The 115,343-nt window shown below is 37.1% G+C and carries 97 protein-coding genes, 2 pseudogenes and 1 riboswitch (2 of these 100 running past the window's edge); of the genes and pseudogenes, 37 read left to right on the top strand and 62 right to left on the bottom strand.

All coding sequences use genetic code 11. From position 1 onward, the window contains the following. Together IGI37_RS02825 and IGI37_RS02820 are read right to left on the bottom strand one after the other, a co-directional pair. Positions 1-177: the 5' end (the start) of a helix-turn-helix domain-containing protein gene (locus tag IGI37_RS02825; protein ID WP_438759881.1), read on the bottom strand. 1,260 nt of this gene lie to the left of the window's left edge; only the first 177 of its 1,437 coding nucleotides appear in the window; the start codon lies at positions 175-177; the stop codon falls past the left edge of the window. After that, positions 167-1,513 (bottom strand): FAD-dependent oxidoreductase, encoded by a 1,347-nt coding sequence (locus IGI37_RS02820; protein WP_438759880.1) that lies wholly within the window; start codon positions 1,511-1,513, stop codon positions 167-169. Before IGI37_RS02820 ends, IGI37_RS02825 begins: the two co-directional genes overlap by 11 nt. Positions 1,514-2,223: 710 nt before the next feature. Between IGI37_RS02820 and IGI37_RS02815 the strand changes: the two genes are divergently transcribed. Beyond that, on the top strand, positions 2,224-3,270 hold the full coding sequence (locus IGI37_RS02815) for a PTS sugar transporter subunit IIC (protein WP_438759879.1): 1,047 nt from the start codon (positions 2,224-2,226) through the stop codon (positions 3,268-3,270). A 355-nt stretch (positions 3,271-3,625) separates the two neighbouring features. On the opposite strand, the gene gtfA is transcribed toward IGI37_RS02815, so the two are convergent. From gtfA to IGI37_RS02795, 4 genes are read right to left on the bottom strand one after another with little or no spacing between them, the layout of a single operon-like run. Beyond that, complete coding sequence (gene gtfA / locus IGI37_RS02810; protein WP_438759878.1) at positions 3,626-5,068, bottom strand: sucrose phosphorylase; 1,443 nt, start codon at positions 5,066-5,068, stop codon at positions 3,626-3,628. A gap of 16 nt (positions 5,069-5,084) precedes the next feature. After that, positions 5,085-6,467: an alpha-amylase family glycosyl hydrolase gene (locus tag IGI37_RS02805; protein WP_438759877.1), complete on the bottom strand. Its 1,383-nt coding sequence runs from the start codon at positions 6,465-6,467 to the stop codon at positions 5,085-5,087. Beyond that, on the bottom strand, positions 6,436-6,756 hold the full coding sequence (locus IGI37_RS02800) for an alpha-amylase family glycosyl hydrolase (protein ID WP_438759876.1): 321 nt from the start codon (positions 6,754-6,756) through the stop codon (positions 6,436-6,438). Before IGI37_RS02800 ends, IGI37_RS02805 begins: the two co-directional genes overlap by 32 nt. Positions 6,757-6,777: 21 nt before the next feature. After that, positions 6,778-7,188 carry a carbohydrate ABC transporter permease gene (locus IGI37_RS02795; RefSeq protein WP_438759875.1) on the bottom strand — a complete coding sequence of 137 codons (411 nt, stop codon included), beginning with the start codon at positions 7,186-7,188 and terminating at the stop codon, positions 6,778-6,780. Between the two features lie 97 nt (positions 7,189-7,285). Here IGI37_RS02795 and IGI37_RS02790 point away from each other — a divergent pair, with 97 nt between their 5' ends. After that, positions 7,286-8,224, top strand: coding sequence for a 2-dehydropantoate 2-reductase (locus IGI37_RS02790; RefSeq protein ID WP_438759874.1), 939 nt, complete (start codon positions 7,286-7,288; stop codon positions 8,222-8,224). Positions 8,225-8,331: 107 nt separating this feature from the next. Here the strand turns inward: IGI37_RS02790 and IGI37_RS02785 are convergent, their stop codons facing one another. From IGI37_RS02785 to xylA, 3 genes are all read right to left on the bottom strand, one after another. Continuing rightward, complete coding sequence (locus IGI37_RS02785; RefSeq protein WP_438759873.1) at positions 8,332-8,757, bottom strand: GNAT family N-acetyltransferase; 426 nt, start codon at positions 8,755-8,757, stop codon at positions 8,332-8,334. Between the two features lie 184 nt (positions 8,758-8,941). Then, positions 8,942-10,438 carry a xylulokinase gene (gene xylB, locus IGI37_RS02780; protein ID WP_438759872.1) on the bottom strand — a complete coding sequence of 499 codons (1,497 nt, stop codon included), beginning with the start codon at positions 10,436-10,438 and terminating at the stop codon, positions 8,942-8,944. 181 nt (positions 10,439-10,619) lie between these two features. Next, on the bottom strand, positions 10,620-11,927 hold the full coding sequence (gene xylA / locus IGI37_RS02775; protein WP_438759871.1) for a xylose isomerase: 1,308 nt from the start codon (positions 11,925-11,927) through the stop codon (positions 10,620-10,622). 153 nt (positions 11,928-12,080) lie between these two features. On the opposite strand from xylA, the gene IGI37_RS02770 reads away from it, so the two are divergent. Next, positions 12,081-13,265: an ROK family protein gene (locus IGI37_RS02770; protein WP_438759870.1), complete on the top strand. Its 1,185-nt coding sequence runs from the start codon at positions 12,081-12,083 to the stop codon at positions 13,263-13,265. Positions 13,266-13,565: 300 nt separating this feature from the next. Here IGI37_RS02770 and IGI37_RS02765 read toward each other — a convergent pair whose 3' ends face one another. The 5 genes from IGI37_RS02765 to arfA form a co-directional block, all read right to left on the bottom strand. Next, complete coding sequence (locus IGI37_RS02765) at positions 13,566-16,601, bottom strand: glycoside hydrolase family 2 TIM barrel-domain containing protein (RefSeq protein ID WP_438759869.1); 3,036 nt, start codon at positions 16,599-16,601, stop codon at positions 13,566-13,568. Between the two features lie 278 nt (positions 16,602-16,879). Continuing rightward, positions 16,880-17,695, bottom strand: coding sequence for a carbohydrate ABC transporter permease (locus IGI37_RS02760; RefSeq protein ID WP_438759868.1), 816 nt, complete (start codon positions 17,693-17,695; stop codon positions 16,880-16,882). Continuing rightward, positions 17,696-18,571 carry a carbohydrate ABC transporter permease gene (locus tag IGI37_RS02755; protein WP_438759867.1) on the bottom strand — a complete coding sequence of 292 codons (876 nt, stop codon included), beginning with the start codon at positions 18,569-18,571 and terminating at the stop codon, positions 17,696-17,698. It lies immediately after the preceding gene. A gap of 153 nt (positions 18,572-18,724) precedes the next feature. Then, positions 18,725-20,023, bottom strand: a complete 1,299-nt coding sequence (locus IGI37_RS02750; RefSeq protein WP_438759866.1) for an ABC transporter substrate-binding protein — start codon at positions 20,021-20,023, stop codon at positions 18,725-18,727. 12 nt (positions 20,024-20,035) lie between these two features. Then, the gene (arfA, locus tag IGI37_RS02745; RefSeq protein ID WP_438759865.1) at positions 20,036-21,517 is read right to left on the bottom strand and encodes an arabinosylfuranosidase ArfA; all 1,482 of its coding nucleotides are present in this window, start codon (positions 21,515-21,517) and stop codon (positions 20,036-20,038) included. Positions 21,518-21,854: 337 nt separating this feature from the next. Here arfA and IGI37_RS02740 point away from each other — a divergent pair, with 337 nt between their 5' ends. Further along, positions 21,855-22,757: an ArsR/SmtB family transcription factor gene (locus IGI37_RS02740; RefSeq protein ID WP_438759864.1), complete on the top strand. Its 903-nt coding sequence runs from the start codon at positions 21,855-21,857 to the stop codon at positions 22,755-22,757. Positions 22,758-22,906: 149 nt separating this feature from the next. Continuing rightward, positions 22,907-23,725, top strand: a complete 819-nt coding sequence (locus IGI37_RS02735) for a MerR family transcriptional regulator (protein WP_438759863.1) — start codon at positions 22,907-22,909, stop codon at positions 23,723-23,725. Here the strand turns inward: IGI37_RS02735 and IGI37_RS02730 are convergent. The 9 genes from IGI37_RS02730 to IGI37_RS02690 form a co-directional block, all read right to left on the bottom strand. After that, positions 23,718-24,899 carry an MFS transporter gene (locus IGI37_RS02730; RefSeq protein WP_438759862.1) on the bottom strand — a complete coding sequence of 394 codons (1,182 nt, stop codon included), beginning with the start codon at positions 24,897-24,899 and terminating at the stop codon, positions 23,718-23,720. The genes IGI37_RS02735 and IGI37_RS02730 overlap by 8 nt on opposite strands. Then, a complete protein-coding gene (gene uvrA, locus IGI37_RS02725; RefSeq protein WP_438759861.1) occupies positions 24,896-28,324 on the bottom strand; it encodes an excinuclease ABC subunit UvrA in 3,429 nt (1,142 codons plus the stop codon). Before uvrA ends, IGI37_RS02730 begins: the two co-directional genes overlap by 4 nt. 1,012 nt (positions 28,325-29,336) lie before the next feature. Next, entirely contained in the window at positions 29,337-31,316 is a 1,980-nt protein-coding gene (locus IGI37_RS02720; RefSeq protein WP_438759860.1) for a glutaminase domain-containing protein, read from the bottom strand. A 255-nt stretch (positions 31,317-31,571) separates the two neighbouring features. Further along, complete coding sequence (locus tag IGI37_RS02715; RefSeq protein WP_438759859.1) at positions 31,572-33,698, bottom strand: GH92 family glycosyl hydrolase; 2,127 nt, start codon at positions 33,696-33,698, stop codon at positions 31,572-31,574. A 33-nt stretch (positions 33,699-33,731) separates the two neighbouring features. Beyond that, on the bottom strand, positions 33,732-34,364 hold the full coding sequence (locus tag IGI37_RS02710; RefSeq protein WP_438759858.1) for a YesL family protein: 633 nt from the start codon (positions 34,362-34,364) through the stop codon (positions 33,732-33,734). 6 nt (positions 34,365-34,370) lie between these two features. Further along, entirely contained in the window at positions 34,371-35,273 is a 903-nt protein-coding gene (locus IGI37_RS02705; protein ID WP_438759857.1) for a carbohydrate ABC transporter permease, read from the bottom strand. An 18-nt stretch (positions 35,274-35,291) separates the two neighbouring features. Continuing rightward, on the bottom strand, positions 35,292-36,260 hold the full coding sequence (locus IGI37_RS02700) for an ABC transporter permease (protein WP_438759856.1): 969 nt from the start codon (positions 36,258-36,260) through the stop codon (positions 35,292-35,294). 195 nt (positions 36,261-36,455) lie between these two features. Then, positions 36,456-38,033 (bottom strand): extracellular solute-binding protein, encoded by a 1,578-nt coding sequence (locus IGI37_RS02695; protein WP_438759855.1) that lies wholly within the window; start codon positions 38,031-38,033, stop codon positions 36,456-36,458. 73 nt (positions 38,034-38,106) lie between these two features. Beyond that, complete coding sequence (locus IGI37_RS02690) at positions 38,107-39,903, bottom strand: glycoside hydrolase family 2 protein (RefSeq protein ID WP_438759854.1); 1,797 nt, start codon at positions 39,901-39,903, stop codon at positions 38,107-38,109. A gap of 244 nt (positions 39,904-40,147) precedes the next feature. Between IGI37_RS02690 and IGI37_RS02685 the strand changes: the two genes are divergently transcribed. Further along, the gene (locus IGI37_RS02685) at positions 40,148-41,053 is read left to right on the top strand and encodes an ArsR/SmtB family transcription factor (protein WP_438759853.1); all 906 of its coding nucleotides are present in this window, start codon (positions 40,148-40,150) and stop codon (positions 41,051-41,053) included. Positions 41,054-41,150: 97 nt separating this feature from the next. On the opposite strand, the gene IGI37_RS02680 is transcribed toward IGI37_RS02685, so the two are convergent. The 5 genes from IGI37_RS02680 to IGI37_RS02660 form a co-directional block, all read right to left on the bottom strand. Then, positions 41,151-41,738 carry a sugar O-acetyltransferase gene (locus tag IGI37_RS02680; RefSeq protein ID WP_438759852.1) on the bottom strand — a complete coding sequence of 196 codons (588 nt, stop codon included), beginning with the start codon at positions 41,736-41,738 and terminating at the stop codon, positions 41,151-41,153. Between the two features lie 201 nt (positions 41,739-41,939). Further along, the gene (locus IGI37_RS02675) at positions 41,940-42,917 is read right to left on the bottom strand and encodes an ornithine cyclodeaminase family protein (protein WP_438759851.1); all 978 of its coding nucleotides are present in this window, start codon (positions 42,915-42,917) and stop codon (positions 41,940-41,942) included. 12 nt (positions 42,918-42,929) lie between these two features. Then, positions 42,930-43,808: a sulfite exporter TauE/SafE family protein gene (locus IGI37_RS02670; protein WP_438759850.1), complete on the bottom strand. Its 879-nt coding sequence runs from the start codon at positions 43,806-43,808 to the stop codon at positions 42,930-42,932. Positions 43,809-43,829: 21 nt separating this feature from the next. Further along, entirely contained in the window at positions 43,830-44,630 is an 801-nt protein-coding gene (locus IGI37_RS02665) for a TrmB family transcriptional regulator (RefSeq protein WP_438759849.1), read from the bottom strand. Between the two features lie 253 nt (positions 44,631-44,883). After that, positions 44,884-45,315: a MarR family winged helix-turn-helix transcriptional regulator gene (locus IGI37_RS02660; RefSeq protein ID WP_438759848.1), complete on the bottom strand. Its 432-nt coding sequence runs from the start codon at positions 45,313-45,315 to the stop codon at positions 44,884-44,886. 620 nt (positions 45,316-45,935) lie between these two features. On the opposite strand from IGI37_RS02660, the gene IGI37_RS02655 reads away from it, so the two are divergent. Together IGI37_RS02655 and IGI37_RS02650 are read left to right on the top strand one after the other, a co-directional pair. Next, complete coding sequence (locus IGI37_RS02655; protein WP_438759847.1) at positions 45,936-46,322, top strand: hypothetical protein; 387 nt, start codon at positions 45,936-45,938, stop codon at positions 46,320-46,322. After that, positions 46,319-46,666, top strand: a complete 348-nt coding sequence (locus tag IGI37_RS02650) for a transposase (RefSeq protein ID WP_438759846.1) — start codon at positions 46,319-46,321, stop codon at positions 46,664-46,666. The genes IGI37_RS02655 and IGI37_RS02650 overlap by 4 nt, the downstream gene beginning before the upstream one ends. Here the strand turns inward: IGI37_RS02650 and IGI37_RS02645 are convergent. Continuing rightward, positions 46,663-47,532 (bottom strand): helix-turn-helix domain-containing protein, encoded by an 870-nt coding sequence (locus IGI37_RS02645; RefSeq protein WP_438759845.1) that lies wholly within the window; start codon positions 47,530-47,532, stop codon positions 46,663-46,665. The genes IGI37_RS02650 and IGI37_RS02645 overlap by 4 nt on opposite strands. 67 nt (positions 47,533-47,599) lie before the next feature. On the opposite strand from IGI37_RS02645, the gene IGI37_RS02640 reads away from it, so the two are divergent. The 4 genes from IGI37_RS02640 to IGI37_RS02625 all read left to right on the top strand — a co-directional run bounded on the left by IGI37_RS02640 (position 47,600) and on the right by IGI37_RS02625 (position 49,983). Then, the gene (locus IGI37_RS02640; protein ID WP_438763568.1) at positions 47,600-48,388 is read left to right on the top strand and encodes an ABC transporter transmembrane domain-containing protein; all 789 of its coding nucleotides are present in this window, start codon (positions 47,600-47,602) and stop codon (positions 48,386-48,388) included. A 38-nt stretch (positions 48,389-48,426) separates the two neighbouring features. Continuing rightward, positions 48,427-48,879: an ABC transporter transmembrane domain-containing protein gene (locus IGI37_RS02635; protein WP_438759844.1), complete on the top strand. Its 453-nt coding sequence runs from the start codon at positions 48,427-48,429 to the stop codon at positions 48,877-48,879. A 34-nt stretch (positions 48,880-48,913) separates the two neighbouring features. Continuing rightward, positions 48,914-49,297, top strand: coding sequence for an argininosuccinate lyase (locus tag IGI37_RS02630; protein WP_438759843.1), 384 nt, complete (start codon positions 48,914-48,916; stop codon positions 49,295-49,297). Between the two features lie 293 nt (positions 49,298-49,590). Then, positions 49,591-49,983: a thioredoxin family protein gene (locus tag IGI37_RS02625; protein ID WP_438759842.1), complete on the top strand. Its 393-nt coding sequence runs from the start codon at positions 49,591-49,593 to the stop codon at positions 49,981-49,983. Positions 49,984-50,163: 180 nt separating this feature from the next. On the opposite strand, the gene IGI37_RS02620 is transcribed toward IGI37_RS02625, so the two are convergent. Then, the gene (locus IGI37_RS02620) at positions 50,164-50,478 is read right to left on the bottom strand and encodes a hypothetical protein (protein ID WP_438759841.1); all 315 of its coding nucleotides are present in this window, start codon (positions 50,476-50,478) and stop codon (positions 50,164-50,166) included. 145 nt (positions 50,479-50,623) lie between these two features. Between IGI37_RS02620 and IGI37_RS02615 the strand changes: the two genes are divergently transcribed. Next, entirely contained in the window at positions 50,624-51,337 is a 714-nt protein-coding gene (locus IGI37_RS02615; RefSeq protein ID WP_438759840.1) for a DsbA family oxidoreductase, read from the top strand. Between the two features lie 90 nt (positions 51,338-51,427). Here the strand turns inward: IGI37_RS02615 and IGI37_RS02610 are convergent, their stop codons facing one another. Continuing rightward, a complete protein-coding gene (locus IGI37_RS02610) occupies positions 51,428-52,381 on the bottom strand; it encodes an alpha/beta fold hydrolase (protein ID WP_438759839.1) in 954 nt (317 codons plus the stop codon). A gap of 264 nt (positions 52,382-52,645) precedes the next feature. On the opposite strand from IGI37_RS02610, the gene IGI37_RS02605 reads away from it, so the two are divergent. The 4 genes from IGI37_RS02605 to IGI37_RS02590 all read left to right on the top strand — a co-directional run bounded on the left by IGI37_RS02605 (position 52,646) and on the right by IGI37_RS02590 (position 55,637). Further along, positions 52,646-53,326: a response regulator transcription factor gene (locus IGI37_RS02605; RefSeq protein WP_438759838.1), complete on the top strand. Its 681-nt coding sequence runs from the start codon at positions 52,646-52,648 to the stop codon at positions 53,324-53,326. Continuing rightward, entirely contained in the window at positions 53,327-54,217 is an 891-nt protein-coding gene (locus IGI37_RS02600; RefSeq protein ID WP_438759837.1) for a sensor histidine kinase, read from the top strand. An 89-nt stretch (positions 54,218-54,306) separates the two neighbouring features. After that, positions 54,307-54,747 (top strand): hypothetical protein, encoded by a 441-nt coding sequence (locus IGI37_RS02595; protein WP_438759836.1) that lies wholly within the window; start codon positions 54,307-54,309, stop codon positions 54,745-54,747. Next, a complete protein-coding gene (locus IGI37_RS02590) occupies positions 54,723-55,637 on the top strand; it encodes a hypothetical protein (RefSeq protein ID WP_438759835.1) in 915 nt (304 codons plus the stop codon). Before IGI37_RS02595 ends, IGI37_RS02590 begins: the two co-directional genes overlap by 25 nt. Before the next feature lie 214 nt (positions 55,638-55,851). Here IGI37_RS02590 and IGI37_RS02585 read toward each other — a convergent pair whose 3' ends face one another. Both IGI37_RS02585 and IGI37_RS02580 read right to left on the bottom strand, forming a co-directional pair. Further along, the gene (locus IGI37_RS02585; RefSeq protein ID WP_438759834.1) at positions 55,852-56,607 is read right to left on the bottom strand and encodes a hypothetical protein; all 756 of its coding nucleotides are present in this window, start codon (positions 56,605-56,607) and stop codon (positions 55,852-55,854) included. Position 56,608: 1 nt separating this feature from the next. Further along, positions 56,609-57,559: an ATP-binding cassette domain-containing protein gene (locus IGI37_RS02580; protein ID WP_438759833.1), complete on the bottom strand. Its 951-nt coding sequence runs from the start codon at positions 57,557-57,559 to the stop codon at positions 56,609-56,611. Between the two features lie 210 nt (positions 57,560-57,769). Between IGI37_RS02580 and IGI37_RS02575 the strand changes: the two genes are divergently transcribed. Together IGI37_RS02575 and IGI37_RS02570 are read left to right on the top strand one after the other, a co-directional pair. Beyond that, complete coding sequence (locus IGI37_RS02575; RefSeq protein ID WP_438759832.1) at positions 57,770-58,354, top strand: hypothetical protein; 585 nt, start codon at positions 57,770-57,772, stop codon at positions 58,352-58,354. A gap of 11 nt (positions 58,355-58,365) precedes the next feature. Then, positions 58,366-58,680: a hypothetical protein gene (locus IGI37_RS02570; RefSeq protein ID WP_438759831.1), complete on the top strand. Its 315-nt coding sequence runs from the start codon at positions 58,366-58,368 to the stop codon at positions 58,678-58,680. A gap of 212 nt (positions 58,681-58,892) precedes the next feature. Here IGI37_RS02570 and IGI37_RS02565 read toward each other — a convergent pair whose 3' ends face one another. The 4 genes from IGI37_RS02565 to IGI37_RS02550 form a co-directional block, all read right to left on the bottom strand. After that, a complete protein-coding gene (locus tag IGI37_RS02565; RefSeq protein WP_438759830.1) occupies positions 58,893-59,180 on the bottom strand; it encodes an SIS domain-containing protein in 288 nt (95 codons plus the stop codon). Between the two features lie 241 nt (positions 59,181-59,421). Further along, positions 59,422-59,772 carry a DUF2200 domain-containing protein gene (locus IGI37_RS02560; protein ID WP_438759829.1) on the bottom strand — a complete coding sequence of 117 codons (351 nt, stop codon included), beginning with the start codon at positions 59,770-59,772 and terminating at the stop codon, positions 59,422-59,424. A gap of 161 nt (positions 59,773-59,933) precedes the next feature. Further along, positions 59,934-60,965: a sensor histidine kinase gene (locus tag IGI37_RS02555; protein WP_438759828.1), complete on the bottom strand. Its 1,032-nt coding sequence runs from the start codon at positions 60,963-60,965 to the stop codon at positions 59,934-59,936. Further along, complete coding sequence (locus IGI37_RS02550; protein WP_438759827.1) at positions 60,955-61,647, bottom strand: response regulator transcription factor; 693 nt, start codon at positions 61,645-61,647, stop codon at positions 60,955-60,957. The genes IGI37_RS02555 and IGI37_RS02550 overlap by 11 nt, the downstream gene beginning before the upstream one ends. 286 nt (positions 61,648-61,933) lie before the next feature. On the opposite strand from IGI37_RS02550, the gene IGI37_RS02545 reads away from it, so the two are divergent. Then, the gene (locus tag IGI37_RS02545) at positions 61,934-64,276 is read left to right on the top strand and encodes an ABC transporter ATP-binding protein/permease (protein ID WP_438759826.1); all 2,343 of its coding nucleotides are present in this window, start codon (positions 61,934-61,936) and stop codon (positions 64,274-64,276) included. Between the two features lie 95 nt (positions 64,277-64,371). Here IGI37_RS02545 and IGI37_RS02540 read toward each other — a convergent pair whose 3' ends face one another. Further along, the gene (locus tag IGI37_RS02540) at positions 64,372-65,679 is read right to left on the bottom strand and encodes an NCS2 family permease (RefSeq protein ID WP_438759825.1); all 1,308 of its coding nucleotides are present in this window, start codon (positions 65,677-65,679) and stop codon (positions 64,372-64,374) included. Positions 65,680-65,985: 306 nt separating this feature from the next. After that, a complete protein-coding gene (locus IGI37_RS02535; RefSeq protein WP_438759824.1) occupies positions 65,986-66,882 on the bottom strand; it encodes a helix-turn-helix domain-containing protein in 897 nt (298 codons plus the stop codon). Positions 66,883-67,153: 271 nt separating this feature from the next. Here IGI37_RS02535 and IGI37_RS02530 point away from each other — a divergent pair, with 271 nt between their 5' ends. Both IGI37_RS02530 and IGI37_RS02525 read left to right on the top strand, forming a co-directional pair. Continuing rightward, positions 67,154-68,812 carry a family 43 glycosylhydrolase gene (locus IGI37_RS02530; protein ID WP_438759823.1) on the top strand — a complete coding sequence of 553 codons (1,659 nt, stop codon included), beginning with the start codon at positions 67,154-67,156 and terminating at the stop codon, positions 68,810-68,812. Positions 68,813-68,823: 11 nt separating this feature from the next. After that, positions 68,824-70,074 (top strand): MFS transporter, encoded by a 1,251-nt coding sequence (locus IGI37_RS02525; protein WP_438763567.1) that lies wholly within the window; start codon positions 68,824-68,826, stop codon positions 70,072-70,074. A gap of 108 nt (positions 70,075-70,182) precedes the next feature. On the opposite strand, the gene IGI37_RS02520 is transcribed toward IGI37_RS02525, so the two are convergent. From IGI37_RS02520 to gltS, 7 genes are all read right to left on the bottom strand, one after another. After that, positions 70,183-70,950 (bottom strand): formate/nitrite transporter family protein, encoded by a 768-nt coding sequence (locus tag IGI37_RS02520; protein ID WP_438759822.1) that lies wholly within the window; start codon positions 70,948-70,950, stop codon positions 70,183-70,185. A 54-nt stretch (positions 70,951-71,004) separates the two neighbouring features. Continuing rightward, on the bottom strand, positions 71,005-72,675 hold the full coding sequence (locus tag IGI37_RS02515; RefSeq protein ID WP_438759821.1) for a formate--tetrahydrofolate ligase: 1,671 nt from the start codon (positions 72,673-72,675) through the stop codon (positions 71,005-71,007). A gap of 15 nt (positions 72,676-72,690) precedes the next feature. Further along, complete coding sequence (locus tag IGI37_RS02510; protein ID WP_438759820.1) at positions 72,691-73,224, bottom strand: folate family ECF transporter S component; 534 nt, start codon at positions 73,222-73,224, stop codon at positions 72,691-72,693. Positions 73,225-73,266: 42 nt separating this feature from the next. Beyond that, a riboswitch (THF riboswitch) is annotated at positions 73,267-73,368 on the bottom strand. 4 nt (positions 73,369-73,372) lie between these two features. Then, positions 73,373-73,951, bottom strand: a complete 579-nt coding sequence (locus IGI37_RS02505) for a HutD/Ves family protein (RefSeq protein WP_438759819.1) — start codon at positions 73,949-73,951, stop codon at positions 73,373-73,375. Between the two features lie 39 nt (positions 73,952-73,990). Next, entirely contained in the window at positions 73,991-74,617 is a 627-nt protein-coding gene (locus tag IGI37_RS02500; RefSeq protein WP_438759818.1) for a cyclodeaminase/cyclohydrolase family protein, read from the bottom strand. Positions 74,618-74,648: 31 nt separating this feature from the next. Next, on the bottom strand, positions 74,649-75,548 hold the full coding sequence (ftcD, locus tag IGI37_RS02495; protein ID WP_438759817.1) for a glutamate formimidoyltransferase: 900 nt from the start codon (positions 75,546-75,548) through the stop codon (positions 74,649-74,651). A 19-nt stretch (positions 75,549-75,567) separates the two neighbouring features. Beyond that, positions 75,568-76,800, bottom strand: coding sequence for a sodium/glutamate symporter (gltS, locus tag IGI37_RS02490; RefSeq protein WP_438759816.1), 1,233 nt, complete (start codon positions 76,798-76,800; stop codon positions 75,568-75,570). 316 nt (positions 76,801-77,116) lie between these two features. Between gltS and IGI37_RS02485 the strand changes: the two genes are divergently transcribed. After that, positions 77,117-77,770, top strand: a complete 654-nt coding sequence (locus IGI37_RS02485; RefSeq protein WP_438759815.1) for a HutD family protein — start codon at positions 77,117-77,119, stop codon at positions 77,768-77,770. 99 nt (positions 77,771-77,869) lie between these two features. On the opposite strand, the gene IGI37_RS02480 is transcribed toward IGI37_RS02485, so the two are convergent. Further along, the gene (locus tag IGI37_RS02480) at positions 77,870-79,426 is read right to left on the bottom strand and encodes a chloride channel protein (protein ID WP_438759814.1); all 1,557 of its coding nucleotides are present in this window, start codon (positions 79,424-79,426) and stop codon (positions 77,870-77,872) included. A gap of 143 nt (positions 79,427-79,569) precedes the next feature. Here IGI37_RS02480 and IGI37_RS02475 point away from each other — a divergent pair. Continuing rightward, positions 79,570-79,747 (top strand): annotated as a pseudogene (locus tag IGI37_RS02475) (response regulator transcription factor); the annotation flags it as partial. Between the two features lie 339 nt (positions 79,748-80,086). On the opposite strand, the pseudogene IGI37_RS02470 reads toward IGI37_RS02475, so the two are convergent. Together IGI37_RS02470 and IGI37_RS02465 are read right to left on the bottom strand one after the other, a co-directional pair. After that, positions 80,087-80,349: pseudogene (locus tag IGI37_RS02470) on the bottom strand (IS5/IS1182 family transposase); the annotation flags it as partial. A 75-nt stretch (positions 80,350-80,424) separates the two neighbouring features. Beyond that, positions 80,425-82,350, bottom strand: a complete 1,926-nt coding sequence (locus IGI37_RS02465; RefSeq protein ID WP_438759813.1) for an endonuclease MutS2 — start codon at positions 82,348-82,350, stop codon at positions 80,425-80,427. Positions 82,351-82,763: 413 nt separating this feature from the next. Here IGI37_RS02465 and IGI37_RS02460 point away from each other — a divergent pair, with 413 nt between their 5' ends. The 3 genes from IGI37_RS02460 to IGI37_RS02450 all read left to right on the top strand — a co-directional run bounded on the left by IGI37_RS02460 (position 82,764) and on the right by IGI37_RS02450 (position 85,112). Then, the gene (locus IGI37_RS02460; protein ID WP_438763566.1) at positions 82,764-82,847 is read left to right on the top strand and encodes a putative holin-like toxin; all 84 of its coding nucleotides are present in this window, start codon (positions 82,764-82,766) and stop codon (positions 82,845-82,847) included. A gap of 432 nt (positions 82,848-83,279) precedes the next feature. Then, a complete protein-coding gene (locus IGI37_RS02455; protein ID WP_438759812.1) occupies positions 83,280-84,080 on the top strand; it encodes a hypothetical protein in 801 nt (266 codons plus the stop codon). A 153-nt stretch (positions 84,081-84,233) separates the two neighbouring features. Then, on the top strand, positions 84,234-85,112 hold the full coding sequence (locus tag IGI37_RS02450; RefSeq protein ID WP_438759811.1) for a prenyltransferase: 879 nt from the start codon (positions 84,234-84,236) through the stop codon (positions 85,110-85,112). Here IGI37_RS02450 and IGI37_RS02445 read toward each other — a convergent pair. Then, positions 85,081-86,571: an IS1182 family transposase gene (locus IGI37_RS02445; protein WP_438759380.1), complete on the bottom strand. Its 1,491-nt coding sequence runs from the start codon at positions 86,569-86,571 to the stop codon at positions 85,081-85,083. The two genes, IGI37_RS02450 and IGI37_RS02445, sit on opposite strands and share 32 nt — an antisense overlap. Positions 86,572-86,944: 373 nt before the next feature. Next, positions 86,945-87,985 carry a LacI family DNA-binding transcriptional regulator gene (locus IGI37_RS02440; RefSeq protein ID WP_438759810.1) on the bottom strand — a complete coding sequence of 347 codons (1,041 nt, stop codon included), beginning with the start codon at positions 87,983-87,985 and terminating at the stop codon, positions 86,945-86,947. A gap of 187 nt (positions 87,986-88,172) precedes the next feature. Here IGI37_RS02440 and IGI37_RS02435 point away from each other — a divergent pair, with 187 nt between their 5' ends. The 4 genes from IGI37_RS02435 to IGI37_RS02420 all read left to right on the top strand — a co-directional run bounded on the left by IGI37_RS02435 (position 88,173) and on the right by IGI37_RS02420 (position 93,455). Then, positions 88,173-89,447, top strand: coding sequence for an ABC transporter substrate-binding protein (locus IGI37_RS02435; RefSeq protein ID WP_438759809.1), 1,275 nt, complete (start codon positions 88,173-88,175; stop codon positions 89,445-89,447). A gap of 169 nt (positions 89,448-89,616) precedes the next feature. Next, positions 89,617-90,507 carry a carbohydrate ABC transporter permease gene (locus IGI37_RS02430; RefSeq protein WP_438759808.1) on the top strand — a complete coding sequence of 297 codons (891 nt, stop codon included), beginning with the start codon at positions 89,617-89,619 and terminating at the stop codon, positions 90,505-90,507. Between the two features lie 12 nt (positions 90,508-90,519). Then, positions 90,520-91,338 (top strand): carbohydrate ABC transporter permease, encoded by an 819-nt coding sequence (locus IGI37_RS02425; RefSeq protein ID WP_438759807.1) that lies wholly within the window; start codon positions 90,520-90,522, stop codon positions 91,336-91,338. Positions 91,339-91,355: 17 nt separating this feature from the next. Further along, positions 91,356-93,455: a glycoside hydrolase family 36 protein gene (locus IGI37_RS02420; RefSeq protein WP_438759806.1), complete on the top strand. Its 2,100-nt coding sequence runs from the start codon at positions 91,356-91,358 to the stop codon at positions 93,453-93,455. Positions 93,456-93,579: 124 nt separating this feature from the next. Here the strand turns inward: IGI37_RS02420 and IGI37_RS02415 are convergent, their stop codons facing one another. From IGI37_RS02415 to IGI37_RS02405, 3 genes are read right to left on the bottom strand one after another with little or no spacing between them, the layout of a single operon-like run. Next, the gene (locus IGI37_RS02415; protein WP_438759805.1) at positions 93,580-94,887 is read right to left on the bottom strand and encodes a PTS sugar transporter subunit IIC; all 1,308 of its coding nucleotides are present in this window, start codon (positions 94,885-94,887) and stop codon (positions 93,580-93,582) included. Between the two features lie 3 nt (positions 94,888-94,890). Continuing rightward, positions 94,891-97,263: a glycoside hydrolase family 9 protein gene (locus tag IGI37_RS02410; protein WP_438759804.1), complete on the bottom strand. Its 2,373-nt coding sequence runs from the start codon at positions 97,261-97,263 to the stop codon at positions 94,891-94,893. Beyond that, on the bottom strand, positions 97,256-98,215 hold the full coding sequence (locus IGI37_RS02405; protein WP_438759803.1) for an ROK family protein: 960 nt from the start codon (positions 98,213-98,215) through the stop codon (positions 97,256-97,258). Before IGI37_RS02405 ends, IGI37_RS02410 begins: the two co-directional genes overlap by 8 nt. A 183-nt stretch (positions 98,216-98,398) precedes the next feature. On the opposite strand from IGI37_RS02405, the gene IGI37_RS02400 reads away from it, so the two are divergent. Genes IGI37_RS02400 through IGI37_RS02390 form a run of 3 tightly spaced genes read left to right on the top strand, consistent with a single transcriptional unit; the run spans position 98,399 to position 101,385 of the window. Continuing rightward, complete coding sequence (locus IGI37_RS02400; protein ID WP_438759802.1) at positions 98,399-99,463, top strand: LacI family DNA-binding transcriptional regulator; 1,065 nt, start codon at positions 98,399-98,401, stop codon at positions 99,461-99,463. After that, positions 99,463-100,269 (top strand): HAD family hydrolase, encoded by an 807-nt coding sequence (locus IGI37_RS02395; RefSeq protein ID WP_438759801.1) that lies wholly within the window; start codon positions 99,463-99,465, stop codon positions 100,267-100,269. Before IGI37_RS02400 ends, IGI37_RS02395 begins: the two co-directional genes overlap by 1 nt. Positions 100,270-100,284: 15 nt before the next feature. Beyond that, the gene (locus tag IGI37_RS02390) at positions 100,285-101,385 is read left to right on the top strand and encodes an SIS domain-containing protein (RefSeq protein ID WP_438759800.1); all 1,101 of its coding nucleotides are present in this window, start codon (positions 100,285-100,287) and stop codon (positions 101,383-101,385) included. A gap of 968 nt (positions 101,386-102,353) precedes the next feature. On the opposite strand, the gene IGI37_RS02385 is transcribed toward IGI37_RS02390, so the two are convergent. From IGI37_RS02385 to IGI37_RS02370, 4 genes are all read right to left on the bottom strand, one after another. Then, positions 102,354-104,162: a glycoside hydrolase family 2 protein gene (locus IGI37_RS02385; RefSeq protein WP_438759799.1), complete on the bottom strand. Its 1,809-nt coding sequence runs from the start codon at positions 104,160-104,162 to the stop codon at positions 102,354-102,356. Positions 104,163-104,184: 22 nt separating this feature from the next. Next, on the bottom strand, positions 104,185-105,015 hold the full coding sequence (locus IGI37_RS02380) for a carbohydrate ABC transporter permease (RefSeq protein ID WP_438759798.1): 831 nt from the start codon (positions 105,013-105,015) through the stop codon (positions 104,185-104,187). A 2-nt stretch (positions 105,016-105,017) separates the two neighbouring features. Further along, the gene (locus tag IGI37_RS02375; RefSeq protein WP_438759797.1) at positions 105,018-105,929 is read right to left on the bottom strand and encodes a carbohydrate ABC transporter permease; all 912 of its coding nucleotides are present in this window, start codon (positions 105,927-105,929) and stop codon (positions 105,018-105,020) included. A gap of 74 nt (positions 105,930-106,003) precedes the next feature. Continuing rightward, positions 106,004-107,383: an ABC transporter substrate-binding protein gene (locus IGI37_RS02370; RefSeq protein WP_438759796.1), complete on the bottom strand. Its 1,380-nt coding sequence runs from the start codon at positions 107,381-107,383 to the stop codon at positions 106,004-106,006. 199 nt (positions 107,384-107,582) lie between these two features. On the opposite strand from IGI37_RS02370, the gene IGI37_RS02365 reads away from it, so the two are divergent. Beyond that, positions 107,583-108,494 (top strand): ArsR/SmtB family transcription factor, encoded by a 912-nt coding sequence (locus IGI37_RS02365; protein WP_438759795.1) that lies wholly within the window; start codon positions 107,583-107,585, stop codon positions 108,492-108,494. A gap of 419 nt (positions 108,495-108,913) precedes the next feature. Here the strand turns inward: IGI37_RS02365 and IGI37_RS02360 are convergent, their stop codons facing one another. Next, complete coding sequence (locus IGI37_RS02360; RefSeq protein ID WP_438759794.1) at positions 108,914-109,573, bottom strand: HI_0552 family protein; 660 nt, start codon at positions 109,571-109,573, stop codon at positions 108,914-108,916. Between the two features lie 162 nt (positions 109,574-109,735). Here IGI37_RS02360 and IGI37_RS02355 point away from each other — a divergent pair, with 162 nt between their 5' ends. Continuing rightward, complete coding sequence (locus IGI37_RS02355) at positions 109,736-110,956, top strand: hypothetical protein (protein WP_438759793.1); 1,221 nt, start codon at positions 109,736-109,738, stop codon at positions 110,954-110,956. 70 nt (positions 110,957-111,026) lie between these two features. Here IGI37_RS02355 and IGI37_RS02350 read toward each other — a convergent pair whose 3' ends face one another. Next, positions 111,027-113,255: an ATP-binding cassette domain-containing protein gene (locus tag IGI37_RS02350; protein WP_438759792.1), complete on the bottom strand. Its 2,229-nt coding sequence runs from the start codon at positions 113,253-113,255 to the stop codon at positions 111,027-111,029. 149 nt (positions 113,256-113,404) lie between these two features. On the opposite strand from IGI37_RS02350, the gene IGI37_RS02345 reads away from it, so the two are divergent. Next, on the top strand, positions 113,405-114,163 hold the full coding sequence (locus IGI37_RS02345) for a MerR family DNA-binding transcriptional regulator (RefSeq protein WP_438759791.1): 759 nt from the start codon (positions 113,405-113,407) through the stop codon (positions 114,161-114,163). Positions 114,164-114,202: 39 nt separating this feature from the next. Here the strand turns inward: IGI37_RS02345 and IGI37_RS02340 are convergent, their stop codons facing one another. Together IGI37_RS02340 and IGI37_RS02335 are read right to left on the bottom strand one after the other, a co-directional pair. Continuing rightward, positions 114,203-114,742 carry a DNA-3-methyladenine glycosylase I gene (locus IGI37_RS02340; protein WP_438759790.1) on the bottom strand — a complete coding sequence of 180 codons (540 nt, stop codon included), beginning with the start codon at positions 114,740-114,742 and terminating at the stop codon, positions 114,203-114,205. A gap of 395 nt (positions 114,743-115,137) precedes the next feature. Then, positions 115,138-115,343, bottom strand: the 3' end of a protein-coding gene (locus IGI37_RS02335) for a Fic family protein (protein WP_438759789.1). The gene runs 691 nt beyond the window's last position; the window shows 206 of its 897 coding nt (coding positions 692-897); the start codon falls outside the window, past its right edge; the stop codon is at positions 115,138-115,140.

The raw sequence follows: 115,343 nt of genomic DNA, 5'->3' as shown, positions 1-115,343 counted from the left end.
TTGATAGCGTCTTAAAAACAGCTGCAGGTCCTCAACGTAATTTTCGACTGATTTTTTGGTAACCTCCAAACGGACAGCCATCTCTTGGATAGGTTGTTTGCCCCCACTCATGACTAATGTTTTAAGTAAACCAATTTGTTTCGCCTCTTTTTTCTCGAGTAATTCCTCAAACCTCATCGCGATCACTCCCTAATCCCAAATGATTGAGTATATCAAATACAGGTGTATATCTTGGTTGGAAAAAGTAATCTTTTTGCGCTAATTCTTCCAATGTTCGCTTTGTTTCAATCGCCAAAGCAGCCGTATTAATTTTTTCCAAACAATTGGTTTTAGAAAGTAACTGCACCCCTAATACCTCATGAGTTGTTTCATCAAATGTCACTTTACAATAGATAACCTCCGTACTAAATAAACGGGCAGACAGCTGATAACTTTTTGTCGCAATTTTGCCTGGGTAGTTAAACGCTTCTGCTTCCAGAAGTCCGGTACTCGCCAAATACCAGCCAAATAGCTGCGTACCAATCGTTCGTAACCCACCTTTAAAGACCTTCGTTTTCTGTTTCAAATTTTCTGCTGCGGCCATTCCAGAACGAACCGCATTATTAATTAGCGGCATGTACGTTTTCTCCTTTAAAGCAAGAGCTGGAATTTGAATCAAATCCCCTACCGCAAACACATCTGCCTGAGAGGTTTCTAAATAGGCATCCGTCTTTATGGTGTAATCACTATGACTTTCAAAAACCTGATTCAACGGATTGGCTTTTGGCCGGACATTCACCATGGTAAAAACCAAATCACTCAATTGTGTTAGCGAATGCGTCTGCACCTCAAAAACAGTTTTAGGTATTTGAGACTGCGTTTGCGTTTGGCGGATTTGATTAACACTGGTGTTACAATGCAAACGAAGTCCTTTCACCTGTTCCAACGAAGCTAGAAACGGCGCTAAGAATGATTGGTCAAAATATTTAAACAAGGGGTAATCCATTGTTTCAAACACTTCTACTTGTTTGCCCATTTGAACAAACGCGCTGGCAGCCTCCATCCCTGCTTGCCCCGCACCTATGATAGCAATCGTCTGCACTTCAGGAATAACCGTAGCCAAACGTTGCGCTGAGGGAAAATCTTTGTAGACTACTGGCACATCCATTCGTCCCTCAAACTCTTCAACCTGTAAGACCTGAGACTCTTGAATTGAGCCGTATGCCAGTACCAACCGATCATAAGTATAGCTTTTTTTAGATGTCTCAATTTGATGCTGCTCAGGGAAACAACGAAGCAATGACTCCCCTAAATTCACTTCAATCCCAGCCTTTTTGAGCACCTCTTTTTTAATAAAAACCGCCTCTTCTAATCGTGCAACTTGCCCAGTTAGATACTGCAGAAAACCACTTGGAATAAATCCCACCACCTGATTTTTCTCAATAATGGTAATTTTCGCCTTAGGGTAAAGCTGTCTGGCACGTAATGCACAGCTGACGCCAGCAAAAGAAGCCCCAATAATTAGAATCTCCATCACTCAAAACTCCTCATCTTTCTATTCTTAATTATTTCATTTAATTTTATCTCCATTTTTGTATCCGCTTTATTTATTAAGAATACTCGAAGACACAAGAATTCGCTAGTAAAGTATCCGAAAAACAATTCGTTTCGTGCAAAAGAACAAGCTAAAAAAGCTAGTCTCGACAAGCATTTTAGCTGTTCATTATTCACTTTCTGTAAAGGTCAACGCTTCGAATCTTTTTTACTACTTTCGTCTTTTCATTTTTTACCGTTCGTTCAAAACCATCCTTGCTATTCACTCAATCTTATTCATCCTCAATAAATTTCAGAAAAACATTTGAATAATTTCAAAAAAGAAAAACTCATGTTATCCCTTCCTAATACAAGCTTAAGAACACCTTCCTATTTTCTAATTATTCTATAATTTATCAGAAAATTCGAATTTTTTCGTTTTTATTGAAAAAAGTGCTTGATTTACACCATATATTTTCATATACTATTGAAAATAACTTATTCAAAGTCTGTGATTACTTTTAATAATCAGTTAGTACTTGACAGAAATATTAAAATTTAAGGAGGATAGAGACCCACCATTGATGGGACCGTTTTTTAAACGTTACATAACCAATTATGAAAAGTTTTTTCATAACAGGAAACTCATCAATCGAAAAAACTGATTTGAAAACGACAAAAAATAGAACATAGAAAGTAAGTAGGTGTAATATGGATACGAAAACAACCCCAAAAATCTTTTTGAACAAAATCCTTGCAGGAACAGCGACTGGGATTATCGTCGGACTTATTCCAAACGCGGTGTTGGCAGCTATTTTAAAATTATTTGGAGATAATGCCTTAGCCGTCGCATTAGGTCAATCAGCAATTATTTTTCAGTTAGCAACACCTTTAATTATTGGTACCCTTATTGCACATCAATTTGACTTCAAGCCTATGCCTATGATGGTTGTTGGTGGTGCTGCGTTTGTTGGTTCTGGCGTTGTAAAATTTAATGCCGAGATTGGAGAAACAGGTGCCTATGTTGGCGCAGGGACAGGAGATATCATTAATACAATGATTACCTCTGCCATCGCCGTCGTTTTAATTCAGTTAATTGGTGAAAAATTTGGTTCGGTTTCTATCGTCTTAACACCGATGATTGCCGGTATCGGATCCGGGACTGTCGGTTTCTACCTTTATCCGTATGTCACAAAAGTAACTGCTGCGATTGGTGAAGGGATTAATACCTTTACTACTTTACAGCCAATCTTGATGAGCATTCTTATTAGTTGTTCATTTGCGCTACTAATTATCTCACCAATTTCAACTGTCGCAATTGGTATGGCTATCCAGTTAAACGGTATCGCTGCTGGTGCTGCCGCTATGGGTGTGGCTGCAACAACTATCGTCTTAGTCGTCAATTCACTTAGAACAAATAAACCAGGTGTAACGTTTGCGATTGCTCTTGGCGCTATGAAAATGATGATGCCTAATCTGTTTAGAAAACCAATTATCTTAGTTCCTTGTTTCTTCACAGCAATTTTATCAGCAATTCCTGTAGCGCTTTTCTCTATTTCTGGAACGCCTGCCTCTGCAGGTTTTGGTCTCGTTGGAATCGTGGGGCCACTAGCTTCTCTGGATCACGGACTGAATGGTGGTCTAGTCATCCTATGTTGGTTGTTCATTCCACTAGGGTGCGCACTAGTTAGCCAACTACTGTGCGAAAAAGTGTTGAACCTATATAATAGAAAAGAAGTCTTTGAATTCTTAGGATAATCAACTGAAAATCGACTAATAACGAGTCTTTTAGCTCAAAAGTTAGCACTGCATCTAGCAGAATATCATCCCTAGGTTAGGACAGAAGTGTTTCACTCCGAGAACCGGTTAGGTACTGTGCAACATCAACTTATTTTCCGAACCTTCAACTCTAGCATGTCTCATGCGTAGAAGTTGTTGAGAGCGGAACGCAGTCCATCAATTCTAAAGGTGTTCCACCTTTAGAGATTGATGGGGCGCGTTGCTTCTGTAGCCACCATTTATTCGGATAAAGAGAGACTAGGACATAACTTGACCCAGCCTCTCTTATTTTTCACTTATGATAATAGGTAGCCGACAGATTCTATTAATACATCTATTGACTCATAATGATTTGTTGATTGTCTTCAATGCTAAATGTTTTAGTGGTTAAGTTCGCAGTAAGTACAGCTATATTGGTTTTTGATTTGTCTTTACGTGTAATAATAATCTCATTAGCACAAGGCGTCTCCACGCTAACCTCTCCATCTAAATCAAATGCTTTCGACTCATTTCTGAAAGCTAGCAATTTGAATAAATTTTGAACGACAGGACGATGAACTTCCTCTTCAATCTCATTCATAGCATAGTAATGTCGATTAATGTTGCGCCCTTCTTTCGTTTCTTCTAACAAAGAAATATCATTTTCTCCGGCTAATAACCCAACATAGTAGACTTGAGGAATACCTGGAGCAAAACATTGGATTGCTCTTGCCAGCAAGTAACTTGAATCATCATTTCCTAACGCACTGTAATAAGTACTATTAATTTGATAGATATCTAAATTGTTATACTTCTCAGATGAATAAATTTTCTTAACATTAGCTCCCACTTTGTACAGTTGTTTCGATGTAAATTCCAATTCTGCATCTGTCAATAAATCTTTTGCATCAACTACTCCAATACCATCATGCGTATCCAATGTGGTAAATTGTTTCATCGGACTTTGACGAATCCAATCAGCCAAGCGTTTGGTTTCCCCACTATATAATGAGAATAGGGTAATCATTGGCAACGCAAAATCATAGATTAAATAATCATGGCTTGCTATCTTCATTTGGATAGAATAATGCTCATGAATTTCAGGTAAAAGCATAACCTGGTATTCACTTGCAACTTCTCTTACTTCATCTAATAGCTCCCATATTTCAGGCTCAACAAAAAAGTCATTCGTTCCCAATTTTTTTATTGCATAAGCAAAGGCATCTAACCGAATGATTGCACATTTATGTTCCGCCATCTCTTTAATCGTCTTAGCTATAAATTCTTTCGTTACTTTTTTTGTCACATCTAAATCAATCTGCTCTTCACCAAATGTATTCCAAACCCGTTCTACGCTCCCATCCGAGAACTCGACTGATTGAAACGGCGCCTTATCTTTCCGTTTATAAATTAAATCAATATCTTCTTTCGTTGGACGACCTTCCGGAAAAAATTCTTCCACTCGAATAAACATGTCCTTGTAGGGTGACTCATTATGCTTTTTCTTAAAGTCTTTGAAAAAATATGATTCTCTAGAAATATGATTAATCATAAAATCAAACATTAAATAATAATTTTCTCCAATTGACTCTATCTCATCCCAAGTCCCAAATTTCGAATCAACTACTGTATAATCGCTAGGAGCAAACCCTCTATCCTCTGTAGAAGGAAAGAATGGTAGTAAATGTACCCCACCAATCACACCTGAAAGATAGGTATCCAATACTTTTTTCAAATCAACTAGATTTTCTCCTAAGCTATCTGAATAGGTAATCAGCATCACTTCATTTTTAATCATTCCTAATACAACCTCCTTAAAAATTTGACAATACGACACTCTCATAAGGTCTTAAAATAAGTTTACTTTCTACTTGGTTATCAGACTCATAGTTTGTCAGAAGGATTGTTGAAAACTGGTCATCCACCTGCACTGCTTGCTCTGAATTTGAATAATTCACTATGACTAAGACCTCAGACGTCTCTATTACACGTTTATACATAATCACATCAGGATGTTCAATTGGACGGAACTCCCCGTACACAATAACCTCTTTATATTGACTGTCTCTTCGTAACTGAATTAACTGCTTATAATAATTTAAAACCGAAGAAGATGTCTTTCTTTCCTCTTCCACATTGATTGTTGGATAGTTGGTGTTTAGTTTTAACCAAGTTTTTTCTGAAACAGAGAATCCTGCATTCTTTTCATTAGACCATTGCATAGGAGTTCTTGAGTTGTCACGACTTCTTCGATTCATCGCAGCCATTGCTTTTTCAGCTGTTAAGCCTGCTAAAAGGGCTCTATTATATTGATCATGCGTTGCAATATCATCGTACTCCTCTAAATTACTCATATGGACATTGGTCATTCCAATTTCTTGCCCTTGATAAATAAAAGGAGTCCCTCTTAGCAGCATAAACAAGGTCCCCAGCATTTTCTTACTGTATTTGTTCCTATCTTTTTCTGGAATGTATTTATTGATAGACCGAGGTTGATCATGATTTTCTAAATAGACTGCTGCCCAACCATTTTCTTGTGTTACTAACTGACTATTGTAGAGGTTGGCCTTCATCTCTTCCCATGTCCAATTCGAAAATTTATACCATTCCCCCGTGTTAGGTACGTCGATATCTGTATAACTGAAATCAAAAACCATAGAAAAATAACCATCCGAACCAATATATTCTTTTAATCGTTCTTCTGGAACATCTGCTTCAGCCACGGTCATGCTATTATGCGGCTTGAATGTTTGCTCGTTTAATTCTTTTAACCATGTCCCTATACCTGGCTGGTTTAGTATCCAGTTGCCTATAAAAGCTAACCCATCCTCGCCATCAGGTTCAAATTGTCCCACTTCCAATCGCTTTTTAATATTTAAAATAGCATCAATTCGAAAACCACTTAACCCTTGATCCAACCAATAATTAATCATTGCATAAATCTCTTCTCTAACTACTGGATTTTCCCAGTTTAAATCTGGTTGCTTTTTGGTAAACGCATGTAGATAATACACATTCTCTTCTCCGGGCACAGATTCCCAAGCAGATGAACCAAAATACGAGCGCCAATTGTTTGGCGGCAGACCATTTACGCCTTCTTTAAATATATAGTAGTCTCCATATTTACTGTCAGGATTAGCTAGTGCTTCCTTAAACCAGTCATGTTCATCTGAGGTATGATTTACAACCAAATCCATCAAGACACCGATGCCTAATTCTTTTGCTTTTTTTTATCAATTCTTTCAAATCATCATTTGTCCCAAACAACTCATCAACTGTATAATAATCGGAAATATCATACCCGCCATCATCCATGGGTGATTGATAGATTGGACAAATCCATATAATAGTGATTCCGAGTTCATTTAAATAGTCAAGCCTATTAGTGATTCCTCTGATGTCTCCTACACCATCTCCGTCACTACCTTGAAAACTTTTTGGATAAATTTGATAAACTACTGCTTCTGTCCACCAATCACGCTTCATACCTAACTCCTCAAATCTCTATTATTTAATTGCTCCATCAACCACACCTACAATAATTTTTTTCTGCATAACAAAATAAAAAATTAATACAGGCAGTAAAACTAACACTAAAGCTGCCATCGCCACACTATAATTGGCTGTGTACTTTCCAAAAAAGTAGAAAGTCGATAATGGGAGCGTCCGTACATCATCATTCACAAGGACCAACGAAGGTAGCAAGAAATCATTCCGCACCCATAAAACATCTAATATCGCTATGGTTGCTGTCGTTGGTTTCAGCATCGGAAAGACTACTTTAAAGAACAACTGAAATCGATTAGCGCCATCAATAATAGCCGCTTCCTCTAGTTCAATTGGAATACTTTTTATAAACCCATGAAACATGAAGGTCGCCATGCTGATTCCAAATCCTAAATAAAAATAAATTAACATCCCTCTACTATTTCCCCAGTCTATATCCTTTTACATTCTCAAAGTCACCGAGTACAATGGACAAGTACGAAAACTATCACAAAGGGGTCTTGTAAAAATGAAGATTACAATTGCTGGCGCAGGTGCTATGGGTAGCAGATTTGGTTTAATGCTGCATCAAGGTGGAAATGAGGTTACCTTAGTTGACGGCTGGCCTGCACATGTAAATGCCATTAAAGAACATGGACTTCACGCCAATTTGAATGGTGAAGAGTTGACCGTTCAATTACCGATTGAGCTTCAATCTGAAGTGAAAGAGGGTGAAAAAACAGAGTTAATTATTTTATTTACAAAAGCAATGCAATTAGATCAAATGCTTCAAGATATCAAGCCTCTAATTGGTGCACATACGAATGTCTTATGTCTGTTAAACGGCATCGGACATGAAGATATCGTTGAAAAATATGTCCCTATGGAGAATATATTTATCGGCAATACGATGTGGACGGCTGGGTTAGAAGGAGCCGGCAAAGTCAAATTATTCGGTAATGGTTCTGTTGAACTACAAAATCTAGGGAAAAATCAAGAACAAGTAGCAAGTGACATCGCCAAGGTTCTATCTGAGTCAGGATTAAACGCAAGCTATTCAAGCAATATCCACTATTCTATTTATCGAAAAGCCTGTGTGAATGGAACGATGAATGGTCTATGTACTCTGTTAGACACTAATATGGCGGGGCTTGGTGAAACACATCCTGCACATGAGATGGTCGCAACAATTGTCAATGAATTTGCCTTGGTTGCTAATCACGAGGGGGTTTCCTTAGATGTTCCAGAAGTCATTGAACATGTAGAGGAATGCTTTGATCCAACAACTATCGGTAAACACTATCCTTCTATGTACCAAGATTTGATGACAAATAATCGCTTAACTGAAATTGATTATATTAATGGAGCAATCTCTAGAAAAGGTAAAAAATATGGCTTAGCTACTCCTTATTGCAACTTTTTAACGCAGCTTATTCACAGTAAAGAAGAAATTTTGAAAGCAAAATAAAAAAAACCAGATACCCGTCAATCTGATGGTTATCTGGTTTTTTTAGACGGAAAATTGCTGACTCTTTATAACGTGAGCAAGATTATTTAATTTAAACCTTCTCTGCCCTAACGTTTCAAGTGCAAAATAGGATAAGCTTTCCCTTGTCCATCTGTTTCATCTCTTGATAAAAGTTGAAACCCTAACGATTGATAGAAGGCTACCGCTCCTGGATTCTGTTCGTTCACATCGACTGAAATAATCCCCTCGCTTTTAATCAGCTCTTCCACGATTTGTCGGCCATAACCTCTTCTAAAAACCGTGGGCGACAGAAATAACATCTCCAAGTGTTCTCCGCTCGTCCCTGTGAATCCTATAATTTCCTCTTCAACTATCCAAATACGTAGGTCTACATGTAAAAAATAAAGCAGTAGATTTTCTTTTATTTCAAAAAAATCCGCGGCTGTTAGAAAGTTATGTGTTTGTTTTACCGACTGTTCCCAAATTTCAACAAGTTTTGGATAGTCTTCTTTAACAGCCTGTCTCGTGTTCATTCTATCACTCCTTCATCTGATAACTTCTTCATTATACCTTTGAACGCACCAAAAAAATAGAGAGATTAGACGTTGAAATACGATGCTCCTCTCTTAGTAAACACTAGAAAAACAAAAAATTTCTAATCTACTAGGATAGATGCCCATCTGTATCGTCCAATTCTCTCTATCTAATTACTTTAGTCTATCGAATATCTGCCAGTTGATGACAAACATCAGCAGTTGCTCCATATACTTGTTTGTAAATCGCATAAATTTTCTTATACGCTTCTACATTCTCTTGAATCGGCGTAATCTCTTTGTCGTAACTAACGAAAGTTTCCACACAGCTTTGCGCATCAGAAAACAGACCACTACCAATCGCTGCCAACATCGCTGCCCCCATACCTGGACCTTGTTCTGTCGTCAATGTCACAATTGTTGAGTCGAAAATGTCTGCTTGCATTTGTAACCAATCTGGATTCTTAGCCCCCCCACCAACAGAAACAATTTTGGTGAATGTGTGTTTAGCTGTTGTTTCCATAATTTCTTGTGAATCCTTCAATGAAAAAGTAATTCCTTCCAACACAGAACGACCGAAATGTTTTAAGCGATGATGGGTATCAATTCCCACAAAGCTTCCTCTGATTTGACTATCTGTATGCGGTGTACGTTCCCCAACAATATAAGGAGTAAACAACAACCCATCTGCACCAGGTTTAACACTTCCAACCTCTTTTAAAAGCTCACCGAACGCTTGCCCTGGCGCAAACGTATCTCGATACCAACTTAAAGAATTCCCCGCAGCCAATGTTACCCCCATTGAGTACACCTTATCTTTTACTGAATGACTGAATAAATGAAGTTTTCCTTCATAGTCAACTTTATCTGAGTTCTCAAATGATAAAAAGACGCCACTGGTTCCAATTGAAACCATTCCGGCACCCTCTTGGACAATTCCTGACCCTAAAGCCGCACAAGCATTATCAGCCCCACCGGCATAAATTTTCACTTCTTGCTCAAAACCAAATTCTTTTTTCAAAGACTCAGTAATCTCGCCAACTTCACCAGACGACTCATATAAGGTCGGTAAAACTTCTTCTGAAATAGTAAATTGAGTTAAAATTTCTTCTGACCACTGTTTATTTTCTATATCAAGCAATAGCGTTCCAGCCGCATCCGAATAATCCATGGAATATTTACCTGTAAGCCAAAAGGAAAGATAATCTTTTGGCAACATTAAATGTCGCACATTTGCCCAATTTTCTGGTTCATTTTCTTGTACCCACAAAATTTTTGGCAAAGTGAACCCTTCTAAAGCAATGTTTTTTGTCTGCTTCAGCACTTGCTCGCCAGCTTTTTCCATAATTTCTTGACACTGCTTAGTTGTCCGAACATCATTCCATAAAATGGCTGGACGGATCACTTCATTTTGATCATCTAGTAACACTAAACTATGCATTTGACCTGAAAAACTAATCCCAATTAATTCTTTTTTCATTTCAGTATGTGCTGTAACCAGTTCCGTGATAACTTTATGAGCAGCCTTCTTCCACTCTACTGGATTTTGTTCACTATAACCCGGTTTCGGTGTCAACAATGGATACTCCGCACTAGCTTCTCCTACAAGTACCCCATCTTGTCGAAATAATAAACCTTTTAACGCGCTTGTTCCAAGATCCAATCCTAAAACGTAAGACATTGTTTTCCTCCTCTTCAACTGTATTTCGGTTTCACTCTTCTTTCATTTCTCAATCACTTTTCTTTTACAACACAATCCGCCGTTTAAATTTTGAAGGAGCGGGACTTGCGCCCCACTCCTAATTTAAAAACGTATCACCAGCGGTTTGCTGAATTCTGCTAGAATTCCTGTGCCACTTAAATTATACTAGATAATCGTTTAGACGGCTCTTCACATACTCAATATGACTAGATTCCAATTTCACATGGTCATGACCTAACGCATAGTCCGTTAATGATTCCAAATCTTCTTCATCATTGACAATTTTCGCGCCAATTCCTTCTTTAAAGGTTGCATAGCGTTCTTCTTTTAAGTTATCGAAGAAACGATCTTCTTTTAATTTTGCCGCCGCTTTTAATCCGCGTGCATAGGTGTCCATTCCTGCGATATGTGCCAATAATAAGTCTTCCATTTCAAATGATGAACGACGAACCTTTGAGTCAAAGTTAATTCCACCAGGAGCAATTCCACCGTTTTCTAATACTTCATATAAAGCCAAAGTTGTATCAAAGATGTTCGTTGGAAACTCATCTGTATCCCAGCCTAATAACACATCTCCTTGGTTTGCGTCCAATGAACCCAACGCATTATAGCTTCTTGCTACAGCAATTTCATGTTCAAAGGTATGACCTGCTAATGTCGCATGGTTCGCTTCAAGGTTTAATTTGAAGTCGCCTTCTAAGCCGTAATGTTGAATAAAGGCCATTGTCGTAGCTGCATCAAAGTCATATTGATGTTTTGATGGTTCTTTTGGTTTTGGTTCTAATAGAAATTGCGGTTTGTGACCAATTTTTTCACCATAAGCAATCGCCATCTTGAATAAACGAGCAATGTTATCTTGCTCAAATTTCATATCCGTATTTAATAAGGTTTCATAGCCTTCACGGCCGCCCCAAAATACATAGTTTTCGCCACCTAATTTTTTAGAAATATCCAAGCCTTTTTTGACTTGTGCAGCAGCATACGCATAAACATCTGCATTATTTGTAGAAGCAGCCCCATTGATATAACGAGGATTTGAAAACATATTCGCTGTATTCCATAATAGCTTGATACCCGTTTGATCCATTTTTTCTTTAATCAAATCCGTAATTTCATCAATATTAGCGAAAAATTCTTCTAAGCTATCGCCTTCAGGGGCAATATCAATATCGTGGAAACAGAAATATTCTGCGCCTAGTTTTTCACAAATTTCAAAAAAAGCTTCTACACGGTTTTTCGCTGTTTGCATAGGGGTATCTGCAAACCAAGTCCTTTGGTTGACAGGATTACCAAATGGATCAGAACCATCTTGTGTCATTGTATGCCAGTATGCAATTGCAAAACGTAAATGATCCTTCATTTTTTTACCCATCACTAGCTCTTCAGGGTTGTAGTGACGAAACGCAAACATGTTTTCAGTTGTTGGTCCTTCATACCGAATTTTTTCTACCTTTGGAAAATAACTCATTTTTTCTTCCTCCTAATTCACAAATCTCTTGATTTAAGTTTGTTAGTACGATAAACTAACTTACAAAGATACTATAAAACATAAGAAATTAGTTGTCAAGCGCTTACAGACACTTTATTATTATATTATTGGAATTATAGTTAGGAGATCCTTATGATATCGAGTAAATATACAATCAGAGAACAAAATGAAGCGAAAATTTTAAACGTCATTATTACAAAAAATGAAGTCTCTCGGGCAGAACTTTCTACTATTACTGGACTCAATAAAGCCTCTGTTTCAGCCATCACCAAAAAATTAATTGATGAAGACTTTATTCAGGAAACTCGGATTGGTGATGCCTCAAATGTGGGTGGCCGTAAGCCCATCATGCTAACCTTCAACCGTCGATCAGCAGTCGTCATTGCCTTTGACCTTGGTTACAATTATATAGAAGCCATGCTTGCGTATATCGACGGGACAATTATTGATAGCATCCGAAAAAACAGAGTCGCTGTAACCGCAAAAAATGTGGTGTCACAAATGCAGGAAATTATTGACCACTTTTTGGCACATCAACCAGAAACGCCCCACGGAATTATCGGTTTGACTGCTGCTATTCATGGGCAAGTGTACAAAAATATCATTCATTTTACACCCTACTACGATTTGGATAAGCGTCCGCTTTGGGAAGAATTACAAGCACTTTATGACTTTCCTATCTATTTGGAGAACGAAGCCAACTTAGCCGCTCTAGGAGAATATACTTTTTCTTCTCATTACCGAAATCTAGTTTCAATTAGTATTCATAGCGGAATCGGTGCTGGTATTGTTGAAAATGGCCACCTTCAAGTGGGGCATCGTGGACGAGCTGGAGAAATCGGCCACTCTATCCTTTATCCCCACGGAAGAGACTGTCCTTGTGGCAACTCAGGCTGTCTAGAACAGTATGCTTCCAACAAAGCAACCTACCAAGAGTATGCCAATGAAGAAGGCCTTGATTATGTCAATTCAGATGTATTACTAGAAGCCTTTCGTGAAAACAATTCTCATGCACTTGCTCTTTTAGAAAAAAATGCCGAGCTCCTCAGCATTGGGATTAATAACATCATCATGATGTACGATCCAGAAATGGTTGTTATCAACAGCTCTTTATATCGAAAAATTCCAGAAATGATTGATTTCATTCATGCACAAATAAAAAATCGTTTCTCAAAAGATGTCCTCGTCCGAAATACCTATTTAGAAAAAAGCGCCACACTCTATGGGGCCTTCGCTATCTCTGCACAAAACTTTTTGAATATTAAAAAGCTAAAGCTGATGAAATACGGGATCAAAGAGCTTGAGGAGATAAAATAAATAACAATAAAGAGGAGGTTGGGACAGAAGTGTTTAACTCCGAGAAATAAGAGGGAATCCACGAAAATTGCTCTTCAAATTTTTGTGAATTTCAGCTTATTTCCGAACCTTCAACTCTAGCATGTCTCATGCGTAGAAGTTGTTGAGAGCGGAACAACATGAAGATGGAGTTGCTTCTATGCCCACCGTTTATTCGGGAAATAGGAGCATGGGCATAACTTTTTGAGTTATGTCCCATGCTCCCCTTCTCTTATTCGGTTCCATCAATGCAGATGCGAATAGCATTTCCCTTCAGCCACTTCAGCTAGTTTGATAATCTACTGTGAAAGAAAAGCCAAAGGGACGATTGTATAGTTTATATTCATCCGCCACTTCAGGACCACAGCTTGCTGACCCCAACCCATATTGCTGATGGTCTATATTTAGTTCAACTAACCCACTATTCTTTAACTCATAGGTATGCTCAGCCTTATCTAATTGTTCGGTTGAATAGTTACGAATGCTAAATTGAAAAGGTTCTCCATAAATTTTCAAGCCTATTCCTTGCTCATCAACTACCTGTAAACTTCTAGTGCCCATTCTATTTCCATTCTCTTGTGGGCGAATATAAGGAGTCATCAGTTCAGCTACCGAGCTCTCCCAAGCACCTAAATAGCCACTCTGACAACTATCAGCATACGTTTCATTTGGCCCTAAGCCATACCATTTAACAAATTGAAACGCTTTAGTTAAATTCATTTGAAAGCCAATTTTGGGTAAAGTTTTGGGTGCATTTCCGAACGGTTTTCCTTTAATAGAAATGTTCACGGCCCCTTTTTTAATTATGCGATACGTACTCTCCAGTTGAATTCCCCAATCCTTGGTAATTGCCCCTTGAACACTAGTTACTACAACTTCTACTGACTCTTCTTGTTCACTGACTTGAACTTCAACCACTCGTTGGGCTAGTTGATTCACCCCATACTCGTACCATTCATTTGAGATGGGTTTGGTATGAAACTCTTCTTGACCCAAACGATCATTATCAGTCGCTGCACGCCAAAAGTTCATCTTAGGACTCTTTACTATTATGGATTCTCCTTGGTAGGTCCACGTAACTATTTCCCCAGTAATTAAATCAAAAATCAATTGCACATCATTACTCTTAATTTCCAATCTATTGTCTTCTCGAGTAGCATTAAACTGTTTCTTTTCTTTCCCTTGTCTATGTGATTTAGGCCGAACAATCATTTGTCCCCATGCCACTTTGTTAGAATAAAATTCTTTTGCTTCTTTCTCTCTAAAGACTAAGGATAAGACAACTTCTTCCTCACTCTGTATACCCTCAGCGACTGGTATTGGAATACTAAGAGACGTTCGCGGTTTAACATCTAATTCGCCTAAGTCTACTACCTTCACTATCTGTCCTTTGACTGTCCAAATAAATTGACTCATAAGCGTACTTAAATTCCTAAAATCAAAACGATTAGTTACCTTCACCTGTTTTTTATCTGAAGAAAATTCAATTGTTACGGGCTCAATCACTTTTTTTAATTCAAAAAGAGCTGGCGAAGGGGTTCTGTCTGGAAACACTAAGCCATCAATCACAAAGTTGCTATCATTCGGCTCATCACCAAAGTCTCCACCATAGGCATAATAGATTTCCCCAGAATCCGTCTCCTGTTGAATTCCATGATCAATCCACTCCCACACAAATCCACCTTGAAGGCGAGGATATTGATAAAATAAATCCATATACTCTTTTAACCCCCCAGGACCGTTTCCCATCGCATGCGCATACTCACATAAAATATGAGGCTGTGGCAGTTCGGTCTTTGTCCCTTCTACACGCATTTTTTCAACAGAAGTATACATCGTTGAAAACATATCACTGGCATGGTTCTCCAATTCAAGCTGGTTTTCAAAAATATTTCTTGATTCACCTTCGTAATGAACTAGCCTTGTTTGATCATAACTACGGACCCAATCAGCCATTGCTTGATGATTTCTGCCAAAGCCAGATTCATTCCCTAAAGACCATATTAGAATTGATGGGTGATTTTGATCTCTTATCACCATCCGTTTCATTCGATCGAGATAAGCTGTCTGCCAATCGATAGCCTCACTCAATTCATCTCTTCTTTGGACGATATCCATTCCATGTGTTTCAATATCCACTTCATCAATCACATAAAGTCCATAATAATCACATAATTCATAGAATCGAGGATCATTGGGATAATGTGCTGTTCGAACGGCATTTATATTAAATTTCTTCATTAATTGAATGTCTATTTCCATAACAGATAGAGGAACTGCTCGCCCAAATTTTGGATGCCAATCATGACGATTGACTCCTTTAAATATAATTGGCTGACCATTCACTTGAATGAGTCCGTTTTTTAGTTCTATTGAGCGAAAACCAATTTTTTGAGGAATGACTTGGATTAATTGATTATCCTCGTATACTTCAATTATCAATGAATACAAAGAAGGTGTTTCTGCCGTCCAAGTCTTCGGTTGCTCAATTTGGTAGGTGCTAGAAAACTCTGTTGCTACTATATTATGTTCCTCATTAAATAACAGATTCAAGTTTTCTGTATCATACAATTCCATTTTTAATGTATACTGCTTATTGCTCGCTATGCCTTCAAATGAATAGTCGATAGTTAGCTCGCCAGTTGCATAGTCAGCTGACAATCCCGGTTGAATAAATAGGTCAACGAGTCCTGAGCTCTGTCTATCGTACAAATAAACATCTCTAAAAATTCCACTTAACCACCACATATCTTGGTCCTCGAGATAGCTCATCGCTGACCATTGGGACACTTGAACCTGAATCGTATTTTCCCCTACCATCAAAAAATCCGTTAAATCAAATTCTGCGGGTAAACGACTCCCTGTGCTGTAACCAACATAATGATCATTTACCCATAATTTGAACGCATTATCTACACCTTCAAATCGCAGAATTTTTTTCCTTCCTTGAGGAAAGCTTGAGAAAAATACCTTCCTTTTATAATATCCTGCTGGGTTTTTAGTAGGTATATAGGGTGGATCAACGGGAAACGGATAGTCAACATTTGTATAATGTGGATTGCCGTAGCCTTGCAGTTGCCAATGTCCTGGAACATTTATAGTAGACCATAAAGAAGATAATGCCCCTGTTCCGAAAAAGCCTTCAGGTATTTGTTCAACAAATTCTGTTAACTGGAAGGCCCATTGACCATTCAAGGACTGAAAGCCAATTGACCTATCTCTGTCAAAAGACAATGCTTCCTCTCTCGTTTCATATACTTGAAAGTAACTATGCGCGCGCTCTCTGTTTTCATGTAACACTTGGTGGTTTTTAAACATCTATTCAGCTCCTCATAGATATAGAATTCATCGCCGTGATTTTCTTGATTTTTTTGTTTCTCTTCTAATAATCAGACTTAAATAAATAACAAAAAAAGCTTCTTCAGTTCTTATTGTATTGGTTTCTCTTCCCTTCCTAACCATTCGTGTTGGGATAGAAATCTTTAACTCCGAGAACCAAAATAGGTACTGTGCTCACCGTTTATTCGGATATTAAGAGCCTGAGACCATAACTAAAAAAAGTTATATCCCAGACTCATTTTTTTTGAGATAAATACTCAACGATATGACCCGGTCATTCCTTGAACAAACTGTTTCTGTAGCGTTAGGAAGATGATAATCATTGGCAATGTTGCAATAAGAATTGCCAGCGTAAGAGCCCCGTAATCAATATAATAGCCATTTGCCATTGATGAAATCATCAAGGTCAACGTTTTCTTCTCATTCGTTTGTAAAATGATTAACGGCCACATATAGTTGTTCCACTGATTCATAAATGCGTAAATCACACCTGCCGCCATCGTTGACTTCATCGCTGGCACAACAATTCTAAAAAAGATTGATGGTTCTGTTGCACCATCGATTCTTGCTGCCTCAATAATTTCATCCGGAAAACTCGTAAAACTTTGAGACAGAAAAAAGATAAGAAAAACAGATACTAACCCTTGCAGAATGATCGCTGCAAACGAATCATTCAAACTTAATTTTGACATCAAACGATATAGAGGAATCATCTGTGCCGCGAACGGAATCATCATCGTTAAAAGAAAAATTGAAAAGATGATTCGTTTTCCTTTACTAGAAAATTTTGAAAAACCATAAGCCGCTAATGAACAAACAAATAGACATAAAATACTGAAAATAACAGTAATCCCTATCGTATTAGAAAACACACGCCAGATATCATACGTTTCAACTAAATGAGCCAAGTTCTCTGATAAATAGCAACCAATCGCTAATGTTCCTTTAGAAACCTCAACACTCTTATTCGTCGAGCCTACTATAAGCCAATAAAAAGGAAAAAGAGAAATAAATGTCCAAATAATTAAAAACAGGTATCCGAAAAATTTCATCACATTCTGTTTTGATTTCATTTAATCTTTCCCTCCTGCTCTGAATTGGATAATTGATAAAATCACAACAATCAATACAATGGCATAGGAAAGTGTCGCTGCATAACCAAAGTTTGGCGAATAGACAAAGGAGGTATTATAAATATACTGAGAAATGGTTGTTGTCGCCGTTCCCGGACCACCCTTGGTTAAATTCATTGGCTCATCAAACAACTGTAAGGTGCCGATTGTTGAACTAATCGCAGTAACTAAAATAATGGGTTTCAAATTAGGGATAGTAATATGAAAAAATTGTTTTAGTTTACTCGCACCATCTATTTCGGCAGCTTCATAGATTTCTGTCGGAATATTTTGCATAGCTGCTAGGTAAAAAATCATATTATAGCCTGTCCATCGCCATAATAAAACGAGGATAATAACAATTTTTGCTAACACTCCATGAGATAACCATGGGATTTGTTCTGAAACAAGCCCCAGCTTCAATAGAACATTATTAATCAATCCATCATTAGCAAAAATCATTTTGAATAACGTTGAAGAAGCTACTAATGAGGTGACGCACGGAATGAAGGCTGCCGTTCTAAAAAAAGATTTAAAGCGAAACATTTTAGAATTCAGTAATGAAGCGAGTAACAATGCTAAAAGTAGCATGATAGGTACCTGTACGATTAGAAAGAAGATACTATTCATCATCGATACTTGAAATGTCTTGTCACTGAATAATCGAAGGTAGTTATCTATCCCAACAAATTCTGTTTTAAACCCTTTTATTGACTGAAAACTCATCAAAAATGAACTGATAACTGGATAAACAATAAATATTGCTGCTAAAATAACAGCAAAGGAAATAAAAAACCATCCATAAAAATCTTTTTTAATACTACGTACTTTTCTCATTGTAGTCCCCCTCATAAAAAGGCTAAACGAAGAATCACTCGTTGGAACGAAAGAAGAAGCCATTCTTCTTATTCTACGTCTAGCCAATTAGTTTAGTCCGGTCTAGAAAATAATCATCCGATGAATTACCTAGGCCTAATTATGATTTTTTAACTATTGAATTTTACTCTCTACAGAAGCCTGAATTTCATCTAAGCCTTTATCTATTGGAACCGTTCCATCTAAAATAGTTTGTAGATTTTCTTTTAACGTGTCTTTGATTGTTGGTGTTTCTTTCGTTTGATAGACAGCCGGAATTTTATTCAACCAATCCGTTAGCTTCACATAGATTTTCTCATTCCCGAAGAACTCGACCTCTTGTTGATACGCTTCGCCCTTAGCAGCCTCTTTTGCAGAAGAAATACAACCATTTTCAGTTAAAATTTGTTGCTGGAATTCTGTGTCTTCACCAAAGGTAGACACTAAAAATTTAATAGCTTCTTCTTTTTTACCTGAACTATCCATGACAAACCAACTAGCTCCACCTGTATTTGAATAATTTGTTGCTCCTTCAACATCCAAACGAGGGATAGTGGCTAAGCCCCACTTACCAGATTGATCTTCTGCTTGTTTGATTGAATCAACAAACCAGCAGCCGTTCACAATAGAAGCAGTCTCTGTATTATTGGTTACTTTGAGATAGCTATCCCAACCATTAACATCCGTCACATTTGACGATGCTTTTAACTTTTTCGCTATATCTAAAGTGGCAGCAAGAGTCCCATTTCCTTTAACCATTGGCTTACCGGACTCATCATTAAACCAGCTATTTGCTGATTGTAAGAGGATCTGCTCGATACGTGTTTCTGTATAGAATTGATCTGCATAGTAATTAACACCTGTTTTTTTCGAGACTGCGTCACCCATTTTCATAAATTGATCCCATGTAATATCAGTTAAATCTTTTTCTGAGTATCCCGCTTCCTCAAACAGATCCGTTCGATAGAATAAACCCGTTACTCCTGTATCAAAAGGCAGTCCATAAGTTTTTCCCTCGTAACTAACAGCTGTCTTTTTGAAGTCATAATAATCATCTAACTTAACTGAATCTGACATATCAGCAAATGCGCCATCATAGGTAGATAAGAATTTTTGTCCATCTGCATCTTGGAGTAAAACAATGTCTGGCAATCCTTTAGTTGAACCTGATGAAAGGATTGTTTGCATTTTTTGATTAACATCCTCACTAGAAATATCTTGTATGTTGACTTTAAGATTTTCCTCTTCATTTTTGTTGTAACGCTCCACCGCTTTGTTAACCATATTGACGTTATAATTAGCATCCCAGCACCAAACGGTTAATTCATCACTTGAGCTCTCTGATTTTGACTCTTCACTTTTGCCACACGCTGTTAACCCTACTAATGCGCCAAACACTACAACTGCCTTTACTAATTTTTTGAATTTTTTCATGTCTCTTTCCCCCTATTTTTTTAGTCGAATGACATTCCAAGAAAGTGGTTTAATTGTTACCTGTTTTATGTTTGCATCCAATTTCATCTCAACTGGTTCTATTGAAGAACTAAAAGAATTTTTTACAACAGGATCTGTTGAAGCGTACTCAATGTGACTCTCTAATTGATAAGCTTCATATCCCATAAAATCTAAAGATAAATCCATGGTTTCATTTAAGCTACGGTTTACTGCAAAAATAGTCAGATGTTCATTATCATCATTTTCGATTACTACACTATCTAAATATGAGACACGCCCAAATTCTTCTACCTCGTACGTTGGGCTTTCAATAATGGCTTGTAACACCGTCCCTCTTCCGTAATTTGACGCATGTGCATATGGATAAAAGATTGTTTGTTTAAATAGCCCTTCTTCATTAGTAAAAATAGGTGCGATAACATTGACTAGCTGAGCCATACAAGCAATTTTCACTCGATCAGCATGCTTTAAAAGTGTGATAAGAGCCAAGCCAACTAATAATCCATCCTCAAATGTATAGTTATCTTCTAGAATATTGGGCGCTTCTTGCCAAGGGGTAACCTCTAAATCATGCTCATTAGAATGATACCAAGCATTCCATTCATCAAATGAAATCATCATCGTCTTATCAGATCGTTTAATTGCTTTAATTGAGTCACAAATTGAAACAACCGAATCAATAAATTTATCCATGCGAACAGATTTTGCTAAATGATGAAGCGTTCCTTTTGTGGGTGCATCAAAATATTGATGCATAGATATATAATCAACATTGTCGTAGCATTCTTTGAGCACAGTCTCTTCCCATTCGCCAAATGTCGGCATTGACTCATTAGAACTTCCGCAAACAACTAGTTCAATAGCAGGGTCTAACAAGCGCATTGCATTTGCTGTTTCGTTGGCTAAACGAGCATATTCATAAGCCGTCTTATGTCCTGTCTGCCAGGGGCCATCCATTTCATTTCCTAAACACCATGTCTTAACCTTATAAGCTGATTTTCTCCCGTGCGCTCTTCTTTTTTCTGCCCAATAAGAGTCTGAATCAAGATTACAATACTCTAACAAATCACAGGCCTCTTGGATGCCTCGCGTTCCAAGATTCACTGCCATCATAGCTTCCGCATTCACTTCTTTGACCCAATCCATAAATTCATCTGTACCAAATTGATTTGACTCAACCGTTCGCCAGTGAAGATCAACTTTTCTTGGCCGTTCATTCTTGGGGCCGACGCCATCTTCCCATCTATAACCAGAGACAAAATTCCCACCTGGATAACGAATCATAGGAACAGACAATTCATTAATTGCCTCAATAACATCTTTTCTATATCCTTTTTCATTGGAAAGGCTATTCTTAGGATCGTATATCCCTCCATACACACACCTCCCCATATGTTCAACAAAAGACGAATAAATTCTTTTATCTATTTTGGCTATCTCAAACCCTTCGCTAACTTTCAATTTTGCTTCCACGACTTCTCCTCCTTTAATTCATAAAAACATTAACAAAATAAACAAAAAATAAATTACATTTATATATTTACATCTTTCGAAAGCGTTGTCAATAACAAAGTAACTATTTTTATTCATTTAATTACTTTCTATTTTCAGAAGCGTCTATTAAATAAATTTGATTTAATTCTTATTTTTATTTATCATACAATTAAAGAGTGATGCTGAAATACAAAATAGTTACTGAAATTTATTTATTTTTACTCATTTTTCACTTACTATAGTAGGTGTAACGAAACTTGTATGTAGTCGTACTGTCTTTTATTAACTATGTACTCACTAAAAAGGATGATAATCTATGAACATTGAACTTTCCGAAGAATCATTACCCGTATTCAGCGCTTTAGATAGCCCTGTTCGAATAAAAATTATTCAGCTTCTGGCAAAAAAAAGGATGAATATCAAAGAGCTTGCCAAGGCACTAGACTTAAGTAACTCCATTGTCACCATGCACGTAAACAAACTAGAGGCAGCTGATTTAATCTCCACACGAAAGATTCCTGGGAAATCAGGAATCCAAAAGATTTCCATGCTAAAAGTAGAAAATCTGATGATTCAATTTCCCGAAAAAATTGAAGAAGCCTATGATTACTATGATGCGGATATTCCATTAGGACAGTTTACAGATTATGATATTTCACCCTCTTGTGGAATGGCCTCAGCGAATAAATTCATTGGTCAATTAGATATGCCTAAGTTTTTTATGGATTCTAGTCGTATCTCCGCACAAATTGTTTGGTTTACAAAAGGTTTTTTAGAATACAAAGCAACTAATTACCTAGATACAAATGAGATTTTACAAAAAATTGAACTGAGCATGGAAATTTCTTCAGAGTATCCTTTCGCTAAAGATAACTGGCCTTCTGATATTACCTTTTCATTAAATGGAATTACTTTAGGAACATGGACAAGTCTAGGGGATTATTCTGATCGCCGAGGAAAAATAAATCCTGAATGGTGGCCGAATGATATGAATCAATACGGCTTATTAAAAATACTTCAAATCAATCATGAAGGAACCTTTATGGACGGAGAAAAATTATCAGATGTGACTGTTAAAGAATTTCAGGATAACTCGAAGAACTGGACGATTCGTTTTGAAGTTAAGGAAGAATCAGAAAACGTCGGAGGATTAACTATCTTTGGTCGTGGATTCGGTGATTACGATCAAAATATTCAACTTCGCGTATACTATAACTAATTGATCTATTTATCTAAAATTTTCCGCCATATTTTAAAACTTCAGTTATTTCAAGGTATCTCCTAAGCATAGTAACTCCTCCTAGAAGCATTACTGCAAAGCTTGAAGTATACATTCAAACAACTATAATTGAAATAAGAGGTGACCAAATGAAAATAGGTGATTTTTCTAAACTTACAAAAGTATCTGTACGTATGCTTCGTTATTACGATAAAGAGGAAGTCTTAAAACCTAAAGAAATTGATGAAGTGACAGGTCATCGTTCATACTCAATTTCACAAGTACCGCTTCTGCAAAAAATTATCATGTTGAGAGATTTAAATTTTAGTATTTCGGAAATAAAAGCGATTATAAACGCTTGGGATAAAAACACGCTTTTAGAGTATATGGAAGACCAACTACAAACAACGAATCAAATAATTGAACAAACACAAGAGCGATCTTTAAAGCTTCAACAAGTAATCAATCATATTCATCAGAACAATATTGAAAAAGAATATGCGATTATTATTAAGTCGATCCCAGCATTTCCTATCATTTCATTGAGAAGAAAGATGAAAAATCATTTTGAAGAAGAAAAGCTTTGGGAAGAGCTTTATAATTTTGTAAAAAAACAGCATATTTCCATTGACCAGACAAGATATAATAATATCGCAATTTATCATGATACGGTTGATGAAAGTATAGATATTGAGGTTGCCTTTATCGTTAAAAAAGAAACTAAGTCATCTCAAACTATCCATTATCGCTCATTAGAAGAAGTTCATCACATGGCTTCTATGATGGTGTATGGCTCTTATAAGAACATTGATAAGGCTTATCACTCTTTTGTTGAATGGTTATCTCAAAATACAGAGTATTCTTTAGGAGAGACTTCTAGGCAAATAACCATTATTGATGGACGTCATACAAAAAATGAAAGTGAATATCTAACAGAAATTCAGATTCCTTTACTCTTGATTAAGTAATCTTTTTTTGATTACGAAAAATCCAAGCACCTAGAAATAGAAGTGAAATACTCGGTATGATAAAGGATAAATTCAAATTGACATTACTAATTGGAGCAAATATCAACATCCCTAAAGGAGTTGCTAACGTCCCAAACAAATCAAGATAAGAGAACATTCTTCCCATATATATTGGAGAACTATACTCTTGTATCATTGTTATGATAGGCGTGTAGTATAGTGGACTTCCAATGCCCATCACAAGCATAAAAACAAAAAATAACCCTATTGATTTTGCGATGATAAGGGCACCCATTGCTAGTCCAAAAACACAGACAGAATAACCGATTAACTTAAAATACGAAAGGGTTATTTTTTTATAGCCTAAATAAATGCTCCCCAATAATGCACCAATTGAAAATGCCATTTCAATACTTGTTAAAACCCATACCTTATCTCCTACATTATGAGAAGCAAGTAAAGGGGTTAACTGTGAAGCTGGCACCACTAAAAAGCTGAAAATAGTATAAAGTGACATAATCGTTCTCATATTTTTTGACTTTTTTAGGTAGATAAAACCTTGTTTCAAAGAAGAGAATCCATTTTCCGATACTTGCCTTTGTTTATGAATTATTGGCATACTACATAAGAGACCAATTCCAATGATTGCTGTCACAACATCAATCAACAAAACTATGCTTAATGAGAATAAACTCAAGGCAACTCCTGCGAGTGCTGGAGACACTAATTGCACGATACTCCATGTAGTAGTGGAATAACTATTTGCACGCATTAGTTCGTTTTCGGGAACAAAAGAAGGTAAGATGCTCTTGGTTGCAGGTAGTTGTATACCACTCCCTAATGAGCGGAAACTGTTGAAAATGTATAACCACCAAATAGAGTGATATCCGTTTGCATAAAGAAGTGCCAAGCTTAGGGTAGCAAATGCAATAAAACCATCTGACAGTATTATGATTCGCTTAAGTGGAAAACGGTCAGCAAGTACGCCTCCCATAAGCATAACAAGTGCTTGTGGGAGGAAGGTAGTAATCGTAATCCCTGTAATGGCTAAACCTGAATTGGTTTGCAGTGTTACATACCAAATGAGGGATAATGAAACAACAGAGGAACCAAGCATAGATACAGTTTGACTAACCATGAAAACAAACAATCTCTTTTTCCAATTCAATTTCATAAATACCTCCCTGTAATACTATTTGTGTTTTGTTTGATATCTTCAGGTGTTCCAGTTGCAACAATACACCCTCCATGAATTCCGCTTTCTGGCCCAATATCTATGAGCCAATCAGAATTTAAAATAATTTCTGTCGCATGCTCAATAATTAAAACAGAGTGTCCGTCCTCAATGAGTTTTTCAAATGCGATTTGTAATTTTTCAATATCTTTAAAGTGTAATCCAGTAGTTGGCTCATCTAAAATATATAACATGTTTCCTTTTGCTTTTTCTCCAAGTTCTTTTGCTAGTTTTAAACGTTGTGATTCACCGCCACTGAGTGTTGCTGTGCTTTGACCAAGCTTCAAATAACCTAATCCTACATCAAGTAAAACAAGCAGCTTATTATAGATTGCAGTATATTTTTCAAAGAAAGTTATAGCATCAACAATTTCCATATTTAAGATTTCGGATATGTTTTTTTCATGATAAGTGATTTGTAAAATATCATTTTGATATCTTTTGCCTGAGCATTCACTGCATGTGACCCACTGGTCTGCGATATAGGGGAAGGTAATTTTAATTTTTCCAATACCTAAACAGTTCGGACACTGTCCTTTTTTTGAATTGTAGCTAAAATATGCGTCATCAAATCCTAATTTTATAGCAGATTGTGTTTTGGAAAACAGGAATCGAATATCATCAAAAACATTCGTATAGGTAGCGATTGAGGAACGGATAGACTTCCCGATGGAAGACTGATCCATTAACACATATCCATCAATTTGTTCTAACCCTACAATTGAGTGATAATATTTCTTTTTTACACTAGATTTCTTAAACTCTTCTTCTAAAGCAGGAACTAAACTTTCAAATATGAGTGAACTTTTCCCTGAACCACTGACTCCCGTGACAGTTGTTATGCAGTTAAGCGGAATTTCGACATCAATATTTTTCAGATTATTGGCAGAGCAACCGTTTAATTCAATCCAATCTTTGATATTTCTTCTACTTATCACAATGGATTCCTTGTCTTTTCCTAAATATTGCCCAGTAATTGATTTTGGGTTCTTAATGATTTCTTCAATCGTTCCACGTGCTACTATCTCTCCTCCTGCTTGGCCTGCACCATAACCAACATCAATCATATAGTCGGCAGACAGCATTGTTTCTTTATCGTGCTCAACGACAATAACTGTATTGCCATTTTTCACAAGATTTTTGAGTGAGTCAATAATTAAGTGGTTATCTCTTGGATGTAATCCTATAGAGGGTTCATCAAGGATATAGGTGATACCAACTAGTTCATTTCCTAATTGATTTGATAACCTAACTCTTTGCAGTTCACCGCCTGATAAAGTTGGAGCTGTTCTGTCTGTAGAAAGGTAATGCAACCCTACATTTAGTAGATGATTACAACGGTTTTCAATTTCCGCTATCAGTTCATCGGTTAATTTTTTTTCATCTGTTGTGAGATGGTCTTGTAATGTACAAATCCAATTCATTAATTCCTGAATGGTTAACTTCATAATTTCAGGCAAGCGATATCCATAAACTACAGTAAACCTTGCTTCTACACCTAGTAATTCTCCCTGACAAGTGGAGCATTTTTCTTTATCCATATACTGCATATAAGGGGTGTCACTTGAAGTGGCTTCTCTAAAAAGGCGTTGGATATGATGAACTGCTCCAGAAGCAGGCCGTTTAATTTTTGCCGTTCTCCCTTTTGATTCATATTCATAAGAATAAATTTTATCTTGTGTTCCATATAAAATGTGCTCAATAAAGGAATCTGGTAATTCGGCCCATGGAATATCTAAGTCAATTCTTTCCTCTTTCGCAATGGCATATAGCTCACCAACCATCCAGTTACCGCTTGGCTTTTTACCTCTGAGCTTGCCCCAATAATGTGTGGCGCCATCTAAAATTGATTTAAGAGGATCAGATACAATTTTTTGAGGATTCATTTTATATACATAGCCTAATCCGTTGCAATCACTACAAGCACCTGTATGACTATTTGCATTAAAGATGGATGTATTTAGTTTCGTGAATATTGTTTGACATTTTGGACAACTATTTTTTGTTTTACTTAAAGAAATTAATTCGACAGCACAGTAAGGACAATATAGCTTTCCAATCGCTACATATAACATGCGTAAATAATCCCAAATCCCCGTTATTGTGCCAATGGTCGAACGAGGGTTTTGATTTCCTTTTTTTTGTTCAATAGCGATAGTAGGAGTGAGTCCTTGTAGTACATCAAAATCAGGTTTCATAAGCTGTTCATTTAATTTTGTTCCACTATTGGCATTTTCCAGATACCGGTGTTTTCCTTCCTGATAAATTGTGTCAAATACAAGTGAAGACTTACCACTTCCGCTTACGCCTGTTACAACCGTAAATTGATTTTTAGGTATTGTTACTTCAACGTTTTTAAGATTATTTTCTCTAGCTCCCTTTAAATAAATGGAATCACGATTCTGTTTAACAGGCTCTTTTATCTTAGACATAGGCAATTTATTTACTTTAAACTTTTCTTGTAGCAATGCTGGATTCGTAATTGCTAATTCACTTGTAATTCCTAGAATCTTTAACTGTGAATAGATAGAAGGTAGATAGTTTTCTGGAAGTTTCAAGACAAGTTCGCTCAATATTTTAGTATCGAAATTAGGGTTTGCTAAAATTTCTGCCATTTCATCAAGCAACTCTTTTTCTGATTTTGTTAATTGGTTATATTTTTTATTGCTTAAGTCCGTCCATAAATCCCAAGGCAATAGCTCTAAGCCAATCATGCAATTAAAATCGTGCAACAAGTTTCCTTTGACAGATTGCCAACCTTTCCAGTTTTTGTTATAACCAAAATCATCTTGATGGTAGAAGCCTTGACGGCATAGTTTCCAAGCTTCAGCACCACTTAAAAATCCATTTTTAAATTGTAAATTTAGAGAATCAAAAGATACCCCAAAATGTTCTTTTTGAATATCATCTAGTTGAGGGTCAATACGAATCCATCTTTTTTCTTGAGAATGATAATATTCGACAATCCAGTGGTCTTCATAGGGAATATCTGTTTTAAAGTAATTTGCAAAGCCAACACGTATTCTTGCTTGTATTTCTTGACTACGTAAAAAAGAAACCACTAACAAGCAATAATCACGACACATACCTACTAATCGCATATTAGGTTCACGAAGGGTCGATAATGGTTTGTTTGAAATCTGTTCAATTTTTTGTAGCATTTGATAAGCTGTTCGTAACAATTCCTCATCCGTTTGTTTTTTACTAAATCGAACACCGTATAGTTTTTCGTGCTCAGCATGGATGACCAAATTTTGAACACATAGAACGAGTTTTTCAATCGTAGTTGGTAAATTATCAAATTTTTGAATAAACTCTTTAGGTTCCGTAATAATACTCTGTTTTAAAAAATTTATTTCTTGCATAAAAATCATCTCCTCTCACATCCATGTTAATTCATGACACGGTGTTAGATGCAAGAGGGAATTAATAACTAAGAATTAATGTCTCAAGTTATTGGCTCTTTGTTTTTATATCTAGCTCATTACTGATTATGATATAAAAAATATTTATTCAATAATGAATGAAATTGAAAATTTTGCACTGTTAACTTACTCTATACGTGAAGCAACTCCTACAAAAATACAACGAGGTATGTGATGTTGCACAGTACCTACTCGGTTTTTAGAGTTGAACGCTTCTTTTATAACCTCCTGATAAACATCAAAAAAACCGTCACTGTTAGCCACCCAGTACGGTTTAATAGAAATTAAGTTGGAACTTGCCAAAGAGTTCTCTTGCAGCAAGCTTCGTATCGAAGTTCGATCACCATCAGGCTTCTTTTTCCTTACATGATAACTTACTGTTGATTGGCTGATTTGTGAATGAACTTCCTTAAAAAACGAAAGAGGTCTCAATAAGCAGACAATTGTTATTTTCATATTTCCATCAATAATGTTTAGATACATCTGACACTTGTCTAGTTTATTTTCAAAAGAGTTAACGAGCGTGGGACATAACTCTACAAGCTATGTCCCAGCCTCTTTTTATCCGAATAAACGGTGGATACAGAAGCAACTCCATCTTCACGTTGTTCCGCTCTCAACAACTTCTACGCATGAGACATGCTAGAGTTGAAGGTTCGGAAATAAGCTGAAATTCACAAAAATTTGAAGAGCACCATGTAGGAATCAATCAACATCGAAAGAAAGGCTTTCGTGTTTCTTGTCATTTCCGTGAATTCCCTCTTATTGCTGTAAAACACAACGAAGCATGAGTTGATGTTGCACAGTACCTAATCGGTGCTGTAAAACACAACGAAGTATGAGTTGATGTTGCACAGTACCTACCCGGTTCTCGGAGTTAAACACTTCTGTCCCAACCTCTAAGTCCAGCAAAACTGGCAGTTACAAGACTTATCTAATCGAATCTCTCCTGTTATTTTGACTCAGTAGCTAATGCTTCTTTTAAAAGTGGCATGAACATCGCCCCAACAACGGTTCGATTCTTAAAGTTCATGACATGCGCATCTTTGGTATCATACCAATCTGAAAACGGTACTCGATTCTCAGTACATTCGATATAATGACGAATAGGAGATAATAATTTTTCTCTCGTCGTGTTTTCGTTTGCAAAGATGGAAATCCAGACTATCCAATCGGCTTTTGTATACTCCGCCCGATTGTCTAGAGGAACGCCAAATTCATTGATTTCTTCTAGATACTTACTTAATTCTTTTTGCATAACCTCTTCTGGAAATAGCCCTAAATCAAATAATTTATCCCAAACAATATTGTACTTCATACTCCAGCTATCAGGTCTATCAAAGGCAAGAGGCGTATGCTCTTTTGATGAAATAGCAGTTTCCATCCAAGCTTGAGCCATTTTGTGCGCACATGTAGTATAGCGAGCGCCTTTTTCCTGTACCCCCATTGCCGTCAGTGCTTTGCCAAATAGTCCTAGTGCTGTAATCGCCTTTAAAGAAAGATTACAATTATGAGCCAAGTGTCCTGCAAAATCATCTGTACATAATTGATTTTCCGGATTTTGCCCAAATTTTACCAAATAGTCCGCCCACATAAGGTTCGTGTCCATATGCTCTTTGAAAAAACTCTCTTCTTTATCTCGTAAATAAATAGCTGAAACCATCGCCAACATATTGCCGCTTTCTTCAATAGGCATTTGCTGTTCAAAATTATAGACTGCTTGGCCAGCTGGTAATTGGTAGTAATCATAAATAGTATCTCTCACTGCTCGATTAGACCAATCTTTAGAGCCGATATGAGTCTGCTCTCCGTATACTTGACCAGTAGCATATGGATAACACCCCACATCATGAGGAGCAAAATCATATTCCCACACTGGTAACGAAGCAAATTTATACACGGGTCTTAACATACCTTTTGCCAACTCCGTTTGATAAAGTAAATATAACGGAATGGACGGGTAGCTGATATCTACCGTTCCAATGCACCCATTTGAGCTACATTCTTTTGATAGAAAAACAATTTCACCTTCTGGATCACGTATTAACTTGTGCGCACAAATAGATTGTCGATAACTAAATGCCGTCAGAAAATCCAAGCTCTCTCCACCAACTATAAGTGCGGACTCACTAATTTTTTTATCAATACGTTCGCAATCACTCAAACGTTCAGATAGAGTTTCAAGATACTCTTTTAGTAGCGCAAAAATCCCCGTATATTTTTCTTTCCATAACGCATTAGTTGGTGTGCCAAAATAGTTAATCGAATGAACATCATCATAAGCGACTACTATAGAGACTGGCGCATCAGAGGTTAACGGATAAGTTGCAACTAAGTTCTCACGTCGTTTCTCATATCGAATGTTTGTTTGATTTGTTGCGGCTAAATAAAGATACCCCCAATTGATATCAATTAAGTCTCCTGTCGAATCTAATGGCGTTTGTCTTCCTTTCCCCATCCAAACAATATTCTCCGTTGGTGTTATGATTTCCTTCCAGTGTAAAGGTTCTTTTTCAAGCGTATCGCGACATATTTCTTCTGAAAAAGTCAATCGAACAGCCAATTCTTCACTCATCTTAGCAACTGCTTTTGTGGTAACCACCGTAACAGGTTCACTGATTGTATAAAGATCTTCAAGATTTAAATCCACTGAAAAAACGACTTCTAGTTTTACTCTATCATTTTCAAAGGTATACTTCGTTTGGGTTGCGGTGACCTCTAGATTCGTTTGTGGAATGCTAGGAATAAGGCCATCTGCTCCCATAAAACGATAAGTCGTCTCTCCCACCGTAATGTATCCGCGTACTGGTTGTTCTTTTCCCGTCCAGCTTTGTGTATCACAGTCAGTCAATTTATCTGCTGGTGACCATATTGAAAAATATGGATCACTTAAAAACAACGGGATAGATGATGCACGATTTACTTTAACCATATTAAAAGCTCCTATTTCTGTTCTTATTTTCTGTTTTTCCAACAAATAGAGGAAAGGTCTGATACGTGAGCCAACATAAGCAAGACGCCATTTCTAAAGAAACAATTATCGATGCTCTAGAGGATCACTATTCTTTCTTACAGAAATCCCCGTCCTTTAACTAGACTCATTATTTAAGTTTCTCAGGCTAGCAACCTCCATTAACACTTAACCCAAACGTTTAACCCTTTTAATTTGCAACTACTTTTTCGTTCACTACTGGTCCTTATGTTGACTCATGCTGAATGGTACTTTTTCGTTAAAACAGTCAATGTTGGGAACCATCCCCAATTCAAATGTTAACTCTGTTCCGGAAAGCAATTCATCATGCGAAATAAAACAATTACGATAATCCCCACCTGATGTTTTTACTCGATTGATAAATTGTTGCTGAGGATAGTTCAATTCTGTTTTCAGAACGACACGGTTGCCATTTGATAAATGAATAATCGCCTGATCAAAGTTTGGCATGCCAAATAGATACTCTTTACTCCCAGGACAAAATGGATAGAATCCTAATGCATTAAACAGATACCATGTAGACATGCTGCCATTATCCTCATCACCTGGGTACCCTTTCCAGCCAGCACTGAACAATCTACTAACTGCTTGTTTTAATAAAGGCTGCATAAAATAAGGCTTATGGATAAAACTGAAAAGATACGGTAAGTGGAAACTAGGTTGATTGCCCACATTTATTTGTCCAAAACCATTCACTTCCATTTCCGCCATCTCATGAATCACATGTCCATACCCTTCTACTGTATATTCAGGTCGAGTATTGGCTAAACGAGTCAAAATTTTCTCAAACTCAGGCAAACCACCGTATAGTTCAATCAATCCTTGAATATCATGGCTCACAGCAAAACTAGAGTGCCACGCTGAACCTTCCGTATAGTCTCCACCCCATGAAAATGGGCTGAATTCTTCTTTGAATTTTCCATCGCGATCGCGGGCTACCATAAATTGATCTTTTTTAGAAAATAGATTTTGATAACGATAAGAACGTTTCGCAAACTCGTTCGCTATTTTCTCCTCGCCTAGCGTTTTAGCCACTACTGAAATACAGTAATCACTATAACTGTAGTCCAATGTATGATTGACCGATTCATGCAAATCAGACGGAACATAACCATATTCGTTATATTCATGAACATAAGAACGTCCCGCAGAACGGGTCTCTTCCTGTACCTCAGCAGAGTGTATCATCCCTTGGAGAAATTCGGGCATCAAATCTGGGACAATTTTCTTCGAGGCTGCATCAGCAATTACTGCATCAATATAATTCCCAGGCATACCACCTGAATCTTCTGGAGACAACCATTTTGGTAAAAAGCCACTTTCACGATAACTATTTAAAAAACCTTCCAAAATTTTGGGATACTCATCCATTTCAATTAATGAAAACAGTGGATAAACCGTTCTAGCAGTGTCCCAAAAGCCATTATTCATATACAGATATCCTGATTTCACTTCATTTGAATACGCATCCCGATGCACCGGTTGATGTGCTTCATCAAATTCATATAATCTCTGTGGATACAAGAATGCCCGATACATGTTGTGATAAAAGGTTGCCACTTTGTCGGGATCCGCATCCGTTACTTCGATCTTATTTAATTTATCTTCCCATAACTTGGTGACATGCATTAACATATTCTCAGCAGATTCCGTGGGTAGATTCCTTATTGCATACTCTTTTGAGATAAATGAAGTCCCCATACGCAACTCGACAGATTCAGCATCAGAGAAAACAATCTCATAGACCTGTGTATCTTTTTCTGAAAACGAGACGATTTTTGATGAGGTCTCAATATGAAAATACAATTTTAAAGGTCTCGTTCTGTGTGTATGAAGCTGTTTAGAATAACCTTCAATAACGGTCCCTTGAGCCTTTGTAATGACACCCTCTGTTGGAAAACTAACCATCAAGCCTTTTTCATCTTGTGGAGAATCCATCGTAATCAACGCACCATAGTCAGAAGGAGTTACCACGGTTTCAAGTTGATTATTCTTTTGATAAATCTTCAAATAGTTAGGGTGAAACTCAGAATTTTCTGGTGCATAGGGAACAACGGTTAAGCCTTTTGTATTTTTAGTGAACGGCAATAAACGGACTGAACAAAAATCTCCTTTTGTTCCTGCCCACATCGTTGGTTGATGGGATAATCGAATCCCACGATAGTGACTTGCTTCTGGATGAAACCACCAATTATCATCATGTGTCTCAATGCCAAAATAATTCATCCCAAAAGGAACCCCTGTGAACGGAAAACAGTTGCCCCGAGAGAGTTCAAATGAGTTACTTGTTGCATGTCTTGTATCAATACTTGTTACATTCATTAGTTTATCTACTCCTTTATTGAAGAGCTTCATTTAGCCTTCAATCTCTACTCCAACAGAAAAGTTAATATTTTTTTCAAGACGATTGAATTTTCTCTGCATGACTAAACTCATCCCATAGGCTGGTAACGCGATTCCGATAAACAGAACCAATAACGGACTAATAGCAAATACCAACAGCGTAACTACTAGAATGACACAGCAGTAAATGACTTCTAAAGGACAAATTAACAGAAAGATCATGGGTTGAATGACTGTCTTACTCCCGTAAACCTCAAAATGAACAAAAACTGGAAAGAACATTGCCACACCTAATAAAATCAAGAGTCTTGTTACTTTGATTGTCAGTTCTAAGAGAAGGTGAGTATTTGTGCCAAGATTAGCTAAAACAATAGTTTCTGCTAGAAAAAATATCGCTATAACAAGACCCACACCACTGAACAATAAGCTTCTACGGAAATTTTCAAAATAATATTTTTTATACATTTGATAAAGATGCGTCTCTTCCTCACTTCTAATCTGTTGACGAATACACGCATAAAGAGCAATCGTTGAAGGAATCACCCCCAGAACTACACCACCTAAGAAAGTAAATAGTAACCACAGACCATTTAGCTTCATCAAATAATAGATACGATTAAATACGTCATATATCTTATTCACCATTTTTGCTTACCCCTTTATAGAACCGACTAAAATGCCTTTTTCAAAATATTTTGCAACAATTGGATAGAAAAGTAACACCGGCAAAGTAGAAATGATAACCACACTATATTTTAATGTCAGTTTTAACATCATCAGCTGCTCTTGGGCACTCCCCACCAATGTCTGATTCACATCGTCCCCAAATTGACCTTGAATTAAGATTTCTCGCAAAATCAGTTGTAAAGGGAACTTCGCTCGATCGCGCAAATAAATCATTGCATCGAAGTAAGAATTCCATCTCCCTACGCCATTAAACATAGCGATGACTACAATAATCGGTGTCGAAAGTGGGATAATAATTTTATAGAGGAGCTGTAAATCATTGGCGCCATCCATATAAGCACTTTCGACCAGCTCAGATGGAATGTTTTGTTGGAAGTAGGTCCGCATCAAAATCATATTATAGACACCCACAGCTCCAGGTAAAATCATCACCCAGATTGTATTAATAATGCCCAATTGTTGATTAACTAAGTAAGTCGGGATTAAACCTCCGCCAAAAAACATCGTGACTGTAAAAAACAGAGTCAGCATAGAACGACCACGCAAATCTTTACGCGACAATGGATAGGCACCTAAAAGGGTCACTACTACACTAACGATTGTGCCCAATCCCGTGTAAAGAACGGCATTTTTGAATCCTACCAAAATATCTTTATTTTTTAAAATTTCTGTATACCCATTAATATTAAAGCCCCGTGGCCATAGCAATAACGGTACCTCATAAATCTTGTTTGGATTACTAAAGGAGGCCATTACGACAAAAACGATGGGATATAACAGCACCAAGGTTAACAGAGTAATCACAATAATATTAATCACATCAAAAACTTTATCTGATTTTGTTGAAATATATTTCATTTTTCCCATAACAATTTTTCCGCCTTCCTACCACAAACTATTTTCGCCTGTTTTTTGTGCCGCCTTGTTTACAATAAACAACATAACAAAATTCACGATATTATTAAACAAACCGACCGCCGCAGAAAAACTGTACTCGCCGTTAATCAAACCAACTTTGTAAGTATACGTCGAAAGTACTTCTGAACTAGCTAAGTTAGAGGCGTTTTGCAGCAAGTAGGCCTTTTCAAACCCAACAGACATGACACTTCCTGTCGCAAGAATAGCTGAGATAACAATCGTCGGCATAATCGCTGGAAGAGTAATGTTTTTGATACACTGTATTCTAGAAGCTCCTTCCAGATAGGCCGCCTCATACTGATCTTGAGGAACACCAGACATTGCAGCTGTGTAAATCAAGGTTCCCCAGCCAACACCTTGCCAAATCCCTGACCAAACATACACATGCGGAAACCATTTGGCACTTCCAAGAAAATCTATTGGTTTCATATGAAGAGAACTCAAAATTTGGTTAATAGAGCCTTGGTCTGAGAAGAAAAAGGTCACCATACCAATCACAACGACGACAGAAATAAAGTTAGGAATATACGATATTGTCTGAACAGTTGACTTAAACCACTTCCGTTTAATTTCGTTAAACATTAACGCTAAAATAATCGGTAAAGGAATGCCCACTAACAAGCTATATAAACTTACACGTAACGTATTGCCAATAATTTCTACAAAAAAGTAAGAATCAAAAAAACGTTGGAAATGTTTTAATCCAACCCATGGGCTTCCCCAAATACCAAATGCTGGTGAATAATCTTTAAAAGCAATGACTATCCCATACATTGGCCAATAGTTCCAAATAACTACAAAAATAATGGGAACAATCAACATTGCATAAAGCCATTTATGCTTATTAATATCATAAAACAGTTGATTAATCGGCTTATTTGCATGCCGTTTTTGTTGTGATTTTGACTGATTACTCGCTAATGATTTATCGACCATCTAATGATTCTTCCTCTCCTAAAGGCTTTCACAGGAAGACAACTAGGGATTCTCCTCGTTGTATTCCTCTGCAAATGCACTTTTTCTTCTATAAACAAAGTCCTTCAGACGAATTCGCTACTTATAATTTTTAAAAGACATGCCTAGAGCTATGCAGTCCACGCACAGTTCTAGGCTAGATAAGCAATTATCTACTTATTCTTTATCATATCGTTCGTATTGTGTACGGCGAATTTCTAACAATTTATCTGAACCTATTTTCTTTAATTGATCTACATAGTTATCCCAATCACTAGTGAAATTCCATTTACCAGTTACAAATTTCACACGAGCTTGCTCTATATAGTTATTCATATCTGTCATAATAGTAGACAACTGTCCAGACTCTTCTGGCGTTGGCATAACAGGAGACAACATTTTTTCAGGCATAACGTCATCATTAAAATCATCGTAAGTTACAGGTTTTAACCCTTGTGCAATATCACGGTCTGCTTGTGTTGGGTTCAAGTACGGATAACCTCCACCATACACATTGTCAAGATATTGATAAGAGCCAAGCTGCGCCCCTTTTTCAAACTTCAAAATTTTATCAATATAGACATTTTTGCCATCAACCTTGTGATACGTAACGCCTTCTTTACCTAAGTAACCAAAATCTGATCCTTCTTTGCTGTACCAATAATCTGCCCATTCTAGTAACTTACCTGGGTCTTTACAATCTTTCGTAATAACCAAACCAGAAGTACCAACTGGTCCATTGATAACTAAACTTTTATCTCCATTAGGTCCTGCAATAATATTGATTGGTGTATATTTATCTTGCACTGAGCCACCTATAAATTCAGGGCTTACCCAAGTCCATAACCCAACCGTATTGTTTGAAGCATCCGCACGCCATTTATCACCATCAGCACCTGCAAACGCATTTTTTGACATCAAATTATTTTGGAATAAATCTGCTTCATATTTCCAAACATCTCTCATCCTGTCGCTATTTAACGTCAATTGAAGAGAACCATCTGTTTCGTAATACACAGACGTTTCAATCCCTGTACGTCCACCAGTTCCCATACCATAAGCCGCCATTAATAATTTTTCAAAACTGTTTGGTAGTTCCCCGCTGTTCATATACCAACCTTGTTCATCTGCTTTTCCATTCCCATTCGGGTCTTTTGTGACAAACTCCGTTAACACTTCTTTCAATTCTTCTGTTGTACGAGGTTTTTCTAAACCTAATTTATCCAACCATTCTTTATTGATATAATATCTAAAAGTTAGACCCATAATCTGTGGATCCATCGATAATTCTGGCAAGAAATAAATATGCCCATCTGGCGCTGTAATACTCTTTTTAATCTCAGGATTTTCTTGCATCAGTTTGTAGAAATTTGGTGCATGCTTTTCCAATAGTCCCTCAATCGGTTGGAATAACCCTTGTCCGCCATACTTCACTAACTCATCAGAAGTCCAATAAACTTGATAGAAGGCATCTGGTAATTTAGACTCAGACAACAGAAGGTTTTTCTTTTCGTTGATATCTTTTGATTCTTGCCACGTAATAGGAATTCCAGATTTTTTCTCATACTCCTTCCACATCCATAAATCTTTATTCTTTGGATGATCCGCGCTGTGGTCTGGACTAAGCAAAGTAAATCCTTTACTGTCGCCCCCACCTTCTGCCGCATCCTTATCACCTGATCCACAAGCAGCCAGTGATAAAATTGAAGCAACTGATAATGTTAGTCCTAATAAAGATGTTTTCCATTTTTTCATAGCTATTCCTCCAACAAAATGAATTTAATAAAATTCAGCTCCTTAAAACTGAATGAATACCCTAAAACTAATTTCAAACGCGTCTTTCATTAATTCGTTTTACTTGTGTAAGGTCTACCTTTGCCTCTCGTTGGGGAGTCAACAGACCATTCACTTCCTGTTCAACATCCGTTAGTTGTGTATAACAAAACCCAGAAATATAGGGAATATCTTGAATTGCTGTGTGGATATTCTCAAATCTCGTCATAAACTCTTCTTCATTTTTCACTTGATTGCCATATCCCCATTGGTCTTTTCTATCTGCCGTAAAAGCAATTCCACCAAACTCACTGATGATAATCGGCTGTCCGGTGTAACGATAGCCGTTCGCAAAAGCAAACCAACCATCGTTGAATTGGATTTTATTGTTTACAATCCGTTCCTTGTTTGAGTCTTCCTCAACGGCAAAATCTCGATGATCTGAGTAACGCTTAGAAAAAACCTCACCTAGCTCTTCATAGTCATGCAACGTCAAAATATCTGAAACTGTGTGCTCCCAGCCATCATTTGTAATCACTGGACGATAAGGATCGATTGCTTTTGTCAGATGATAGATTCCCTCTGTAAAACTTTGAGGCCGCTTGTGTTCATTAATTCCTTTAATTCCCCAACTTTCATTAAACGCAACCCAGGTGATAATTGAAGGATGGTTATAATACTGTTTGACAATCTGTAACCATTCCTGCGTAAACTGTGCGATTGCCACATCATTAAAAACATAGGTTGAAGGCATCTCAGCCCATACCAAAAGCCCCATTTCATCACAAAGGTAGTAGAAGCGTTCATCCTCAATTTTTTGATGTTTTCGCAAACCGTTATACCCCATCTCACGAATTCGTTCGAGATCTTTCTCTAACGCCTCCACAGATGGAGGGGTCATCCCTGACTCAGACCAATACCCTTGATCTAGAATCAATCGTTGGTAAAGAGTACGATTATTTAATAAAACATGTCCATTCTCTATGCTTATTTTTCTCATACCAAAATAACTTAAGACTTCATCAAGCAAATGTCCCTCCGTATCATACAAACGGACGGTCAAATCATATAAATTAGGAGTTTGTGGGCTCCAACGATGCGTTCCAGAGTCAGCATTTCCCTTTTCCCGCGTATCTAAGGTAAATCTACCGTTATTATGTTGCAGTAAATATTTATGATAGCTAATTAATTTTCCTTTAAAACTTGCTTCTGCTTCTAGGTAGTAACTAGGCGTGTCTGGCATAACCGAAGAATCTTTTAATTCCACTTCAATGTGGACTAAATCATTATCTAAATCCGGTCTCATCTTTACCTGCTCTACACGCTGTAACGGAGCTTTTTCAAGCCAAACTGATTTCCAAATACCTGTTGTTTGCACATACCAACAGCCAAAATTATCTTGCAACCAGCGTTGTTTCCCACGAGGCTGTTCACACGAAAGTGAATCTTCCACACGCACAGTAATTCTATTTGTCCCAATAGTTAAATAAGGAGCTAAATCAAATGAAAACCGTTCATATCCGCCTTTATGACTTCCCAGCAATTGACCATTCAGCCAAACTTGTGTCTCAAAATCAACACCTTCAAAATAAAGCGTTTGGTTAGCCACATCTGACACTTCAAAAATTGTTTGATACCAAACAATTTTATGATGACTCGGATCATTGATTCCACTGAGCTCCGTCTCGTATGTAAACGGAACCAAAATTTCGTGTGTTAATGGAAAGTTTTCTACCCAGTTTTCTTTAATCCCCTCATCCTCATCATCAAAAGCAAACTGCCATTTGCCATCTAAGCAATGCCACTCTTTTCTGATAAATTGTGGTCTAGGGTGCTTCTTTCTATCATCCATACAATCAATTTCCTCCAAAATAATAAATAGTTTCCTTTAATCTTAATTGACTTATTAGTTAATCATGAGTTATAATATTATTGTTAATTAACATATTAATCAACACACAAATAGTAACAGCGTTTTCATAATTGGTCAATGGTTGTCTAGAAAAGTTAATTAATTTAACTTGAACGTTAACCATATAACAAAATTATATATTTTAACCAAATCTATTTAACAAATAAGTAAAGGAATGAGCAGTATGATTATTGATACTTCGAACAAATCCCTCGCTGTTTTCCAAGCACTGGCGAATGAAACAAGACTTGCTATTATCAACCAACTAGCTACAGGCGAGATGAATATCGGTGAGATTGCATCCTCGCTTGGCATTTCTAGTGCCATCACTACGCGTCATATTCAACAATTAGAAGATGCTGGAATTGTTAAAACTCGGCGTGCCCCTGGAAAATTTGGCTTACAAAAATTAGCAACATTAGCCATTGATCACATCGGCATCGATTTCCCTGAAAAGATTTTCCCTGAATACCGTTGCTACCAAACCAATGTTAAAGTCGGCCATTTCACCGATTTCCAAGTAGAACCCACATGCGGACTTGCCTCTGAAGAAGCACATATCGGTAATGCTGACCAAGCCATTGCTTTTCTAGATAGCCAGCGTGTGGATGCTCAAATTGTCTGGGCTGCAAAGGGCTTTTTTGAGTATAAGATTCCAAACATGGTTCAACAAACAGACCACCTTGAGCTATTGGACATTAGCTTTGAGATTGCTTCTGAATTCCCTATCTCAAACAATACGTGGCCAAGCGACCTCACTTACTATATTAATGGGAAAAAGATAGGAACAGATACGGTTAATGGAAACTATGCAGACGTTCGCGGACGTTTAACGCCAAATTGGTGGCCTGACACCTGTAGTCAGTATGGAGAGCTTAAGCACATCCGAATTAACCAATATGATACAAGTATTAATGGTGTTCCTACGACCAATCTGAATATTAATGACTTCGACCTCTCCAACTCAGACTATTTCACCCTTCGAATTGCTTCTGAGGAATCTGTTGAAAATATAGGTGGCTTGACAATTTTCGGGGAACACTGGGGCAATTATGAACAAAATATCAAAGTGATGACTTACGTTAGCTAATCATTCCTATCTCTAACTAACAAAAAGAAGCAAAGATAGAGCTTTCCACTCTCCCTTTGCCTCTTTTCAATTTATGACCCGCTCAAAATTAAATTGCTTACCGTCGCAACTCTTCGCGATCTTTTTTCTTAATTGGTCGAATTACCTTACATGGATTTCCAGCAGCAATCACGTTTGCTGGAATATCTTTTGTTACAACACTACCTGCTCCGATGATTGTGTTCTCGCCAATTGTGACACCTTGGAGTACATGAACGCCAGCACCTAACCAAACTTTATCACCAATATGGATAGGTTTCGCATAAACAATATGCTCCGCTCGTTCAATCGGATCTTCCGCATGATTTGCGCCATACAGTCCCACTCTTGGTCCCACATAAACATCATCACCAATCGTCACTTCATTACAATCCAAAATAACCATATCGTGGTTCAAATAAATATTATTGCCTAGTGAAATATTGAAACCAAACTCACACAAAAAGTTAGATTCTATGTGGACATTTTCGCCCATCTTATGAAAGAGATTCTTTAAGATAGAGGGTTCATATTTATTTTCTGAATTCACTAAAAAATTATATCTTCGACACTCTTTAAGTGCATGAGCACGAACTGTATCCACCTGTTTATCCATATCATCATAAGGAGCCCCCTCATTTGTCAATGCTTTTACTTGTTCCTTCATTCTTATCACCTCATTGTTTATTTGTTAAATTACAAACATTGTAACAAGTCCAAAAGCAAATAAATAGAGACAAGATAACCAAAAATGTAGGCATAGTGTAGAATGCGCATTCAGTCGTCTTATCTCTAAAAATTTCTCTCTCGTTCGTCCAATCTACGTTACATTACTTCGATGCTTTTTTATAACACTTCACCATTCGCTTTAAACCTCTATTCCCAACTGTTTATCTTTTGCCTTTTCTACGATTTTAGCGGCAACCACTACGTCTAAGACAGCTGAGCCGACTGTTTTAAAGAGGGTGATTTGTTCATCATTTGTCCGTCCCATCAACTCACCATTCACTAATTGTCCCAATTCTCCATGGTAGTCTGCTCTTTGAACATACCCGTCCTTTAATGGCGAAATAAAATCGCCTGCTTCTTCAAGAACACCTGCCATCGTATCAAAAATAACAATGTCAGCCTTCTTAACAAGCTCTCTTGGAATCTCACACATTTCAGGTGTATAGGCTCCTACGCCATTAACATGTGCACCTTTTTTTATCCATTCGGCAGAAAAAGTGGCTTGTTTTGAGGTCGTCACGCTAGTAATGATGTCGGCTCCTTCGACACATTCTTGACTGGTTTTTGTTGGGCGTATAGTAGCAGAGAACTGACGTGACATCTCTTTTGCAAATGCACTCGCACGCTCAAAATTGATATCAAAGATTCGAACCTCTTCTAATGCTCTGACAGTTAACATCGCTTCTAATTGGGCTTCTGCTTGTCCACCTGTACCAATCAATGCCCCTATTTTTGCCTCTTTTCTAGAAAGAAGCTCTGTTGCCGCTCCTTGAACCGCACCTGTTCTTAATTGAGTCAGATGGGTGCCATCCAGACAAGCAGAAACCATCCCTGTTTTCGGATCAAGAACAATCATCGTTGCAGGAACACTGGGTAGATTTTTTTCTATATTTTCAGGATACACCGAAACAATTTTGATACCGAGCGCATCTTTTTGCCCATCAACATAGGCCGGCATGTACAAGCTCTGTCCGTGATTTTTGGGAACCTCTATATTCGTCCGTAGAGGGACACTCGCTTTGCCAGCAGAATACAATGATAGCGCCTCTTTATCCGCATCAATTGCCTCTCTCATTGAAAAACTCTTTATCATATCTTCTTTCTTCAAAACTAACATTTGACTCGCTCCTTAACTAATTGTTTTTCTTTTTTTCAATTGGCTACCTAACATGGTATAAGCACTGTATAATAAAACAAAAATGACTAACCATTTTAGCATATAGGTATTTAATGACTTCACTAAAAAGACGGCTACCAATACACCCAACACACCAAAAGTTGAGGTGAACAGGGTAATTTTTCTACTATATTCACCAAACTTGATGAATTGGACACTTCCAATTGGCACAGAAAATGTGCAAGCGCCCATCATGATAGGAAAAGCCGCAACTGGATTTAATCCCAACAAGTACACCGTAACCATCGTCAAAGCATACGAACCAATACCGATATTGTTTAATGCACCATAGACAAATAACAAAAAGCCAGCTAGAACAAGTTTGCCTCCATATAATTCACTGGCTGCTCCATTTGAGGGAATCCAATTCATTTGCCCTGCAAAAATCAAAAATGCAGCAACAAGCAATCCAACCCCGACAAATATCTTAATCGTTCGCTCTGGAAGCTTAACAACAAATCTTGGACCTAAGTATGCACCAATAATCTGACAAATTATACAAACCGCCAATGTTTTTACCCCAACATTAATGGCTGTTATATAGGATAACGCCATGACAGCAACGGGTACTACACATTGTGTATTCAATGTTCCAGGGAGTTTTTTCATGCTTACCCACTTCATCTTTGGATATAACACTGTCCCAATCGCAAAATCAGAAATTCCAAACGTCGACAGAAAAAAGATAATAAATGACGTAAAAGGTAAAACTCTCGTATCACCTGGTTCCTCTTTATATGCTTGTTTGTTCTTAATCAAATCCCTTATAAAATAAACGATAAAATATGCGTTAATTGCTATAATCAAGCCTAACAATATAGTTCGAATCACGAAAATTCCTCCTACTTATTCTTAGTAGATCTCCCTGATTCCCTCAAAGTCCTTGCCATATTTCACTTTAAGTTCTTCAGGAGATTCTGTAATCACTTTAAGTGTGTATGCATCATGTTTGATATATTCTTTTGCTAAATTCACCATGGCGTGATTTTTTGTCCACGTCACGTCTGTTACTTGTGTCTCTTCATTGATTGTGCCAAACACTACTTCTTGTTCATCTGCCACAACATTGATCCAGCTTGCTCCAAAGTCGGCTAGCTTATCCTTTTCAAACCCATGAATATAATACTTTTCCAGCGGTAATTCATATTCATGTCTTGAACTAAACAAAATGAGAACAAACCTATCGACTCTTTGTTCAGCTTGCTGTAGAACCTCCAATAATGAAGAGGTGAGGTTTTCATGCCAAACCTGTACGAACAAACTCTCCTTCGCGTTCTTGACTAAGTGCTCTGCTTTATCCAGAACATACTCAACACCCTCAATTTTCCATAACATTTCTTCTTCGTCTTTTTCTTTAATCATTCCCAAATTTTTGGTAAGAAATGACAAATCATTTTTGACACTCTTTTCTAACTTATCTAAAAATTCATCTGCTGATATTGCATGATAAAGCTTAGGCTCTGATTTATTAACAACTATCAAATTCTTTTTTACTAGCTTTTCCAAAATGTTATAAACTTTTGAACGAGGAACCCCTGAGTGCTTACTTACTTCGTACCCAGTAAGATTTCCCTTCTCCAATAAAGTTGTATAGACTCTCGTTTCCATTTCTGAAAAATCATATTTTTTCATAATTTGAATAATCGTTTCCATAGATTAACCCTCACTTTTAATTAGTAGCTACTACAGGGACTACTATAGACTAGGTAATCAAAAAAAGCAACAACAAGTTCTTGAATTCACAATCTTATTTTTCTTAAATCACTTTAAATCCAGTGAATAATCTAATATCAAAAAATAAAAAAGAAATATTGAACGAAATTTCACAATTAATCATCTAGCTTCACCTATAAGAGCCCCTCTGATTACTTCCAAAAATTTTAAAGAGCAGACAAAATGAATTGGCTCATTTTGTCTGCTCTATTATTAAACCACTTCTTACCTTATTCACTAACTTGATTAATTGGTTTTTTTCTTCTGCGGAAAGATTTTTATTAATCCGTCTGTTAATTTCCATCGAGACTTGTTTTACCTTAACAAACACCTCAATTCCTTTTTCTGTCAATAAAATATTATTTTGTTTCCAATTTTCTGGATCCTTTTCTTTTTTTATAAACTGTTTCTTTTCCAAACTGTTCAGCATTCTCGTAATCGTTGCTTTATTTTTATTTAAGTTTAAGGCAAGCTCATTTTGACACATCGTTCCCTGTTCATTTAAGATTGCGATAATTCTCGATTGTTCCACACTTAACTCGAACTGGCTCAGCTCGTTATCTATCTCTTGATGAATGAGTAAATCTAGCTCGTGTAACACAACCGAAAGTTCCTCGTTCCCCAAAGAATCACCTCTTTTTTCCTTTTCTCGACCTGTTTCTTATTATGCTCTATTATACCTGACAAGCATAATTATTGACTCAAATTTTACATATCAAATTAAGTAGGTGTTCCTCGATACGGCTAGGTAGGTTATTCAGCTCATTCTGAACTTGTAATGAAAATAATTTTCGAATGATTACTTCAAGATTTGGGTTGATTATCCTAAATGTCTATGTATCTGTTGCGTACCACTGTTGCTAGCTCAACAAAATATAGTGAATAAAGCTGATGTGTTGAAATAGAACATTCGAAACAGGAAATGAAGTCGTTACTTCATGAATGTAAGACTTAAAAATAAAATTGATGAAATTCCGTGTCATTCTCAGTTTTCTTCGGTGTAAACTCATCTATTATTGATTATATATATGCTTCAAAAATAGATAGAAGTAAACGATCGCATTTTTTATTTTCTTAGGATAGATTAGGACTAGTTTCAGTATATAATTCACTATACTTTCAAAAAATAAAATTCTGAATACTTCACAAAATAATCTATACCCGTTGTGCTAGTTAAAATTTTTGCCAAAACAAAAAAGCTTGGCATAAAGTAATCTCAAAACCACAACGAATCGAGAGAACTAGATGCAAAGCCAATTTCACTATACAGAAAAATTCACTAATCCACAAAATGTACATTTACGAAAACAATCAGATCCACAAATTATTTCAGCTGTAATCTGGTCACAGATGGCTGGACATAAAACACAAAGTAGTAGTTATCGAGCCATTAGAATCGAGATATCTCCGACAGATTTTCCTGAACGTTCATGTTTTTGTCGGATTTGCCAAAACTTATCTTTTACAATCAAGTTGATGCGCTATTTCTTTATCAAAGAATTGACGCTAGGAACAGATTTGGTGATTGTAGATAGTTTACCTAGTCTTTTGTACAAGTCAATTCGGAACTGCCGAAAGAAGTCGCTGATATTGGCTACAATTCAACGAAGAAGGTGCATTATTATGGCGTGAAAATTTGTTTTTTTTTGACGGATTCTGGCTATCCTTTAGAGTATGTCGTAAGTCCAGCTTCATTCCACGATATTCGAATGGTTTCTACATTGGCACAGAATTCGATGGTTTCACATATTATTGGCGACAAGGGCTATCTAAGCAATTCGGTGAAAGAATTACTTAGCGAAAAAAGGATCACAATAACTACACCACTACGAAAAAATATGATTAGTGCCTCAAAAGTAGAAGATCGTTTGTTAGGAAAACGTCGGAAAAGGATGGAGACCGTTTTTTCTAGTCTTGAGTTATTGGGGATAGAGACGTTCATGAGTCGATCTCTTCTATCAAATCTACTAAGCTAATCTTGTGAATTAACGTAATATTGGATGTCTTTTTCAATTGCATCTACCAAGGTACCGTATTCACAAAATCTTAGGAAAGAGATAAATTCATAAATTTCAGGGTTGATGGTTTTGTATAATCCAATATTCGCTAAATAATAGTTTATTTTTGAAAGAGAGTATTCGAAAAGCATGTTATTTTTAAGTGATAATTCATAAGCCTTTTTACTAAACTTCTTTGAATAAGAATAGTCACCACTTTTTAAATATAAATCACTTATGTTAATTAGTGTTTTTATAAGAATCTGCTTGTGATTCATATTATTATGATTATCTTGGTCTAATTTGTATAGTAATTTCTTTGAAATAGTTGTTAAAACATTAGGCTGAAATATGAAAAGAAAATTATTTAGCAAGTTTAACTCATAAAAATTCCAGTTATCAATACTTAGCAAGTAAACAGAGATAGATTCATATTTTTCTGGAGTGTTAATCTTTCCATGTTTATTATAATCAAAAACAGCTAGATAAAGTAGTCGCAAATGTTTCAAGCGCATAGAAGGACTATCTAAATTATCAATGTAACTGTTCAATTTTTTATAACTAGCTTCAATCTTTTCCAAATTATGGCTATTAATTGACTGAACTGATTCTGATTGAAATAATAGTTCTTCTTTAAAGACACTGTTATCTAACAAAGAGTCAAACTCTAACAAATTAATATTTAGCTTCCTCAATATAAGCAAGAGCTTATCATAAGAACAAAAATAATGCCCACGCTCTAATTCTGATAAATGAGATCTTGATAATATTCCGTTTGAAAGCTCTTTTTGTGTCATAGACCGTTCTAAACGTAGATGTCTAATTATCCTTCCAAATTCATTCATAGCATTCCTCCTCGTAAGTGTTGGGATACGGAACAAAAATTCAATCTTATTATACTCTTAGTATAAAATTATAATTATAAAAATTCAAATTAATGATATACAAAGCTCATATACTTTACCAGCAATTGCACAAGTAATAAATGATGTAGGAATGAATCACTTTGTTGTGATTTACAAAATTAAGAAAAATACTATATTTGTATCTGACTCAGAAAAAGGATTAGTTAAATATGCGACTAAATTCTTAAAAAAATCATTTACAGGTGTATTGATTTTATTAATCCCTAAAAGTGAATTTGAGACAAGCAGATTTAAAAATACATCGATGTGGCAATTATTTAAGCAAGTAATGTTGCCTCAAAAGCAACTGTTGCTAACCATTATTATAACTTCACTAGTGCTGACTATTATTGGAATCATATCGAGTTTGTTTTCAAAAATAATATTCGATGAAACAATTCCATATCAATTAAGAAAAAGTTTATATATTTATGTCTTGATTTTTGCGATTATAGGATTCATTCAGATATTTTTAGAATTTTTTAGAAGTTATGTACTATTGTTTCTATCTAGAAAAATAGATCTTCCCATATTGCTAGGCTACTACAGTCATATATTAAGACTTCCATACGAATTTTTTTCAACTAGAAAAGTTAGTGACATTTTAACAAGATTTCAAGATGCAATGACGATAAAAGACATTTTTTCTCAGGTATCTATCTCATTAGCTCTGGATACTACTTTAGCTATATTTACGGGCTTCGCATTATTTAAACTGAATAGTTTATTGTTTAGTGTAACGTTGTTCGTAGTACTTATAGACGTACTTTTAATATATATACAAGAGAAAATATAAAAGTATAAAATTATGTACAAATGGAAGCTGGATCCACAATGAATTCTCAACTAATAGAATCAATTCAAAATATAGAAACAGTAAAAGCTTATACAAACGAAAACAGTCATATCAATAGACTAGAAAATCGATTTGTAAAAGTCTTAAAGTTAGGATACGAAGAAGGTCTACTTAGCAATATACAAGGTTTCCTATCATCTGGAATAGGAAACCTGAGTAATGTATTCATAATCGGTTTTGGAGCATTATCAATTATTAATGGTACCTTATCTATTGGTGGTTTAATGGTATTTCAAACATTAAGTAGCTATTTCATAAATCCAATTCAAAAGTTAGTTTCTTTACAACTAACTTATCAAGAAGCTCAAATTGCAATGGTTCGCCTATCAGAATTGATGGACTTGGATATTGAAGAAGCTGATAATAAAGAATGCATCAAGGATATTTCCATAAAAGGAACCCTAATATTTGAAAATGTTGTATTCAAATAAGAAGCCTCAAAAATAAAAAGAAGGAGGAAGGAAAATGGAATTAATCCTACCAAAGCAGTATGTAGACGTAGCAGAAGAAGAAATGATGTATTTAGATGGCGGAGGGTTTGGAAAACATTGGTGGAATAAACGAGGAAATGTTGCGACAATCATTGACGCGGCAGCCGCTTGTATTGCAGGATGGGGCGCTATCTCTTCGGCACTAAAAGTACGAAAATTATTAAAAAGTAGTGTAGGAAAAAGATTAGCAAGTGGGGTTGCTATTCAATTATCTAGACATTTTGGATCAGCTGTAGGAAAAGCCTTTTTAGGTGCATTAAATATTGGCTTAACAGTCATGAATGCATCAATAGGTGGAATCGCAGCTTATGGTCTAGACATAATAGATGGTAAACAGGATGGATACATATTTGCATAAGTTTAGTATTGTCCATGTTGTAGCTTTCTTTACCCCAGTCTTAATCATTTTAATAGGTACATTTATTGCAATATATTCGAAGGACTTTATATATCTCAGAAATTGTACGATTGCTGGATATTTTTTTATTCCTTTGTTTATTTGGAGATTGTGTGCATATGTTTATTACAATACTATGTTAAAAAAAGATGAAAAAACGCATCCAATCGAAGAAGACTAATATTACCTAGAACATTACTACATATGCAGTAAGTACATTCATATTGAGATGCACTTACTGTATATTTTTAGGAGTGATACCTGAAGTTTATGATATATTAAATTCAGTTAGTATAGAAAACTTTTCAACAGACATCAATAAGTCTAGTGAAGTCATTTACTATATCGGACGAACAAATTGTTCTGATTGCTCTAATTTTGAGCCTGATTTTTTAAATTTTGTTAAAAAAAATAGTTTCCAGAAAAAAATAAACTATTTAAATATAATGAATCTCTATACTGATGATGTCAAGTGGGATAGGTTTAAAGAACAATATTCTATTGAATATACTCCTTCACTAGTTACGTTCAACAATGGAAAGGTTAGTTCTAAACTAAGTTGGACGCCAGAAAATGGAATTAATAATAATGAGGTTTTTCTATGGATTAAGAATCAAATCAAAGAGAATTACATAGATAATCGCTGATTCAATAAAAAATTGGATACCCTCGTACCAGTTGAACTATTCCCTTTTTCGCACCTACTACATCCCCCTCTTCAAAAGAGAAACAACTTGCCTAACGCTTCATACAGGTCAAACAAAGTTGGCTGTCTATAATGGTATCAATAAGTATATTCTCTACGCTGTATTAAAGGAATTGATGGGTTAACGGCTGTTGTTCAAGATTAATAGGCTATGAATGTCTATCAAGAGCCCTCCATTTTTCTTTTTTGTGGTCGACGAACGGATCGATTCTAGGCCTTGTGGTTCAATCAAGACGGATTCCGAATTAAAAAGTTTGAAGCACTCACATCGATTGCCGCAAAAAAGGAAAAAGGCATCTGAATAGACATCAAAAATATAGTTGATAATTCTCGATTGTTCCACACTTAACTCGAACTGGCTCAGCTCGTTATCTATCTCTTGATGAATGAGTAAATCTAGCTCGTGTAACACAACCGAAAGTTCCTCGTTCCCCAAAGAATCACCTCTTTTTCCTTTTCTCGACCTGTTTCTTATTATGCTCTATTATACCTGACAAGCATAATTATTGACTCAAAAAACAAAAAATAATAAAGTGAATTTAACATCAGTTGATATAGCAACTGAAAAAAGGAGGATTCCCATGAAAATAGAATTTTTTCATGATGTGATTTGTAGCTTCTGTTTTCCAATGTCTTATCGCATGAGAGAAGTCAAAGAAGAGTTACCAGAAATTGAGATTATTCATCGTTCCTTCGCACTTGGGTGGGAGCCTGCTGATTTTGAAGCCATGTTTGGTTCAAGAAAGGCCGTCAAGCCGGAAGTTTTAAACCATTGGGCTCACGCCAACCAAAACGATACCTTACATCGCTTTAATATTGACGGAATGAAACAAACAGATTTTGATTTTCCCACATCCAAAAATGGTTTGCTCGCAGCCAAAGCAGCCCTTTTAACTGGCACACAAGAAACTTACTGGGAGGTCTTTGACAAGCTACAAGAAGGCTTATTTATCAGAAACTTAAATATCGAAGAAGTTGTGGTCATCGAGGACTTAATAAAAGAGACGTCTGTTAATTTTTCAGACTGGCAAAAGGCTTTTCACTCAACCGAAACCTTGAATGCTGTGAAAAAAGACTTTGAATTAGCCGAAGCGTATGGCTTAAAAGGGGTGCCCGCATTAATCATTGATGGGAAATATCTAATCAGTGGCGCACAACCAAAAGAGAACATCGTTGCAACCATTAGTGAGCTGCTAGAAAAAGAAAAAAAGGCTCCTGCCTTGGTTTCGCTAGACACAGATGAGGCACTTGGTGGCTCTTGCAATTTCGAAGATGGTAAATGGAATTGTGACTAATCGACTAGACAAACGAACAGCCAAAAAAACTTCCGTCACGTTTTCGTGATAGGTTAGCTTTCTTGGGCTGTTTTTCTTTTCTCTATTTATTCAACTAGTCGAACTTTTTTTAGTCAACGATTGTCTCTTCTCCATCCAATCTAAGACCATTTGATAGACTTCATAGGCGTTGGTTTCATTTAAAATTTCATGCCGCGCATTTTTGACGAGCGTTATCGTCACGTTTTTATGATCGACCTTTAACTGTTCATATAGTTTTGTGATGCTTTTCCCAAAATTCCCAACAGGATCTTGAGCACCTGAAATTAAGTAAATCGCAAGCTCCGTATTTATTTGACTAAGTAACGCAGGGTTGCTCGCATTTTTTGTTAAAATAAATAAATCCTGATACGCCTTTGTCGAAAAAATAAATTGCGTTTTGGGATCTGCCAAATACAAATCGACCATCTCTTCATCGCGAGTTAACCAATCTTTTGCGGTGCGCGTTGGTTCAAAGTGCTTGTTAAACCCTCCAAAGGCTAATTGATCCAGTAATTTAGAAGGATATTTGTCCCCCTTCACTTTAGCAAGAACTCCACTTGCCAAAATTGCTGCATTCATTTTAATTAACGGTTCATGTGCCGTCCCCATCAGAATCGCCCCGGCTAAAGAAACATCGGGGTATTGAATCAAATAGTTACGCAAAACTAACGAGCCCATACTGTGCCCTAAAATAAAATACGGAATGTCGGGATACTTTTCTGCAAAATATTTTTGAATATTAGCCACATCTTTTACGAGGATTTGATTGCCATCCTTTGAGCCAAAATGACCGTACTCCGCTTCCTCTTCTACTGAGTCCCCATGACCAATATGATCATGTCCGACAACAAGATAGCCTTTAGAAGCCATAAACACCGCAAATTCACCATATCTTTCAATATGTTCAACCATCCCATGAATGATTTGGAAAACGGCTTTGACTGATTTTTTTGGTCGCCAAACCTTCACTTTTAACTGGCTTTTATCATTCGTTGAAGGAATTCTTTGCTCACTAATTTCCACCGACACGACACCATCACTTTCCCCATTGAAATCTTTTATTTATTATAACAGGACTCTCCTTTTCTTCCTAACGAATCTTAAAGAAATTATTTATCAAATGAATTATTTTCTATTTGTGACTATTTTTAAACAAAGCGTTTTATTTCCGATGAAGGCTCTCACTTATTTCTATAACATCAAATTTCTTAAAAAACATAAAAAAAGACTGTATTTTTACCCTTTCTTGATGATATGATAACAAAAAAGGATGAAGGAGTAGACAGAGTGAAACGTATTTTAATTGTTGAAGATGACATACATATTTGCCAACTTTTGAGAGAATTCTTTCAAAACACTGTGCAACTGACCATTGTACATACGGGAACAGAGGGCGCCCTATTGGGTAGTAGTGGCTCCTATGATTTAATTTTACTGGATTTAATGTTACCCGGAAAAGATGGCGAGCAAGTTCTAAAAGAAATTCGCCAACAGGTTCATACGCCTGTTATTGTTATGACAGCCATTGGTGATAAAGAAAAAACCGTCACTCTTTTAAAGGCTGGAGCAAACGACTATATTGCAAAGCCCTTTAATTTTGATGAGCTTGAAGCACGTATTGAGGTTCAGTTTCGCAATCAACCCATTGCTACTGAAGAAAGAAAACGCACGTACAAAAATTTAACACTGAACGAAGAATTCTATCAAATTAGTGTTTTCAATCAACCCATTGAAGCTTCTAGAAAAGAATATCAACTTATTGATTTATTATTGGCTAATCCGACAAAAATATTTTCAAAAGAAAACCTTTATGAACGAATTTGGGAAGAATCCTATTTAGGTGGTGAGAATACCTTGAATGTTCATCTAAGTAACCTCCGAAAAAAGTTAAAAGTCGCAGATCCTGATAGCGAATATATCGAAACTGTTTGGGGCATGGGAATTCGTTTAGCAAAGGAGCAAAACTAGATGGTGATTTTTCTTAGTTTACTCGTTCTCTTATTAACTAGTTATCTTGCTTTTATCATTTATAATTTATTCGATATCAATCGACAACTCGATTATATTATTACACATGACACGAATGCTGAGCTTGTCTCTACATCAAAAAGTTTCCTGATTCGGCGCTTTTTAGATTCAAATAATCAACTAATTCAAAAAAATAAACAAGTACATCGCGAACATTGGAACAATGAAAAAGAGTTTCACCAATCGCTCAGTAATCTCTCTCATGATTTAAAAACACCTCTGACGGTTTCATCGGGTTATGTGCAATTATTATTAAAAAAACAAAATGACTCCACGACACAAGAGCTCTTAAAAAAAACAGAGAGTGGATTGTTAACTATTGAAAATTACTTAAGTTACCTAGTTGAATATACACTAATTCATGAGAAAAAATTACAGATGGATTTCGAAATGGTGAATTTCACACAATTAATTCAAGAGGAGGCTTTTGTTTATTATGAAAATTTCTTAACAAAAAATATCGAACTATCCTTTGATCTAGAAGACAATCTCTTATTAATTTCTGATTTAACAGTCTTAAAGCGAGTAATTCAAAACTTATTAGGAAATATTTTGAAACATGGCCAGACAAAAGCACATTTCACAGGTAAGAAAAATCCTAATCAAATTCTTCTCACCATAAAAAATGACTCTTTACAGTCAATTGATCCGGATGAAAACCTACTGAATCGTTTTACGACAAATGATCGCTCGCGCCAAAATAAGAGCACAGGTCTAGGTTTAAATATCATCAAAGAGCTTGTTGAGTTACTCGATGGAACCATTCAGCTGACAACCGAAAAAACAAGCTTTCAGGTCGACATAACGTTACCGATCCGTTCAAACACATAGAAAAAAAGCGACTACAAAAAAATAATTATCTTACTTTTTAATAATTTGAGTCTAGATATAGGTAAGATGAAATACAACTGAGGAAAATGATGAGTGACGAGTTTAGTAGAATGAGCAACAGACAAAATGCAGAGCAGATAGCCAGTTCCATAAGTAGTGCTGCTGCTGACATTAATCGCGGAAATGAAGACCGCGCACATGAACGATTTGTCCATGAACTAAAAATGGAGATGATCAACGCGACAACGGATCGACAATACAGAGCATTAGAATTTATGCTACAAGAAGAGAATGCGCGCTGGGAACAAGTGCTTAAAAAACGAAAAAAAGCCCTGATACTAACAATCATCTCTTCAGTAATAGCCATTGTTGTCATGGGGATTGTTGCCCTTTATGTAATTGGTAAAAATAGCAACAGTTATGAGCCAGTACATACTCAAAATGCGAACAAACAAACTGAGCCGATTAAAAAAGTGTTACTCGTAGTAGTAGTTCTGAAGAAAATGTGCTTGATGAAGCCGATACTATAAAAGAGGTTAATACAAAAAAATTGTCCGCGGAGCAAGCGATTGAGTGGGTAAAAAAGGTTATTATTGCAGAAAACACCTATAGAAACTCTGAGTATCAAGGAGATGATTTAGAAACCGCTCTAGGTCCCGATCAATTATTGTATATCACTTATTTGGGCAGTCAAGGTGACGTTCTAGCCACCTATAGAATTAATGCCCTAGGACAACTTCAAAAAAAGTTAAGCGAAAATGATTATAGGACAATATCAACAAAATATCTAGATACATCAGAGGTCAAACACTTTATTGACACCTATCTTGGTACATTAGAAGTTGATACAAAAAAGTTAAATGAAGAAGAAATCTTGGCATGGGTAAAAAGCATGGTAGAAGCAGAAGTTGCTTATAGAGGGATTGTTTTAAAAAATACCGATTATAAACTATTTATGGAGGACAACTTAGTCTATGTGCGAGCAATTGAGCCACGTGGCGGATATTCTAGGACCTTTAGGGTGAACAGTTTCGGCAAATTAGAGCTTAAAAGACAAGATGCCTTTTCTATTATTTCGGAAAAATACCTAGATACCTCCTTAATCAGTGGCTACATTATGAATCATAGAAAAACAAAAGACATTGCTCCCTCAAATCCTTCAGCCGCGACAGATTGGTTAATAGAAAACAAAACAATCTGGCTAAAGGGGAATTTTGAGATTATTGATTCTTTCCGAACACAGAATGATTACGCACCGGAAAAAATAGATGTAAATGAAAGCTATTACGACCTCCAAATTAAAACAAATGATGTAAATTCCGCTAGAGGAGGCTTATACAATTTTAAAGTCTATTCAAGCGGCCGAATTGACAAAGAACTAGGCGATACTGGTTATTACGAAAATATAATTTTTGAGTAAATTAGTGACCCTAAGTCAGAAAAAGCACATGCCCCCATTTGGATGGTCATGTGCTTTTTAGTATACTTACTAGACCCTTGATAAGCCTATCTATTTTTGCCCCAAAGCTCCATCGATTTTTCGGTCAGATTTTCTTTAGTTTCGTCTAGTCGTTCTCTATAAAGAATTAAATGTTGCTATAAATCCTACACTTTGAATGCCCCTCCTCTTTTTCCTATAACTCTTTATTACGAATCACTACCGTACTTGCCACTAAAGAAAGAACCGTTACAACCGCACTTGTAATAACATAAGGAAGGATTTCATCGAATTTTAGTTGACCCACGCCTAATATTTGAATGAAACCTAAGAAATCAAAGTATTTCAATTGTTCCCAATTTGTGATGTTAAAGATAATTTGAATAACTAATGGATAAGCAACAATAAAAATTGCCGAACCAATCATACTACCCAAACCGACTTGCAATAACGTTGCCAAGCTGAATACTACGCTAATAAGTAAGCCCATCGCAATCGCTAAAAGTAGTGTTTGTAGCATAAAAGAAAAGAAATCAGTTTGTGTACTTCCAAATCTTAGAAAGGCTGTTACCATAATTGTTGCGAAGTAGAGAACAATAAAAAATGATAGGTAAAATACTTCGCTAATATATTTCGCAACAATAAATTGTAACCTGCTCACACCTGCAGTTAATGAATTTTTGTAGTTTTTTTGTGAAAATTCATAGCCGATAACCATCACAAAGACACCAATCAACAAATAGACAAGAACGCTACTTGAAAATACCCCTGCATCTACTGAAGTTTTTAAATCGACTCCTACAGGTTTCACTAGATCCTGATTGACACCAATCCCTCCTGCAGATCCTGTGAATACAAGCATCACTGCATAAGCAATCACAGCTACTCCTGTGGCAATAAACCCTTTTGTATGTAATAAACGATAAAAATCTGCTTTAATTAGTCGAAACATGTTATTTTCCCCCTACTATATCTGTCTTTGTATTTGTGGTTTTACTGACTAAATCTGTGAAGTAATCTTCTAAACTATGTTCTTGTTTCTGAATTTGATTCACTAAAATATCATTTTCAACCAGTAGCTTATTGATTTCTTTAATTTTCACCTGCTCATCGAAAATACGAATCAGGTTTTCGTTGGTCACTTCGAAATCAGTCACTTGGTTTTCTCTTAGAATCATCGCTGCCTTTTTCGGCTCCTCCACATCCACAAGAATGGATTTGGTTACTAGACTGTCAAACTCTTCTTTGGATATTTCCTGAATCATCTTTCCTTCATTAATAAAACCAAAACGATTTGATACCTGATATAATTCCGTTAAAATGTGGCTTGAAATAATAATCGTCGTGTTTCTTTCACGATTGATTCGTTCCAATATCCCTCGAAACTCAATAATTGCGATTGGGTCTAAACCATTGATTGGCTCATCTAAGATTAAGAAATCTGGGTCACTAACCAATGCCATCGCTATGCCTAGTCGTTGTTTCATCCCTAACGAGAAGTTTTTGAACTTTTTCTTTCCTGTCTCAGCCAGATTGACAAAACCTAAGACTTCATCAATGACGGAAAAATCATGAATGCCTTTTTGGATACACATAATTTTCATATTTTGATAAGCTGTTAATTTGTTGTAAGCAGCCGGGCTTTCAATCACGGATCCTGAGCGCTGTAGGCTTTCTTGATATTCTTTTGTTCCTTTTCGGTTCCCCAACAAAACAATTTCACCACCAGAAGATTCTTTCGATAAATCTGTAATCAATTTCATGATGGTGGTTTTCCCTGAACCATTCCGACCAATTAATCCGTAGATATCTCCTTTTTTCACCGTTAATGAAACATTCGTTAAAGCATATTGTTTGCCAAATTTTTTGGTCACATTCGTTAAAGTTAGTACATTTTCAGTCATTTTTTGTTTCCCCCTCTTTCGATAGTCTTACTTTACCAAGCATTTCTTAACTCAACTATTAACTAATTCTTAACTCTTTCTTAAATCAAAAAAATGAATCACTCTCAGTGTCTTTTTATTGTGTTTTCTTCAACCCTCTATAAATACCTGCTGTTTTTTATGGTATCGTATGAATGTATCGATACTATACTTTTACGAGTAGGGATTTTTATGCGAAAAACAGTAAAAAAACTACGAGGAATTGCTACTTTGTTTTATCTATTTTCTCTCAGTTTCATTCTTTTAACATCAATTAATGTATCAGCGTCAGAATCCGCTACTCTAACAACAGACAGTCCTGTCGAAACTAGCTCCCAAATTGATATTATTGATTCTGATAGGCCCTTAACTGAAACCGAAATCACAAACTTGATTAATGAACTTGAGGAAAGTAAACCAAAGCCCCTAACTCGAGCAACTGGCGTGGCGGTGAGCTATTACATAATCAGAAGTGGCAATACTACAAATTGTGAACTAAGGGCATCATACAAAGCCACTGGTCCCGTTTCTAATTTATGGTGGGATAAGGTAACTGTCCAAAGTCCAAGTATCTTAAACAGAGTCACTTATCAATCTTTTCCGAAAGTATTACGAGGAACTGGCTCAAAGAAATCAAATAATGTTAATATAGGGTACCTATCTATTCCTAAAAACATCAAGTCTACTTATATAAAAACATCTGGAACTCAAACACACTCAAATAAGGATGGCTGGGGCTCATTAGTAAATTTTAATGGCTCTGCAAAAATAAATTAAGGAGCGATTTTATGAATCCTATAGAAACTTATTTAACGGAACATTTTGAATTGGAAACCGTTGATCCTGATGAGATAACTGGTTCATTTCTTAAATATGAACTAGCAGATTTAGATAACTATACAGAACATCTTTATACAGAAGAAGAGATTTCGGAGCATCTATGTATTTATTGGATTAAGTATAACGAGGCAAGCAAGGAATACTTTTCCGAGACTTTAAGTCACTATATTCCAATGAAAAAAACTGATGGGAGCTTAGCTTTAGCTGTTCTTTGGCTGAACATTGGTGAATTTGCCTACGTTACAAGCAACTCAACAAAATGACATACGATTCTAATTGTAGCGTTGGGAGTTACCGAAGAAGATATCGCTGAAAAAACGGATGCTTACTATAGTTATAAAGCAGCCAAAGATGTCTTAGATAATTACCATCGATTTATCTAAAAAAACACACTCTCTAATCTACAAATACGTGTGATGTTTTCATCATAATCCCCTGATATACAGGCATAAAACAAGACATCTATCACTATGAATTAAGCTAATAATGAGCTAGTTGCTGCGCTTCGTAATTCTGCTTCATTTGAACGAACCGTGTGAATAGAGACATCCGTCAAGCTACTAATTGTATTGGAACCAAATTGTGTCATACTAATCGTTTTTAGTCCGGCATTTTTTGCAACCTTCACCATATGAAGAACTTCCTTGGTCTCTCCAGAATTAGAAATCCCAATAAAAACGGCTTCTTTCACCGCTGAGGTTAGAATCACTAAAAGGAGATGGGCGTCTGACAAACATAGGATACTTGGTAGTCTATTACTCACCTATACATCAACAAAAGAATCGATGCTCTCAAAATTAAAATCAACCATATGTATTTTCAGTCAAGTTAAACAAAAAAACTCTATGAAATCCTTTCTCATCGGGATTCCATAGAGGAGACTATGTTGTTTCTGTCAATTTTTATATAGCTCATCTTCCGCCAGTCATTTGCAGTTTTTCACTTTCCGCAAAAATCTCATTGAATATAAATTACAGATACTTGAGTCATTACTTATCATAAAGTTAGCTTCTCAAAATCTTTTCCATCTTTTTACCTTTTGCTAATTCATCAATCAGCTTATCTAAATAACGAATTTTCTGCATCAGCGGATCTTCAATTTCTTCCACTCGTACACCACAGACAAGGCCTTTTATCAATTCAGTGTTTGGATTCATTTTAGGTGCTTTCGCAAAAAAAGTCGTAAAGTCGTATTCCTTTTCCACCTGCTCAGCCAAACCATCCTCATCATAACCCGTTAGCCAAAAAATAATCTCATCGACTTCTTCCTTCGTTCTTTCCTTACGCTCGGCTTTTTGGATGTATAAGCGATACACGCTGGCAAAGCTCATGTCAAATATATGTTGTCGTGCCATATTTTCCACCTCTTTTTAATTTTTACATGATTATTCTTTTATTATAGCAAGTTGTTATTAGAAAAACTATCTCCCATGCTCATCATAAATCCTACTCTTCTATTTTCGTTCAACTAGTTGCTCATCGGCGACAATTTTCCCAATGATTGCTGTTCTTTCACCTACTTTGGTAGTTCAATAACAAACACCGTACCAAAATCCAGCTTACTGTTCACTCGAATTACCCCTCCATGCAACTCGACTATTTTTCGCGACAAGGACAAGCCCAAGCCATTCCCTTCCGTTTTTCGACTCCTATCTGCTTGATAAAACTTATCAAAGGATTTTTCTGCTTGTTGGTCAGTCATTCCTAGTCCCGAATCAACAATCTCAACCACAAACGCGTGCGGACGTTCTTCCAATTTGACCGAAATATTACCAGCCTCTCGATTATACTTGATCGCATTATCCAAGATATTCAACCAAACCTGGTAAAGAAATTCCTCGCTTCCTGTATAAATGCCATAAGGAAGCTCAATATCTAACGTAAGATTTCGTTTCTCCCATTTTGGTTGAAGAAATAAAATAACTTCACGGATTTGTTCATCCAACCGAAACGGCTGCTTATCCATCTCACTATTTTGTGTCTCAAGTTTGGTCAGCTTCAAAATATTATCCGAAAGTGTCGCCAGTTGTTGCGTACCTTCCAAAATCCGTTGATAAAATTCCGCACGCTCCTCAGCAGTTAGTTCGGAGTCTTGAAGTAGCTGTACATATCCTTGAATAATCGTAATTGGGGTTTTAAATTCATGAGAGACACTAGAAACAAAATCATCTCTCAGTGTTTCTGTACTTCCAAGCTCTTTCACCATACTATTAAAGTCTGCATACAAATCGCGTACTTCATCAATCGTATAAACTTGATCCATTTGAATCGAAAAATCACCTTCTGTTACTTGTTTCATACTCTTTCTCAGCTCTGCAATCGGCTGTAAAATTCGTTTTCCAACAATTGCTGAAACCCCTGAACTAATCACAATACTAAAACCCGCAATAAAAATAAAGAGTGGAAAAAAGTGGTCTTCACCCGATAATAAATTTAAGCGCGCAATCAAATAGATGATAAAGGTAAAAACGATAAAGGTGGTTAAGATAAGGAGAAAAATCATCGTTGCTAAATAAATCCATAACTTAGAACGTATTTTATTTCTCATGAGTCACCACCGCTTTATACCCTAATCCTCGAACTGTCACAATTTGAAAATCTGAATTCCCTTCAAAGCGCGCGCGCAGTCGTTTGACATGCACATCAATCGTTCGCTCCTCCGTATCCGTCTCTAATCCCCAAATCATATCCATTAACTGTTGGCGCGTGAAAATTTTGTTTGGATAAGACAAAAATTTATACAGTAATTGAAATTCTTTTTGTGGAAGCTCTGTTGACTCCTTTTTCCCTTGAACTCGCTCTATCACTGTCAGCTCCTCCTGGTTTAAAGAAGTCTCCCCAATCACAAGCTCTTGAGAGGAAAAAATTTTTGCTCGTCGTAATAACGCTTCAACCCTCAAAACCATCTCTTTCACATCAATTGGTTTAACCATATAATCGTCGATACCTAACTTAAAGCCACGCTGTTTATCCTCAAAGGTACTCTTAGCTGTAATCATCAAAATAGGCGTTCTATCACCAATTGTCCGCAACGCTTCTGAAAATTCAAACCCATCCATTTCTGGCATCATGACATCTGTAATAATTAAATCAACATATTGCTTATTTAAAATATCAAACGCTTCTTCGCCATTTAACGCTTCAAATGTTTTAAAATGTGCTTTTTCTAGAACAGAAGCATACAGCCTCAATAAGTGTTTGTCATCCTCAATAATTAGAATCGTATTCATGTCGTATCCTTTCTACTCCTATAATACCCAATCATGACCTTCGTTTTTGTAAAAATTTATTGAATCAGCCCTTACAAAAAAGGGAGCTCTCTCACGTTTCCTATCTATACACCCATTTTACCATTAGATTGTGAATGGAACATGAACGAGTTCATATTCAGTTAATAATTCCCTGTTAAAATTCAAACAATCATGAAAGATACACGATTTTATTGTAAATTTTCATATCACTTACAACGGCTAAGGTGTTCTTTTTATGTTTCAAAAAAGAAAGTGAGGTTTATTTATGTTAGAACTAAAAGAAATAAAAAAACATTATAAGGTGGGTGACTCCATCACTAAAGCACTGGACGGTGTCTCCGTTGCCTTTCGAAAACAAGAATTTGTGGCGATTTTAGGTCCGAGTGGTTCAGGGAAAACAACCTTATTAAATGTCATCGGTGGGTTGGATAACTATGATTCAGGTGACATGATCATCAACGGAAAAGGAACAAAAACCTTTAAAGACTCAGATTGGGATGCGTATCGAAACAATTCAGTCGGTTTTGTGTTCCAAAGTTACAACTTAATTAGTCATTTGGGTATTATCGATAATGTTGAATTAGGGATGACCCTCAGCGGTGTCTCAAAAGAAGAAAAACATGAAAAAGCTACACGCGCCTTGGAACGTGTTGGCTTAAAAGAACATATGCACAAAAAACCGAACCAACTTTCTGGTGGCCAAATGCAGCGAGTGGCCATTGCTCGTGCCTTAGCAAATGATCCAGATATTCTCCTGTGTGATGAGCCAACTGGTGCCTTGGATACAGAAACTAGCGTTCAAATTATGAAGCTTATTCAAGACCTTTCAAAAGAAAAATTGGTTATCATGGTGACGCACAACCCTGAGCTAGCTCATCAATATGCAAATCGTATTATCGAGTTTGCAGACGGGAAAATTCAACATGATTCAAAACCGCATATTGAACGACCAAAACCAGACCAATTTAATTTGAAACACACACGTATGAGATTTACGACAGCTTTAAAACTTTCTTTCAATAACATTCGAACAAAAAAAGGACGGACAATTCTGACCTCATTTGCTTCAAGTATTGGGATTATCGGGATTGCGATTGTTTTGGCCTTATCTAACGGCTTCCAAGCACAAATCGATAAAACACAATCAGAAACAATGGCACAGTTTCCAATCACCATCTCACAAATTGCTGCTGAGCAAGAGCTGAATCAAGATGATGCGTTAGGTGCTTCAAAAGGAACCTATCCAGATGAGTCGACGGTCACCGCCAAACTAAGTACGCAGGATAAAGCGCAACATACCAATAAAATTGATCAAGAATATGTCGATTACATCGAAAATATTGATCCAAAGCTTAGTAACAATATTGGTTTTACACGCATGGTTGGCATGAACTTGTTAAGAGAAGTCGATGGAAAAGTTCAACCTGTCAAATTCTCAAACGACTCACCTGACAGTGCTGCTGGAGGCATGGCTGCCGCAATGAGTTCTATGACCGGAATCGGTGTCTCTTCGTTTCCAACACAGCTAGAAAAAGACAGCGGTAATTTCTTAAAAGATAACTACTCTCTTTTAGCGGGCGAATACCCAGCTTCACCAAATGATATTGTTTTAATTGTCGATGGAAATAACAACACTAATATCAATGCCCTTAAAAACCTTGGCTTTGACATCAAAGAAAATGAAAAATTGGACTTTGATAAACTTGTTGGCACAACGATGAAACTTATTCCAAACGATAGCTACTACACTGAGCTACCAACTGGAAACTTTGTCCCAAATACAGATTATGACTCTGTATTTAAAGAATCAACTAACGAAGAAATCAAAATTTCTGGTATCTTACGTGTCAAATCCTCTTCAACGATGAACCTTTTGGCACCAGGGATTGCTTATAGCGATAAATTAACGACAAAAATTGTCGATACAAATACAAAGTCAAAAATTGTTACTGCTCAAAAAGATAGTGATGTCAATGTTATGACTGGTGAAAAAATTGACGACTCAACTAAGAAGGGCTTTTTAACCTCACTTGGTGGAGAAAGCTTGCCATATAGTATCATGATTTATCCAAATAACTTCAAAGATAAAGAAGAAATTTTGACTTACCTTGATAAATGGAACAAAGGAAAAGAGAAAGAAGACACCATTGTTTATCAAGATTTAGCTGGAACGATGACTGAATTAACAGGTGGTTTAATGGATGCTATCACGTATGTCTTAATCGCTTTTGCGGCGATTTCATTAGTTACAAGTATGATTATGATTAGTATCATTACCTATACTTCAGTTATTGAACGAACAAAAGAAATCGGGGTCTTGAAGGCTTTGGGTGCTCGTAAAAAAGATATTACGCGAGTATTTGATGCAGAAACTTGTATTCTAGGGATTTCCTCTGGGGCACTTGGCGTTGTTATTGCATGGTTATCTACCATCCCAATCAACTATGTATTATATCAAGTCACAGATCTGAAAGATGTCGCACAATTGAACCCTGTTCATGCGATTGTTTTAATCATCATCAGTACCATTTTAACAATGTTAGGCGGACACATTCCCGCACGTATGGCTGCTAAAAAAGATGCTGCTATCGCCTTACGTGCAGAATAGGTACTCTTTTAACAGGAACGATTACTTATTTCCCGCTTCAATAACAAAACAAAAGCTGTGTCACTAGTCACTTTGACTACTGGCACAGCTTTTTATTAGATGTTCAGAATCCACATAAACCCAATGAATACAAAGAACAGTATATACATAATTGGCGAAACTTCTTTTCCACGTTTTGCCGCAATCATGGTGATTGGATAAAAGATGAAGCCTAATGCAATCCCATCAGAAATACTGTAAGTTAACGGCATACCTAACAAAATCAAAAAGGATGGAATAGCAATTTCCATTTCAGTCCATTTAATATGACTTAATGATTGAGCCATCAAAACACCGACAACAATCAAGGCTGGAGCGGTCACTTGAGGAGTAACGACAGAAAGTAGTGGCGAGAAGAATAGGCCGAAAATAAAGAAAATACCTGTTGTCACAGCCGTTAAACCAGAACGTCCACCAACAGCAATCCCCGCAGATGATTCAACATAGGCACCCACAGGAGAGGTTCCTAATAACGAACCAGCTAACATCGCTGTTGAGTCAGCAGCCAACGCTTTTCCAACTCGTGGCATTTTATTATCCTTCATGAACCCTGCTTGGTTTGCTAGTCCCACTAACGTTCCGGCAGTATCAAAGAATGTCACTAATAAAAAGGTTAGAACAACCACCCAAAGCTGTAAAGAATTAATATCTCCTACATGTTTTAAGGCCACTAAAAATGTCGGCTTCAAACTTGGTGCAGCAGAAACAAGTTTATCTGGCGCTTGAATCAACCCAGTTACAAGCCCCAATAGTGTCGTTGCTGCCATCCCGATAAAGATTCCTCCTGGCGTTCTACGAATCATCAGAACAGCCGTCACAGTCAACCCAAAAATCGTTAACCAGGTTGGGCCGACGTTCAAAGGTCCTAAAGCAATTAACGTGGATTTATCGGCAACAATAATGCCCCCTTCGCTCAAACCTAGAAAGGCAATAAACAACCCAATTCCACCAGAAATCGCATACTTCAAATCTGCTGGTATCGCATCGATAATCATTTCACGCAATTTAAATATAGTAATTAAAATAAAAATTAATGATGCCACAAACACACCCGCTAACGCTGTTTCCCAAGGGATACCCATCCCCACACAAACAGAATAAGCAAAAAATGCATTGATTCCTAACGCTGGAGCTGTCGCAATTGGGTATTTTGCAAAAATCCCCATCAAAATACAACCTAGAGCACTTGCTAAAGCTGTTGCCGTAAACACTGCTCCTTCATCCATTCCAGAAGCCCCTAATACAGTTGGGTTCACGAATAAAATATAAGCCATCGAAATAAATGTTGTGAAACCAGCCAAGACTTCGCGTTTGACGGTCGTATTTAACTTCTTCAGCTCAAAATATGAATTAATCTTTTCCATCTTCTCATTTCCTCCCATTTCACACAGACAAAACGTCACTAGAACAGACACTTTATCTTACTAAAACAACGAGTATAATCATATAACAAACAACCGGACAAGTAAATAAGAAGAACGGAAACTATCCGCAAAAAGAAGAACAGTTGTCATTGTTCATAGTATAATGAAAGGCCAAAAATAACACATACTATCATTCTTTTGTCACCTTTGGATTTCTGAATAAAAAAGAAGGAAACCACCAGAATTTCTACATTTTTATTTGTAAAAACTCTGATAGACGAATGTCACTTTCTTAATTCAGACGATTTAATGTTCGTTTTCTTTATTTTTCCGATAGTCAATTGGCGAATAATGACTCCACTGCTTGAATTGTCTCGAAAAATGAGAAGCATTCTGATAACCGATGACTTCTGCAATTTCTCCAACGGATAGTTTCGGTTGGTGCAATAAGAATTTGGCTTCGTTATATTTTAATTGATCCAAATATTTTTTGGGACTTATCGAATAAACTTTTTTAAAAACCTTCAACATCGTACTTTTACTAATATTCAGTGAGTCAGCCACGTAGTCAATAGAAAGCAACAATCTATTTTCATCGGTTGGTCGTTCAGTGAATGCTCTAAAATTTAATTGAATCGTATCTGCAATTGATTTTGCTAAAACCAACGAAGTATTATCAGAATGTTCAACCTTTATCTGCTCTTGCTCCGCATATTCTAACAATCCCATCACAAGCTCAATTAATAATCGTTCCACCATCAACTTTTCTTTGATTGTAAATTTCGAATAATCCAACAAATTAACATAAGAGGTCAAAATCTCTTGAATCGTCCGATATTCAGGGTTATCTGGTTGTAGCAAAATAGAACAGTACATTAATAATGATTGTTGAACCATTGGATCATCAATATCAAAATGCGCACAAAAATATTCCATTCCCTCCTCTGATACACACGAATTTTCATGTGAATTGCCAGGAGGAATTAAAACGATGTCCCCAGTTGAAAAAATATAGGTTCGTCCTTCAAAAACAGTTTGTTGTTTTCCCTCTAAGATAAACATAACCTCAAAAACAAAATGTGTCTCCCGCTCAGCAATCCATCCATAAGGTACGTATTGTTTATGCCCACCAAATAACTTTATATTGGCATTCACATCAGGTAGATTGACAAGCTTTTCTAACCACTTTGGTTTTTCATTCATAAGTGACTCCTTTCCTAAAAATACGAAAAATGGTAATTTTATCCTGTTTTTTGATATCGATTATACGTGATTTTTCTCTTAAGATAAAGCTATCAAAAAGAAATCGATTTCATTTTTTGAGAAAATAGGTGAAAAAAAATAATAGACTTCCAGATGGCACACAAGTCTATTCAAAACAATTAAGAAAAATTTTCTAGATTTAGATGACAGCTTTAAAAAGTATTTTTGCAAACGTTCTCTAATAATCTAACAAAAAGGAAGGAACTAGATTATGACAATGATTAAAAATCCAATTATTCCAGGGATGGCACCGGATCCCTCAATTATTCATGTAGAGGGGACGTACTACATCGCTACCTCGACCTTTCATTGGAATCCTGGTATTCAAATTTATCAGTCAACTGATTTTGTTAACTGGACGTTATTAGACTTCGCTCTCAAAAAAGGGGAAGTAAACTTGCGCGGAACCAATACACCAGCAGGGATTTGGGCGCCTCATCTTTCTTATGATGAAAAGACCAAAAAATATTGGTTAGCTTACTCCCATATGGTTAATATGGCTGGCCGAGAATTCAATTCAGACTCTTATGCTATGTGGTCTTATGATATCTGTGGTCCTTGGTCTGAGCCTATTTATCTGACTTCTATCGGTTTTGACCCTGCACTATTTCATGATGAAGACGGCAAACACTACATAGCTATTTTAGAATGGGAAACCCGCCAAGGCTATCAAGCTCCGGGACATATTGTCCTTGCAGAATTTGATTTGGATAAGGGGCAATTAGTAGGCGAATGGCATCGCGTAACTCAAGGATTTACGACTAGAGGTTGTGCTGAAGCCCCTCAATTATACAAAAAAGATGAGTACTACTATTTACTTTTAGCTGCTGGTGGAACGGGATATGCACATGGTGTGGAAATTGGTCGTTCCAAATCCGTCTTCGGCCCTTATGAAGCTCATCCCTCAGGAGAACCAATCATCACTTCTTCTGATCAGCATCTATTCTCACTTGGTGATCCTGATGCAGGTCACTTTGAGATGTATAACCCGAACTCTCGAATGCAAAAAGCTGGGCATGGTTCACTTGTCCAAACGCACACAGGTGAGTGGTACATTGCGCATTTAATGTCCCGTCCACTTGAAGGGACACTTCTTAACCCATTAGGACGCGAAACCTCTCTTCAAAAGATGTTTTGGACAACTGATGGTTGGTTAGAGATGGCTGATGGAACGAACCTTGCAAAAATGGAAGTTGAAGGATTGACGGGTGTTTCTACGAAAAAAAACGATTCACCCATTTTTAAAGATGACTTTTCAAAAGAGATCTATTCAAACAAATTTATGACGCCTTACCGCGAACAAAAGGCTGACTGGGTCAATACCACCGAGCATCCAGGTTCGCTGACGATCCATGGACAAAATTCATTTTTCTCGCAAGTGAATCCAGCAATATTAGCAACACCAGCAAATTCTTTTCATTATTTATTTGAAACAAGCCTTAAATTTCAGCCAATTCATTATTCTCAAACGGCTGGCGCAGGGTTTTATTATGACTCGAACAATTGGTTATATGCTCATCTCACCTATTCAGAAACAGTTAAAAAACCTATTTTGACTATCTTACAAGCCAAACTAGGTGAACGTATTGAGTTTCCACATCACTTATTAGTGGTTCCTGAAGGCGCGGTCTTCATAAAAGCTATTTATAATTTTGGCCAAGTTACCTTCTACTATCGATTGACAAAAGAGACAGAATGGCTAGAGCTTTCACCCGCAATCGAGGCCAGCTACCTCTCTGACGAGGGCGTGAATGGTGAACCTGGTGAGATTGGTGGTTTTACAGGACTATTTAACTTTGTTGGTTCGGTTGATTCCTATCAACGTCAGTCAACAGCCACTTTTGATTATTATTTGACAGAAAACTTATAATTTGGAGGACGATTATTTTGAAAACTATCCCACTTAAACGCCTTGTACCTGGACTTATTATTGGTCCAGCTTCATGGCTTGGCCCCTATATTGCTGCATCAAGTTTGTTTTTGCCCGCACTCATTCAACAATTAGATGCGGACAATAAAATACAATTGGTTGCTCTTTTTTCGACAGTTGGCATGATTGTCGCTGCCGTCTCAAATATGTTAGCTGGGTATCTCTCTGATCGAACGTATTCTCGTTTCGGAAAGAGAACTCCTTGGCTTGTTGGCGGTTCATTTGCCTTTATGGTCGCCATGATTTTGGCTTCTATGTCCCATTCGATTCCGACGCTTTTAGTCAGCTGGGCCCTTGGGCAAGTTGCTTTGAATTTTATCGTTGCGCCCATGGTTGCTTGGCTTGATTTGGCTCCTGAAACAGGAAAGGCTACTGCTTCAAGTGCGTATGGTGGGCTCGGTATGGCCTTAGGTAACAACGGCTTTACGATTTTTGCTGCTATGTTTTTGGGTAACTTTCGTTTGGGTTTTATCATTTTTGGTAGCTTAACTTTTATCGGCACACTACTTGCTGCATTTATCGTTAAAGAACCTTCAAACGTCGATGAGAAAACAGCCACCCAACCAAAAGTAGGCAATCAAAAAGAAGCTTCAACCGGCAAAAAATCACAAGCTATTTTCCCTAGTTGGTCAATTGGCCGCGACTATTACCTGGCCTTAGTAGGTAAGTTATTCCAAGGAGTGGGCAACTTTGCTGTCACAGGCTACCTTCTATTTATCATGACTGACTTTCTGAATAAAGATACTTCCTCTACTCAGCAATCCATTCAGCTAATTAATATGATTATGTTGGTTTTTGGGATTGCAATGGGGTTCATCGCAGGTCCTTTAGCTGATAAATACAAACTACTAAAACTACCAGTCGGCTTGTCAACCATCCTGATAGGAATCGGTGCACTAAGTATTTTCTTTCTACGTAACGATGCAAGCTTACTTATCTATGCCTTTATGTCTGGACTTGGGATGGGTATTTGGAATTCTTTAGATAATCTATTGAACTTAGAAGTCATCCCAGACAAAGAACGTGTCGGCTTCTTCCTTGGTATCTATAACCTTGGAAACACGGTAACACAAGCACTTGCTCCAATCCTTGCTGCATTTATGATTTCTGCTGTTGGGTTCTCATCTATTTTTATTGTCTCCTTTGTTTGTGCAACAATCGGCGGACTCTCAATTTTATCTATTAAATCAGTAGCGAAGTAAGCTTGTCCAAATACACTGAATACCTCTTCTCCATCTTTTATTTATAGAAACAAACTCGCAAGAAATGATCAGGGTCTGCAAAAGATACCCTTTCTTGCGAGTTTCGTGTTATTTCTTATTTTTGTTGAATGCTTGGTTATAGAAGAAGGACACAAACACGGCTCCTCCCACAATATTTCCTAAATAGACAGGAATGATATTTTGAATAAATTCGCCCCAGCTATAACTGCCTTCAAATATAGCTGCCGGAATAATAAACATATTCGCTACGCTATGCTGAAACCCAATTGCTACAAATAACATTACCGGAAACCAAATGCCCATTATTTTCCCAGCAGCCTCTTTTGCGCCATAACAAAGCCAAACTGCCAGACAAACAAACCAGTTACAGCCAATTCCTGAGACAAAACTTTGAATGAAATTCGCCTCAATCTTAGCGCCAGCAATTTTTACAACCTCTTCAAGGTAGACCCCCGATGATGTTAGACCGACAATATGTCCAAAAAAGTAAGCGACAAACAAAGCACCCACCAAATTAGCGACTGTGACAATTAGCCAGTTACTCAGTAATTCCCCCCCTGTTACACGTTTGGCAAAAAAGCCGAAAGAGACGACCATCATATTCCCTGTGATTAACTCACCACCACCTAACAAAATGACAATCAGTCCAACAGGGAATACACAAGCACCAATAAATGAAGCAAAACTTCCCCACTCTTCTACAATAGAAGAAATCACTCTTACATAGGCTAAGTAGCCCAAAGATATCATTGCTCCGCCAATAAAGGCCAAGATAATTTTTTCTTTCAAACGTTTAGCCACTTTGGCTCTTGCCGTCTGAATCGTTATTTCTCGAATTTCATAGGGTGTGTGCATTATTAAATAAACCTCTCATCTCTAAATCAATTCCTATGACTGCTTTTAAAAATATTAAAACAACCCTGTAATTTTTCCTTGTGCATCAATATCGATTTTTTCTGCAGCAGGTCGTTTAGGTAACCCTGGCATCGTCATCACGCTTCCTGTATAAACGACAATAAAACCTGCTCCTGCTGACACTTTTACATTACTAACCGTGATAGAAAAATCGGTTGGTCTTCCCAACTTGGTTGGATCATCAGAAAAAGAATATTGCGTTTTAGCCATACAAATAGGTAACCTTTGGAAGCCTAATTTTTGTAGCTTAGCAATTTCTCTCTCTGCTATTGTTTCATAGTGAACGTCTTCGCCCCCGTATACTTTTTGAACGACCGCTTTTATTTTATCCTTAATAGATTCCTCATCTTGATAAACAAATGAGAAATTATTTTTTTCTTCAGCAAGTTGAAGAACTTCTTTTGCTAGCTCTTCTCCACCTTGTCCTCCATGCCCCCAGACATCTGACAAGACCACATTTACTTGGCGTTTTTCACACTCAGCTCTAACTAAGGCTAACTCTGCCTCGGTATCTGTGGGGAACTTGTTGATTGCTACTACAGTTGGTAACCCATACACCTGCGTTGCATTTTCTATATGCTTTAATAGATTAGGCAATCCTTTTTTTAGCGCCTCTAGATTTTCACTATTCAGTTCGGTTTTAGGGACACCACCATGCATTTTCAATGCTCTAACAGTCGCCACCACTACTACTGCAGAAGGTTTGATTCCTGATTTACGACATTTAATATCGATAAATTTCTCAGCACCTAAATCAGCGCCAAAACCGCCTTCTGTTACCACATAATCAGCTAACTTCATCGCTAGCTTTGTCGCAACCACACTATTACAGCCGTGTGCAATATTGGCAAAAGGACCGCCATGAATAAACGCGGGATTATTTTCTAACGTTTGAACAAGATTGGGTTTCATCGCATCTTTTAGTAAAGCTGCCATAGCTCCTTGAGCATTTAGCTGGTTAGCTGTGACTGGTTGATCCTCATACGTATAACCAATGATGATATTCCCCAAGTTTTCTTTTAAGTCCTCTATATCGTTAGACAAACAAAGAATCGCCATAATTTCAGAGGCTACAGTGATCTCAAACCCATCTTCTCTTGGCACACCATTTACTCGACTACCCAACCCATTCACTATTTTTCGTAATTGACGGTCATTCATATCTACCGCTCGTTTCCAAGTAATTCGACGATTATCTATCGCTAATTGATTCCCTTGAAAAATATGATTATCAATCATTGCTGCAAGCAAATTATTCGCAGCACCAATGGCATGAAAATCACCTGTAAAATGAAGATTAATGTCTTCCATTGGGACAACTTGTGCATACCCACCTCCCGCAGCTCCCCCTTTTACACCAAATACTGGTCCTAAAGAAGGTTCTCTTAAAGCAATAATTGCTTTTTTTCCAAGTCGGTTTAATGCATCTCCTAAGCCAACAACCGTTGTCGTCTTTCCTTCTCCGGCAGGGGTCGGGGTAATAGCCGTGACTAATATCACTTTTCCTTCCTCTGATTGCTGAGAAGGAATTTCTTCTATATTTAACTTGGCTTTGTACTTCCCATAAAATTCAATTTGTTCCTCGGTTAAACCAATTTTTTTGGCTACTTCCACAATCGGTAGCATAGTTGCTTCTTGGGCAATTTCAATATCTGTTTTATTCATTTCCATCCTCCCATATCATTCAACGATTACATTATTTCTAGCCTTCACACGTTCAGATATCTTTAACGACACCATAACTAGTGTCGTCTCAATCGGAAACATCGCTATCGCTTTGATTGCTCTAGGCACAGCAAAAAGTGACGTTCCATACATCATCTTCAACCATAGTGGCGTAAGAATGAAAGAAAAAATAATTGTTTTAATAATCATTACGATAATCACTCGTTTTAATGTGATTGGCTTTTTGTGAAAGCCAACACCATACAACAGTCCAGATACATAGGCGCTAAATGTGAACCCGGGGAAAAAGAACCCCGAAGGATTAAGGATAAACCCCAAAACGTCCCCGATAATAGCAGAACAGCCGGCGATTGCTGGCCCGAAAAAATAGCCGTTAATCACGATTGCCAAAAAGGCAAAACTGACTTGAATCGTTCGTCCAAAATCCACATTGAACATGTTCAACACAACATTTAACGCAATAAGAATTGCTGAAAAAGAAAGAACACGAGGATTACTTAGTAAGCTTAGATCAAACAACTTTTTCATTAATTAGCTTCCTCTCCAGGGTAGCTACATGTAAAATTCATATGCAGCGAATGCGAAAAAGGGACCACAAACTATTTTTCTAGTTTTTCATCTATTAGCAACATTCCATCCAATAGCACTTTATGCCCCTTTTTCAACTCCGATATTTTTATTTTCTTTTAAAACAGCAGAGAATTCCTATGATTCCATCCTCTGTTGAAGCAATAAACTTCATTTTTCCACTCTCGTTTGATAGCACATAGGCCATTCCTGCTTTTAAGACAACTTCTTTATTATTCAGTTGACTACAAACGCACTCATTTAACAGATAGAAAAAGTAGCTATTTTCTGCAGCTAGTTCAACATCTCCTTCGTTTATCACAGCCACAGAAACCGTATAATCTGACGTATACATCACATTAAAATCTTTACATTTTCCTATGCTCCGTGTAGTCACAGCTCCCGAAAAATATGTTTTTTGAAAAGGAGCCAACCTGCAAACTATTTTTTCATTTGGTAGCTCATGAATCAGTTTTACTTCGTTTTCTAAGACCATCAAACACCGTGAATAATTAGGTAAGGAGGTAAATAAACTCTCTTCAACTGCGATAGTAGCTGAAGAAATGCGATAATCAAAATTTTTTTTTGCATACGCACTTGTTTCAGGATAGATATAAAACTCTTTTGTTTCTCCTCCACTCCACTGACTGATTTGATAATCCGTTTCCGTTAGTATCTTAAACGTCATGACACCCTCCTTGTCAGGAAGAAATAAACCTCTACGCGATTACACAATCTTTAGAATTTCTGCATAAATCTCATCGGTCACTCGACAACCTTCCTCTAAAACCTTTTTCCCTTCTTGTTTATAATGTTCGACAAATTCTTGATCCTTAACCCCAGAAAGATTAATCAAGACATTTAGCCAAGCTCCTTTGAGTCCTGAGTTCAGATTTAAGGCAGCCACGCCCAAATCACTCGCAGCATTGATATTGGATTTCCCGACAGCATTTTGTGTAACTTTTGCGGCTTTCGTCATCAATTCCATCATCTCAAAAGGAACTAAAGTCGCGGCTTTTAAAGCTGCTTGCATAGCCATGCGTCTTTTCTCTTTCTCCTCATCCGTTTCTTTTGGCATAGAGAAGATAGCTGAGACACCATCAAACGCCTCCGTATCTTTATCGATAATCGCTACGAGTTGTTCATTCAATTTTGTCATCTCTTGCAAGATTTCTTTCGATTGGCTATCATATGTCTCATATTTTTTCTTTCCGATAGTTAAATTCATCACCATAATGGTCAGTGCTGAACCAATTGAACCAGCCAAAGCCGCGGCTGAACCTCCACCAGGTGCTGGGGCATCAGAAGCAAGTACAGAAACAAATTCTGCCACTTTCATATCTACTAATTTCATTCTCATCCCTCCGTCAATTCATTTAGATGTACTAATTTAACAGGTGATTTTCTAAAACTTGTTTCCCATAATCAAAATCTTCAATTTGAAGATAATATTCTGCCGCATCAATTAATGCTTTTGCAGGAGTTAGGCCAATGACTTCGCTCCCAATGATAGTTACACCATATCTCTTTGCTTCAAACCGAATCGTTTCCACTACACGATACAAAGGCGTCCCTTCATAATTCACCATATTCATTGAAACCTGTGCAATATTTCTATCCTCCAACATCACGCCAATTCCTTTACAATACTTAAATCCACCACTTGAGCCGCGAACAACCTTCGCAATTTTGTTAGCAATTTCAATATCATCCGTATCTAAATTGACATTAAATGCAACTAAAGGCATCCGAGCACCGACTGCTGTGACCCCAGCAGTTGGATGGATCTTGGGCTCTCCATAATCTGGCGCCCACTCAGGCTGCTTTAGTTTTTCAGGCATTCCTTCAAATTGACCTTTTCGAACTCTAGCAAGGTTCACGCGATCTGGTTTTTGAGCGGAATCTTCATACAAAAAGATGGGAATAGAAAGTTCACGGTTGATCCGTTCGGCTACTTTCTTAGATATTTCAACACATTCCTCTACCGTGACCTCTTTAATCGGAACAAAAGGAACGACATCTGTGGCTCCCATTCGAGGATGCTCCCCGTGATGTTTGGTCATATCTATTTTCTCTGAAGCGAATTTGACCAACTGAAAAGCCGCTTCTTGAATGCCCTCAACATCTCCTACAAGTGTAAACACACTTCGATTGTGGCTAGCATCTGAAGAATGGTCTAACAATGTAACACCTGGAACTCCTTTTGCTACTGCGACAAGCCCGTCAATAATTGTTTTGTCTTGCCCCTCACTAAAATTTGGAATACATTCGATAATTTTCGCCATAAAATTACATCCTTTCTTTTTATGCAAATTTTGTAATAAAGAAAATGATTGTCGGAATAGCAACCACATCAACAAACACGGCGCCGCAAAGTGGTGCAATCAAAAAGGCCTTCGTTGAACGAACCTTGTATTTCTCACAAATTGCACTCATACACACCACAGCTGTTGCAGCAATTCCCATTCCCCAACCAGTAAATCCACCTGTCATAACTGCCCCATCGTAATTTTTCCCAAGTAAAGGGAACACAACAAATACAGAAAAGATTAATAGGACTAGAAACTGAATTAACAAAATAATTAGTAGTGGACCCGCTAGATCAACAAGCTCCCAAACTTTTAAGGTCATAATCGCCATCGTTAAAAAGAAACCGAGACCTACATCCAAAATTAAATCAGTTACTTTGAAATCTAGCTTGAACACTTCATGCTTATCGTTTAGATTCCTAAACCCTATCGCCAAAAACATTGCGCCAACATAACTTGGTAAAGCAAAATTTTTGATTCCTAAGGTGGTGACCCAGTTTGAAACTAAAATTCCACCAAACATAAATACAAAAACAATCGTTAAATGGGCTAGAAAAGACTTACTCGTAAACGCACTTTGACTTGGTGACTGCTCACTTTTTTCAACCACAGGATCTTCTTGAACCTCTGCTTTTATATGATTTTTTTTGATTAAGTAATTTCCTACAGGCCCCCCCACTAGACTTCCTACTACTAAACCAAATGTTGCTGCTGCAACGGCCACAGTGGTTGCCCCGGTGACACCTAATTCTTCTGCAACAGGTCCAAACGCGGCAGCATTTCCATGCCCTCCTACTAAAGAGACGGTTCCAGCCATTACACCTAACACTGGATTAACACCCAACACCTTAGCTAATGAAACACCTACCACATTTTGAATAATTGCTAATGCCCAACAAGCACCTAGAAATACAATCAGCAAACGTCCACCATTTTTTAACAATTTGAAGCTTCCACCAAACCCTACACAAGTAAAAAATGCTAGCATGAAAGGAAGCTGAAGCGTTGTATCCATAGTAATTTCTATTGTCCCCGATGCTCGCAATGCCCAAACAATTAGCGTGCAAATAAATCCACCAATTACTGGTGCTGGAATACATAATCGCTCCAATAATGACACTTTTCCTCGTATGAAATAACCTAACATCAAGAGAACACCCGCCAAAGCTGTCGTTGCAATCATATCAATCGTCATGGTTCGAACCCCATCAACCATCTCAATATTCATTTTCTTACCTCGCTTTCTATAAACGATTTTCGTAACTATTCTCCGAACTACCGAGCTGAAAAAAAGAAAACGATTACAACAAAGATAAGCGCTTTCAATTAAGTCGGTAAAAGGATTTAAAACTGCCACAAATTTGATTTCTGAATACATTTTTATATTTTCATAAAATATAAGCGCTTACATTCACCTAGAATTTATCATCATTTAAGTAGGCTGTCAATAGATTTTTTGAAAAAGAATAAAAATGGCTAGAATCTACAACTTATTTATACTAAAATTAGATATGTTCAATTTGAGAAAGGATTGTTATCTCCCCATGGCCTACAAGCTATTGCAACACGTAGATTACTCGACAACAAAATTAAACGGCGTCGATACGATAGAAATATTTAAATACCCTAAAACATCTAGCTTTGCCACCAAAGATTTTGATTTACGGATTTCTTCAGCAAAAATGTATCAGCAAGTAACGGAATTCACTCATCTACCCAATTATTTCAGAGAGCTAATGCTCCTGTTTGGTAAGGTTAGACTTGAACATTATGAACCTGATGCTTTGAGAACTGAGCACCTTTCTCCTTATGAAATTGATCGCTTCTCGGGTGACCATAAAACACTGAATTTCGGACTAAGTGAAGATTTTAATTTAATTTACAAAAAAGATTTTTTACCAGCTCCTAAGCTTTCATTACTTAAACATAATGAATCAATTTTATTAGATTTAAATAACAATCAGTTTGCATTGATTTATTCCGTTAAACCACTCATCGAAATTGATATTATTCCTGAAAACGAGTATTTGATTGATTCGGTTGTGCTAAAGGAACAGGATAGTCTTCTGATGCGAAAAGAGACGGCAAAGCTCGTGATTCACAACGGAATGCCAGGATCTTCCATAGAAGAAAACGTAGCGATTCTTTGTCTCTTTGAACTCCCGGCAGATGAAAAAGAATTAGCCGAGATTTGTTAATCTTAGCTAATTCTTTAAGTAGTCTATACAAAATTATCTTAAATAAAAAAACGGAGGAGACAACTTTTCTCTTCCGTTTTTTGTTTGATTTCGGTTTACCTACTCCATATTCTCTTGCTCACATTGTCGCAATTCCATTCTGACCTTTTGTGTAATTGCCTCATCAGTCAAAATGATTAAGGTATCTCCACTATGGATGATCGTATCTCCATGAGTCAAAATCTCAGATTCGCCTCTTCGAATCGAGGTCAACAGCATCTCATCTGGCCATTGGATATCTCGAACCATCTGCTCATCAAACGAACTTTCTGCATGAACAGGAAATTCAAGAATGGTCTTTCGTCCACTAATATCTCGAAAGTCTGGCTTCACTAATCGTTCTAGTAACGTTTCATAGATAGGATGTCCACCCAATAATTCTACCACGACATAACTCACCAAAACCACGACACCAATAGACATCAAATGAGAAAAATTCCCCACCATTTCGGTCACTAAGATAATCGCTGTCAAGGGAGCTTTCCCAATTGCCGCAAAATAGCCTGCCATCGCAAACATCAAAAAATTCTTAACAAATATCGGTTCTAAGCCCAATAAATCTGTCAAAAAAACACCATAAATTGTTCCAATCACAGCACCGAGCGTCAGAATTGGTAGAAATATCCCACCTGGCAGATTAGAGCCATAAGAAACCATCGAAAAAACGAAACGCAAGACAAATAAACCAAGTAATAACCATAAACTCATCGGTTCCTCTGCTAAAGAAAGAACAATTTGGTTTCCGCCGCCTAATAAATGAGGGAAAAATAATCCAATCGGAATCACCAATAAGAAAGGTACAAAACCATAATAATTAGGCGATAAAAATGAAAGCTTCCCATACCATTTAGGTAACGCTAAAAGAACGATTTGATAGACTCGACCTAACACACCCAGTAAGATACCCAAAACGGGTAACGTCCAATAATATTGTAGAGGTAGCGCCTTAATCGCACCAATATATAACACAGGCCTCAGTCCAAATACATACAGTGAGATGAAGTTTGCTGTAATCGCTGCTGAAAAGCTTGTCAGCCAAACAAGGGGGGAAAACGAATGATAGACTTCCTCTAAGACAAAAAGAAGCCCTGCTATCGGCGCATTAAAAGCCGCTGATAAGCCCGCACTCGCACCACTTGAAATCAGAATTTTTTCTTCTGTTTTACTGCTCTTCATTGCTTTACTAACCCCTTGAGCGGTCACTGCACCCAACTGAATAGACGGACCTTCTCGCCCTAAAAAGAGCCCAACACTAATCGAAAGTACGCCGCCCAAGAACTTTTTCCATAATACAGAAAACCACTCAACAGAAATCTGCCCCTGTAGCTGTCCTTCAACCTGAGGAATCCCACTACCTTTAATATTCCCATCACTTTTGACCAAACTACCCACAATAATTGCTAGAATAATTGAAACGATAATCCATGGAATCAGCCAAATTGGTTGCTTTTGAAAAAATAGATAGCCATGAACAACTTGTTCGCCAATTTGCTCAATTAAAAAACGAAAAAGTGTCACGACGACACCCACACAAGCACCCACTATAATCCCTTTTCCAATAAAAATAATTCTTGTACCATCCAGTTTCTGTAATTCATGTTCTTTCTTTTGTTCCATCATGTTCCCCCACAATCCATTATTTAATTTACGCTCATTGGTTGTGTTTTACAAGGGACAAGCTATATTATGTCACCACTCTTCAAAATGAAATCGTTATCCTTACAAAAAGATGAGAGACTGGACGAAAGACAGGAAAAAAGGATGATTATCATTTCACTAAACACGAACTAGACATCTTCATTCTCCTACTCGAACATAAACAAAACCAAGAAATTACCGATAGCCTCTATCTGTCGATTGGAACAGTTAAAACACAATGTATACAATATTTTTATCAAACTAGACATCAATAAAAGAGCTCAAATAGTTGATTTGTAAGCTTACTTCAAACAAGAATTAGGGCAATCTATAGTAAAATCTTCTTGATAGCAAAAAAGCTTGAGCTTATCTGGTCATTTTGATTAGTTGCCCAAGTTAAGATAATATATGATAGAAAATTAGAGCCTGTTATACTTTCTTGTCAGTGAGAAGAATAAGCTACATTCCCTCGTTCTTTCTTCTCAATGTTCAATATGTCTGCCCATCATTCATCCTCCAAGCTATTCAGTGACTCTCTACTTACTAAATTCTATTTTTTTTAAATTGCTTTTTTTGTATCGTATTAGAGCATGTCCAATCCTTCTTCGTACAACAAATCATTTATTTCATATCTGGATATCTGACAAATCCCCCCTTATCTTTTCTTCGACTAATATCCTTTGAATGAGAATGGACGTTTCGCCGGACAGATATGTTCATCTTACGCTTCAAGATAGAACTAGTTCTCAACGTTAAATGGGTTGTTCTTGTACTTTTTCTTCCGTTCTTTTTGGTAACTTCCCTACGGAATCAAGGGTATTTTGGGTAACACATTATGGATATACTTATAACTTTTCTCACTCCCGTAACCTTACATCTGCCACAATATATTCAGGTAATTCGTAAAAAAAGTGGGGCACTAATCAGATTTTTTTCTGACTATTGTCCCACTCTCTGTTGGTTATCTTTAGTTTATTTCACTCTTTTTCATTTCGTTTCATTCGCGCTTTTGCTTCTTTGGCAAGCTGCTTCTGTGCTTTTTTGGATCCTCTATTAATGTCTTTTATTTGTTTTCTTGTTTGAAAGTCGACAAACAAACTTTCTAAATCATAATCAAGAGGATACAAGTCTTGTGCGCGAGCTTCTAACTTGATTCGTTTTCTTGGAACTTCGCTGATCTGATCCTCCACAAAAACCTGAACTGTCAACTCACCTTCATCACTATAGACCAAACCAACTGTTTTAGTTTCAGTAAGATAGACTCTATCGCCTTTTTCAAAACGCATTTCTTGCTCCACTTGTGGGGAAAACTGTGTTGTTTTCTTTCTACTTGCCGAGAAGGTTTTTTTCTCGGTTGGATACTCCTTATGAGCAATATAACTTGCTGCTTGTTGAATCAATACTTCTGACATCGCCATTTTCTTGGCAATCCATAAAGCTTGACTGTCACCAACTTTGCCAACCTGTAAGAGATATTTCGGCGTCAGAGTCTCTCGATCAAAGGCCATCGCAGCTGGAATGAAGTCTTGATGTTCTTCCGCAAACCGCTTGATTTCACCATAATGCGTGGTGGCAACCACTAAAGCGCCCTTTTGATAAAGAGTCTCCATGATAGCAATCGCTAGTCCAGCACCTTCATTCGGTTCCGTTCCACTACCAATCTCATCCAACAAAACGAGTGTGTGACGAGTCACCTGATTCAAAATCTGCGCAACATTTTTCATATGACCAGAGAAGGTACTTAAGGCATTCTCTAGGTTCTGTTGATCGCCAATGTCGACAAAAATATGGTCCAATATCGCCATCTCAGTTCCTTCTTTTGCTGGAATCTGCAAGCCAAACATCGTCATCAAACTAAGTAAGCCAACTGTTTTCAGAACCAACGTCTTCCCGCCTGCATTGGCTCCTGTAATAACTAAGCCACGATAATCTGTCCCTAATTGAAAATCTAAAGGAACAACTTCAGAGACAGAAGCAAGTAACGGGTGTCTTCCTTGTTTCAAATCAATCCGTTCCTCTTTATTGATTTTTGGCGTGATTCCATTCACCTCACGACTATATTTCGCTCGGGCAAAAATAATATCAAAGGTGGTTACAGCCTCAATCCCGTTAGAGATTTCTAATTCTCGCTCGCTAAGTAAACCGTTAAGCTCCGCCAAAATCTGGTATTCTTCGGCTACTTCTTCAGCTTTCAACAAAGTGATTTGCTCATTTAGTTTGGCTACAGCTGCCGGCTCAATAAAAGCTGTTTGCCCTTTGCCCGACTGCTCAATGATATTGCCAGAAACTTTATTTTTGTAGCTTGATTTAATTGGAATTGTAAAATGATCGCCTTTTTTAACAATCATTGACTCTTGAATCATCGTCTTATTATTAGGATGTCTCAAAAATTTCAACAGCTTTTCTTCAATTTCTCTTTCACTGTCATTCAGCTGCTTACGAATTCGACGCAAGGGCTTTGAGGCCTCATCCAAAATCCGTTGCCCTTGAACTTTTTGATAAATACCTTCTTCAATATCAGAGAAACTCGATAAATTTTTACTATACGTATAAAGTAACGGTGTTTGATATTGGTTTTTCTCAAAGAATTTTTGAATCATCCGATTGCTTCGTAAAAAGTCCGCCACTTCGACCAGTTCTCCTGGTGTTAACAATAATCCTTTTTGAACTTCTTTCATCAAACGATTGATTTGAACAAGCCCCATAAACGGCACATGTTGTCCGCTTTCGATAATCACTCGCGCCTCTTTTGTTTCTTGTTGTCGTGATTCTACCGCAGAAAGACTACTTTGTACGCCCATTTCTTCAATTCTCTGTTTACTATAATCCCCGATTGCTCGAGTCTGGACCTCACGAATAATTTGGTCAAATTGTAGATTTTTTATTGTTTCTTGATTAATCATCTCTTTCATCCTTTCAAAAAAGAGATACCCGTCCCAATAAATAAATAGAACCCTAGAGTGGCATAAAAAAATAGACTGGGAAATATCTATGCTCCCAGTCTAAATAATTTGTTGTTTTTAATCAGAGCCTTCCAATAGTCAGACTCTCTTAAAACACAATTATTTTCTATAATCGACAGGTATCACTTGATAAGCACGCCAAATAAACCTCTCAGTTTACTAGCTATTCAACTCACAAATTAGATACCTACTACACTCACAAAACAGTCCCCGTTCTTCTCTAGGTCTTTTTATTTATTCTCATGAAGAATATAACAAGTTCCGCACTTTTTGTCAACTCAAGGAAAGAAATGAAAGGTTTTAAAAAACTAAAAAAATGACCTTGCTGCTCTATCAATCGAGAGGAGTAGCCTGTGACTGTTTACGAGACCTTGAGTCTTATGATTGCGTTTGTTGTGTTGGTATTAACTATCAACTCAAACAACGACAAGAAGTAACGTGCACAAAAAAACCATCCTCAACTTTAGCCAGTTGGATGGTTTAGTGCATTTGCATTAAACTTAAAGGCAACTGTCATTACGACTTAGCTGTAGGAGGGCATGTTGACGCATGCTTCTCTTTCAAAAACAATTGTACAACTATACAGCCCATTTAGCAAGCCCTTACTGCTTTAGACTCACCTATTTTGCAAGTTGCGTTACAGTTCGCGTACGTTAACTTGTCCCCTCATGTATAACCTAAAAAATCAAATACTATCAAATTCCAAGACACTCATCTACTTATTTATCCAGTTGTTCATTCAGATTTCGCTCGTTCATTTTATTGCATAAGCCTAGGTGATTACGCCCACTTCATGGTAAAATCAAGCAAAGGTATATTCAACAAAACTTTCGCGTGACATCAAAACTATTTGAGAAGAAGGAATCCCTATGGAACTTACATTATCCATTCAACTAACAGAGACACAGACTATCATAACCGGCGAGAACTCACCCGTCATTACTTTGATTGACACACAAATCATTCCTAAATCAGGCTCTGACAAACAACTACTGTTTTTCCTTAAGAATAGACAATTTCTTGCCATTGGAAAATCACCTGACATTCCCGCAGCACTTCCCTTTGAGTTTGATCAACTAATCACTGTCTCTTCTTCATGGGACGAAGAGCTCGATTATCTAGAACAAGTGATTTTTGAAGAAGCAAAAGAAACACAGTCAGCTGTGACCAAACTCTCTCCCGAAATCGCTGTGCCAAAAAACTACCATCCGACTGTTTCCAAAACAAAGGATTGGCTTCTGTTTGTTCTTTCAAAATTCGGCTATAGCTTAGCACCTATGCTACCTACAGCAGAAAAGAAAAAGCCAGCAAAAACACGCCATAAATGGAGTAAAGAAGTCAGCGAGATTGAATTTTTTGTAGAAACTAGACAAAGCAAAGCCACCGTCCTTTGGCAAAAACGCAACGAGATGCTGATTAAAAAAGGGGCCACTATGATGCCGGAAGCCCCACTAAATAAAGACGGTTCCCTTGGATTCTCGGCAAAAATGGGGCAAAAAATTCGTGACGATAATGCAGACTCCTTTAAAAACTTTGTCACCACAACTGACTTAGTCCTAAAAAGCGTTAATGAAGTCGGCTTGTTCTTATATTTTGCTGGAACAAATAGCTGGTTAGAGCTAAAAGACTCTTCCGGAAAAACCATTGAAGACTGGACAAAGATTGACTAGGTGCTACTTTTTTCAAGAATTACTAGGCGATTATTTTTCCTAAAAAATGAATAAACAAAATCAAATAAAAACAGACTAAGATTTGTCGGGTGGCTTTCGATAAACCCGCCTTGCTTCTTAGTCTGTCTCTATTTCTATTGAGGAGTTCTTGTAATGACATTCAAAATTTTATGGGAGTTAGGCGAGATTTACACTGCTCCCCTCAACCTCTTTCTAATCCTACTAGGGATTGCTTACTCTAATTATACTTATGGGCAATTCTTCAGCTGGCGCATACTCTTATTCACCTTGACTTTACTACTTATCCATATTGCGGTGAACATCTTTAATAACTATATGGACTATCAAAATGCCCAGGATTCAACCTATCAATCACAAACAAACATCGTTGGCCGAGAGCATCTCTTACTAAAAACCGTCCGCAATTATTTCCTTCTCTTTCTCGGACTCTCATTGGTCTGCGGCCTGCTTTTAGCCTATTACTCAGATTGGTACATTATCCTGTTAGGTGCACTCGGTTATTCTATTGGTCTAGGTTATTCTTACGGAAGAAAACCCATCAATAGTTTACCTATCGCTGAGATTGTTCCAGCTATTTTAAGTGGTTTTATGATCCCTATGATGAGTGCCTATCTGACTAGCTTTCCTACAGTAACTTTAGATAAGGACTTCTTACTAAATAGTTTTTTGGCTTTTTTCCCGATGATCCTTTGTATGTTTAACAATCTTTTAGCCAATAACACCTGTGACCTAGATGAAGATATCAAAAATGGGCGAAAAACCCTTGTCTACTATTTAGGCAAACAAGCCAGTGTTCGTCTTTTACAACTAGTCACTGCCACAATTTTTATCTGGATTGCCGCAGCAGTTCTTTCGAAAAAAGAACCGTGGACCCTAGAGGCTGCTGAAAAACACTCACAAAAAAACAGTGGAATTCTTCAAAAAAAAAGAATTTCACTGTTTTTTGTGTATTTTCATAATAATAAAGGGAATCTACCCTCTATTTCCCCGTATTTTCCTTTTCTAACTTGATAATTCGTTTCATATTAGCTAAAAACAGCGTACTCGCCCCTTGGATGGTCATCCCTAATAGACCACAGCTTTGTGCGGTTCCATAATTGTATCGACCTTTCAACTCCGCATTCTTAGCCTCTATTTTATACCGCTCTTTATAAAGCTCTTTAAATTCTTCGGTTTCCATATAATCCATATGAGCGATATGTGTATCTGACTTTATTTTTACTGAGAAAGTTTTTGTTTTCGCTCCATCAGTATAACAACCCTCGCGAAACGGACATCTTTTGCATTTTTCCACGTCAAAGAAATAGGCCTCTACACGCGAGTCTACTCCCTTTTTATCGCATTTACTTCCTGACTTTCTCTTTTTAATTGCCATGTGTCCTGCTAGGCAAACATACATTTCTGCATCTTTATTGTACGCGAATTTATCCTTGTTTTTTCCATTCCCATGAGTGACTGACTTACTTAACTTCGATACTAGTTTCATTCCGTTTGCTTTTGCGTAATTCAAATTATCCGTCTCTGAATACGCACCATCTCCAATAATTGCCTTGACTTCAATCCCTGCATGTTGGCTTTTTTCGACGAGTGTCTTCATTTCTTTGCCGTCAGGTTTTTCGCCACTGGTAATCGTCGCGGCTGTAACGATTCGTTCAGGAGTTAAAGCAAGGTGTGTTTTGTAGCCAAAAAAAGCGGTGTCCGCCGTCTTATGCCCAACTTTTGCCTCTTGATCTTTAGAAAATTCAAACGCTCCCTCTGTTTCTTCGATGCCTTCTTTTAAGTAATTCATTCGCTCCATCACGGCTGTGCAGTTATCAAAACCACCCTCTGTTTCAATCACTTTTATCACTTCATTTGCATAGTGGAGGGTGTCTTCAAGGATCCCCGTATGTTCCTTTTTCTTTGGCATTTTTTCTTTCATTTGAGGGGCAACAGCATACACGGCTTTTCTTACTTCTTTCGCTCGTTTGATAATTTCTTCTCTTGGCGAAACGTGTTGGAACATGGCATTCGAGTGGGTAGAATCTTGAATTAATTTATTTTCCACTTCAATTACGCCTTTGTCCAAGGCGATTTCGACAGTTTTTGTGAGAAGTAAGTCCAATAGATTCGTATTTTTCAAGCGTAGGTGACGGAACTTAGAAAGTAAGCTAGGAGCCATAAATTCAGTTTCTTCTGGTTCATATTCTAGGAAGTATTTCATTTGCATATCCGTACGTAAACGAGCAATCAAATCGCGGTCTGATAGCTTATACGAGGTTTTTAATAAGATTAGTTTAAAGAGGAGAATGGGGCATTCAGCTGGCCGACCAGCTGTTTCTGAATAATTTTGTTTTACTTCAGCATAAATAAAAGAAAAATCAACCGTTTCATTGATTTGTCTCCAAAAATTATCCTTTTCAATCAAAATATCATATAAACCTGAATACATGCCTACTTCTAAGCTCGTTTGACGTCCCTTATCTAGCATTTAAAGCACTCCTTCCACTTCTTCTATTATACCAATAAATGGCTATACAATGGGTTTTTTATACAAAAAAAAAGAAAAATAGACGTTTTCTCAACCACTATTTTTCTTTATTTTTGTAAAATTGTCAGAGACTTTTTCAGCAGCCCCTGGACCCTATTACTAGTTTTTGCCTTCACCCCTTTTATGTGGCCCATGCTGAAACAATATTTTACCATTCAAAACAAACGAATGACCTTCCCCCTCATTCTTAAAAGCATGTCATTTCTTATGATTGGTTATCCCCTTCTTTATTGGATGGGTAGTTTGTTGTAAAAATACGAGTAGCCCTTTTATTTATTGGAGCTACTCGTATTTTTCAAAAAAGACTCTCTTACTATAAAATTTCCATCTTATTTACTTCCTGTAAACTCTCTCTTTCAACTAATTTTCCTGATATCACAATACGCGTTGGCACATTATTTTCTTCATTCATCATATTTTGACAAAGCTTCATAATCCAAGACACCATCGTATCTATGTCAATTTTTTGCGTAGTCAGCGACGGTGTCAAGAACGCAGCCATCTCCAAATCATCAAAGCTACAAATCGAGATATTTTTAGGGACCTGAATATTTTCTTCATTAAGTCTTCTCAAAACGCCTAGAGCTAACATATCTGAGGCAGCAATGATAACAGTAGGTAGCTCTTTTTTCTCACTCAACAACTTATCAGTTAAATCATAACCTGTTTGCGCATACCACTGTTCACCAATAAAAGCTCTGTGATAGTTCTCCATCTTATGGTCTGCAATCCACTCTGAATAAGCTTGCTCACGATCTCCCAAACCATCGGCAACGTGCTTCTTATTCAGAGTCAATCGTTGGTTTTTACCTCCAATAAAAGCAATTCGTTGATGCCCCATTGCATAGACATGATCTAGCATACCTAACATTTCTTTATGAAAATCAACAGATACAGAAGAATACTCAGGTGAACAATAATAGTCGTCTACAATAATCATATGTGAGTTCAATTGATAAATTTGTTGATGAATTTCTTGATGAATGTATCCCATAACAATGACACAATTAACTTCCTTCACTCGTTCCCAACTATTTTCTAAATTAGGCAAATGAATCATGAAGTCTACTCGATAATCCATTTCTTTAGCAGATTGAATCACCTTTTCTCTAATTTGACGATAATATAAATCATCCATCTCCTCTTCTCTTGATATTGCGGAAATAATACCAATAGAATTCTGTTGGTTTCTATTTTTATACTTTCGTGGAATATATTGTAATTCTTCACATACTTGGTAGACTCGTTTTCTCGTTTTCTCATTCACAGATAAGCTAGAATCATTATTTAAAATACGGGAAACAGTTCCCGGAGAAACTTGAGCTTTTTTTGCAACATCACGAATGTTTACCATGTATTTCACTCCTTTTTTTCCATTATTCATACTTAACTATCCGTTTCCATCTTATAAATTAGCATAAAAAACCTTGATTATAAAGACTTATTTCGATTTTTCAACTTTTTTTATTTTTAGTATTGACAGATTATTTGGTAAACATTTAGTGTTTAGTTGTAGTAAACAAATATTAGGAGGTTTTATTATGAAACGTTTGAAGTGGGTTACGATAGGTGCTTTAACATTAGCAATATTAGGTTTATCCGGTTGTGGTTCTAACGAGGATGTTAAAAATGCAAGCGATTCCAAAAGTATAACGTTAAAGTTTTCCGTTTGGGAAACCTATGAAGCTCCAGGCATGAAAGAAATTGCAAAAGCTTTCGAGAAAGAGAATCCTTCAATACATGTAGAAGTAGAAGTTACTCCTTGGGAACAATATTGGACGAAAATCGAGGCCGCTGCTACTGGAGGAACAGCTCCAGATATTATTACCATGCATTCAAATGAATCTTATCGTTATATGTCAAATGGTGCACTACTTAACTTAGATGATCTAACAAAAAACGGAAACATTGATTTGAAAAATTATAAAAAAGGTATCTCAGATTTATACACTTACGAAGGTAGTCTGTACGCTATTCCAAAAGACGTCAGTACAGTTGCACTTTGGTACAATAAAGCACTCTTTGATGAAGCTGACGTTTCTTATCCTGATGATACTTGGACATGGGACACTTTTTTAGAGGCAGCGAAAAAACTTACAAATCCAGAAAAGGGTATCTATGGCTATGCTGCCTCAAATAATTCACAAGATGGTTACAATAATTTTATATTCCAAAATGAAGGTACTAAATTGAATGCCGATCGAACAAAATCAACATTTAATACTAAAAATACTGTCGAGGCCCTTCAGTGGTATATCGACTTGGCAACAAAAGAGAAGGTATCACCAACAAGTGCGCAACTTAGTGAAAATGATCCAGCTGCAATGTTTCAATCTGGAAGAGTCGCGATGATTACACACGGCTCGTGGATGGCTAATCAATTCAAAGAAAATGAGTACACTAAAGAAAATGCTGATATCGCAGTTCTTCCAAAAGGAAAGACACGTGCAGCTCAACTAAACGGTCTGGGTTATTCAATTTCAGCAACTACAAAACATCCAGATGAAGCAAAAAAATTTTTAACTTTTATGGCTTCAAAAAAAGGAAATACTATACAGGCAGAGAATGGCACTGCTATTCCAGCATATGAAGGTTTAGCAGAAGAGTGGGTAAAATCTTTCCCTGACTTTAATGCACAAGCATTTGTAGATGAAATTGACTATGGTGTGTTACGTCCATTTAATCAAGCAACAATAAAATGGGAAACTCTAGAAACTGAGACTCTACAAGAAGCATTCAATGGAAAAGTATCCGTCAAAGACATTGCTCAAGATATTCAAGACGGTACAGATAAAATTATCAAAGAGGCTCAGTAATATAAATGCGATGCAAGGAGCTACAACTAAGATTCAGAATAAGAAGAAAGCTATTTTCACTCTTAACAATCAACAACATGGTAACTAACTATGAAAATAACTTACCCTATCAATTTATATAGTGTCACGAAATTTTAGTTTGTAGCGCCTTCATTAAAGGGAGGATTATATGTTTAAAAAGAAAAAATATGATAAACAACATCTTATATATGGCTATTTATTTATTGCACCTACAGCAATTGGTCTTTTTTTACTTAATATATATCCAGCAATCCAAACAATTTATCTAAGTTTCCAACGCTCATCAGGGTTCGGAAATTCAGTATTTGTTGGCTTAGAGAATTACAAAAAGATGTTTGCAGATAAGGAAGTTTGGCAATCTCTCGTAAACACCTTCATTTACGCCATCATTTCTGTTCCAGTCATTGTTGTTCTTTCACTCTTAGTTGCTGTATTAATGAACCAAAAAATTCGTGGTCTTTCAGTTTACAGGACTATTTACTTTCTTCCAGTCGTTGCAGCCCCTTCAGCAGTAGCCATGATTTGGCGTTGGTTATTTAACTCAGATTACGGGTTGATTAATTTCACTTTAAACAAACTAGGACTCGGTAGTGTGCAATGGATTAGTAATCCCAATATCGCTATCTCTACAATTATTATAGTCGGTATCTGGAGCGCAATTGGGTATAACATGATTCTCCTACTCTCTGGATTACAAGAAATACCTAAGGATTACTATGAATCCGCAAAAATTGATGGGGCAGGTCCAATCAGACAATTTTTCAGCATTACTTTACCTTTAGTCACCCCGACACTCTTCTTCGTAGTAGTCACAACAATTATTGGGGCGTTTCAAGTATTTGATGTCATTTTTATGATGATTGAACCTTCAACAGAAGCAATGATGCATACACAATCCTTAGCATATCTCTTCTATAAACATTCCTTCATCTTAAATGATAAAGGTTATGGTTCAGCTATTGTGGCGTTACTACTTGTTATCATTTTAATACTGACAGCAATTCAAATGAAGCTTCAAAAACGTTGGGTTAACTATTGAGGAGGAAGACGAATGAAAACAAATAAAAATTGGATAATCCACCTCTTATTAATAATAGGTGGGATTGTAATGATTGCCCCATTCATCTGGATGATTCTTACTTCTGGAAAAACATTATCTGAATCAATGCAAATTCCACCAAGTATTTTCCCAAAAAAGTTTCAATGGGAAAATTTCACTCAAGTAGCGAATATTTTACCATTCGGCAGTTTTTATATTAATACCTTTTTAATGGTTATAGGCCGAGTTTTCGGTTCCGTACTATTTAGTGCTATGGCTGCATACGCATGCGCTCGCCTGAATTTCCCTGGAAGAAATGTGTTCTTTTCAATGGTATTGATTCAAATGATGATTCCATCACAAATATTCATTACACCACAATATCTGCTTGTACAAAGACTAGGACTTTTAGATTCTGTACCAGCTTTAATTATCCCAGGATTTGTTAGTGCTTTTGGAACCTTTTTATTGAGACAGTTCTTTTTAAGTCTTCCTGATGACTTAGAAGAAGCCGCAGTAATTGATGGGGCTAGTGTATGGACGATATTCTTTAAAATTATGCTTCCATTAGCACGCTCAGGATTAATTGCACTCTCTATTTTTACTGCACTTTTTAGCTTTAAGGATTTGATGTGGCCTTTAATTGTTAACACATCTATGAATAAAATGACCCTATCATCTGGATTAGCTAATCTTCAAGGGCAATACACAACAAATTATCCTCAATTAATGGCAGGATCTTTATTGGCAATTTGGCCAATGATTTTACTGTTCATTATTTTCCAAAAGAAATTTATTGAAGGAATCGCAACTACTGGCGGTAAATTATAAAAGGAGCTATATACTTTATGAAAATTGAAATTAATGAAAATGGCTTATACGCTGTTTTAGAAGTAACTTCTGATAAGGACATTCGTTTATTACACCTGGCAGATTATCCCTATACAGCCTGTTCAATCGAAGACGAAGAGTTAGAAAATAATCAACGCTTAGTCGAAGTGAAGTTTTCTGGCGAAAATGTAGTAAAACATCATGGACCACGGCAGGTCGGAGGATTACCTGGTTATCGTTTAAGCTACCAATCTCATGATGAATCAAGAAACCAGGCAGGGAGATACATCGAATTCTACTTAAACGACCCTATCACTTCGGCTGAAGTAACGGTTTGTTGGCAATTTTATGACGGAATAAAAGCTCTTCGAACATGGACAGCAGTTAAAAATTCCGGTACCCAGACAATTGGTTTGGAACATCTTTCTTCATTTTATTTAGCTAATCTTGACGCTGAAGGCCTACAACCTAGAAATAAGAAGCTACGCATTCATCTGCCTCACAGCTCTTGGTCTAATGAAGGAATGTGGAAAAATTATTCATTAGAGGAATTAGGTTTTTATAATAATGAAATTGCCGCCTCAAAACGAATTTTCGGTAGTAATACTGGCACCTGGTCTTCCCATGAATTAGCACCCATGGCCATATTAGAAAATACAGAATCAAATGCTTACGTGGCTTGGCAAATCGAAAATCAAGGATCCTGGAACTGGGAAATTAGTGGGGTTAAACATATTTTATATCTTCAATTAAGCGGACCAAATGACCGCCAGAATCATTGGTATAAAGAACTCAAACCGGGTGAAACTTTTGAAACGGTTCCTACAGCTATCGCCTTTTCTCATGGTAAAATGGATGATGTTTTAACGGAACTAAACAATTATCGAAGAAAAATTCGCCGTCCAAACAAAGATAATCAAATGTTGGGTGTCATCTTTAACGATTACATGAACTGTTTATTTGGTGATCCAACCACTCAAAAGGAAATTCCTTTAATTGACGCAGCCGCCGAAATGGGCTGTGAATATTACTGCATTGATGCTGGATGGTACTCTGCTGGTGAATGGTGGGATGGCGTTGGTGAATGGCAACCGTCGTTTAAACGTTTCCCAAAAGGAATTCAAGAAGTCACTTCCTACATTCAAGAAAAGGGAATGGTCCCTGGATTATGGCTTGAAATTGAAGTTATGGGAGTGAACTCATCCTTAGCAAAAGAAACGCCAAAAGATTGGTTTTTCCATCGTCATGGTAAGCCCGTAATTGATCGAGACCGCTATCAATTAGATTTTAGAAACCCTGCTGTTCAAGCATTTGCGGATGAGATTATTACTCGAGTTGTAGAAGAATACGGTGTGGGTTATATCAAAATGGACTACAATATCGATGCTGGTGCGGGGACGGATTACCACTCGGATAGCTTAGGTGCTGGTCTTTTAGAACATAACCGAGCTTATCTAGCATGGTTAGATAAACAATTTGAAAAATATCCTGATTTAATTATAGAAAATTGTAGCAGTGGCGGTATGCGTGAAGATTACGCACTTCTTTCGAGACATAGCTTGCAATCAACAAGCGATCAAGAAAACTATGTGATGACTGGCGCAATTGCAGCTAATGCCAGCTCATTAATGACCCCTGAACAAGCGGCTGTTTGGTCTTATCCACTCAGAACAGGTGATATTAACGAAGTAGTGTTCAATATGGCTAACGCTATGCTACTACGAATTCACCAAAGTGGTCATCTCGCTGAACTCTCAGATGACCGAAAAGCCATGGTAAAAGAAGCCATAAAAACCTATAAAGAAGAGCTACGACAATACATCCCAATTAGTTCGCCTGTTTATCCGTTGAATAAATTTGCGAATTTTGAAGATGAGTGGTTTAGCTTTGGGTGGCAAGCGGAAGGAAAAATTTATTTTGCCGTATGGAAAAAAGAACCGGAACAAGATGTAATCACATTGGATTTTGCAAAATTCAAAAATAAAGAGGTTGATTTGCGCCTCGTTTATCCAAAAGAATGGAGTTGGCAATCCTCTTGGAATCAAACAGACGGCCTACTTTCTCTATCTTTTGAAGGAACCAACACTGCTCGCGTCTTTTGTTTGAAAGATAAATAAAGAATTTTCAAATAAACCACTTATCAAATGAATTTCAAAAAAACATTTGGATAAGTGGTTTTTAATTGTGCCAACTAACAAACTTGTTCACTTGTTGAAAGCTGACTTTTTTATCTTGCAGGAATTATGCTTCTTTTACTTTGTTAGAAATAAATACAAAAGGCATATAGATAAGTGTCCCTACAATAATAATCACGATTTGTAAAAGTGCTGCTCTAAAGTCTCCAGCTGTTGCTAGATAACCTGATAATACAGGAGGTGTCACCCAAGGAATTAGAATATACGTTGGGTTAACTAAATGTAAGCTTGTTGCAAGATACGCTAAAATAGTCGATACCATAGGAACAATACAGAATGGCACAGCATAAATTGGGTTAAATACAATCGGTAGACCAAACATCATTGGCTCACTAATGTTAAACAAACTTGAAACGCCCCCAAGTTTTGCAATCATTCGTTGATCTTCTCTTTTTGAGAATAATAAAACAGCGATTACTAAACAAATCATGGTTCCTCCACCACCCATGTACACATATGCATCTAAGAATGGTTGAGTAACGATATTCGGAGCCAAAGCGCCTGCACCAATTGCTTCCACGTTTTGTTGAAGAGAAGTTAATAGAATAGGACCTGAGATTGCCCCAAATACAAAAGCACCATGAATCCCAAAGATAAAGACAAAGGTTGATAAAAATACATACAATAAAATACCTGGCAAGGTTTGGAAGCCACCAATAAGTGGTGCTTGAAGAATATTTACAATAATCTCTGGAACTGTCAAACCAGTAGTTGTACGTAAGACAACTTCACCAATAGCAAACAAACTGATTGTCAAAAAGGCAGGAATCAAACTGTTAAACGATTTGGCAATCGCTGGTGGAACACTTTCAGGCATCTTAATCTTCAAACGATCATTTGCCGTCAATTTGACTACCAAAGGAACACTAATTAAAGCAGCCAAAATCCCTAAAAGCATTGCAGAGGCACTTGTGTAGGTTTGAGTCAAAGTCCCTGCCGTTTGAATCTCTGTTCCATCAAAGCCTGTAATATTGATTACATTAGGAACTAAAGAAACATAAGCCGCCAACGCAACGATTCCTTCCAATGCACCGTCTGATTCAAACGAACGGGCTAGTCTAACGCCAATTAGAAACGTTACCATCAAGCCTAAAATTCCTAATGTACCGTTATACGCTTGCACACAAATCTCAGAAATCATTTCTCTACCTGGAATGCCACGTAATAAACCTGTTTTTTCAGCAAGTAACACATTATTCACTAGTAAAAAGAAGGCTGCGGTAATCGTAATCGGAATGGTACTTGCAAACGCATCCCGAATAGCTGAGATATACCGATTGACAGCTACTTTATTCGCCATCAAAGCAATTTTTTCACCTAACGCTTCTTTATTAAACGTACTTTCTTTTTTCATTTCCTAATCTCCTCTATTTTCAAATTTTATTAACTCTGTAACTAATGCTAACCATTTGCCAGCAATGCCCACCCAAACTTCTTTGTAGGTAGCATTGTTAAACTGCGGCCAATAAGGAACATCCTCGTCTCCAAATGTCTGCATCCCAACTGGCATTTCACCCACCATTTCACCAGAAGAAACAGCATATTGTTGCGGGTAATTGTACCCTTCTCCATAAATCATCGACTGGCCAAACGGGTTCTTACCAACGAGCCATTGCAGCTGTTGATCCGCAAAATCCATCAAGTCGGTTCTATTTGTTAAACGGCCCATAATTCCCGCACTTTTTCCTGTTGACAGGAGTATGCCGTTGTTTCCTCTAAAAGAAAACCAGACCGGGAACCGTTTGATATACAACCCTTCAGCAATTTTGACGCCTTGTTGTAACTGTTTTTGATAGCTTTCTTTGGCTTCTTCACCAACGAGTAAATGTTGTTTAGCAAAGCTTTCCTCATCTAGCCATTCATCTTCTTTATAAACGCCGCTTGCATACATCGGATAAGGTGCTGTGTACGTATTCAAAAAGGCTAAATAATCGGCATAGTCTTCGGCCTGTGCTCGCCAAACCTTGTCCTCATTAACCGCCAAGACCTCTTCAAAAGCTTGCGCATAAAGATGCTCTCTAGCCTGGTGATTAAAATGCTGAAATACCTTATGCGTCTCATCACGATAAAACATCCCTTTGAGAACGGTACCATCAAATAGTTCAATTCCTTTTTCTTGACACTCCAGAAGCTCGTTAAACCATTGACTCATCTGCTCCTTATATTCAGTTTCTTGAGTCAATTGAAACATCAAAGCTGCGGTCCATGACATGGTTGCTAAAAACAAACTCTTAGATGTGCTGTAGGTATGCTCCCAAAACACAGGCTCATGCCTAAAACCGGTCTTCTCATAACCGAATAAAGCATTCTGGTAATCTTCTTTAACCACCTGCAACAATTGCGTGTTTAAGGCATAATCTTGAGGTAACGAACAAAGAATTTTAGCTAAAATCCCCGTGATTAAAAAGTTGTCATAAGGACTATTGTGAATTCTTGGCAATGCGTCATCCATAGTTCCTATACGATTATCCGTCCAACGAGTAATTCCGGCACTAGTTATTCGATCCCCATCATCTAGGCGTGTCTTCAAAATAAAATCAAGACCCCATTCGCCTTCTTCCAATAACCGAAGAGACAATAGCTCATTATTTTTTTGTACCTCAGCCATTTCAAACAGACTTGCTGTAACTTCCGCAGTCTGAACTAACTGCTGAGATAAATCGCCTGCATCATGCCAACCACCATTAAAACTAACTAATGAATCCTTATATTGAACAGTTAAATCTTCGTGACACGTCCCATGAATCCCATGAACAGGGCATCCACAACGTTCACAAAAGATAAAATTCAAAGATTTCCAAATGGAGGACTCCTTCAATTCGGTGGTTGTTCCTATTTGAAAAGGTTCCGTTTTGGTATCTGCTATTTGTAGGTAATACGTTCCAGCTTCTTCTATTGCTGAAAAATCTAGGACACCAAACACGCCCATTTGAGTCGTTGTTTTTTGAATCCTTCCTTCAAAAATAACTTGTTCATCCTGGCTTCTAACCAATTGGAAATCATCTTCATCAAATTCATCTACATTTATAATTGCCGTTTTGGAATAGTTCAAATGATAGCCAATATGTGAAAAGACGATTTCTCCTTTAGGGGCACGCCACCCTTTCGCTGAGCTTTGTTGTTCATTGGTTTCTACTACAAGATCCTCAATCGTATAACTAAGCGCTCCAGCTAAATTCATGTACGACCCATTTGCTCCAGAGAAAATTTTAATGCCGCAAATAACATCTCTTGGTAAGTTGCTAATATCTAGAACATATGTCTGTTTCTCTTGTCCTTCTAAATTAATGACATGTGTACCTTCTCGATTGTACACATCAGGAATTTTTATTTCCCCATCATTTTCGAGTGTGACAATGATATTGGGATTTACCACATTGACACAATCAGCTGAAATGCTTAATTTTAATTGAGTATAACCCGTCCAATCCTCGTTAGCTATCGGCAAATAGGCTGCGACATCGCCAAAGTTAACATAGTCGCCATCTTCTGGTGCACCTTTTGCCCAAGTCGAATAGCGTGTCGAACTCAACAAAGTCACTGATTTTTCTGATGTTTTAATTTGTCCCCGACCTTGATGCTGCCAGTTTTTATAGCTAGCCACAACTGGTCGACTCGCTACAATTTGTTCTTTAGCTCGTTGTCTGCTCTCAAATGAATGCGTTCGATTCAACGGCAACGGTTTATGAATATAGCCTGTTTTTAGCAAATCCTTCTTGAAATTATCCATTTACTTGTTCTCCTTTCTTGATAAATGCCAAAGTAGCTGCGCCTTTCAAAGCAATAGTATTCGGATCAAGCGTCGTTACCTTGAAACCTTTTTCCACAAAACGAATAGTTTTAGGGTTTAGTAACGTTACCAAATGAGATAAAAACCAGCCATCATTCATGACTCCACCACCAAATATTACTGCTTTGGGATCACTAACTCGAATTAAGTTCATCGTTAATGCAGCCGCTGCTTGCAGGGCTTGATTCACCACTTTTTTAGCCAGTTCATCTTCCTTCTCATAAGCTACAATCAACTCTTGGAAGGTGACTCTCTGATTCTTTTGGATAGCCAGAACAGTATTTGGATAATCCTTTGCCAATTTTAGCGTTTGGTTATGCATGCCCAAACCCGAAGCAAATAACTCAACACAGCCTGTTCTGCCACATGCACACACGTCTTCACTATGAATATCTACGACCATATGACCGACTTCACCGGCATTAAAACTCCCCCCTTTAATCAATTGGCCCTCAGAAATTACTCGACCTGCAATCCCTGTTCCAATATTGAGATAAAGAAAATCAGCTATATTTCTGCCAATTCCTAAATGTTTTTCTGCCAAGGCAGCGCCCGTTACATCATTTGTAATCCAACAAGGTAGTGAAAAAGCTGCCATCATTTCTTTCGATAAAGCGATAGCCTCTGATAACCCTGGATGAATTTCAATCCAGATACCTTTTTCTGTATCTACTCGACCAACTACGCAAATAGCGATTCCCAGTACCTGCCCGTGCAACGTATGCTCAGTTAAATAATCTTTTACAGCTTCTTTAATTTTTTCAGTAGCTAATCGCTGACTCGCTACTGTCGACGGATATTTTTTACTAGACAAGATTTCTCCTGTCCTCGTGACTTCTCCGACAAGTATTTTTGTTCCACCTAAATCTATGGACAAAATTGTTTCTTGCATTACTACACCTCACTATCTGACAACGTTACCAAATTGAAAACAATCTGTTCACGCTTACAACGACATCATAACCTCCAATAAGTATCCCTGTCAATACTATTTTAAACATTTAGTAACGTTACCAAATATTTCTTGATTTTTTTTCAAGCATAACATAAACTAAGTAAGAGGAGGCGTTTTGACATGAAAAAGAACATCACAATAAAAGAAATTGCAAAAAAAAGCAACGTGTCTGTTTCCACTGTTTCTCGTGTATTAAATAATCATCCTTCTGTCTCGCCGATTAAGCGGGCACGGGTCCAAGAAATTATTGAAAAAGAAGGCTTTCAACCGAGCATGCTTGCTAGAGGAATGGTCTCAAATAAAACCCGGACAATTGCTGTCGTCGTCTCAGATATTACCAACCCCTACTTTACTTCTTTAGTCTCTGAAATTGAGCTTGCTGGTGGCGAGCAAAATTATTCACTCTTGTTATTTAACACAATGACTGCCGGACGACAAAAGAAAGCAGATAGTGGGTTTATTGAGCGAGATACATTTAAAACAATTCTTGAGAAAAAGGTAGACGGCGTGATTATTCTCGGAGGCGAAATTGACCGAGACCAACCACAAAACGAATACCTTCACGCACTAGAACAGTTAAATGAACAAGTTCCAGTGCTGATTATTGGGCAAAAACAAGAGAATTGTTCTTGTTCCTTCTTAGAAAGAGATTTAGAAAAAGGCGTCTTTTTATCCGTTCAACATTTACTTGCATTAGGAAACCGACGCATTGGGTTTGTCGGTGGGGAAGAAAATGTAAAAATTACCACACAAAGAGTTCAAGCCTTTGAAAAAGCACTCTCTCTTTACCATAATTATGAACCCTCTTTGATTTATTTAAGTGATTTTTATACAGAGGATGGTTATCAAAGTATGACTTCAATCATCGAACAACAAGAAACCCTACCTGACGCCATTTTGGCCATTAATGATCGCGTAGCAATCGGTGCCTTTCGTGCATTAGCTGATCACGGGCTCTCTTGTCCAAAAGATATTGCAATTGCCAGCTGTGATAGTTTCCCTGATGGTGATTATCAAATCCCTAGAATTACAACAATTAATCAACATAACCAAATTTTAGGAAAACTAGCCGTCACACGATTATTAAAACTAATCAATGACGAACCTTTAGAAGCCATTGAATTACATTCTCCTGACTTAATCATACGGGAGTCTTGTGGGATTGGAAGAAAGCGAGCAGAGTAATGGAAAAACATTTGATTTTTATGGATATTGACGGCACTCTTGTGAACCATCAACAGGAGATTTCTGACAAAACTAGAGCAGTTATCACTTCTCTTCAAAAACAGGGCCATCAGTTTTATGTAGCAACAGGGCGAAAATATTCTTCGGCAGTCCAAATAGCCAAACAGCTATCGGAAGAAACACAAGTGGTTGCTTCAAACGGGAGTGTCTACTCGATTAACAAAACGCTTTACAAAAAACAACTATCTGAAGAAGCTCTTCGTGTCATTTATCAGACAGTCGTTGAAAAAAAACTGCCAATATTCTTTTTTGGTAAGCATACTGTTTTCTATACCAGAGAGCTGCCTGACTATTTACAAAAAAATGATCAATCTCGGATTGGTAATGATGAAGAAGACTTCTGTTTCATTGATTCACTCGAGACGCTTCTTTGCGTAAAAGAGCGAATTATTAACGGGATTATTATTGCCGACAATCACGAAGAAGAATTAAAAGAGATTCAGGCAGTCTTAGCCGCTAGTCAACTGTTATCCGTTTCTTCTTCCCACCCGAACAACATTGAACTTATTCCTCTAGGGATCAATAAAGCTACTGCCATCGAAGCTATCCAAGCAGAATTAGCTATCCCTAAAGAGCGAATCATAAGTTTCGGTGACGGACTGAACGATTTAGAAATGCTGCAAGCGTCTGGGGTAAGTGTAGCTATGGGAAATGCCGTAGATGAACTAAAACAACAAGCTAAGTTTGTGACAGATACCAATTTGGAAGACGGCATCGCCAACTTTCTATTCGATTATTTTCAATAAAAGGAGCAAGAAATAATGACAAAACCAACAATGCTTTCCTATATTTATGAAGAACAGGAGACGTTAACGTCAGCAATCAAGGCCTATCCTCAAAACGTCGACCAAGCGCTAGAAGGCTTGACACTTGATGCTACAAACTGGTTAGTTTTAGGAACTGGTTCTAGTATTAACGCCGCCAAAAGTGCCAAATATTATATTGAACGCAAGGCTCAGATCAAACTTTCAATTGAGGAGCCTTATAACTTTACTCATTATGAAAAAATAGACCCGACTCTTCAAGTTGTCTTGGGTGTTTCCCAAAGTGGTCAAAGCACCTCAACCATTGAGGCAATGGCTAAAGTAACCAATCATCATGACGTCCATACGATGGCCGTAACCAGTATTCCCGATAGTGAGATTACTAAGGTGACGACTTCAACTTTGGATATTTTATCAGGAAAAGAACGCGTGGGTTATGTCACTTTGGGCTTTTCAGCGACCGTTCTGGCCCTTATGTTACTTGGTTTGCGAGTAGGAGTAAAAAAAGGCTTAATTTCAACAGAAGAAGAAGCACAAGAATTGGCTGAATTTTTAGGTTTAACTGCGCAGTTTAACTCTGCCATAGAAAAATCGACAACCTTTTTTGAAGAACATCGCGCAGATTTCAAACAGGCGCCTAGATTCACTTCCATCGCTTACGGTCCGGTTGTAGGCACCGCAAAAGAGATGGAAACCAAATTCTCAGAAACCATCCGAGTGCCTTCTCAAGGAGTCGAATTAGAAGCGTTCATGCACGGACCTTACTTAGAAATTAACCCTGAGCACCGTCTCTTTTTCATAGACACACCCGCAAAACCTGAGATTCTTGAAAAAGCTAGTCTACTAAAGGCCTATGAAATGAAGCATACCACTCATGTATTTACAATTTCATTACGCGCAGAGGAGTCTACTGATCCACAGACCCTAGCCTTAGCAAATTGTAAAGATGAGTTTAAAGCACCTTACTTGGCGATTCTTCCATTCCAAGTATTCTGCTGGTATATATCTAGAGAAAAAGGCATTGATATCACGCAACGTATCTTTACCGATTTCTCTCAAGCTGTGAAAAGTAAAACGACCGTTCAAGATTACGTTTAACTTAATTCACAGCACATAGAGGATTCAGCGCCTCATCTATAAGTGAAAATCCGCTTAGCCCAACGGCTAAAGCGGATTTTGTGTCTAGTTGCCAGTTCTACTTACATAGGCCTAATAGTAGAATGGTATACGCAGTGCCATACTAGTGAAATGTTTTCATTTCACTTCCTCTTAAATAGCACTAGTTGCCAGTTCTACTTACATAGGCTTACTAGTAGAATGGTATACGCAGTACCATATTAGAGGTTGGGACTGAAGTGTTTAACTCCGAGAACCGGGTAGGTACTGTGCAACATCAACTCATGCTTCGTTGTGTTTTACAGCACCGATTAGGTACTGTGCAACATCAACTCATGCTTCGTTGTGTTTTACAGCAATAAGAACCTTCAAGTCTAGCATGTCTCATGCGCAGAAGTTGTTGAGAGCGGAACGCAGTCCTTCAATTCTTAATGTGTTTCACCTTTAGAAATTGATGAGATCGGAGTGTAGATGGAATTCATGGAAATGACAAGAAACACGAAAGACTTTCTTTCGATGTTGATTGATTCCTACATGGTGCTCTTCAAATTTTTGTGAATTTCATCGATTACTTGTTCTTTGACTAATTGACTACGGAATTGAACGAAGCACTCTCGAAGGAGTGCGTTCACTAAGGGATTCACACGGAAACAATTGATCAATGGCAAAAGCAATATCATTTTTTTCTAACTGAAAACTAAAATCTAGAGGAAGAACGACTTGATTTGTGGTATAATTTTTAAACATAAGAACACCTCGCTTGTTTATTTGTGTAGTTACTTTTATTCTAGCAAAAGTGTTCTTATTTTTGTACAACAAAATAATCCAGATGCCAATCAAGTTGATTAGTATCTGGATTTTTCGTTAGGACTTATGTCCCAAGCTCAGCCTCAGCCTCGTTTTGTGCGATACCTCTCATTCTTACTACAAAACAACCCCCTCTGGCTCCATCAACTGTTTAACGGTTTGATGGTACTTGGATGCCAAGTTTGATTGATTTTTTTTATTTCCTCCAAAGGAACTTTTTCTTGACGATCATATGTTAATAAACCATTCATTTCTTGTTCCACATCTGTGAGTTGCGTATAACAAAAACCATGCAACACTTCTGAAGAAAAGACAGCTTCCATCACTCGCTTATATTCCGAAATAAAATCATCTTTAGAAAAGGCTGTTGTATACCCCCAACCCTTTTCATTATGCACATCAAAACCAATTCCGCCAAATTCCGTGAGTAAAATAGGCTCTCCTTGATAAGTGAACCCTTGATTATAGATAGATCTTCGATTGTGGGCGACAGATAAGATCGTCTCTTTGTTTTTTAATGATTCTTTAAATGCGGTGTATTTGCGCGTCTCCTCTTTTGTACCATGGACATAACTATGAATGGCACAAATATCCGTTTCGGTCATTTCCCACCCATCATTTGAAATCACTAAACGGGTCTTATCAAGCGAATGGATTAGGTGGTAAATTGCTTGAGAAAAATGTTGTTGGCGCTTGTCTACACTAATTTCAGGGACTCCCCAGCTTTCATTAATCGGAACCCAAGTAAGAATGCACGGATGATTGTAGTCTCGTTTGATGATTTCTAACCATTCATTCGTCAAGTAACCCACTGTTTTCTCGGAGTAGACAGAAGGAGATGCACACTCTCCCCAAACAATGAAACCTAGCTTATCCGCCCAATACAGGAAACGAGGATCTTCAACTTTTTGGTGTTTTCGGCACCCGTTAAAGCCCATTTTTTTAGCAAGCTCAATATCTCTTTTAAACTCCTCATCAGTGACAGCTGTCATCAGCCCATCCGGCCAATATCCTTGATCTAGTACAAGTTTTTGGTAGTATGGTCGATTGTTTAAGAAAACCATTCCATCCACCGTATGAACTTTTCTCATACCAAAATATGTGTCTACCTTATCCAACACCTCTTGATCCTCGAAAATCGTCACCGTCACATCATACAAATTCGGTGTATCAGGGGTCCACGTCCATCCTTCCCCATGATAATCGCTCCGCTCGACTTCGTGATTAAACAAATAGTAACTCTTTATCATTTGTGTATCATAAATTTTATTTTCATCTTCAATTATGATTTGGTCATCATACTTGATTATCGTTTTTACCTTTTTCCCTTGAATTGCTCCTACAAATTGGTAGTCAATTTTAATTTCACCCTCATCAAAATTTGGTGTGAAATAGAGATTTTCAATATAGGTCTTTTTTGATACAGGCTCTAACCAAACCGTTTGCCAAATCCCTGTCGTTCTCGTATACCAAATAGCCCGTGATTCTTTTTTCCAGTACTGTTTACCTCTTGGAATTCGTTCATCTTCACTAGGATCAAACACATAGACGGTCAACTCATCCTTTTGAAAATTCAAGTAATTTGTTATATCAAAAGAAAAAGAGGTATGTCCACCGATATGCTCTCCAACAAAAAGCCCATTAACATAAACTTTTGTCTGATAATCCACCGCACCAAAATGAAGAATAATTGTTTCGCCTCTCCAATCATCTGGCACTGCAATTTTCCGTTTATACCACACATAATCATGAAACTCATTCGTATAAATACCACTATTTTTACTTTGGAAAGCAAAGGGAACCTCAATCTTCATCGAGAGTTCTTTCGTTGAATCAAACCACTGCTCTTCAATTCCTCTATTTTTATCATCAAACTCAAACGCCCATTGACCGTTCAAATTCAGCCACTTCTCACGTACCAAATCAGGTCTGGGATACTCTGTTCTATACATAATTCACCTACTAACTCTATTCTTATCCTTTGCTGCCAGAACCAATACTGATTCCTTGAACAAAGTATTTTTGTCCGAAAAAGAAGATCAACAAAGCTGGGATGGTCATTAGCGTTGAAGCCGCCATCATCGTATTCCATTCGGAAGAATACTGCCCTTTTAATTGCATTAAACCTAAAGCTAAGGTATATTTTTCCGGACTATTCAAATAAATTAATGGACTGAAAAAATCGTTCCATGTATTCATAAACGTAAAGAATCCAACCACCATCATAGCTGGTTTGACAAGAGGTAGCATGATCTTAAAGAAAATCTGCGGATGCGTTGCTCCATCCAAAATAGCCGCCTCATCTAACTCTTTAGGAATTCCTGCAAAGAATTGACGCATCAAAAAAATGTTGAAGCCACCTCCACCAAAAAAAGCTGGAACAATTAGTGGCACAAATGTATCCACATAACCTAGCTCCGACCACATCATAAAGATTGGAATCAGCGTAACAGCGCTAGGCAGCATCATTGTAGCAATCACTAAAGCAAACCAAAAATTCTTGTATTTGAAGTCTAACCGCGCAAACGCATAACCCGATAGTGCAGAGGTGATAACATTTCCAAATATAACAGGAATAATAATGATAAAGGTATTGGTCAAATATAATTTAAAGTCTAACACCTCAAACACTTTCAAATAATTAGAAAACATAAACGTTTCTGGAAACATTTTAGGTGGAAATTCAAAGATCTCCGTTGCATTCATTAAAGAACTTCTCACTAACCAAAGAAAAGGCATGATTGAGATGACTCCAATAAAAATTAAGGGAATATACATCATTAATTTTGCTTTCTTTTTATTCATCTCTATTCTCCTCCACCATAATAAACCCAACTTTTCGCTGTTCTAAAAATAAATAACGTAAAAATTGAGATAATAATTAACAAAATCCACGCTAATGCAGAAGCGTAACCAAATTGGTTTTGTTGGAAAGCATTTCTATAAATCAGTAACGCATAAAACAAGGTCGCGTTGTTTGGTCCGCCGTTGGTCATAATATACGCTTGAGAAAATGTCTGGAAAGACCCAATGAGCCCCATAATCAAATTAAAGAAAATAATCGGTGTTAAAGAGGGAATCGTAACATAACGAAATTTATGGAACCAATTGCCACCATCTACTTCAACAGCTTCTAGCAATTGAGCCGGCACATCTTGCAAGCCTGCTAAAAAAATTAAGGCTGTTCCACCACATGCCCATACCCCCATTAAAATCAAAGAAGGAATTGCTGTTTGCTCGTCAAATATCCAATTTGAGGTCGGCAAGTTTACTTTCGTTAAAATAGAATTAAAAAGACCAAAATCAGGATTAAACAGCCACAACCATAAAATATTTGAAGCAACTGCTGGCACAACAACCGGCAAATAAAATAACGTTCGGAAAAAGCCCTGTCCTTTGACCTTAGAGTTCATCAAAAGCGCTAAAATTAACGCAGCAATTAACGTTAAAAAGGTACTTCCAATCGCATATATAAACGTAATGACTAGCGACTTTTTGAAGAATAAATCATCTGAGAAGATTTCTTTATAGTTATCTAATCCAATGAACTTATAGTCAGAAATGACATTATAATCCGTTAAGCTTAGAAAAAGACTTGCTATCATTGGAATAACTGTAAAAAGTAACAATCCTAGGATTGCCGGAGAAGCAAATAAGTAGCCATAAAAATTTTCGATTTTTTTAAGTTTGAATTTTTTCTTACTTTTACTCTTATTCATTAAGAATCACCTACTATTTCTATAAAGCTAACTAGTAGCTCTTGTACAGATACTAGTTAGCTTCAAAATATTTATTACTCGAATGTATACTTATCGCCTAATTCTTTTTTTAATTTAGGAATGATTTCATTTTCAATGACATCCTTCGCTTCTTTTTTTCCTGTCCAGACTTGTTCCAATGCTGGGTTCACAATTTGTTCAATTGTTGTTGCATCTTCCACGTAGAAAGCCTTGTTTTTGGCAAGCGCTTTTTCTTTCCCTTCAACCAAAGCTTCTTTTTTAAAGGCTGGAGATTTATCTGGATTTGCCCAAGTATCTAGTTTTTTTTCATCTGTATACCAATCATTTTGATTGGGTAGCCACAGACCAGAGTTAATTACATCAATACTATTTTCAGGATTTAATAAAAACTCTAAAAACTCTTGTGTTTCCGCCCAATTCGTTTTGGTATTTTCATTATCAAAAACAACAATTGGTGGTCCAAAGTTCATTTGTACAACTTTCTGATCCATTTTTGGTAGTACGCCCATCCCTAGATCCAGTCCTTTTTCTTTCATTGCTGTACTTAAAGAACGTAAATCCCATGAGCCCGTGATACTCATGGCTACACGATTAGTTAAAAGAGCTGTGTCTGTAGAAGGAATTGTACTAGCTTGTGAAGGTTTTGGCATCACATGGTGCTTATACATTAGTGACTGCAGCTTATCTATCGCATCAATTGACTCTTTTTTGCCAAGTAAGATTGTTTTTCCATCTTCACTAACGAGACCTCCACCATTACTCATCAAGAATGACTCATAACCTAATCCCGTAAAGTTAGAAATTCCATACGTTGCAATATTTTTTTCATCAAAGTCAGCATCATCAGGATGTTTTCCGTTCCTATCGACTGTTAATTCTTTCAGCTTTTCAACAAAGGTATCCCAGTCCCACGCTTGGTCAACTGCATGTGGAGGCAATTCAACACCACTATCTTCAAAGTATTTTTTGTTGTAAAACATTGTTAGCATTCCAGGGCCTGCCGGAGACCCGTAAATTTCACCATTTCTGTATTTTGAAGTGGTCTCTGCAATCTTCCCTTCAAACACCCCATCTTTTTCATATAATTTACTCAAATCTTTTAGTTTACCGCTGTTTCCCCACTCTGCTGTACTACTTTCAACCATATAGCCAATATCTGGCAGAGTTTTTGTACTAGCCATCGTATTTAGTTTTTCCATATAATTGTCGTAAGGAATCTGTTGTGGTTTTACATGGATTTTATCTTGAGACTCATTAAACTTATTTACTAGCTTTTCAATTGACTCCTTTTCAAGCGTGTCCCCCCAAAAGGTAAAATTAAGATCCACAACCCCTGAATCCTTGTTGTTATCTGCCTTCGACTTATTTGGACCACAAGCAGCAATCGCCAAAACAGCGCTTATCAAAACTAAAAATAATGTAATTTTTTTCATTTTATCCCCTCATTTTCTTGTTTAATAAAAAGTTAAAACAAATATTCTGCAATCGATTACATTTATGATTTTAAATTAAAAATCCTTATTAATCAACATAAATTAAGTTGCTTTTTTAGTTAACTAAACGTATGATAAGCTTATAAATTCATTATTGCCGCATGTATATTTAACCAAAGAAGAAAAGAGGTCTGAACGAATGGAATTAAAAACAGATGAACAATCACTCCCTGTTTATGAAGCGTTAGCTAATAAAACAAGGCTTGATATTTTAAATTTGCTTTCGGAAGAATCAAATTTGAACTTGTCACAAATTGCTGAGAAACTAAAATTGAGTAACCCTATGATAACAAAACATATAAAAAAATTATTAGAAGCACGACTAGTTAAAATTGAAAAAAAAGCAGGTATATCTGGCATACAAAAAATTGTTTCACTATGTACAGAAGAAATCAGAGTGATTCTACCAAAAAAACTCTTTCCTGATTTTTTCTCTCACTCATCTAGTATTGGGCTCGGATTATACACAGACTACGAAGTTTTACCCACATGTGGCCTTGTCAGCTCCACAAAAAGTATTGGGACATTTGACCAGCCCAAATATTTTTCTGATAACAATCGGATTAACGCCTCTCTTTTATGGTTTTCCGAAGGCTTTGTTGAGTATAAAATTCCAAATCCTTTAGGTGAAAATGATCATCCAGAAGTGTTAGAAATTAGTGCTGAAATGAGTTCAGAATTTATTTTTTCAAATAATAACTGGCCCAGTGACATCACATTTTTAGTCAACAATATCGAGATTGGTACGTATACCATTCCAGGAAATTACTCCGATGTTCGAGGACTATTAACCCCTGAATGGTGGGACGACGTTTTAAGTCAATATGGTCTCTTAAAACGGATTCGTATTAACCGATACAACTCAAGCATTGACGGTGAGACGCTCTCTGATGTAACAATCGCTGACCTCAATCTAAGTTCAAGCGCAACCATCTCCATCAAATTTTTAATCAAACATGACGCTGAGCACAGAGGAGGGTTAACTCTGTTCGGTGAAGCTTTTGGAAATCATCCCCAAAATATTGACATCAACCTTTATTATTCGAATTAATTCATAAAAAAACCTACCTCCAGAAGTTAGATTTTGGTCTAACTTTTTGGGGGGTAGGTTCACCTCTCAGGCTACTTTCCATCTTAAAAAAACATCAATTACAACTATCCCATGTCGCATATCCTTTCACAAATGTAGTCATTTTTAACACATCATTTTGGATGAAGAGAGGCTAGAGTTGAAGGTTCTTATTGCTGTAAAACACAACGAAGCATGAGTTGATGTTGCACAGTACCTACCCGGTTCTCGGAGTTAAACACTTCTGTCCCAACCTCCAGCCTCAGCCTCTTCCCCTTAAATTGCACTAATGATTCTTATAAATAAGTAAGTCGTTAAAAATTCGCCGATTCTACCAGCAAACGAGGACACTGAGGTTATGACAGAACTTCTTGAGTTATGGTCCTAACCTCGTATTTCTTTTATTCGTATACCTGAATCGAAGTATATAACGGTGCTAGCTCTTCCAAAGCCTCTCTTGTCAACTGTTCAATATCTGTTCTTTCATCTATTTTATAAAAAAGTTTCCCAATCTGGAAGGTCCGTCTGGATAAGCGCTCCGTGAACTCTTTTTGAAGTGTTTCACTTTCTAAATAGCAAGAGAGAGGAAGATGGTCTTCTAGTTCATGTTCTACTTGAGGCCATATATAATAGTCACGACAATCTCTCTTATCACTCCAGCCTTTTAAAGAAGATAATAACTGATTATACGCTTCTATGCTTCCTTCTCGTTTATCACTCTTATAGTGTTGAAACATGAGATAGATTTGATACTGCTTTTTATTCAACAATACCGCTAAACAGGCATTTTCTGCTTTTCGATGTTCACTACGATAGGCACTCCAAAAATGATTACGTAAATTCCAGCCATTTGTCCAACTTTCAATCTTTGGTTGACTCATCAAATATTCCGCTGGCAAACAATTGGCTACTTGTAGCTGAAGAGCTTTCCACTTCTGCCAATGACTCTTATACGCCCCTTTTATCTCTTCAATCTCCTCTTTAGTCTTTTCTATTTTTAACTGTTTAAAGGTAAAACAGTCTCGATCAAATAACTCATAGTCTTCCGCTAACAGATTCATTTTTATTCCTTCTTTTCTAAAAGTTTCACAAAAATTTCCTGATTCATTATATCACTGCCTTCTCTATTCGTTAACTAAAGATTCTGTTATAAACAACAAGCGTTTTATTTTCAACTATTTTTTTGCTATAATTTAACTATCAAGAGCTTTAGGAGGAATGAAATGAAAACGAAGTTAATTAGTATTGGATTGTGCAGTTTATTGTTATTTAACTTAGGTACAAAAGTCACATTAGCTATGGAAATCGTTGATTCATCAGTTCCAGAACAAACAGCAACGACAGAAATACCTGAAATCACAGAATCAAGTGCTAATGAGACACTTACGACAAACGAGACACTAAAAGAGACCGCCGAAACAAATGAACCAACCTCCCCGATTGAAGCTCCCCCCTCGTCTAGCGCTGTAGAGGATTTAACAGAAGCCCGTAAAAAAGCAGCTGAGCTTTTAGATGATGCCGTGAAGAATGATTATATTTTTGAGGAAGAAAAAGCCAATTTTGAAAAAATATTAGCTACACTCACTTCATCTGAGGAAATTCTAGAAAAAACCACTCAATTTATTTTCGATAGTCTCTACGACTTAGTGACAAGTGAATTAGAATTTTTAGTTGAGGAAGACTTTATCACTCAAAAAGACATGGACGACTTTTTGGCTAACCTCCCAAAAGACCTCACTGCGGATAAGCTTTACAGTCTGTTCCTTACATTTTTAACAGATAATGGCTTAAATGAATTCTATGATTTTATAGAAGCAATTAGTGAAGCCACAGAAAAAATTGAACAATGGGTAAATGATGGTCGACTTACAGAAAAAGAAGGAGCTGATTACCTCGACCAATTAGATAACTGTGAATCAATTGAAGAAATCCAGCAGCTTCTTACTAAGATAGAAAACTCATTGACCAAAAAGGCTTCTCCACTAGCCTTACGTTATTCATTCTCTCCAAAAGAAATTACAGCAGCTGTTGGCAAAAACGGAACAATTACTATCGAACCTTTTAACGATATTGAATTGAAAGGAACCTTTGCCGAAGTGAAGGATAATCCTTACATAGAGCTTTCTTCTGATGGTACATGGAAAGCCTTAAAAACTGGTGAAACGACACTCATGCCGATTTTCACCTTATCAAAAGAAACCATCGCAGAAATTCAACAAAAATATCCTGGGCAAGAACTTCAGATACAAGAAATTCAACAAATTATCCCAGTAAAAATTTCAGCGGCAGTAACTGAAGATACGACTCCAAAAGATTCAAACAAGACTAATTCACAGAAAAAATTACCTCAAACCAATGATCGTTTGAATGATAATTGGACGATTTACGGAGGTCTTCTACTAGTTGTAACCTTCTATTTAAAAAAGCGCTTAGCTAAAAATTAGTCACTCTAATAAAAAATAAACACATAAAAACTACGGAAGACACCATTTTAAAAGGCGTCTTCCGTAGTTTTTACTGAATGTATTGTCCTGTCAAGGATTCTTTTTCTTGAATAATCTGCATAGGCGTTCCTTCAAACACAATTTGTCCGCCTTTATCCCCACCATCAGGTCCGATATCGACAATCCAGTCCGCTTGGCGAATAATGTCCACATGATGTTCAATAACAATTACTGTGTTGCCTTTTTCTACCAAGTGATTCATGATACGCATAATCTGTTCGATATCTGATAAATGTAATCCTGTTGAAGGCTCATCTAAGAGATAGATACTGCCTTTTTTGTAAAACTCACTAGCAAGCTTCATTCGCTGACATTCGCCACCTGATAAGGTACTCATCGGTTGACCAATCGCCAGATAGTTTAAACCAACTTGAGACATCGCTTCAAGTTTTTTAAGAATAGAAGCTTCTTCAAAGAATTCCAAAGCATCCTCAACGGTTAAATTTAACACCTCATTGATGTTTTTTCCTTTATAATGATAGGCTAAAACTTCGGGTTTAAATCGTTTCCCAACACACGCTGTACACTCTGTTTTGATAGCATCCATAAAGGCGAGATTGGTTTCAATATATCCTTGCCCTTTACACTCCTCACAGGCTCCTTTCGAGTTATAACTAAACCACGATGGAGTAACCTTGTTGCTTTGACCGAATAGTGCACGAATTTTGTCCATAATTCCAATATAAGTTGCTGGATTTGAACGAGAATTGGTTCGTGCCGCCGCTTGATCAATGACAATAGTTTCAGGAAACTCTTCTAAAAAGGAAGATTTCACCAAGGTACTCTTACCCGATCCAGCAACTCCGGTAATTAATGTCAAGGTCTTTTTAGGCACTCGTAAAGAGATGTTTTTCAGATTATGTGTGGTTGCTGCTTGCCCTTCATAGAAATTGATACTCGCTCGTGGCGCTGCATTAAGCTCCGTTTGTTGGCTTAAGTAACGTCCGGTCAATGTTTTTGATCGAAGCAGTTCTTGATAAGTGCCAGTAAACATAATCTGCCCACCATGTTTTCCTGCGTGAGGGCCGACTTCAATAATATGGTCCGCAATTTTTATTACATCTGGGTCATGCTCAATCACAATCACCGTATTCCCTTTATCACGTAACTTAACTAATAGCTCATTTAGACGATGAACGTCTCGAGGATGGAGACCAATACTTGGCTCATCGAAAATATATAACAAGTCAACCAAACTATTATTTAAATGTTTTACCATCTTGACTCGTTGCGACTCCCCACCTGAAAGAGTCGCCGTTTCTCTATCCAGACTCAGGTACCCTAAACCAATATCAATCAAATGATTGACTTTTTCTAATAAACTCTCAAATAGATTACTAGCTTCTGGTTGCTGAATTTGTTCAATAACTCCCTTTAGTTCATCAAATTGAAGCTTCAGTAAATCAGCCATTGAATACCCTGAAATTTTCACAGATAATGCTCGTTCAGATAAACGTTGGCCAAGACATTTGGGACAAGTCGCCTCATGACTGAATTCATTTAAGACTTTCTGGGCACGAGCACTCAGCTCGCCTTCTTTTAACAAGTATAAACGGTTAAACTTAGTCACCAAACCTTCGTAGCTAGTATTCATACCGTCAATCTTGACTTTTAAATCTGAGCCATATAAAAGTAACTCTCGTTCTTCTTTTGAATAGTCACTAACCTTCTTGTTTTTATCAAATAAGCCAGACTCTAGATAACTCTTCATATACCATTCTGTATTTTTTACTGGTGGAAAAATAATCGCGCCTTCCGCTAAAGACAGATTCTCATCAATCAACTTGTTGATATTTACTTCAACCTTTCGCCCAATCCCTTGGCACTCTTCACACATTCCTTCTTTATCATTAAATGAAAAGAAGTTGGCAGATCCTATTGAAGGTTTTCCAATACGTGAGTATAAAACGCGTAAAATAGGATTAATATCTGTAATTGTTCCCAAGGTTGAACGGGAGTTGCCGCCAAGTCTTTTTTGATCAATCACTACAGAGGTTGATAAATTTTCAAGAGAATCCACTAAAGGTTCTTTGTATTTGGGTAAAAACCCACGAACAAATGCGCTGAATGTTTCATTTAATTGTCTTTGCGATTCACTCGCAATCGTTTCAAACACCAATGAGGACTTTCCCGAACCTGAGACCCCTGTAAATACAGTAATCTTTCGTTTAGGTATGTCTACATCCACATTCTTTAAATTATTTTCTCTTGCCCCTCTAATTCTCAAATATTCTGTCATGTGTTACCTCCTTAGCCGACTGCTTAATTTTTGGATTTTACAGCAGTAACCTTAGAATAACACTTTAATGCAAGTTCTAAACTTTTAAAAACAAATCCCTTTATTTGTAGTATAATAAAATAATAACTTTAGCACCCGGAGGAAGATGGATGAAGTATCGCCCGATTGACATTGCCAGAAAGTTAAATATCAGTACTAGCTTGTTAAGACACTACGAAACAGCAGGCCTATTTCCAGCACCTGAGCGAACAAAAAAGGGCTATAGAATTTATACGGAAGAGACACTCGCTTATTTGAAAGCTGTTCGCACTAGTACACTAGCGTATGGTTATAGACAGTGCAAACAAATCATTGATACCTTACGGGCCAAAGAATTTACACAATTTTTTTGGTTATTAAATGAAGAACAAACAAAATTACGGCAGCAAAAGTCAATTGCCGAAAAGACGTTGTCACTTCTTCAAGACAAAGAAAATTTGGAAATTACACAGATGCCTAAGAAAGGCTGGATCAGTATAGGCGAAGCTGCCGAGCGTTTGTCGATTACAGAAACAACCATCCGTCATTGGACAAAAGAAGGTCTGTTGACTGTTCCTAGAGATAAGGAAAGTAACTACCGCCAATTTGATGAACACGCCTTACGACAACTCCTAATTATTCGCCTCATCCGTTCATCCGTCTGGTCGTTAGACGTAGTTAAGGAAATCCTTGCCACCTTCCACGCAGAGACTCCTACTGAAATGATTTCTTTAGCTACTCAATCTATCAGCATGCTAAATATACAGCTAGAAAGACAATTTATTGCCCAACATTATTTGTATCAGCTGCTCAATTTTCTTAACCCAGACTATCTGACTGATTTTCCAGGAATGGAATTTTATAATTTCGAACGCCCTGAACGTCTTTGATTCATGGAAAACACCTAAGAAATGAAATTTTTTCTGTTTTTATTTATCGATTATACGGTCCTGTATAATTCCTGCCGCCTTCAAAAACATATAGGTAACTACAGGACCCACGTAGGAAAAGCCCCTCTTTTTTAGCTCTTTGGCAATAGTCGTTGCCTCTGGAAGAAAAGGTGGGACCTCATCTTCGTTTTCATACGTATTCACGATAGGAACACCTCCAACAAAATCCCATAAGTAGTCCGAAAAACTCTCGTATTCATCTAACAGCCTTACAATTGCTTGGGCGTTTTTGACAACCGCTTGAATCTTCCTTGGATTACGAATCATCTCAGGATCTTCTAATATGCGCTCGATATCATCTGGAAAAAAAGCAGCTACTTTATAAAAATCCATCTCGCAAAAATTCCGATAATACACGTCTTTTTTTCCAGCTGCGGCTTTCCAAGTCAATCCGAATTGAAACACGCCGACCGTCAAAAGTAAAAACAATTCTCGATCATCTCTCGTTTCTTTCCCCCATTGATCGCTATACCATTGATATTTATTCGCTTGCTTCTTTCGGTTTCTCAGTTGAATCACGTCCTCTTTACCAATTTTCTTGTCTCTTGTAAAAAAGTTTACCACAAATCAGTGAGAAAGCAGGCTCACTCCTGTTTCTTCCGCGAATTTCCCAACTGATTTTTGATGACTCATAATAGAATACGCAAAATCAAGTAGAACTATTTTTTATTCAAAAATTGAACCAATCTGGTCTGAATAGTTTTTCAGAATCTCTCTGTTATCGCTAAGTCTAATGAATTCTCTCAGCTTATTTATTGCAACGTTACCCTTTTTGCATACTAATATCTAGAGACAAAAAAAAGCAATCTTGGCTTGTATTAAGCTAGACTACTTCTTATCTATAAGACTTACAAAGAAGCCTATTCTCAAACAGAGTGATGTTTTGGGTTATCCATGTCCGCTATTTATTTTATTCAATCAAAGTAATCAATTCTAAAATAGTCTAATGCTTTCTTGAACCTATCTTGAGCTGTATAACAAGTATCTAATAGGTATTCTTTCTCATCTATCCATTCTTTTAGTCCACGATAATAGAACAACTTCAAGTCTTCCTCAATAATAAACGGAGTCAGGTTATTATTTAAACATTCTTTAAATAAAATCAATCTTCCCACTCGAC

The organism is Enterococcus sp. AZ194, assembly GCF_051713825.1.
Classification (GTDB): Bacteria; Bacillota; Bacilli; order Lactobacillales; family Enterococcaceae; genus Enterococcus_K.
The sequence above is the reverse complement of the archived record's forward strand: the minus strand, read 5'-3'. Positions and strand labels throughout refer to the sequence as shown.

What these genes read in the sequence shown, in the direction of transcription:
- IGI37_RS02435 (WP_438759809.1), top strand. Translation starts at nt 88,173, where the DNA reads ATGAAACGTTTGAAGTGGGTTACGATAGGTGCTTTAACATTAGCAATA.
- IGI37_RS02550 (WP_438759827.1), bottom strand. Translation starts at nt 61,647, where the DNA reads ATGAATACGATTCTAATTATTGAGGATGACAAACACTTATTGAGGCTG.
- IGI37_RS02655 (WP_438759847.1), top strand. Translation starts at nt 45,936, where the DNA reads ATGCAAAGCCAATTTCACTATACAGAAAAATTCACTAATCCACAAAAT.
- IGI37_RS02440 (WP_438759810.1), bottom strand. Translation starts at nt 87,985, where the DNA reads ATGGTAAACATTCGTGATGTTGCAAAAAAAGCTCAAGTTTCTCCGGGA.
- ftcD (WP_438759817.1), bottom strand. Translation starts at nt 75,548, where the DNA reads ATGGCGAAAATTATCGAATGTATTCCAAATTTTAGTGAGGGGCAAGAC.
- IGI37_RS02595 (WP_438759836.1), top strand. Translation starts at nt 54,307, where the DNA reads ATGAGTGACGAGTTTAGTAGAATGAGCAACAGACAAAATGCAGAGCAG.
- IGI37_RS02800 (WP_438759876.1), bottom strand. Translation starts at nt 6,756, where the DNA reads ATGAAGCGTGATTGGTGGACAGAAGCAGTAGTTTATCAAATTTATCCA.
- xylB (WP_438759872.1), bottom strand. Translation starts at nt 10,438, where the DNA reads ATGTCTTACGTTTTAGGATTGGATCTTGGAACAAGCGCGTTAAAAGGT.
- IGI37_RS02375 (WP_438759797.1), bottom strand. Translation starts at nt 105,929, where the DNA reads ATGAATAAGAGTAAAAGTAAGAAAAAATTCAAACTTAAAAAAATCGAA.
- IGI37_RS02805 (WP_438759877.1), bottom strand. Translation starts at nt 6,467, where the DNA reads ATGGATTTGGTTGTAAATCATACCTCAGATGAACATGACTGGTTTAAG.
- IGI37_RS02380 (WP_438759798.1), bottom strand. Translation starts at nt 105,015, where the DNA reads ATGAATAAAAAGAAAGCAAAATTAATGATGTATATTCCCTTAATTTTT.
- IGI37_RS02570 (WP_438759831.1), top strand. Translation starts at nt 58,366, where the DNA reads ATGAATCCTATAGAAACTTATTTAACGGAACATTTTGAATTGGAAACC.
- IGI37_RS02750 (WP_438759866.1), bottom strand. Translation starts at nt 20,023, where the DNA reads ATGAAAAAATTCAAAAAATTAGTAAAGGCAGTTGTAGTGTTTGGCGCA.
- IGI37_RS02785 (WP_438759873.1), bottom strand. Translation starts at nt 8,757, where the DNA reads ATGAACACGAGACAGGCTGTTAAAGAAGACTATCCAAAACTTGTTGAA.
- IGI37_RS02530 (WP_438759823.1), top strand. Translation starts at nt 67,154, where the DNA reads ATGACAATGATTAAAAATCCAATTATTCCAGGGATGGCACCGGATCCC.
- IGI37_RS02765 (WP_438759869.1), bottom strand. Translation starts at nt 16,601, where the DNA reads ATGTTTAAAAACCACCAAGTGTTACATGAAAACAGAGAGCGCGCGCAT.
- IGI37_RS02480 (WP_438759814.1), bottom strand. Translation starts at nt 79,426, where the DNA reads ATGGAACAAAAGAAAGAACATGAATTACAGAAACTGGATGGTACAAGA.
- IGI37_RS02395 (WP_438759801.1), top strand. Translation starts at nt 99,463, where the DNA reads ATGGAAAAACATTTGATTTTTATGGATATTGACGGCACTCTTGTGAAC.
- IGI37_RS02580 (WP_438759833.1), bottom strand. Translation starts at nt 57,559, where the DNA reads ATGACTGAAAATGTACTAACTTTAACGAATGTGACCAAAAAATTTGGC.
- IGI37_RS02420 (WP_438759806.1), top strand. Translation starts at nt 91,356, where the DNA reads ATGAAAATTGAAATTAATGAAAATGGCTTATACGCTGTTTTAGAAGTA.
- gtfA (WP_438759878.1), bottom strand. Translation starts at nt 5,068, where the DNA reads ATGATTAAAAATGAAGTGATGCTGATTACCTATTCAGATAGCTTAGGA.
- IGI37_RS02760 (WP_438759868.1), bottom strand. Translation starts at nt 17,695, where the DNA reads ATGAAATCAAAACAGAATGTGATGAAATTTTTCGGATACCTGTTTTTA.
- IGI37_RS02705 (WP_438759857.1), bottom strand. Translation starts at nt 35,273, where the DNA reads ATGGGAAAAATGAAATATATTTCAACAAAATCAGATAAAGTTTTTGAT.
- IGI37_RS02540 (WP_438759825.1), bottom strand. Translation starts at nt 65,679, where the DNA reads ATGGAAAAGATTAATTCATATTTTGAGCTGAAGAAGTTAAATACGACC.
- IGI37_RS02795 (WP_438759875.1), bottom strand. Translation starts at nt 7,188, where the DNA reads ATGTTAATTTATTTTTATTTAGGATTTGGAATCAGCATGGCGACCTTC.
- IGI37_RS02645 (WP_438759845.1), bottom strand. Translation starts at nt 47,532, where the DNA reads ATGAATGAATTTGGAAGGATAATTAGACATCTACGTTTAGAACGGTCT.
- IGI37_RS02400 (WP_438759802.1), top strand. Translation starts at nt 98,399, where the DNA reads ATGAAAAAGAACATCACAATAAAAGAAATTGCAAAAAAAAGCAACGTG.
- IGI37_RS02535 (WP_438759824.1), bottom strand. Translation starts at nt 66,882, where the DNA reads ATGAATGAAAAACCAAAGTGGTTAGAAAAGCTTGTCAATCTACCTGAT.
- IGI37_RS02500 (WP_438759818.1), bottom strand. Translation starts at nt 74,617, where the DNA reads ATGAAATTAGTAGATATGAAAGTGGCAGAATTTGTTTCTGTACTTGCT.
- IGI37_RS02385 (WP_438759799.1), bottom strand. Translation starts at nt 104,162, where the DNA reads ATGTATAGAACAGAGTATCCCAGACCTGATTTGGTACGTGAGAAGTGG.
- IGI37_RS02770 (WP_438759870.1), top strand. Translation starts at nt 12,081, where the DNA reads ATGATATCGAGTAAATATACAATCAGAGAACAAAATGAAGCGAAAATT.
- IGI37_RS02790 (WP_438759874.1), top strand. Translation starts at nt 7,286, where the DNA reads ATGAAGATTACAATTGCTGGCGCAGGTGCTATGGGTAGCAGATTTGGT.
- IGI37_RS02430 (WP_438759808.1), top strand. Translation starts at nt 89,617, where the DNA reads ATGTTTAAAAAGAAAAAATATGATAAACAACATCTTATATATGGCTAT.
- IGI37_RS02405 (WP_438759803.1), bottom strand. Translation starts at nt 98,215, where the DNA reads ATGCAAGAAACAATTTTGTCCATAGATTTAGGTGGAACAAAAATACTT.
- xylA (WP_438759871.1), bottom strand. Translation starts at nt 11,927, where the DNA reads ATGAGTTATTTTCCAAAGGTAGAAAAAATTCGGTATGAAGGACCAACA.
- IGI37_RS02700 (WP_438759856.1), bottom strand. Translation starts at nt 36,260, where the DNA reads ATGGTCGATAAATCATTAGCGAGTAATCAGTCAAAATCACAACAAAAA.
- IGI37_RS02600 (WP_438759837.1), top strand. Translation starts at nt 53,327, where the DNA reads ATGGTGATTTTTCTTAGTTTACTCGTTCTCTTATTAACTAGTTATCTT.
- IGI37_RS02815 (WP_438759879.1), top strand. Translation starts at nt 2,224, where the DNA reads ATGGATACGAAAACAACCCCAAAAATCTTTTTGAACAAAATCCTTGCA.
- IGI37_RS02730 (WP_438759862.1), bottom strand. Translation starts at nt 24,899, where the DNA reads ATGAAATTGAATTGGAAAAAGAGATTGTTTGTTTTCATGGTTAGTCAA.
- IGI37_RS02740 (WP_438759864.1), top strand. Translation starts at nt 21,855, where the DNA reads ATGAACATTGAACTTTCCGAAGAATCATTACCCGTATTCAGCGCTTTA.
- IGI37_RS02675 (WP_438759851.1), bottom strand. Translation starts at nt 42,917, where the DNA reads ATGTTAGTTTTGAAGAAAGAAGATATGATAAAGAGTTTTTCAATGAGA.
- IGI37_RS02720 (WP_438759860.1), bottom strand. Translation starts at nt 31,316, where the DNA reads ATGGTTAAAGTAAATCGTGCATCATCTATCCCGTTGTTTTTAAGTGAT.
- IGI37_RS02520 (WP_438759822.1), bottom strand. Translation starts at nt 70,950, where the DNA reads ATGCACACACCCTATGAAATTCGAGAAATAACGATTCAGACGGCAAGA.
- IGI37_RS02360 (WP_438759794.1), bottom strand. Translation starts at nt 109,573, where the DNA reads ATGAATCTGTTAGCGGAAGACTATGAGTTATTTGATCGAGACTGTTTT.
- IGI37_RS02575 (WP_438759832.1), top strand. Translation starts at nt 57,770, where the DNA reads ATGCGAAAAACAGTAAAAAAACTACGAGGAATTGCTACTTTGTTTTAT.
- IGI37_RS02690 (WP_438759854.1), bottom strand. Translation starts at nt 39,903, where the DNA reads ATGGATGATAGAAAGAAGCACCCTAGACCACAATTTATCAGAAAAGAG.
- IGI37_RS02425 (WP_438759807.1), top strand. Translation starts at nt 90,520, where the DNA reads ATGAAAACAAATAAAAATTGGATAATCCACCTCTTATTAATAATAGGT.
- IGI37_RS02630 (WP_438759843.1), top strand. Translation starts at nt 48,914, where the DNA reads ATGGAATTAATCCTACCAAAGCAGTATGTAGACGTAGCAGAAGAAGAA.
- IGI37_RS02345 (WP_438759791.1), top strand. Translation starts at nt 113,405, where the DNA reads ATGAAGTATCGCCCGATTGACATTGCCAGAAAGTTAAATATCAGTACT.
- IGI37_RS02665 (WP_438759849.1), bottom strand. Translation starts at nt 44,630, where the DNA reads ATGGAAACGATTATTCAAATTATGAAAAAATATGATTTTTCAGAAATG.
- IGI37_RS02695 (WP_438759855.1), bottom strand. Translation starts at nt 38,033, where the DNA reads ATGAAAAAATGGAAAACATCTTTATTAGGACTAACATTATCAGTTGCT.
- IGI37_RS02365 (WP_438759795.1), top strand. Translation starts at nt 107,583, where the DNA reads ATGGAATTAAAAACAGATGAACAATCACTCCCTGTTTATGAAGCGTTA.
- IGI37_RS02515 (WP_438759821.1), bottom strand. Translation starts at nt 72,675, where the DNA reads ATGAATAAAACAGATATTGAAATTGCCCAAGAAGCAACTATGCTACCG.
- IGI37_RS02585 (WP_438759834.1), bottom strand. Translation starts at nt 56,607, where the DNA reads ATGTTTCGACTAATTAAAGCAGATTTTTATCGTTTATTACATACAAAA.
- IGI37_RS02350 (WP_438759792.1), bottom strand. Translation starts at nt 113,255, where the DNA reads ATGACAGAATATTTGAGAATTAGAGGGGCAAGAGAAAATAATTTAAAG.
- IGI37_RS02410 (WP_438759804.1), bottom strand. Translation starts at nt 97,263, where the DNA reads ATGGATAATTTCAAGAAGGATTTGCTAAAAACAGGCTATATTCATAAA.
- IGI37_RS02715 (WP_438759859.1), bottom strand. Translation starts at nt 33,698, where the DNA reads ATGAATGTAACAAGTATTGATACAAGACATGCAACAAGTAACTCATTT.
- IGI37_RS02735 (WP_438759863.1), top strand. Translation starts at nt 22,907, where the DNA reads ATGAAAATAGGTGATTTTTCTAAACTTACAAAAGTATCTGTACGTATG.
- IGI37_RS02390 (WP_438759800.1), top strand. Translation starts at nt 100,285, where the DNA reads ATGACAAAACCAACAATGCTTTCCTATATTTATGAAGAACAGGAGACG.
- IGI37_RS02685 (WP_438759853.1), top strand. Translation starts at nt 40,148, where the DNA reads ATGATTATTGATACTTCGAACAAATCCCTCGCTGTTTTCCAAGCACTG.
- uvrA (WP_438759861.1), bottom strand. Translation starts at nt 28,324, where the DNA reads ATGCAAGAAATAAATTTTTTAAAACAGAGTATTATTACGGAACCTAAA.
- IGI37_RS02485 (WP_438759815.1), top strand. Translation starts at nt 77,117, where the DNA reads ATGGCCTACAAGCTATTGCAACACGTAGATTACTCGACAACAAAATTA.
- IGI37_RS02505 (WP_438759819.1), bottom strand. Translation starts at nt 73,951, where the DNA reads ATGACGTTTAAGATACTAACGGAAACGGATTATCAAATCAGTCAGTGG.
- IGI37_RS02465 (WP_438759813.1), bottom strand. Translation starts at nt 82,350, where the DNA reads ATGATTAATCAAGAAACAATAAAAAATCTACAATTTGACCAAATTATT.
- gltS (WP_438759816.1), bottom strand. Translation starts at nt 76,800, where the DNA reads ATGAATATTGAGATGGTTGATGGGGTTCGAACCATGACGATTGATATG.
- IGI37_RS02450 (WP_438759811.1), top strand. Translation starts at nt 84,234, where the DNA reads ATGACATTCAAAATTTTATGGGAGTTAGGCGAGATTTACACTGCTCCC.
- IGI37_RS02560 (WP_438759829.1), bottom strand. Translation starts at nt 59,772, where the DNA reads ATGGCACGACAACATATATTTGACATGAGCTTTGCCAGCGTGTATCGC.
- IGI37_RS02555 (WP_438759828.1), bottom strand. Translation starts at nt 60,965, where the DNA reads ATGAGAAATAAAATACGTTCTAAGTTATGGATTTATTTAGCAACGATG.
- IGI37_RS02545 (WP_438759826.1), top strand. Translation starts at nt 61,934, where the DNA reads ATGTTAGAACTAAAAGAAATAAAAAAACATTATAAGGTGGGTGACTCC.
- IGI37_RS02710 (WP_438759858.1), bottom strand. Translation starts at nt 34,364, where the DNA reads ATGGTGAATAAGATATATGACGTATTTAATCGTATCTATTATTTGATG.
- IGI37_RS02755 (WP_438759867.1), bottom strand. Translation starts at nt 18,571, where the DNA reads ATGAGAAAAGTACGTAGTATTAAAAAAGATTTTTATGGATGGTTTTTT.
- IGI37_RS02820 (WP_438759880.1), bottom strand. Translation starts at nt 1,513, where the DNA reads ATGGAGATTCTAATTATTGGGGCTTCTTTTGCTGGCGTCAGCTGTGCA.
- IGI37_RS02455 (WP_438759812.1), top strand. Translation starts at nt 83,280, where the DNA reads ATGGAACTTACATTATCCATTCAACTAACAGAGACACAGACTATCATA.
- IGI37_RS02510 (WP_438759820.1), bottom strand. Translation starts at nt 73,224, where the DNA reads ATGAAAAAGTTGTTTGATCTAAGCTTACTAAGTAATCCTCGTGTTCTT.
- IGI37_RS02415 (WP_438759805.1), bottom strand. Translation starts at nt 94,887, where the DNA reads ATGAAAAAAGAAAGTACGTTTAATAAAGAAGCGTTAGGTGAAAAAATT.
- IGI37_RS02635 (WP_438759844.1), top strand. Translation starts at nt 48,427, where the DNA reads ATGAATTCTCAACTAATAGAATCAATTCAAAATATAGAAACAGTAAAA.
- IGI37_RS02370 (WP_438759796.1), bottom strand. Translation starts at nt 107,383, where the DNA reads ATGAAAAAAATTACATTATTTTTAGTTTTGATAAGCGCTGTTTTGGCG.
- IGI37_RS02355 (WP_438759793.1), top strand. Translation starts at nt 109,736, where the DNA reads ATGAAAACGAAGTTAATTAGTATTGGATTGTGCAGTTTATTGTTATTT.
- IGI37_RS02680 (WP_438759852.1), bottom strand. Translation starts at nt 41,738, where the DNA reads ATGAAGGAACAAGTAAAAGCATTGACAAATGAGGGGGCTCCTTATGAT.
- IGI37_RS02615 (WP_438759840.1), top strand. Translation starts at nt 50,624, where the DNA reads ATGAAAATAGAATTTTTTCATGATGTGATTTGTAGCTTCTGTTTTCCA.
- IGI37_RS02445 (WP_438759380.1), bottom strand. Translation starts at nt 86,571, where the DNA reads ATGCTAGATAAGGGACGTCAAACGAGCTTAGAAGTAGGCATGTATTCA.